This is a genomic window from Actinoallomurus bryophytorum, assembly GCF_006716425.1.
GTDB classification, from domain to species: Bacteria; Actinomycetota; Actinomycetes; order Streptosporangiales; family Streptosporangiaceae; genus Actinoallomurus; species Actinoallomurus bryophytorum.
This window is the reverse complement of the sequence record NZ_VFOZ01000003.1, coordinates 56314-171656: the sequence shown is the minus strand read 5'-3', so window position 1 is coordinate 171656 and position 115343 is coordinate 56314. Positions and strand designations below refer to the sequence as shown.

The 115343-nt window shown below is 71.6% G+C and carries 100 protein-coding genes and 3 riboswitches (2 of these 103 only partly in view); of the genes, 33 read left to right on the top strand and 67 right to left on the bottom strand.

Annotation, left to right across the window (positions count from 1 at the left end):
• The 3 genes from gcvP to FB559_RS42050 all read right to left on the bottom strand — a co-directional run.
• A protein-coding gene (gcvP, locus tag FB559_RS42060) for an aminomethyl-transferring glycine dehydrogenase (RefSeq protein ID WP_141963596.1) crosses the window boundary here: on the bottom strand, positions 1–2527 show its 5' portion. The gene continues 308 nt to the left of window position 1, outside the view; 2527 of the gene's 2835 nt are visible here — the first part of the coding sequence; its start codon is at positions 2525–2527; its stop codon lies beyond the left edge, outside the window.
• 50 nt (positions 2528–2577) lie between these two features.
• Positions 2578–2688: riboswitch (glycine riboswitch) on the bottom strand.
• A riboswitch (glycine riboswitch) is annotated at positions 2689–2786 on the bottom strand.
• 72 nt (positions 2787–2858) lie between these two features.
• Positions 2859–3713, bottom strand: a complete 855-nt coding sequence (locus tag FB559_RS42055; protein WP_246122916.1) for an ABC transporter permease — start codon at positions 3711–3713, stop codon at positions 2859–2861.
• Positions 3713–4666, bottom strand: coding sequence for an ATP-binding cassette domain-containing protein (locus FB559_RS42050; RefSeq protein ID WP_185792775.1), 954 nt, complete (start codon positions 4664–4666; stop codon positions 3713–3715). Before FB559_RS42050 ends, FB559_RS42055 begins: the two co-directional genes overlap by 1 nt.
• 114 nt (positions 4667–4780) lie before the next feature.
• Between FB559_RS42050 and FB559_RS42045 the strand changes: the two genes are divergently transcribed.
• The gene (locus FB559_RS42045; RefSeq protein WP_141963592.1) at positions 4781–5560 is read left to right on the top strand and encodes a TetR/AcrR family transcriptional regulator; all 780 of its coding nucleotides are present in this window, start codon (positions 4781–4783) and stop codon (positions 5558–5560) included.
• Positions 5561–5757: 197 nt separating this feature from the next.
• Positions 5758–8169, top strand: a complete 2412-nt coding sequence (locus tag FB559_RS42040) for a lysylphosphatidylglycerol synthase transmembrane domain-containing protein (protein ID WP_141964142.1) — start codon at positions 5758–5760, stop codon at positions 8167–8169.
• Between the two features lie 40 nt (positions 8170–8209).
• Here FB559_RS42040 and FB559_RS42035 read toward each other — a convergent pair whose 3' ends face one another.
• The 7 genes from FB559_RS42035 to FB559_RS42005 all read right to left on the bottom strand — a co-directional run bounded on the left by FB559_RS42035 (position 8210) and on the right by FB559_RS42005 (position 14672).
• Complete coding sequence (locus FB559_RS42035; protein ID WP_246122915.1) at positions 8210–8803, bottom strand: MerR family transcriptional regulator; 594 nt, start codon at positions 8801–8803, stop codon at positions 8210–8212.
• Positions 8804–9988: 1185 nt separating this feature from the next.
• Positions 9989–10459 carry a bifunctional nuclease family protein gene (locus FB559_RS42030; RefSeq protein WP_141963588.1) on the bottom strand — a complete coding sequence of 157 codons (471 nt, stop codon included), beginning with the start codon at positions 10457–10459 and terminating at the stop codon, positions 9989–9991.
• Positions 10460–11090: 631 nt separating this feature from the next.
• A complete protein-coding gene (gene ftsR, locus FB559_RS42025; RefSeq protein ID WP_141963587.1) occupies positions 11091–11804 on the bottom strand; it encodes a transcriptional regulator FtsR in 714 nt (237 codons plus the stop codon).
• A gap of 94 nt (positions 11805–11898) precedes the next feature.
• A complete protein-coding gene (locus FB559_RS42020; RefSeq protein WP_141963585.1) occupies positions 11899–12477 on the bottom strand; it encodes an FHA domain-containing protein in 579 nt (192 codons plus the stop codon).
• Between the two features lie 328 nt (positions 12478–12805).
• Positions 12806–13492 carry a DUF881 domain-containing protein gene (locus FB559_RS42015; protein WP_141963583.1) on the bottom strand — a complete coding sequence of 229 codons (687 nt, stop codon included), beginning with the start codon at positions 13490–13492 and terminating at the stop codon, positions 12806–12808.
• Complete coding sequence (locus FB559_RS42010; protein ID WP_141963581.1) at positions 13489–13821, bottom strand: small basic family protein; 333 nt, start codon at positions 13819–13821, stop codon at positions 13489–13491. The genes FB559_RS42015 and FB559_RS42010 overlap by 4 nt, the downstream gene beginning before the upstream one ends.
• A complete protein-coding gene (locus FB559_RS42005; RefSeq protein ID WP_185792749.1) occupies positions 13818–14672 on the bottom strand; it encodes a DUF881 domain-containing protein in 855 nt (284 codons plus the stop codon). Before FB559_RS42005 ends, FB559_RS42010 begins: the two co-directional genes overlap by 4 nt.
• A gap of 145 nt (positions 14673–14817) precedes the next feature.
• Between FB559_RS42005 and FB559_RS42000 the strand changes: the two genes are divergently transcribed.
• The gene (locus FB559_RS42000) at positions 14818–15222 is read left to right on the top strand and encodes a hypothetical protein (RefSeq protein ID WP_141963577.1); all 405 of its coding nucleotides are present in this window, start codon (positions 14818–14820) and stop codon (positions 15220–15222) included.
• A 7-nt stretch (positions 15223–15229) separates the two neighbouring features.
• On the opposite strand, the gene FB559_RS41995 is transcribed toward FB559_RS42000, so the two are convergent.
• The 6 genes from FB559_RS41995 to FB559_RS41970 form a co-directional block, all read right to left on the bottom strand.
• The gene (locus FB559_RS41995; protein ID WP_141963575.1) at positions 15230–16246 is read right to left on the bottom strand and encodes an alpha/beta fold hydrolase; all 1017 of its coding nucleotides are present in this window, start codon (positions 16244–16246) and stop codon (positions 15230–15232) included.
• Entirely contained in the window at positions 16243–18741 is a 2499-nt protein-coding gene (locus tag FB559_RS41990) for a mannose-1-phosphate guanyltransferase (RefSeq protein ID WP_141963573.1), read from the bottom strand. The genes FB559_RS41995 and FB559_RS41990 overlap by 4 nt, the downstream gene beginning before the upstream one ends.
• A 31-nt stretch (positions 18742–18772) precedes the next feature.
• Positions 18773–19366, bottom strand: a complete 594-nt coding sequence (gene clsA / locus FB559_RS41985; RefSeq protein WP_246122914.1) for a cardiolipin synthase ClsA — start codon at positions 19364–19366, stop codon at positions 18773–18775.
• A gap of 229 nt (positions 19367–19595) precedes the next feature.
• On the bottom strand, positions 19596–19787 hold the full coding sequence (locus FB559_RS41980) for a DUF397 domain-containing protein (protein ID WP_141963569.1): 192 nt from the start codon (positions 19785–19787) through the stop codon (positions 19596–19598).
• 745 nt (positions 19788–20532) lie between these two features.
• Complete coding sequence (locus FB559_RS41975; RefSeq protein WP_221640729.1) at positions 20533–22164, bottom strand: beta-N-acetylhexosaminidase; 1632 nt, start codon at positions 22162–22164, stop codon at positions 20533–20535.
• A gap of 190 nt (positions 22165–22354) precedes the next feature.
• A complete protein-coding gene (locus FB559_RS41970) occupies positions 22355–23335 on the bottom strand; it encodes an aldo/keto reductase (RefSeq protein ID WP_141964138.1) in 981 nt (326 codons plus the stop codon).
• A gap of 146 nt (positions 23336–23481) precedes the next feature.
• Between FB559_RS41970 and FB559_RS41965 the strand changes: the two genes are divergently transcribed.
• Positions 23482–24405, top strand: coding sequence for an NAD(P)H-binding protein (locus tag FB559_RS41965; protein ID WP_141963567.1), 924 nt, complete (start codon positions 23482–23484; stop codon positions 24403–24405).
• 5 nt (positions 24406–24410) lie between these two features.
• On the opposite strand, the gene FB559_RS44435 is transcribed toward FB559_RS41965, so the two are convergent.
• Entirely contained in the window at positions 24411–24797 is a 387-nt protein-coding gene (locus FB559_RS44435) for a DUF3761 domain-containing protein (protein WP_185792748.1), read from the bottom strand.
• A 244-nt stretch (positions 24798–25041) separates the two neighbouring features.
• Between FB559_RS44435 and FB559_RS41955 the strand changes: the two genes are divergently transcribed.
• Positions 25042–25722, top strand: a complete 681-nt coding sequence (locus FB559_RS41955) for a dienelactone hydrolase family protein (RefSeq protein ID WP_141963566.1) — start codon at positions 25042–25044, stop codon at positions 25720–25722.
• Between the two features lie 9 nt (positions 25723–25731).
• On the opposite strand, the gene FB559_RS41950 is transcribed toward FB559_RS41955, so the two are convergent.
• Entirely contained in the window at positions 25732–26616 is an 885-nt protein-coding gene (locus FB559_RS41950; protein ID WP_141963564.1) for a phosphotransferase family protein, read from the bottom strand.
• A gap of 196 nt (positions 26617–26812) precedes the next feature.
• Between FB559_RS41950 and FB559_RS41945 the strand changes: the two genes are divergently transcribed.
• Together FB559_RS41945 and FB559_RS41940 are read left to right on the top strand one after the other, a co-directional pair.
• The gene (locus FB559_RS41945; RefSeq protein ID WP_141963562.1) at positions 26813–29473 is read left to right on the top strand and encodes a methyltransferase domain-containing protein; all 2661 of its coding nucleotides are present in this window, start codon (positions 26813–26815) and stop codon (positions 29471–29473) included.
• Entirely contained in the window at positions 29473–31038 is a 1566-nt protein-coding gene (locus FB559_RS41940) for an ArnT family glycosyltransferase (RefSeq protein ID WP_141963561.1), read from the top strand. The genes FB559_RS41945 and FB559_RS41940 overlap by 1 nt, the downstream gene beginning before the upstream one ends.
• Positions 31039–31085: 47 nt before the next feature.
• Here the strand turns inward: FB559_RS41940 and FB559_RS41935 are convergent, their stop codons facing one another.
• On the bottom strand, positions 31086–31718 hold the full coding sequence (locus FB559_RS41935) for a TetR/AcrR family transcriptional regulator (protein ID WP_141963559.1): 633 nt from the start codon (positions 31716–31718) through the stop codon (positions 31086–31088).
• A gap of 85 nt (positions 31719–31803) precedes the next feature.
• On the opposite strand from FB559_RS41935, the gene FB559_RS41930 reads away from it, so the two are divergent.
• Complete coding sequence (locus FB559_RS41930) at positions 31804–33312, top strand: FAD-dependent oxidoreductase (protein WP_141963557.1); 1509 nt, start codon at positions 31804–31806, stop codon at positions 33310–33312.
• Here the strand turns inward: FB559_RS41930 and FB559_RS41925 are convergent.
• Positions 33291–34331 carry a class I mannose-6-phosphate isomerase gene (locus FB559_RS41925; RefSeq protein ID WP_221640728.1) on the bottom strand — a complete coding sequence of 347 codons (1041 nt, stop codon included), beginning with the start codon at positions 34329–34331 and terminating at the stop codon, positions 33291–33293. The two genes, FB559_RS41930 and FB559_RS41925, sit on opposite strands and share 22 nt — an antisense overlap.
• A 140-nt stretch (positions 34332–34471) precedes the next feature.
• Here FB559_RS41925 and FB559_RS41920 point away from each other — a divergent pair, with 140 nt between their 5' ends.
• Complete coding sequence (locus FB559_RS41920; protein WP_141963553.1) at positions 34472–36517, top strand: phosphocholine-specific phospholipase C; 2046 nt, start codon at positions 34472–34474, stop codon at positions 36515–36517.
• A gap of 22 nt (positions 36518–36539) precedes the next feature.
• On the opposite strand, the gene FB559_RS41915 is transcribed toward FB559_RS41920, so the two are convergent.
• The 3 genes from FB559_RS41915 to FB559_RS41905 form a co-directional block, all read right to left on the bottom strand.
• Positions 36540–37805, bottom strand: coding sequence for a PP2C family protein-serine/threonine phosphatase (locus FB559_RS41915; protein ID WP_141963551.1), 1266 nt, complete (start codon positions 37803–37805; stop codon positions 36540–36542).
• A 146-nt stretch (positions 37806–37951) separates the two neighbouring features.
• Positions 37952–38794: a hypothetical protein gene (locus FB559_RS41910; RefSeq protein ID WP_141963549.1), complete on the bottom strand. Its 843-nt coding sequence runs from the start codon at positions 38792–38794 to the stop codon at positions 37952–37954.
• 445 nt (positions 38795–39239) lie between these two features.
• Positions 39240–39701 carry a MarR family winged helix-turn-helix transcriptional regulator gene (locus FB559_RS41905; protein WP_141963547.1) on the bottom strand — a complete coding sequence of 154 codons (462 nt, stop codon included), beginning with the start codon at positions 39699–39701 and terminating at the stop codon, positions 39240–39242.
• 54 nt (positions 39702–39755) lie between these two features.
• Between FB559_RS41905 and FB559_RS46985 the strand changes: the two genes are divergently transcribed.
• The gene (locus tag FB559_RS46985; RefSeq protein ID WP_141964134.1) at positions 39756–40034 is read left to right on the top strand and encodes a nuclear transport factor 2 family protein; all 279 of its coding nucleotides are present in this window, start codon (positions 39756–39758) and stop codon (positions 40032–40034) included.
• 10 nt (positions 40035–40044) lie between these two features.
• Positions 40045–40422 carry a VOC family protein gene (locus FB559_RS41895; protein WP_141963545.1) on the top strand — a complete coding sequence of 126 codons (378 nt, stop codon included), beginning with the start codon at positions 40045–40047 and terminating at the stop codon, positions 40420–40422.
• A 6-nt stretch (positions 40423–40428) separates the two neighbouring features.
• Here the strand turns inward: FB559_RS41895 and pdxR (FB559_RS41890) are convergent, their stop codons facing one another.
• Positions 40429–41844, bottom strand: coding sequence for a MocR-like pyridoxine biosynthesis transcription factor PdxR (gene pdxR / locus FB559_RS41890; protein WP_141963543.1), 1416 nt, complete (start codon positions 41842–41844; stop codon positions 40429–40431).
• 47 nt (positions 41845–41891) lie between these two features.
• Between pdxR (FB559_RS41890) and FB559_RS41885 the strand changes: the two genes are divergently transcribed.
• Both FB559_RS41885 and FB559_RS41880 read left to right on the top strand, forming a co-directional pair.
• A complete protein-coding gene (locus FB559_RS41885; RefSeq protein WP_141963541.1) occupies positions 41892–43229 on the top strand; it encodes an FAD-binding oxidoreductase in 1338 nt (445 codons plus the stop codon).
• A 24-nt stretch (positions 43230–43253) separates the two neighbouring features.
• Positions 43254–43805, top strand: a complete 552-nt coding sequence (locus FB559_RS41880; RefSeq protein WP_141963539.1) for a dihydrofolate reductase family protein — start codon at positions 43254–43256, stop codon at positions 43803–43805.
• 42 nt (positions 43806–43847) lie between these two features.
• Here FB559_RS41880 and FB559_RS41875 read toward each other — a convergent pair whose 3' ends face one another.
• The gene (locus tag FB559_RS41875) at positions 43848–44651 is read right to left on the bottom strand and encodes a putative protein N(5)-glutamine methyltransferase (protein ID WP_425455136.1); all 804 of its coding nucleotides are present in this window, start codon (positions 44649–44651) and stop codon (positions 43848–43850) included.
• A 222-nt stretch (positions 44652–44873) separates the two neighbouring features.
• On the opposite strand from FB559_RS41875, the gene FB559_RS41870 reads away from it, so the two are divergent.
• The 4 genes from FB559_RS41870 to FB559_RS41855 all read left to right on the top strand — a co-directional run bounded on the left by FB559_RS41870 (position 44874) and on the right by FB559_RS41855 (position 49214).
• Positions 44874–45467, top strand: coding sequence for a winged helix-turn-helix domain-containing protein (locus FB559_RS41870; RefSeq protein ID WP_141963535.1), 594 nt, complete (start codon positions 44874–44876; stop codon positions 45465–45467).
• Complete coding sequence (locus tag FB559_RS41865) at positions 45467–46681, top strand: MFS transporter (protein ID WP_141963533.1); 1215 nt, start codon at positions 45467–45469, stop codon at positions 46679–46681. Before FB559_RS41870 ends, FB559_RS41865 begins: the two co-directional genes overlap by 1 nt.
• 45 nt (positions 46682–46726) lie before the next feature.
• Complete coding sequence (gene ligD, locus FB559_RS41860) at positions 46727–47683, top strand: non-homologous end-joining DNA ligase (RefSeq protein ID WP_221640727.1); 957 nt, start codon at positions 46727–46729, stop codon at positions 47681–47683.
• A gap of 523 nt (positions 47684–48206) precedes the next feature.
• A complete protein-coding gene (locus tag FB559_RS41855; protein WP_141963531.1) occupies positions 48207–49214 on the top strand; it encodes an aldo/keto reductase in 1008 nt (335 codons plus the stop codon).
• A 20-nt stretch (positions 49215–49234) separates the two neighbouring features.
• Here the strand turns inward: FB559_RS41855 and FB559_RS41850 are convergent, their stop codons facing one another.
• The 25 genes from FB559_RS41850 to FB559_RS41730 all read right to left on the bottom strand — a co-directional run bounded on the left by FB559_RS41850 (position 49235) and on the right by FB559_RS41730 (position 75062).
• Entirely contained in the window at positions 49235–49924 is a 690-nt protein-coding gene (locus FB559_RS41850) for a GntR family transcriptional regulator (RefSeq protein WP_185792747.1), read from the bottom strand.
• Positions 49917–52133: a penicillin acylase family protein gene (locus FB559_RS41845; RefSeq protein WP_185792746.1), complete on the bottom strand. Its 2217-nt coding sequence runs from the start codon at positions 52131–52133 to the stop codon at positions 49917–49919. Before FB559_RS41845 ends, FB559_RS41850 begins: the two co-directional genes overlap by 8 nt.
• Positions 52130–53098, bottom strand: a complete 969-nt coding sequence (locus tag FB559_RS41840; protein WP_141963525.1) for an ABC transporter ATP-binding protein — start codon at positions 53096–53098, stop codon at positions 52130–52132. Before FB559_RS41840 ends, FB559_RS41845 begins: the two co-directional genes overlap by 4 nt.
• A complete protein-coding gene (locus FB559_RS41835; protein ID WP_141963523.1) occupies positions 53095–54057 on the bottom strand; it encodes an ABC transporter ATP-binding protein in 963 nt (320 codons plus the stop codon). Before FB559_RS41835 ends, FB559_RS41840 begins: the two co-directional genes overlap by 4 nt.
• Entirely contained in the window at positions 54050–54895 is an 846-nt protein-coding gene (locus tag FB559_RS41830; RefSeq protein WP_141963521.1) for a polysaccharide deacetylase family protein, read from the bottom strand. Before FB559_RS41830 ends, FB559_RS41835 begins: the two co-directional genes overlap by 8 nt.
• Positions 54892–55671, bottom strand: a complete 780-nt coding sequence (locus FB559_RS41825) for an SDR family NAD(P)-dependent oxidoreductase (RefSeq protein ID WP_221640726.1) — start codon at positions 55669–55671, stop codon at positions 54892–54894. The genes FB559_RS41830 and FB559_RS41825 overlap by 4 nt, the downstream gene beginning before the upstream one ends.
• On the bottom strand, positions 55668–56531 hold the full coding sequence (locus FB559_RS41820; protein ID WP_141963519.1) for an ABC transporter permease: 864 nt from the start codon (positions 56529–56531) through the stop codon (positions 55668–55670). Before FB559_RS41820 ends, FB559_RS41825 begins: the two co-directional genes overlap by 4 nt.
• The gene (locus FB559_RS41815; RefSeq protein WP_141963517.1) at positions 56528–57502 is read right to left on the bottom strand and encodes an ABC transporter permease; all 975 of its coding nucleotides are present in this window, start codon (positions 57500–57502) and stop codon (positions 56528–56530) included. Before FB559_RS41815 ends, FB559_RS41820 begins: the two co-directional genes overlap by 4 nt.
• A complete protein-coding gene (locus tag FB559_RS41810; protein ID WP_141963515.1) occupies positions 57499–59046 on the bottom strand; it encodes an ABC transporter substrate-binding protein in 1548 nt (515 codons plus the stop codon). Before FB559_RS41810 ends, FB559_RS41815 begins: the two co-directional genes overlap by 4 nt.
• Before the next feature lie 4 nt (positions 59047–59050).
• Positions 59051–60283: a threonine synthase gene (locus tag FB559_RS41805; protein ID WP_141963513.1), complete on the bottom strand. Its 1233-nt coding sequence runs from the start codon at positions 60281–60283 to the stop codon at positions 59051–59053.
• 144 nt (positions 60284–60427) lie between these two features.
• Positions 60428–61204: an alpha/beta fold hydrolase gene (locus tag FB559_RS41800; RefSeq protein ID WP_141963511.1), complete on the bottom strand. Its 777-nt coding sequence runs from the start codon at positions 61202–61204 to the stop codon at positions 60428–60430.
• Between the two features lie 51 nt (positions 61205–61255).
• Complete coding sequence (locus FB559_RS41795; protein WP_141963509.1) at positions 61256–61966, bottom strand: DUF998 domain-containing protein; 711 nt, start codon at positions 61964–61966, stop codon at positions 61256–61258.
• A 159-nt stretch (positions 61967–62125) separates the two neighbouring features.
• A complete protein-coding gene (locus FB559_RS41790; RefSeq protein ID WP_141963507.1) occupies positions 62126–62914 on the bottom strand; it encodes an SDR family NAD(P)-dependent oxidoreductase in 789 nt (262 codons plus the stop codon).
• 109 nt (positions 62915–63023) lie between these two features.
• Entirely contained in the window at positions 63024–66158 is a 3135-nt protein-coding gene (locus tag FB559_RS41785) for an AfsR/SARP family transcriptional regulator (protein ID WP_141963505.1), read from the bottom strand.
• Positions 66159–66209: 51 nt separating this feature from the next.
• Positions 66210–66620, bottom strand: coding sequence for a VOC family protein (locus tag FB559_RS41780; RefSeq protein ID WP_141963504.1), 411 nt, complete (start codon positions 66618–66620; stop codon positions 66210–66212).
• Positions 66621–66625: 5 nt separating this feature from the next.
• Positions 66626–67048 (bottom strand): helix-turn-helix transcriptional regulator, encoded by a 423-nt coding sequence (locus tag FB559_RS41775; protein ID WP_141964128.1) that lies wholly within the window; start codon positions 67046–67048, stop codon positions 66626–66628.
• A gap of 33 nt (positions 67049–67081) precedes the next feature.
• The gene (locus tag FB559_RS41770; RefSeq protein ID WP_141963503.1) at positions 67082–68110 is read right to left on the bottom strand and encodes a 1-aminocyclopropane-1-carboxylate deaminase/D-cysteine desulfhydrase; all 1029 of its coding nucleotides are present in this window, start codon (positions 68108–68110) and stop codon (positions 67082–67084) included.
• Positions 68111–68288: 178 nt separating this feature from the next.
• A complete protein-coding gene (locus FB559_RS41765) occupies positions 68289–69137 on the bottom strand; it encodes a hypothetical protein (protein ID WP_141963501.1) in 849 nt (282 codons plus the stop codon).
• An 82-nt stretch (positions 69138–69219) separates the two neighbouring features.
• Positions 69220–69678, bottom strand: coding sequence for a hypothetical protein (locus FB559_RS41760; protein WP_141963499.1), 459 nt, complete (start codon positions 69676–69678; stop codon positions 69220–69222).
• 151 nt (positions 69679–69829) lie between these two features.
• A complete protein-coding gene (locus FB559_RS41755) occupies positions 69830–70672 on the bottom strand; it encodes a hypothetical protein (RefSeq protein ID WP_141963497.1) in 843 nt (280 codons plus the stop codon).
• A gap of 6 nt (positions 70673–70678) precedes the next feature.
• Positions 70679–71776 (bottom strand): glycosyltransferase family 4 protein, encoded by a 1098-nt coding sequence (locus tag FB559_RS41750; protein ID WP_246122912.1) that lies wholly within the window; start codon positions 71774–71776, stop codon positions 70679–70681.
• Entirely contained in the window at positions 71776–72123 is a 348-nt protein-coding gene (locus tag FB559_RS41745) for a hypothetical protein (RefSeq protein ID WP_141963493.1), read from the bottom strand. Before FB559_RS41745 ends, FB559_RS41750 begins: the two co-directional genes overlap by 1 nt.
• Positions 72120–72845 (bottom strand): hypothetical protein, encoded by a 726-nt coding sequence (locus FB559_RS41740; RefSeq protein WP_141963491.1) that lies wholly within the window; start codon positions 72843–72845, stop codon positions 72120–72122. Before FB559_RS41740 ends, FB559_RS41745 begins: the two co-directional genes overlap by 4 nt.
• 13 nt (positions 72846–72858) lie before the next feature.
• Complete coding sequence (locus FB559_RS41735) at positions 72859–74082, bottom strand: glycosyltransferase family 4 protein (RefSeq protein ID WP_141963489.1); 1224 nt, start codon at positions 74080–74082, stop codon at positions 72859–72861.
• A complete protein-coding gene (locus FB559_RS41730; protein ID WP_246122911.1) occupies positions 74079–75062 on the bottom strand; it encodes an NAD-dependent epimerase/dehydratase family protein in 984 nt (327 codons plus the stop codon). Before FB559_RS41730 ends, FB559_RS41735 begins: the two co-directional genes overlap by 4 nt.
• Before the next feature lie 116 nt (positions 75063–75178).
• Between FB559_RS41730 and FB559_RS44430 the strand changes: the two genes are divergently transcribed.
• On the top strand, positions 75179–77338 hold the full coding sequence (locus tag FB559_RS44430) for a carbohydrate ABC transporter permease (protein ID WP_185792745.1): 2160 nt from the start codon (positions 75179–75181) through the stop codon (positions 77336–77338).
• Between the two features lie 75 nt (positions 77339–77413).
• Here FB559_RS44430 and FB559_RS41720 read toward each other — a convergent pair whose 3' ends face one another.
• Both FB559_RS41720 and FB559_RS41715 read right to left on the bottom strand, forming a co-directional pair.
• Entirely contained in the window at positions 77414–77743 is a 330-nt protein-coding gene (locus FB559_RS41720) for a plasmid stabilization protein (RefSeq protein WP_141963487.1), read from the bottom strand.
• Positions 77744–77820: 77 nt separating this feature from the next.
• Positions 77821–78960, bottom strand: a complete 1140-nt coding sequence (locus tag FB559_RS41715) for a hypothetical protein (RefSeq protein ID WP_221640725.1) — start codon at positions 78958–78960, stop codon at positions 77821–77823.
• A gap of 177 nt (positions 78961–79137) precedes the next feature.
• Between FB559_RS41715 and FB559_RS41710 the strand changes: the two genes are divergently transcribed.
• Positions 79138–81138, top strand: a complete 2001-nt coding sequence (locus FB559_RS41710; protein ID WP_246122910.1) for an ABC transporter ATP-binding protein — start codon at positions 79138–79140, stop codon at positions 81136–81138.
• Positions 81116–81757 (top strand): class I SAM-dependent methyltransferase, encoded by a 642-nt coding sequence (locus tag FB559_RS41705; RefSeq protein ID WP_141963484.1) that lies wholly within the window; start codon positions 81116–81118, stop codon positions 81755–81757. Before FB559_RS41710 ends, FB559_RS41705 begins: the two co-directional genes overlap by 23 nt.
• Before the next feature lie 12 nt (positions 81758–81769).
• Here the strand turns inward: FB559_RS41705 and FB559_RS41700 are convergent, their stop codons facing one another.
• Positions 81770–82216 carry a MarR family winged helix-turn-helix transcriptional regulator gene (locus tag FB559_RS41700; protein ID WP_141963482.1) on the bottom strand — a complete coding sequence of 149 codons (447 nt, stop codon included), beginning with the start codon at positions 82214–82216 and terminating at the stop codon, positions 81770–81772.
• 75 nt (positions 82217–82291) lie between these two features.
• Here FB559_RS41700 and FB559_RS41695 point away from each other — a divergent pair, with 75 nt between their 5' ends.
• Positions 82292–82735, top strand: coding sequence for a MarR family winged helix-turn-helix transcriptional regulator (locus FB559_RS41695; protein ID WP_141963480.1), 444 nt, complete (start codon positions 82292–82294; stop codon positions 82733–82735).
• Between the two features lie 73 nt (positions 82736–82808).
• Here FB559_RS41695 and FB559_RS41690 read toward each other — a convergent pair whose 3' ends face one another.
• Positions 82809–83675 carry an LLM class flavin-dependent oxidoreductase gene (locus FB559_RS41690; RefSeq protein ID WP_141963478.1) on the bottom strand — a complete coding sequence of 289 codons (867 nt, stop codon included), beginning with the start codon at positions 83673–83675 and terminating at the stop codon, positions 82809–82811.
• 333 nt (positions 83676–84008) lie between these two features.
• Here FB559_RS41690 and FB559_RS41685 point away from each other — a divergent pair, with 333 nt between their 5' ends.
• Positions 84009–85040, top strand: a complete 1032-nt coding sequence (locus FB559_RS41685) for a nitronate monooxygenase (protein ID WP_141963476.1) — start codon at positions 84009–84011, stop codon at positions 85038–85040.
• Positions 85041–85326: 286 nt separating this feature from the next.
• Here FB559_RS41685 and FB559_RS45145 read toward each other — a convergent pair whose 3' ends face one another.
• Positions 85327–85674: a hypothetical protein gene (locus tag FB559_RS45145; protein ID WP_141963474.1), complete on the bottom strand. Its 348-nt coding sequence runs from the start codon at positions 85672–85674 to the stop codon at positions 85327–85329.
• Positions 85675–85765: 91 nt separating this feature from the next.
• Here FB559_RS45145 and FB559_RS41675 point away from each other — a divergent pair, with 91 nt between their 5' ends.
• From FB559_RS41675 to modA, 3 genes are all read left to right on the top strand, one after another.
• Positions 85766–86500: a hypothetical protein gene (locus FB559_RS41675; protein WP_141963472.1), complete on the top strand. Its 735-nt coding sequence runs from the start codon at positions 85766–85768 to the stop codon at positions 86498–86500.
• 89 nt (positions 86501–86589) lie between these two features.
• Positions 86590–86802, top strand: coding sequence for a TOBE domain-containing protein (locus tag FB559_RS41670; RefSeq protein WP_185792744.1), 213 nt, complete (start codon positions 86590–86592; stop codon positions 86800–86802).
• A 315-nt stretch (positions 86803–87117) separates the two neighbouring features.
• Entirely contained in the window at positions 87118–87915 is a 798-nt protein-coding gene (modA, locus tag FB559_RS41665; RefSeq protein ID WP_342781059.1) for a molybdate ABC transporter substrate-binding protein, read from the top strand.
• Between the two features lie 241 nt (positions 87916–88156).
• Here the strand turns inward: modA and FB559_RS41660 are convergent, their stop codons facing one another.
• The 4 genes from FB559_RS41660 to FB559_RS41645 all read right to left on the bottom strand — a co-directional run bounded on the left by FB559_RS41660 (position 88157) and on the right by FB559_RS41645 (position 92574).
• Positions 88157–88342, bottom strand: a complete 186-nt coding sequence (locus FB559_RS41660) for a YegP family protein (protein WP_141963468.1) — start codon at positions 88340–88342, stop codon at positions 88157–88159.
• Between the two features lie 187 nt (positions 88343–88529).
• The gene (locus tag FB559_RS41655) at positions 88530–89708 is read right to left on the bottom strand and encodes an oxalate decarboxylase family bicupin (RefSeq protein ID WP_141963466.1); all 1179 of its coding nucleotides are present in this window, start codon (positions 89706–89708) and stop codon (positions 88530–88532) included.
• Positions 89709–89732: 24 nt separating this feature from the next.
• Positions 89733–91013 (bottom strand): Nramp family divalent metal transporter, encoded by a 1281-nt coding sequence (locus FB559_RS41650; protein WP_185792743.1) that lies wholly within the window; start codon positions 91011–91013, stop codon positions 89733–89735.
• A 142-nt stretch (positions 91014–91155) separates the two neighbouring features.
• Positions 91156–92574, bottom strand: coding sequence for an amidase (locus tag FB559_RS41645; RefSeq protein WP_141963464.1), 1419 nt, complete (start codon positions 92572–92574; stop codon positions 91156–91158).
• A 193-nt stretch (positions 92575–92767) separates the two neighbouring features.
• On the opposite strand from FB559_RS41645, the gene FB559_RS41640 reads away from it, so the two are divergent.
• From FB559_RS41640 to htpG, 4 genes are all read left to right on the top strand, one after another.
• The gene (locus tag FB559_RS41640) at positions 92768–93259 is read left to right on the top strand and encodes a 2Fe-2S iron-sulfur cluster-binding protein (RefSeq protein ID WP_141963462.1); all 492 of its coding nucleotides are present in this window, start codon (positions 92768–92770) and stop codon (positions 93257–93259) included.
• Complete coding sequence (locus FB559_RS41635; RefSeq protein WP_141963460.1) at positions 93256–94224, top strand: FAD binding domain-containing protein; 969 nt, start codon at positions 93256–93258, stop codon at positions 94222–94224. The genes FB559_RS41640 and FB559_RS41635 overlap by 4 nt, the downstream gene beginning before the upstream one ends.
• On the top strand, positions 94221–96245 hold the full coding sequence (locus tag FB559_RS41630) for a xanthine dehydrogenase family protein molybdopterin-binding subunit (RefSeq protein ID WP_141963458.1): 2025 nt from the start codon (positions 94221–94223) through the stop codon (positions 96243–96245). Before FB559_RS41635 ends, FB559_RS41630 begins: the two co-directional genes overlap by 4 nt.
• 96 nt (positions 96246–96341) lie before the next feature.
• A complete protein-coding gene (gene htpG / locus FB559_RS41625; protein WP_141963456.1) occupies positions 96342–98228 on the top strand; it encodes a molecular chaperone HtpG in 1887 nt (628 codons plus the stop codon).
• A 45-nt stretch (positions 98229–98273) separates the two neighbouring features.
• Here the strand turns inward: htpG and FB559_RS46015 are convergent, their stop codons facing one another.
• The 4 genes from FB559_RS46015 to FB559_RS41610 form a co-directional block, all read right to left on the bottom strand.
• The gene (locus FB559_RS46015; RefSeq protein WP_246122909.1) at positions 98274–99620 is read right to left on the bottom strand and encodes a discoidin domain-containing protein; all 1347 of its coding nucleotides are present in this window, start codon (positions 99618–99620) and stop codon (positions 98274–98276) included.
• Between the two features lie 20 nt (positions 99621–99640).
• Positions 99641–101014, bottom strand: coding sequence for a beta-1,3-glucanase family protein (locus FB559_RS41615; protein WP_221640724.1), 1374 nt, complete (start codon positions 101012–101014; stop codon positions 99641–99643).
• Between the two features lie 287 nt (positions 101015–101301).
• Positions 101302–101472 (bottom strand): hypothetical protein, encoded by a 171-nt coding sequence (locus FB559_RS44420; RefSeq protein ID WP_185792742.1) that lies wholly within the window; start codon positions 101470–101472, stop codon positions 101302–101304.
• A 19-nt stretch (positions 101473–101491) separates the two neighbouring features.
• Complete coding sequence (locus tag FB559_RS41610) at positions 101492–101974, bottom strand: carboxymuconolactone decarboxylase family protein (protein WP_141963454.1); 483 nt, start codon at positions 101972–101974, stop codon at positions 101492–101494.
• A 47-nt stretch (positions 101975–102021) separates the two neighbouring features.
• Here FB559_RS41610 and pdxR (FB559_RS41605) point away from each other — a divergent pair, with 47 nt between their 5' ends.
• From pdxR (FB559_RS41605) to FB559_RS41590, 4 genes are all read left to right on the top strand, one after another.
• Complete coding sequence (gene pdxR, locus FB559_RS41605; protein ID WP_141963452.1) at positions 102022–103407, top strand: MocR-like pyridoxine biosynthesis transcription factor PdxR; 1386 nt, start codon at positions 102022–102024, stop codon at positions 103405–103407.
• A 66-nt stretch (positions 103408–103473) separates the two neighbouring features.
• Positions 103474–105177, top strand: coding sequence for a hypothetical protein (locus tag FB559_RS41600; protein ID WP_141963450.1), 1704 nt, complete (start codon positions 103474–103476; stop codon positions 105175–105177).
• Between the two features lie 150 nt (positions 105178–105327).
• A complete protein-coding gene (locus tag FB559_RS41595) occupies positions 105328–106296 on the top strand; it encodes an endonuclease/exonuclease/phosphatase family protein (protein ID WP_141963448.1) in 969 nt (322 codons plus the stop codon).
• Between the two features lie 24 nt (positions 106297–106320).
• Positions 106321–106409: riboswitch (SAM riboswitch) on the top strand.
• A gap of 6 nt (positions 106410–106415) precedes the next feature.
• Positions 106416–107021 (top strand): GNAT family N-acetyltransferase, encoded by a 606-nt coding sequence (locus tag FB559_RS41590; protein WP_141963446.1) that lies wholly within the window; start codon positions 106416–106418, stop codon positions 107019–107021.
• Here FB559_RS41590 and FB559_RS41585 read toward each other — a convergent pair.
• The 4 genes from FB559_RS41585 to FB559_RS41570 form a co-directional block, all read right to left on the bottom strand.
• Positions 107018–107899: an intradiol ring-cleavage dioxygenase gene (locus FB559_RS41585; protein ID WP_141963444.1), complete on the bottom strand. Its 882-nt coding sequence runs from the start codon at positions 107897–107899 to the stop codon at positions 107018–107020. The two genes, FB559_RS41590 and FB559_RS41585, sit on opposite strands and share 4 nt — an antisense overlap.
• 115 nt (positions 107900–108014) lie before the next feature.
• On the bottom strand, positions 108015–110984 hold the full coding sequence (locus FB559_RS41580) for a family 20 glycosylhydrolase (protein WP_141963442.1): 2970 nt from the start codon (positions 110982–110984) through the stop codon (positions 108015–108017).
• Between the two features lie 156 nt (positions 110985–111140).
• Entirely contained in the window at positions 111141–114695 is a 3555-nt protein-coding gene (locus FB559_RS41575) for a GH92 family glycosyl hydrolase (protein WP_185792741.1), read from the bottom strand.
• A 67-nt stretch (positions 114696–114762) separates the two neighbouring features.
• Positions 114763–115343, bottom strand: partial view of a response regulator gene (locus FB559_RS41570; protein WP_141963438.1) — the 3' portion only. Its footprint extends 97 nt past the window's final position; 581 of the gene's 678 nt are visible here — the last part of the coding sequence; its start codon lies beyond the right edge, outside the window — the gene reads right to left on this strand; it ends in the stop codon at positions 114763–114765.

Below are 115343 nucleotides of genomic sequence, written 5' to 3'. Positions count from 1 at the left end.
TCGGCTCGATCATCAGCGTGCCGGCCACCGGGAACGCGAGCGTCGGGGCGTGCAGGCCGTAGTCGATGAGCCGCTTGGCGACGTCCTCAGCGGTGACCTTCGTGTCCTTGGTGATCTTCCGGATGTCGATGATGCACTCGTGCGCGACGAGGCCGCCGCGGCCGGAGTAGAGCACCGGGTAGTGGTCGGCGAGCCGCTTCGCCACGTAGTTCGCGGCGAGCACGGCCGCCTCGGTCGCTTCGCGCAGGCCGTCGGGGCCCATCATCGCGATGTAGGCCCAGGAGATCGGCAGGATGCCCGCCGACCCCCACGGAGCCGCCGAGATCGGACCGCTGCCCGTCTCCGGTCCGGCCTCGGGCCGCAGCGGATGGTTGGGCAGGAACGGCACCAGGTGCTCGCGTACGCCCACCGGGCCGACGCCCGGGCCACCGCCGCCGTGCGGGATGCAGAAGGTCTTGTGGAGGTTCAGGTGGGAGACGTCGGAGCCGAACTCCCCGAGGCGGGCCAGGCCGACCAGGGCGTTGAGGTTGGCGCCGTCGACGTACACCTGACCGCCGGCGTCGTGCACGCTCTTGCAGACGTCGGCGATCGTCTCCTCGTAGATGCCGTGCGTCGAGGGGTACGTCACCATGATCGCCGCGAGGGCGTCACGGTGCTTGTCGATCTTGGCGTGCAGGTCGTCGAGGTCGATGTCGCCGCTCTCGGTGCTCTTGACGACGACGACCCGCATCCCGGCCATCACGGCGCTGGCGGCGTTGGTGCCGTGCGCCGAGGACGGGATGAGGCAGATGTTCCGGTGGCTCTCGCCGCGTGCCGCGTGGTAGCCGTGCACGGCGAGCAGGCCGGCCAGCTCACCCTGCGAGCCGGCGTTCGGCTGCACCGAGACCTTGGCGTACCCGGTGATCTCGGCCAGCCACGACTCCAGCTCGCCGATCAGCTCGACGTAGCCCTGTGCCTGCTCCAGTGGCGCGAACGGGTGGATCTGGGCGAACTCCGGCCAGGTGATCGGCTCCATCTCGGTCGTGGCGTTCAGCTTCATCGTGCAGGACCCGAGCGGGATCATCGAACGGTCCAGCGCGATGTCCTTGTCCTGGAGCCGGCGCAGGTAGCGCAGCATCGAGGTCTCCGAGCGGTGCGCGTGGAAGACCGGATGGGTCAGGAACTCACTCTCGCGCCGCAGGGCCGCGGGCAGCGCGCTGCCGGCCGCCGGCGGTGCGTCCTCGGCCCCGAACGCCCGCAGAACCCCGGCGACGTGCTCGTCGGTGGTGGTCTCGTCGCAGGAGATCCCCACGTGGTCGGCGTCGACCGGACGCAGGTTGATGCCGCGCTCGCGCGCACCCCGCACGACCTCGTCGACGCGGCCCGGCACTCGGACGAGCACCGTGTCGAAGAACGCCTGGTGCACCACCTCGGCGCCGAGCGCCTCCAGGCCGGCGGCGACCCGCGAGGCCTGTCCGTGCACCCGCTCGGCGATGCCCTTGAGGCCGTCCGGGCCGTGGTAGACGGCGTACATGCTCGCCATCACGGCGAGCAGCACCTGTGCGGTGCAGATGTTGCTGGTGGCCTTCTCCCGGCGGATGTGCTGCTCGCGGGTCTGCAGCGCGAGGCGGTACGCCCGGTCGCCGTCCGCGTCCACGGAGACTCCGACGAGACGGCCGGGCAGTTGCCGCTGGATGCCGTCGCGTACGGACATGTAGCCGGCGTGCGGGCCGCCGAAGCCGTACGGCACGCCGAAGCGCTGCGTGGTGCCGACCGCGATGTCGGCGCCGAACTCCCCCGGAGCCCTGAGCAGCGTCAGCGCGAGCAGGTCGGCGGCGACCACGACCTGGGCGCCGCGCCCGTGCGCCGCCTCGGTGACCTCGGCCAGGTCGCGTACGACGCCGCTCGCGCCCGGGTACTGCAGCAGCACGCCGAAGAAGTCGCCCTCCGGCAGGCCCGCCGACGTGTCGGCGACGACCACCTCGATGCCCAGCGGCAGTGCCCGGGTGCGGATCACCTCGATCGTCTGCGGCAGCACGTCGGCGTCGACCAGGAAGGTGTCGCCGCCCCCCCGCGGCGCCACCCGGTGCGCCAGGGTCATCGCCTCCGCGGCGGCGGTGCCCTCGTCCAGCAGCGAGGCGTTCGCCACCGGGAGCCCGGTCAGGTCGCTCACCATGGTCTGGAAGTTGAGCAGTGCCTCGAGACGTCCCTGGGAGATCTCCGGCTGGTACGGCGTGTACGCGGTGTACCAGCCGGGGTTCTCCAGCACGTTGCGGAGGATCACGCCCGGGGTGATGGTCCCGTAGTAGCCCAGGCCGATCATCGAGGTGAGGACCTGGTTGCCGGCCGCCAGCTCACGCAGCCTGGCCAGCGCACCGACCTCGCTGAGCGCGGGCGGCAGGTCGAGCGGCCGGTCGGTGCGGATCCTGACGGGCACCGCCGCGTCGATGAGCGCGCCGACTCCGTCGTATCCGGCGACTTCGGCCATCTCAGTGCGTTCGGCCGGCGACGGCCCGACATGGCGATCAACGAACGGGACCTCGGTCATGAAGGAGCCTCCAGGCGGCGGGCGGGTACCACCGGGCATACCGGTGGCCGGTCTCCCCCTCTGTCACCTGAACCTGAGAGCTTCGCCGCGAGGTCCGCGGCTTGCACCTTCGGTGAGGACGGGCGGCCGGATGACCACCGCGTCCCGCTTTCCAGAGGTGCCTGGCCCGCGCGGTCCTTTTGCCTGAGAGGTTCCGGGGAGGGTTGCTCCTTCGGCGCTCCGGCGCTGGTTGTGCCGGAGTCTCTCCCGCGCGGGTTCGACGGCGTCTACCACCCTACCGGAGGGTTGTCGCCTGCACGTAAAACGCGTCGCGCACCACCCGTAACCGGGGTCAGCGGTTCGCCGTGCGGTAGCGGCGGATCGCCAGCGGGGCGAAGACCGCGAGCAGCACGGTGGACCAGAGCAGTGTCGCGACGACCGGGTGCTGCAGGGGCAACGCCACGTGCCCGGCCGGGACGCCCGGATTGCCGAACAGACCGCGGCACGCCGCCACGACGGCGCTCACCGGGTTCCAGTCCGAGATCACCCGCAGCCAGGCCGGCATGCCCGCGGTCGGTACGAAGGAGTTGGACAGCATCGAGAGCGGGAAGACCAACGGCAGCATCTGGTCGGCCGTCTCCTCGTTCTTCACGAGCAGCCCGAACAGCACTCCCGCCCACGACAGCGCGTACCGGAGCAGGATCAGCAGGCCGAAGGCGGCGAGCGCGGACAGGATGCCGTGGTGGATGCGCCAGCCGACGGCGTAGCCGCAGCCGACCATGGCGACCAAGCCGACGACACCGATCAGGATGTCGCCGCCCACCTGCCCGAACGGAACGGCGGACCGGGCCATCGGCATCGAGCGGAAGCGGTCCATGACGCCCTTGGAGGCGTCGGTGGCGACCGCCAGCATCGTGGTCATCAGGCTCGTGAGCGCGGTCATCGCGAACAGTCCGGGCATGAGGTACTCCCGGTAGTTGCCGCCGCCGGGAACCTTGATCGCGCTGCCGAACACGTACCCGAACAGGACGACCATGATCGCGGGGAAGATGATGGCGCCGACCAGCTCGCCGGGCTGTGACTTGAGCTGCATGAGGTTGCGCCAGACCACGGTACGGCCGTCGACCAAGGTCCAGCGGATCCGGTCCATGCGGCCGGACGGGCGTGCGGGCGGTGCGATGGCCCGTACGGGCAGTTCGACGGCCATCAGGCACTCACCTTCTCGTCGATCTTTCCGGTCAGACGGAGGAACACCTCGTCGAGCGTGGGGCGGCGCAGCGCCACGTCCTCGACCTCGACGCCGGCCCGGTCCAGCTCGAGCACCACGGACGGCAGGGTCATGGACCCGCCACTGACCGGCACGCTGACCCGGCGGTACTCCGGCTCGGTGTCCGGCGTGCCGATCCGGGCGAGCACGGCGGCCGCGTCGGGCAGCCCGCGCACATCGGGGACGACCACGTCGAGCCGGCTGCCGATCTCGGCCTTCAGCTCGTCCGGGCTGCCCGAGGCGATCACCCGCCCGGCGTCGACGACCGCGATCCGGTCGGCGAGCTGGTCGGCCTCGTCGAGGTACTGCGTGGTGAGCAGCACGGTCGTCCCGTCGGCGACGAGCTCCCTGATGGTGTCCCAGATCTCTCCCCGGCTCCGCGGGTCCAGTCCCGTCGTCGGCTCGTCCAGGAACAGCACCGGCGGCGCCGTGATCAGGCTGGAGATCAGGTCGATCCGGCGGCGCATGCCGCCGGAGTAGGTCTTGACGAACCGGTCACCGGCATCGGCGAGGCCGAACCGGGTGAGGAGCTCGTCCGCTCGCGCGCGGGCGTCCTTCGCCGACAGGTGGTACAGACGCCCGAACAGCCGCAGGTTGTCGCGGCCGCTCAGCTTCTCGTCCATGGAGGCGTGCTGGCCGGCCAGGCCGATCCGGTAGCGCACCTCGTCGGCGTCGCGGACGACGTCGTACCCCGCGACCCGCGCCTGGCCCGCGTCGGGCAGCGTGAGCGTCGACAGGATCCGCACGGCCGTGGTCTTGCCGGCGCCGTTCGGGCCGAGCAGGCCGAAGACGCTCCCCCGTGGCACATTCAGGTCGACCCCTCGTAGCGCTTCGGTTCTGCCGAAGCGCTTGTGCAATCCCTCGGCCCAGACGGCCGACTCCGAACTCGTCATCATGCGATCCCCTCTGACTGCGTACCTCGTACGCGCTGTGGGTACAACGTACGCATAACTGCGTACGTTGTACAAGTGCTGGTACGTTGTACGCGATCGGGATGAGAGGCAGGCATGGCGTCACCTGGGGATGAAGGCCGGAAGAACCCCTTCGGCTCCGCCTACGAGGAGCGGCGAGAGCGGGGCACCCACCAGAAGCCGACCCTCTGGGAGCGGATCGAGGGCTCGAGCCGCGGCCCGCGCCCGGCGCTGACGCACGACCAGATCGCGCGCGCCGCCGTCGAGATCGCCGACGCCGACGGCCTGAGCGCCGTGTCCATGCGGCATCTGGCCGAGCGGCTGGGTGTCGCGACGATGGGCCTGTACCGCTACGTCACCGGCAAGGACGAGATCTATGAGCTGATGCTCGACGTGGTGGCCGCCGACCTCGCCCTGCCGGACGCCGGATGGCGCACCGTCGCCGACTCCTACGCCAGGCAGCTGCGCGCCCTCAGCCTGCGGCATCGCTGGATGTACCAGGCCTTCGCCCGCGTGCCGGCGTCACTGTCCCCGGCCAACGTCGCCGTCATGGAGAAGGCGCTGAGCTCCATCGAGGGCCTGGGCCTCGATGTCGACACGATGATGGCCGTGTTCGGCACGGTCAACTCCTTCGCGCGCGGCGCGGTCTTCGCGGAGGTGACACAGCGGGAGGCTCTCGAGCGGCAAGGCTGGAAGTCCGAGGACGACGCGCGGCTCGCCTACGTGCCGTGGGTCCGGTGGATGCTGAACTCCGGCCGTTACCCGAAGGTGGCCCGCTACGTCATCGAGGGCTCGAACGAGGACGACGCCGAGTGGCAGTTCGAGTTCGGCCTCGGGTGCGTGCTCGACGGCATCGCCGCCCGCCTCGGCATCTGAGCCGTCCGGCCACTTGGGCGGCCTGTGGCAGATCTTTTCCCGGGACGCGAAAGTGCACTGCGGCCCGCACCGTAAGGGCCTACTTAAGTGTCCTTCCATGCCCTCGGCGGGCATCACGCCGATAAGCCGGGCCCGGGCCTGGGAAGATTCATCTCGTGCCCGCTAACGAATCCCCCGATCGGCCTCGCGACGGTTACATGCTGACGCGGACCCGCGACGAGGCCGCGCGTGGCGTCGCGGACGGTCCCGTGGTCGACGAACCCTCGCTGCCGGCGCGCATCCGGCGGCCGGCGGACGCCATCCGGTTCCTGCTGTCCCTCGGTGTGATCGTCGTGATCCTCAGCCTCGCGCACGTGGCGCGGGAGACGACCAGCGGGCTCGCCTCCGACATCACCCACGGGACCGAGCAGGCCCCGCATCTGCTGCTCACGCTCGCGGGGCTCGCCTCGGGCATCGGCGTGCTCGCCGTTCCGGTCGCCTTCGGCGTCGACCGCGTGATCCGCCGCGACGGGCTGCGGGTGGCGATCGGCGTCATCGCGGCGGTCGTGGCGCTCGGCGTGTCACTCACCGTCGACTCCTGGGCGACCGCCGCCGGCATGCGCGACCTCGCGTGGTACCTGACGTGGCGACGGCACGGCGGCTGGTTCCCCGGCCCCGCGCACATCGACATCACCCCGGTCATCGCCTACGTCACCGCGGTGCGGCTCGGGGGACGCGCGCGCTGGCAGATGGTGACCTGGGCGGTCATCGGCCTGGACGCGGTCGCCTCGCTGGCGGCCGGCGCCATCACCCCGCTCGCGGTCGTGACGACGTACGTCATCGGGCGCGCCGTCGGCTACGCCACGCTCTACGCGGTCGGCTCCCCCAACACCCGCCCGGCGGGCCGTGCCGTGATGACCGCCCTGCGGCGGGTCGGACTCGACGCGGTCCGCGCCACCCGTACCTCCGGGGATCCCGACGGCTTCCGCGGCTACGGCGCGATCCTCGCCGACGGCCGCAGCATCGACGTGACCGTGCTCGACCGCGACCAGCAGAGCGCCGGCCTGATCTACCGCCTGTGGCGACGTGTACGCCTCCGGGGCGGGACACCACGGCGTACGATCCGCTCGCTCCGCCGGTCGCTGGAGCAGGAGTCGCTGATGGCGTACGCCACCGCTGCCGCGGACGCCGCGACCCCACGGCTCCTGGCCACCTCCGAGGTCGGCAGCGAGGCGGCGCTGCTGGCCTACGAGCACGTGCCGGGGTGCACGCTGGCGGAGCTGCCCGAAGAGGCGCTGACCGACGAGCTGCTCGTCGCGGTCTGGGGTCTGCTCGGCACGCTCCAGCGACATCGGCTCGCGCATCGGCGGCTCGTCGCCGAAAGCGTCCTGGTCGGCCCCGGCGGCCGGCCCTACCTCATCGACCTGCGCACCGGCGAGACCGCCGCCGGCGACCTCGCCCTGCGCATCGACCTGGCCCAGCTGCTGACCGACGTGGCCCTGCGGGCCGGTCCCGAGCGCGCGGTGCGCACGGCCGCGGAGGTGCTCGGCCCCGAGTCCCTCGCCGGCGCCGTGCCCCTGCTGCAGAAGGTGGTGCTCGCCCGGAGCACGCGCGCCGCCCTGCGCAGGGACAAGGGCCTGCTCAGCGGGGTCCGCGAACAGATCCGGATCCTGCGGCCCGAGATCGCGGCCGAGCCCGCGCAGCTCGACCGGTTCAGCCCGCGGACGCTGGTCAGCGTGATCGCCGGGACCGCCGGGGCGTACCTCCTGCTGTCCCAGCTCGGCAACGTCGACGTCGTCGCGCTGATCTCCCACGCGGACTGGCGGTGGTTCGGCGTCGGCCTGCTGGCCTCGGCGGTCAGCTACCTGGCGGCGGCGTTCATGCTGATCGGCTTCGTACCCGAGCGCCTGCGCCTGTGGCGTACGGTCCTGGTGCAGGTCGCGGCGTCGTTCGTCAAGCTGGTGGCGCCCGCCGCGGTGGGCGGCATCGCGGTGAACACGCGCTATCTGCAGAAGGCCGGGGTGCCGGCCGGGCAGGCGGCCGCGAGCGTCGGCGCCTCACAGCTCACCGGGATGGCGTGCCACGTCCTGCTGATCCTGCTGTTCGGCTACGTGACGGGCAGCACCACCGGCCCGGCCCTGCCACCCTCGCGGATCATCATCATCGCGCTGCTGACCGCGGCCGTGCTCACGATCGCGCTCTTCTCGATCGGGCCGGTGCGCCGCCTCATCACGTCCCGTACGCGGTCGCTGTTCGCCGGGGTCGTCCCCCGGCTCCTGGACGTCCTGCAGTCGCCCAAGAAGATCACGACGGGCCTGGGCGGCACGCTGCTGCTCACGGCGGCGTTCGTGCTCTGCCTGGACGCCTCGATCCGTGCGTTCGGAGGCTCACTGGACCTGACGACGGTCGCCGTCGTCTTCCTCACCGGCAACGCGCTGGGTTCGGCGGTGCCCACGCCGGGCGGGCTGGGCGCGGTCGAGGGTGCGCTCTCCCTGGGCCTGACGCTCGCGGGACTGCCCGCGGGGACGGCGACGTCCGCGGTGCTGATGTTCCGGCTACTGACGTTCTGGCTGCCGGTGCTGCCCGGCTGGGCGGCGTTCACCCATCTCCAGCGCAGCGAGACGATCTGAGCCTGCCGGCGGCGGTCCCCCTCGCCGCCGTCGGTCCGTGTCAGCCGGTACGGCGTGCGCGGCGGCGGTGGGCGAGCTCGTCATTCGGGCCGTCGTGGTCGCTGTGCGCCCGCTCGGCGGGCAGATCCGCCAGGCTGCCCTCGACTTCCTGCCAGACCCGTCCCAGCGCGATGCCGAACACCCCCTGGCCGCCCTGCAACAGGTCGACGACCTCGTCGGCGGACATGCATTCGTAGACGCTCACCCCGTCGCTCATCAAGGTGATCTGCGCCAGGTCGTCGACTCCCCGGTCCCGAAGATGCTCCACGGCCGTGCGTATCTGCTGCAACGACACCCCCGTGTCGAGCAGCCGCTTCACGACCTTCAGCACCAGGATGTCGCGGAAACTGTAGAGACGTTGCGAACCGGAGCCGTGCGCCGAACGCACACTGGGCTGCACCAGCTCCGTACGCGCCCAGTAGTCGAGCTGCCGGTAGGTGATGCCCGCTGCCGCGCATGCCGTGGGGCCGCGGTACCCGACATCGTCGGGAAGAGGTGAGACCACGCCGCCGAACAGGAGACCCTGTTCTCCGGCGCGCTGAGAGGCTTCGCGCCTGTCGCGGGCCGCCTTGCCCTCGCCGCTGCTTGCCGCCACGCGGACCTCCGGCTCTATCATCCCGCAGTGATCCACCAAGGGGGTTTGACGGAATTACACCGCGGGGGTTCAAGCAGCACGGTAGGTCGCGGCCAGACCAGGGTCAACGTCCGCCCTCGGCGCGTCGCACGCGACTGCAAACCGTTACGACGTCTCCAAATCACCACAGTCGCTGACATTGGGGCGTCTGCCCACGTACCACCGGCCCTTGGACACGAGGCTATGCCCAAGACTGCTGAAAAGAAACTTTCCCACTTGATTTCCTGCGGGAAGGACGGTTTCGGGTATATGGGGGTTACGTCGAGATCACACGCGAGCGTCCGATCGTCGCAATCCGCGCCCACGCCCGCCCCCTACCGCGCCGAGCGACGCCACGCCCTCCGGCGCCGGCTCCGCACCGCCGGACACACCGCGCTGAAGGGGCGACCACCCCCGCGCCGCGTCCCGGCCTCAAGGGACAGAAGAGCCAGAGCGCCCGGCGGAGCCGAGCCTTCTCGCGGCGGCTCCGCCACCCTCGCAGTTGCCACCACTCGCGGCCCACCATGGGCATGCGGTCCCGGCCCACCGCCGGAACGCCACCACTCCCGGCCCGCCTTGGGAACGCAACCCCGGCCCCCACCGGATGCCACCTCCCGGCCCGCCAGCGGATCTGCGCGGCCGGAGGCGTCAGGCGTGGGGGCCCGTGGGGCCGCCGACGGGCTCGGTGCCGACCGCGCTCGCTTCCCGGGTCACCACACGGGCGGCGACCGGCCCCTGGGCTCACCCTCCCGGCCCGCCAACGGATCTACGCGGCCCGAAGCCTGAGGCGTGAGGGCCCGTGGGGCCGCCGACGGGCCCGGTGCCGACCAGGCTCGCTTCCCGGGTCACCACACGGGCGGCGACCGGCCCTGGGTCACCACGGGAGGTAGCTATTTGAGCCACAACACCACCACGTCGAGGGTGGGACCTCTTACGCGGGCCAGCGCACCCCCCGGGTGTCCGGTGGGAGCGGGCTTGGGCGGGTCACCCCGGCCCAGGCACCCGGAGGGTGCCCGGTCAGAGTGGGCTCAGGCGGGTCGCGCCAGCCCAGGCACCCGGAGGTGCCCGGTCGGAGCGGGCTTGGGCGGGCGGATCGGGTCCGCCTCGAAGGCGTAGCGCATCAGAAAGAGCGCGCACGGCGGGCTCGGTGCCGGCCGGGCCCGCTCCTCAGGTGGCGCGGCCGAAGTCCTCCGGCGAGATGGTGTCGAGGAACTCCCTGAACTTTTCCACCTCGTCCTCCTGCTCGTCCGGGATCGCCACGCCGGCCTCTTCCAGCACTTCCTCGCTGGCGAAGATCGACGCGCCGGTGCGCAGGGCGAGGGCGATCGAGTCCGAGGGGCGGGCGCTCACCTCGACGCCGTTGGAGAAGACCAGGTCGGCGAAGAAGATGCCCTCGCGCAGGGCGGTGATGTTCACCGTGCGCAACTGGACCTCGAACGCGTCCAGCACGTCACGGAAGAGATCGTGGGTGAGCGGTCTGGCCGGCAGCACACCCTGCTGGGCGAAGGCGATCGCGGTGGCTTCCACCGCTCCGATCCAGATGGGCAGGTAACGGTCCCCATCCGTCTCCTTCAGCAGCACGATGGGCTGGTTGGAGGGCATCTCGACCCGTACGCCGACGACCTCCATCTGCTTCACAGCGGCTCCCTGCTGAGACGGCTTACCTGAAACCCTTTAGCCCAACGTACACCCCGGCCGGGCCGCGCCGGGGTGCCGTGGAAGGCCGGACCTGGATGATCCACAGGATCCGGCGCGCCGACCGGAGCGGCCCTGAGCGGCCGGGCACACAGGCGGTCCGGCCCTGGCAGCATCCATGATCTTTACGGTCCCGGGCGTGCCGCCGCGGCGGACTTGATCACGGCAAGTTTCGAACACCGCACGGGCGGCGAACCCGGCACGCTCGCCGAACAGGGCTCCGAAATCGAACCCGAGTCGCTTCGCGAACGCTCCAGGAAGGCCGGAACCCCGTACGAAGCGATGCGCCGATTTCCGAAGAACTCCGCAGGCCGAGCACCCCGGTCGCGCGAGCCCGCGACCAAGGTCACGAAAAGCGCGATCACGATCGAGCAAGTGCGACCTGAATGTTCGGGCAGGTGGAGAAAACCACTCCCGGAGCGGTCAGGCGTACCACCGCGTGAGGAAGCGAGGGTCGAACGTGTTCTCGCCCAGGCTCCCATCGATCCGCTCGGCGCGAGGCCGCAGCAGGCGCCCGGTGCGAGGACGCGCGGTGCGAGGGCGCGCGGCGGGCACAGGCGTCCGTACGCGCGGGTCAGGGGTCGAGGGCGGCGCGCAGGCCGGTCGAGACCAAGGCCGCGTGCAGCTTCAGCGACAGGGACGCGATCTCGTTCGCGGTCTCCGCGGCGCGTGCGTGGGCGCCGGGGCTTCGCTGGCGCATCGTGGGTGCGACGGCGGCCTCGATCAGTCCGATCTCCCGGTCGGCGGCGGCCTTGACCGCCCGCAGGTGACGGGCCTCGAAGCCGAAGGAGCGCAGCGCCGCCGCCGCGCGTGCGATCGTCAGTGCGTCGCGGTCGTACTGGCCGCCCGTCCGGCTCACTAGCCCGAACTCCTCCAGCTCGGTGAGGACCTCCGGGTCCACCCCGGTGGTGTCGAGAAGCTGGCGCCGGGTCAGGCGTACGTCCCCGGCGTCCTCGAACACGCTGTCCGTGGCGACCAGGCCGCGGGGCGGGCGGCGGTTGCGGCCTGCCAGCGGCGGAGGGTTCTGGCCACGGTCAACGGCGTCGAGGTGTTCTTTGATGACCCGCAGCGGCAGGTAGTGGTCGCGCTGTGCGGCCAGGATGAACCGCAGCCGCTCGGCGTCGGCGGGGGCGAACTTGCGGTAGCCGGACGGGCTGCGCTCGGGTTCGATCAGCCCCTCCGCCTCGAGGAAGCGGATCTTCGAGACGGTGATGTCGGGGAACTCCGCCGACAGGAGCCCCAGCACCTCGCCGATCGTCATGTGGGCGCGGGCGGCCGAAGTGCTCATTCGCGCCCCCGCCGCACGCCGCCCTCCGCGCTCACAGACTCCCCGCGGGCGCGCCCCACGCGCGCCTCACGGACGACGCCGGCGTCCAGCCGCCTCACAGTCCTCCTGGCGGGCGACCGTCGCCCCTTCCGTCGGCGACGTGATGGTGGGGGGTCGCCTGGGGGTTGGTGAGGAACACCAGCCGGAACTTTCCGATCTGGACCTCGTCGCCGCCGGACAGCCCGGCCTCGTCGATCCGCTCGCGGTTGACGTACGTGCCGTTGAGGCTGCCCACGTCGCGTACGGAGAACTGCGGGCCGCGACGGTAGAACTCGGCGTGCCTGCGGGACACGGTCACGTCGTCGAGGAAGATGTCACTCTCCGGGTGGCGGCCCGCCGTGGTGGAGTCCTTGTCCAGGAGGAACCGGCTCCCGGCGTTCGGCCCACGCTTGACGACCAGGAGCGCGGTGTTCGGCGGGAGGGCCTCGACCCCACTCTGGTCCGGTGGCAGCTCATCGCCCGGCTCACCCTCGACGGCATCGACCGCGCCCAGCGAGATCGTCGATGTCGAATCGCCGGGCTCGCCCATGACCGGTGGCGGAACGCTCCGGCTCAGCGGTGTGCCGCAATTCGAGCAGAAGCGGGCATCATCCGGATTGGCGTGACCGCACTGCGTGCAGTAGACGCTCGGCATTTATCGGCTCGGCCTCCTACCTATGGCTCGTGTGTGCCCATGGACCGTACGGCACGGAAGTCGAGCACTTGACTGGCACCGTACATCCGGCCCATCCCCAGCACACGATCCCCCTTCGAGCGCCGTCGGCGATGACGCCCGTTTCGTCCCTCACCCGCCACGACGACGGTTGCCGCAACCTACGCGGCAATGACCGAAGAATCAACCACGACAGGCGTCGTATGCCCCAAGCTACCGTCGGTACTGATCGCCGGTCCACGCCGCCGCGCGGGTGAAGAACCGGATGAAACACGCACCGCCCCAGAAGTAATAAGGACACGACCAATGATCATCTTACCGCCTGAATAGTGATTTTCTGCCGCTGTGTGACCACTCCTTCGGCGCCACTGTTCCGCAGCGAGCGCAGAACACCGCCGGGAATGTTCAGCGCCGTGGCGAGTGTGTGCGGGTCGCCGATGGCCAGGAAGTGGTAGGGCCGCGTCAGCGTGCTGCCGTCGGCGACGACGGCGCCGCCGCTCGCGTCCGTGAAGTACGTGCTCACCCCGACGCGTACGCCGTCGACCTGCACCACCTCGGCTCCCGCGTCCCGCAGCTCCTCCAGGGTGTCGAGAAGGGACGCGGCGCGTACGCGGCTCTGGGGATCGTCCACGGTCAGCTCGATGCCGGGCCCGATCGCCGGCAGTGTGCCGGCCAGGATGCCGTACGTCTGCGCGCGCCTGCGGGCGTCCTGGAGGGCCGCCTGCCCCTGGGTGTCGCGTTCGAGCCCGGCCTTGGTGTCGTCCAGGTCGCGGATGTCGGAACGCAGCCGGTCCGAACGCTGTGAGAGGTCACCGAGAGTGCCGACCAGCTCGTCCTGGCGCGCGTTCGCGAACTTGGTGTCCCTGTCGTTGGAACGCACCTGGGCCGCGACCGCGAACCCCAGCACGGCGCACAGCACGGCCACGATGAGCTGGCCGCGGTTGAGACGCGGCCGCAGCAGCGCGACGGGCCTTCTCCGGGGCTCGGGTTCGCTCATGCCTGGAAGAGCTTCCGCCGGATCGCCGCGACGTTGGAGAAGATGCGGATGCCGAGCACGACCACGACCCCCGTCGACAGCTGCGAGCCGACGCCGAGCTGGTCGCCGAAGAACACGATGAGCGCCGCGATGATCGTGTTGCTGAGGAACGACACGACGAACACCTTGTCGTCGAAGATGCCGTCCAGCCTCGCCCGCAGGCCGCCGAACATGGCGTCGAGCGCGGCGACGATCGCGATCGGCAGGTAGGGCTGTAGCCACAGGGGCACGCCGGGATGGAGCACGAAGCCGAGGGCGACTCCGGCGACGAGGCCGATGAACGCGATCACTTGGGCGTCTCCGTCCGTGCGTAGCGAAGGCTAGGGGCAGGCGCCGCGGGCAGCCGCACGCCGTCCTCCTGACGGATGTCATAGCGGATGCCGAACGTGGCCTCGAGGGTGCGGAAGGCCTTACCGGTCGGGGAAGCGGCGAAGGTCCTGGCCAGGCCCGATCCCCCGAGGGCGGTCACGGCGTACGGGGGTGACAACGGCCGGTAGTCGACGAGGATGGCGTCGCCCGCGGAGCGGATCGCGGTCGTCGCGGTCATGCGCTGCCCGTTGATGGCGACCGCCGTGGCGCCGGCCGCCCACAGGCCGTTGACGAGCCGCTGCAGGTCCTGGTCGAAGATGTGGCCGTCCTGCTGCGCGGTCGCGCCGCGCGCGCTGTGGGAGTCGTCCACCGTGACGACCGTGGCGTCCCCGCTGACCGGCGCGGCGGCCGCCGCGCCCGTCGCGCGGTCGAGGTCCTGACGGGCGGTCTGGCCGGCGTCGCTCTGGGCGAGCGCCGAGCGCCGCAGCACCTCGGTGCGTGCTCGCAACGCGTCGGCCTGGCGCTGCAGCGCGCCGGTCTCCTCGGTGCGCTGGTGGATCTGGGTGATGAGGGCCTCACGCTGCCGCTGCGCGACCGGCGCGCCCCGGCGTACCTGGATGACGGCGACGGCGCCGAGCAGCCCGAGGAGGACCATCGCGGCGAGCAACCGGGACACCCGGCCCGGCCCGCCGCCGCGGTCACCGGAGGCGGCGCGGCGGGCCGCCGCGGCCTCGTAGCCGGGATCGAGGCCGGAGCCGGAGAACAGGTCGGCGAGCAGCGACATGGAGGCGTCCGGCCGGTCCCATCGCCTCTTCGCTCCCTGTTCACTCATCCGCCCCATTGTGGCAAGCCCACGGGACCCGGTGGACCAGGTGGGTCCGGCGAAACTCACAGGGAACTCTGAGCGGACGTGCACCGGCCGCCAAGGCGGGGGCGATGGACTGCGTGCCCGCTCGCTCCGATGATGGGGGTCATCGATGGAACAGACGGGGGAAGTCCCGCTGCTGCGGTTGCCGATCAGCGGCTGGACCGTCCGTGTGGGGCGCGCGGCGGCGGACCGGGCCGCGCTGGAGGTGTACGAGGGCTGCCGCGTCGCGGACGTCTGCGTCGCCACCACGGTCTCGGTGTCGGTGCTGCGCGGCGCCCGCCGGAACGCGCGGGGCGGTGAGCCGTGGGCCCTGGCGTGGGGTCAGCTGCCCGCGGGGGTCTCCGAGGTCACCGCCCAGTTCACCGGGGGCGGCCGTAACCGGGAGGTCCGCCACATTCCGGCGGTCGTCATCGAGGGCAGCTACTGGGTGGCCGAGGCGGCGGGGAACTTCGCCGGCGTGACCGTGCAGGCCGGTCACGTACGCGTCTCCGGGCGGCTGCGCCGAGCGCGCTGAGGTCCGCTCAGCGGCGGCGGGCGGCGAGATCCTCGACGGCGCGCGCGACCTCGGCCGGCGAGGAGATCATCGTGAGATGGCGGGCGCCGGGGATCAGGGTGGGCGTCGGCGCGCCGACGCGCCGTGCCGTGTCGGCCGCCGAGGTCGCGGCGAAGACATGGTCGTCGGCGCCGAACACGACCGCCTTGGGCAGGCCGACGCCGCGCAGCAGGGTCAGCCGCGACTCGCTCAGGCCCGGTACGCCGTACTTGAGCGAGCCCCAGACCCCCTCCTCAGCGCCCGCGACCTCGTACGGCCGGCGCCAGACGTCCACACCGGCCTTGTCCAGGTGCGGGCAGCCGGGCGCGCACTGGGAGGAGTAGATGGTCCGGATCAGCCGGTCGGAGTGCAGGACCAGCCTCAGCAGCGTGGTGCGGTACGGCGGGAGGATCAGGTAGTGCGCCGCCGGGCCGGGACCCGCGCCTCCCTTGAGCGCGTCGCCGTCGAGGAGCATCAGCGCACCGGCCTGGCCGGGTGAGCGCAGCACCGCCTCCGCGGCGGTCGCGGCGCCGGCGGAGTGGGCGACGATCGTCGGCCGTTCGAGCCCCATCGCGCCGATGAACGCCAGCAGCTGGCGTACCTGGTGGTCCAGGTCGTACGGGGCGCGGCGCTCCGTGTAGCCGGCGCCGTTCAGGTCCAGGGCGTAGACCCGGTGGTCACGTGCGAGCACCGTCGCCAGGCGCTCCCACGTGTCGGCGGACTCCGCGGCGCCGTGCACGAGCACGATCGGCGAGCCGCCGCTCCCCCACACGCGGTACCGCGTCATCAGATCGCCGGTGCGTACGTAGGTCAGCCCGGCCGGCGGGCGTGCGCGCCCCGAGGTCGCCGCGTTGTAGACGAGGGAGAAGACCGTGGCCGCGACCACGAACGCGACGACGGCGATGCCGGCGCGGCGCAGCCATCTTCGCGCCCACGAGCGGCGCCGTACGGGAACCGCGTCGTCCCCGGTGGTCAGTGCACCACCGGGCTCGGCGGCATCGATCACGTACCGGCGCTCTCGACGACGCTGGCCCAGTCCTGCAGGAGGTCCTGTGCGGAGTCGCGGTCGACGCCCTCGGCCCACAGGTGGGTGACGGCCTCGGCCGGGTCGGGCAGCACCAGGATCCAGCTCGCGTCGTCCTCGATGACGCGTACGCCGTCGGTCGTGTCGACCTCGCGGTCGCCCGCGGCCTCGACGACGTGGCGCATGACGCTGCCCTTGGCCGCCCACGGCGTGGGGACGGACCGTTTGAGCAGGTGCGCCTCGGGGATCCGGTGGTCGATCTGGGACAGGGTCAGGCGGGTGCGGGCGACCAGCCCGAGCATCCGGATGAAGGCCGCGATGCCGTCCACCGTGGGGCTGAACTCCGGGATGATGAAACCGCCGCGGCCATCGCCCGCGAAGATGCTGCCCTCCGTGGCGGCGGCCTTGGTCAGCACGTCCTGTGAGGTCGAGGTCCATTCGACCTGCACGCCGTGGAAGCGGCAGACCTGTTCGGCCACGCGCGTCGTGGTGACCGGGAGCGCCACGCGCCCGCCCCGGCGCTCGGAGGCGACCAGGTCGAGCACGACGAGCAGGCCGCGGTCGTCGCTGATCAGCTCGCCGTTCTCGTTGACGAGGGTGATGCGCTCGCCGACCGGGTCGAACCGTACGCCGAACGCCGCGCGCGAGGACGACACCAGGTCGCCGAGCCGCTGCAGGTCGCGCATGCGCTCGGCGAGGGTCTCGGTCGGCGACACCTCGTCGAGCCGGTTGTTGACCGTGAGGACCTCGACGCCGAGCCGGCCGAGCAGTTGCGGCAGCACGAGTGACGCGGTGCCGCCGGCGCAGTCGACGACGATCTTGAGGCCGGCCTCGCGGACCCCGCGCATGTTGACGCAGCGCTGGAGGTCGCGGACGTAGGTCTCCAGAACGCGGGACGGATAGGACAGCTCGGCGATCTCTCCGGGGAATGCCCGGCGGTACTCCTGCCGTCCGAACACCCGCTCCAGCTTCCGCTGGGCGCCCTGGGACAGGTCGGCGCCGTCCTCGTCGAGAAAGAGGATGTCGACGCCCTGCGAGTCGCCCGGGGTGGTGCGGATGACGATGCCGCCGGAGGTGTTCTCCCGCGCCGTCGCGTAGCGCGCGATCGGGATCGGGATCGCCTCCAGGTCCCGTACGTTGATGGCGCTCGCGGTCAGCGCGCTCTGCACGGCGCGGTTGAGCGTACGCGCGGCCCGCGAGGCGTCGCGGGAGGCCGTCACGTCGGCGCCCTTCTTGAGCGTGGTCGCGTACGCGCTCGCGAGGCGCACCGCGAGCTCCGGCGTGATCTCCACGTTGATCAGCCCGGAGACGCCGCGCGGCCCGAACAAGGTGCGCTGGCCGCGCGACTCCCAGATCACGCTGGTGTTGACGACCGCGCCGGCCTCGATGGTCTTGAACGGGTAGACCTTGACGTCGCTGGAGACGTACGCCTCGGACTCGATCACGCATTCGTCGCCGATGACCGCGCCCTCCTCGATGCGGGCACCGGCCATCACGTCGGTGTTCTTGCCGACGACGCAGCCGCGGAGGTTCGTGGAGGGCCCGATGAAGACGTTGTCGTGCACGACGGCGCGGTGCAGGAACGCGCCCTCCTTGACCACGACGTTGCTGCCGAGCACGGTGTACTCGCGCAGCTCGGCACCGGCCTCGACCTTGGCGTAGTCGCCGATGTAGAGCGGGCCCTTCAGCACCGCCTCCGAGTCGACCTCGGCGCCTTCGGCCACCCAGACCCCCGGCGAGACCTCGAAGCCGTCCGGCTCGATGTCGATCTTGCCGGACAGCATGTCGGCCTGGGCCTTGAGGTAGCTCTCGTGGGTGCCGACGTCCTCCCAGTAGCCGTCCGCGACGTAGCCGTACAGCGGGGCGCCCTCGGCGAGGAGCTTGGGGAACACGTCGCCGGACCAGTCCACCGACTCTCCCGCCGCGACGTGGTCGAGGACCTCGGGCTCCATGACGTAGATGCCGGTGTTGGCGGTGTCGGAGAAGACCTGCCCCCAGGTCGGCTTCTCCAGGAACCGCTGCACCCGGCCGTCGTCGTCGATGATGATGATGCCGAACTCCAGCGGGTTGGGCACCCGCTTGAGCGCGATGGTGACGAGTGCGCCGTTCTCCTTGTGGAAGCGCACCAGGTCGGTCAGGTCGATGTCGGTGAGGGCGTCGCCGGAGATCACCAGGAAACGCTCGTCGCGGAGCGCGTCCTGGGCGTTCTTGACGCTGCCGGCGGTGCCGAGCGGCATCTCCTCGGTGGCATAGCTCAGCGCCATGCCGATCTCCTCGCCGTCACCGAAGTAGTTGCGCACGAGAGCGGCGAGGAACTGGACCGTGACGACGGTCTCGGTGAAGCCGTGCCGCTTGAGCAGGCGCAGCACGTGTTCCATGATCGGCTTGTTGACCACCGGGAGCAGCGGCTTGGGCTGGTTGGCCGTCATCGGGCGCAGCCGGGTCCCTTCACCACCCGCCATCACAACGGCCTTCACGGGAGCCACTCCTTCGCGATGGGTGCGCCGATCATGGTCGGGGTTCCGCTCCCTTCAGTTCACCGGAGTTGTCGCCGGAACGTACGAGATGCCGGACCTGGGCGGTGTAGAGGACCGCCGCCCACCAGTACAGACCGGTCCCCCACAGGGTGAACGCCCAGCCGATGACCTTCGCGACGGTGGCCCAGGCCCCCTCGTGGGCGCCCAAGAGTAGGAGCGGGAAGGCGTACAGCAGGCAGAGCGTGGCGGCCTTGCCGATGAAGTGCACCGGGGGCGGCCCGTAACCATGCCGGCGCAGGACGTAGAGCGGCAGGCCCATGTACAGCTCACGGGCGACGAGCACGACCGCGAGCCACACCGGGACGATGTCGCGGACGACCAGGCCGATGAGCGTGGCGAAGATGTAGAGGCGGTCGGCCGCCGGGTCGAGGAGCGTGCCGATCCGGCTGGTCTGGTCCAGGATCCGGGCGAGCTTGCCGTCCAGCCAGTCCGACAGGGCGGCGAAGACCAGGATGCCCAGCGCCCACCAGTCCTGCTTGACCAGCACAAGCCATAGGAAGACAGGGGTGCCCAGTAGACGGGCGAAGCTCAGTGCGTTCGGCCACGTCCACAGACGGTCGTTCAACGGCCACCCTCCCCGGTCCCCGGCGCTGGTCATGACCTTACCTGTCGGTACTGGCGCGCCGAATAAGTGGTCCGGAACACAACCGGAATAAGCCATTGACGGCGCACGCTGCCCGTACGCCCCGGCGGCCTCGGCGGTCCCGGCGAGGGTTACCCGGTTTAGGGGCCCTCGCTCCGTCCGGCTTCGGCCAGCGGCCGGGGCGGCACTGGCCCGGACCACGTGCGTCATGCTATCGATCCGGCCGGCGCGCCCGTCTCGCTGTCGCCTCGTCCATGCCCGTCGGCTCCGGTGGCGAGGGGCAGGGTCCGGCGGGTACGAACGCCAGCTCCACGCAGTTGCCACTCGGATTGCTCCAACTACTCCTTCGCCAGCCGGCGACGGCTGGGACGCACGACGGCACGCCAGGTTCGCTCCGACACATCGGGCCCCCTCTGTGCGACGTCCTGTCGGATGGCGGGCGCCACAAGATCGGCGGAAGATGTTGCGGTGAGTAGTCCGGCCGGGGTAGGCCGAGGCCCCCGCGCATCCACCGTGAATGCCGACATCATAGAACCTGCACATGCCATGTGCACATGCATAATGACTGTGCACATTTCCGGGCGCGTTCGGATCCATCGATCCTGTCGGCCGAATCACAAGATAACGTCCCCGGGCCTACGAATCAGCCGATCGCGAGGGTCGGCATCGTTCGGCGCCGGCATGGGAGGGGCGCTGGACGTCGCGGCCGCTCGGTTGGAAGCGGCCTCAGGCGTCCAGCGCCCGTATCACCGGTCCTGGATGCGCGTAGGACCGGCGCAGTGGCAGGGCCTGATCTTCTGGGGCGGATCGGCGGCCCCGCCATCTCTACTCGTCCGCGCGGCCACGCGGGCTGGGCGGTGCGACTCGTTGCGAAATCCACTCAGGGATCGGCACACCCGCTGGTCTCGTGGACACTTCGAACGTAACCCCGCAGGTCAGCACGGTGGAAGGGGTCTCGGGTTCACAGAAAATCACAGCCGGAGTTGCGACCTTCCGTGACTGTCCGTCACGGCGGTCACGCTCGCGGTACGCCGTAGCGCCCGGCCACGACGGCGGGCCGGTCCACCGGGCGGCCGGCGTCAATGGACCGGGCGAGCCGCACGGGCCGTGGCCGGCTCAGGCGAGTCGGCCACGGCCCGGGTGGCGTGTCAGGAGGTGGGCCAGGGCACCTGCGGCGAGCGGTAGAAGTGGACCCCGGCGGCGGTCCACCGCGGTCCCTGCGCGGCGAGACGCAGCCGGAAGTCGCTCCACGCGCGCGCCGCCTGCGGAGACCAGCCGATCTCGGCGATGGCGGGCAGCCGCGGGAACGCCATGTACTCGATGTCGTCGCTGGTCACGAGCGTCTCGGACCACAGCGGCGCCTCGACTCCGAGGACGTTCTTCTCGGTCACGCCGTCGACGAGTGTCGCGGGATCCCAATCGTAGGAGTCCTGGACCTCGACGAGACCGGCCCAGTCCTGGCCGAGCGGGGTGTTCTCGTCGTACTTCATGTCCAGGTAGGCGTGGTTCGCCGGCGACATCACGACCTTGGCCCCCTGGGCCACGGCGTCACGTGCCGTCTGGGTGCCGTCCTCCGAGCCCTTGGCGGTGTTCCAGTACTGGGCGACCGAGCCGGCCGGGATCTTGCCCGCCCCGATCTCGTTCCAGCCGGCCACCTTCTTGCCGTACTTACCCACGATCGGGGCCACCTTCCCGATGAAGGTGGCGTAGTCGGCGGGCGTCGTGCTGTGCGCCTCGTCGCCGCCGATGTGCAGGTACGGGCCGGGGGTCAGCCGCGCGAGCTGGCCGAGCACGTCGTCGAGCAGCTCGTACGTCACGGGCTTGGCGATGCACCACGAGCTGAAGCCGACCTCGGTGCCGGTGTACAGCGGCGGTGCCTTGCCGTCACAGTTCAGCTGCGCGTACGACGCGAGGGCCGCGTTGGTGTGGCCCGGACCGTCGATCTCCGGGACGACCGTCATGTAGCGCTCGGCGGCGTACCGGACGATCCGCGTGTAGTCGGCCTGCGTGTAGTAGCCGCCCTTGCCGCCGCCGACCGCGGTGCTGCCGCCGTACGTCGTCAGCCTCGGCCAGCCGTTGATCGCGATGCGCCAGCCCTGGTCGTCGCTCAGGTGGAGGTGCAGCATGTTGATCTTGTAGGCGGCGGCCTGGTCGATGTAGCGCTCGACCTGCTGGACCGTGAAGAAGTGCCGCGACACGTCCAGCATGATGCCGCGCCAGGCGAAGCGCGGTGAGTCCTCGACCTGGACGCCCGGCATCGTCCACGGGCCGGGTTTCCTGGTCGGCGACTCGACCGACGGCGGGAGGAGCTGGCGCAGCGTCTGGACGCCGCGGAACAGGCCCTCCGCCGTGCCGGCCTCCAGGCGTACCGACGCCTTCGTGACGGCGAGACGGTAGCCCTCCCCCTTCTCGTTGCGGGAAAGGGCGAGGTCGATGACGTCGCGGGAGCCGCCGCTCACGGTGACCGGCAGCGGATAGCCCGTCGAGCGGCGCAGGACGCCGGCGAGGTAGCTGCCGGCCGTGCCCGAGCCGGGCCGGGCGACGATCCGCGTCTTCCTGGTCAGCGTGAAGGACACGCCGGGCACGGTGCGGAGCGACGTGGGAGCGGGTACGACGTGGGGCGTCGCCACGGCGGCCGGAGAGGCCGGGAGCCCCCCGGCGGAGGCGGGTGCGCCGGGTACGGACACGAGGGCCGCCGCCGCCACGGTGGCGGCCAGGACGCGGCGCCCGGAGAACATGCGGCCGATGGTGCCGGACTCGGTCGGTGGTGGGCCTGCCAAGCGAACCTCCGCTGGGGACGGGCGGCCTGCGGGGCCGCACCAGGCCGGAAATGTCCCGTCCGGATGAACGCGGCGGTCTTTCCCCGTGTCCGGCGGTGTCCCGGCCAGCGTTTGTAAGGAAGGTTTCCTTTCGCTCGGGACGATAGGGAAACTCCTTCGTCACGTCAAGGCACCTACCCGCTCGGCGCGGTCACGAATGTCCGCGGACCGGATGAGGCCGGTACGGCGCCTCGAGCCGGACCACCTCATCGTCGGTCAGCGTCAGGTCGAGGGCGGCCAGCGCGTCCTCCAGATGGCCGGGTCTGGTCGCGCCGAACGCCGGCGCGGTCACGGCGGGCTTGCCGAGCAGCCAGGCGAGCGCGACCCGCGCGGGCGGCACGCCACGGGCGGCCGCGACCTCGCGTACGACGTCCACGACGTCGAAGTCGCCCTCGTCGTAGAGCGTCTCGCCGTAGGTGTCCTCGCCGGACCGTACGGTGCGCCGCTCGCCGCCGCGCTCCCAGGTGCCGGCCAGCAGCCCGCGTGCGAGAGGGCTCCAGGGAACGACGCCGACCCCCTGGTCGAGGCAGAGCGGGATCATCTCGCGCTCCTCCTCGCGGTAGACGAGGTTGTAGTGGCTCTGCATCGAGACGAGGGGCGTCCAGCCGGCCGCACGCGCGGTGTACTGCGCCTTCGCGAACTGCCAGGCGTACATGCTGGAGGCGCCGATGTAGCGCGCCTTGCCCGCGCGTACGACGTCGTGCAGGGCGGCCATGGTCTCCTCGATCGGCGTCCCGGCGTCCCAGCGATGGATCTGGTAGAGGTCGACGTGGTCGGTGCCGAGCCGCCGCAGCGAGCCGTCGATGGCCGCCATCACGTGCTTGCGCGACAGCCCGCGGTCGTTCGGCCCGTCGCCGGTCGGGTAGTAGACCTTCGTCGCGAGCACGTAGTCGTCGCGCCGCGCGAAGAGCCGGGACAGCAGCCGCCCGGCGACCTCCTCGCCCGCCCCGCCCGAGTACATGTCGGCGGTGTCGAAGAACGTCACCCCGGCCTCGACCGCCCGGCGGACGATGGGCTCGGCCGCCTCCTCACCGAGCTGCCAGGCCTTGTGCGACGGATCGCCGAAGCCCATCATCCCCAGGCAGAGCCTCGACACCGTCAACCCCGATGCCCCGAGCCGCGCGTACTCCATGACGTCCTCTCCCGGCCCGCACCCGTGCACGGACACCCGGATTCTCCCGCCGTCGCCCTCGGACGGGCAGGGCCGAACCCACGGCCCCGACCACGGAAACCCTTCGGATCGAAGGCGAGCACGGCCGGCTGCGTACGCTGGACCGTATGGAAGGTGGACCGGACGGGCTGTTCCTGGTGACCGGGGCCGGCGGGGGTACCGGATCCGTGAGCCGCACCGTCGTCGGGTCGCTGCTCGGCCACGGCCGGCGCGTACGGGCGATGGTGCACCGTGAGGACGAACGCGCGGATCGTCTGCGGGTCCTCGGTGCGGAGGTCGTCGCCGGTGATCTGACGAACCCCGCCGACGTGGCGCGGGTCCTCGACGGCGCGCGCCGGATGTTCTTCAGCATGAGCGTGGCGCCCTCCTATCTCGAGGCGGCCGCCACGGTCGCGACGGTGGCCCGCGCCGCCGGTGATCTCGACGCGCTGGTCGGCCTCTCGCAGATGACCGTCTCGCAGATGGACGCGACGAGCACTCAGGAGTCGCACCAGCAACGCCTGCACTGGCTGTCCGAGCAGGTGCTGAACTGGTCCGGGCTGCCGGTCGTGCACATACGCCCGACCACCTTCATCGACAACCCCCTGTTCACCACCCTGGCGGCCGTCTCCATCAAGGACAGCGGGACCATCCGGCTCCCGTTCGGTACGGGCCGCACCTCACCGGTCGCGGCCGAGGACGTCGCGCGGGTCGTCACGGCGGTCCTGGAGGATCCGGGCCCGCATCTCGGGCAGGTCCTCGAACTGACCGGGCCCCGGTCCCAGGACCTGGCCGGCATCGCCGAGGAGTACGCACGTGCGCTGGGCCGGCCGATCTCCTACGTGGACGTGCCCCTGGACGAGTGGCTCGCCCAGGTGCTCCCCTCCGCGGGCCTGTCGTCCCACCTCGAGGACCACATCGCGACCATGGCGCGCCTCCACCGCGAGAACCGCTACGACCGCGCCACCCGCACCGTCGAGCAGATCACCGGGCGGCCGGCCCAGACCGTCGAGGAGTTCGTCACCCTGCACTCCGAGCTGTTCACCCGGTAGCGGGGTCAGCGAAAGAACTTCAGCACGCCGCCGTGGTGGGAGCACGCCCCCTGGTGGTGGGCGGCGTAGGAGAAGGTGCCGTCCCGGCACACCGCCGTCGCGCCGGCGGGATGGGCCGGGGCCTTCGGCGCGTGGCGCACGGCCCGGTGCGGCGCCTTCCGCGGCGCAGCCGCCGGCGCCGGACGGCGCGGCGGCGTCCTCTTGTGCGGCGCCGTGTGCCGTGGCGCCGGCGAGGCGGGTTCCTGCTCGCTCGGCGTGTCCGACGGCGTCGCCGGGTCGCTCGCGAGGACGCTCGGCGTCGCCTCGCCGCCGGCGTTCTCGCCGGCGGCCGGCCCGCAGGCGGTCAGAAGGACACACGCGACGAGTGCCGGCGCTAAGTTCCTGGCCCGCATCACTGTCACCCCGTTCGGTCGGCTGCCTAGGTCAGACGTAAGGGGAGCGGCGTCGGTTGGCGGAAATGCCGGACGGTGACCGGTACAGGACAGAAAGGAAACATTCGCCCCTCCAACCACGAAGGACTCGTCCGCGTGAACGCACGGGCACTCTGAGTGCGGCCCGGCGGGTCACGTCACCTCAGGCGGGGCGTAGCGTCGAAGACGGGCCATACCGACGGCACGGCCGGTTCGGAGGTGGGTCATGAACGTCGTAGAGAAGAGCCTGCACATCCCGGTCGCGGGCGTCGTCCTGGAGGCCGACGTGGTCGTGCCGGACCAGGCGCGGGGCGTGGTGCTGTTCGCGCACGGCAGCGGCAGCGGCCGCCACAGCCCGCGCAACCGCCGCGTCGCGAGCGAGCTGCGGGTCGCGGGCCTGGCCACCGTCCTCACGGACCTGCTCACCCCGGCCGAGGAACAGCGCGACGCCTGGACCGCCGAGCTGAGATTCTCGATCGGCCTGCTCGCCGCGCGTGTCGCGGCGCTGACCGACTGGGTGAGGATGTACTCCCACACCGAGGGACTCGGCGTCGGAGTGTTCGGCGCCAGCACCGGCGCCGCGGCGGCGCTCGTGGCCGCCGCCGAACGCCCCGGCACGGTCCAGGCGGTCGTGTCACGAGGCGGCCGGCCGGATCTCGCCGGCGAGCACCTGTCCGACGTCTTCCAGCCCACGCTGCTGCTGGTCGGCGGGGACGACCCCGTGGTCATCGACCTCAACCGCGAGGCGCTGACCCGGCTACCCGGCGAGGCACGCCTGGAGATCGTTCCCGGCGCGTCGCATCTGTTCGAAGAGCCCGGCACGCTGGAGCAGGCGGCCCGGCTGGCCAGGGACTGGTTCCTCCTCCACCTGCGCCCCGTGGCCCACCACGCCGACCTGGGCCACTGAACGGCGAGCTCAGAACTCCGACATGGCGATGGCGATCCAGTGCTCGAAGCGGCCGTACCGGTCGGCCACCGCCTGCGTACTCGGGGCCGGCATGTCCAGTACGGCGTCCGCGGCGTCGGTGAGATCCCAGTACGGGTGCCGCATGTCCCGGCCGACGACCTCCCGGTAGATCGCCTGGAAGCGCGTCGCGACGTCGACGTCGTATTCGAAGGCCAGGTTGATGCGCATCCGGGCCAGGTCGATGCCGTACGGGCCGTGGCTGCCGGTGGTCCAGTCGACGATGCCGGTCAGCCGGTCGCCGGACCACACGGTCTGGCCCGGATGGAAGTCGCGGTGGATGAAGCCCGCCGGAGTCTCCGGCGCGGTCTCCGCCAGCGTCTCGAAGACCCGCTCCCACAGCTCCGGGCTGCCCGACCACTCCGGTGGGCGCCGCTCGCCGTTCACCGACAGGTCGTAGTACGGCGCGTACGGCGGCAGGGCGGTGTCCAGCGGCACCTCGTGGACGCGCGCGAGCGCCTGGGCCATCGTGGTGAGGAAGGCGTCCATGTCCCACGGCCGGGTGGCGGGGCGGCCCGGCACGCGTGTGGTCAGCAGGGCCGGGACGTCGCAGATCCGGGCGTACGGATCGGCGGCGAGCAGGCGCGGGGCGGGCACCTCGGTGTCGTCGAGGAGCTCCAGCACGGCGGCCTCGTTGGCCGGGATGTACCACGGGTCGGTACGCAGCCGGTCGGCGTTGTGGAACCGGCGTACGACCAGGCGCCTCGGCGGGTCGCCCGCGTCGATCGCGTGCAGGGTCGTGGAGCCGCTGCCCATCGACCGGATCGAGGAGATCCGGCCGGCGACCACGTCACGTACCCAGCCGAGCACCGTCTCCGGCGGATGCGGAGATGCCACTACCGGATCTCGGCGGCGAGCGGCTCGGGGGAATCAGGCGCGGCCACCAGAACGAGGACCGTGACCGGCACTCTCTCACTGACGCCCATGTGAACACCTTCTTCTCCGTGGATACTCCGGCGCCTCCTGCTGGACACCATCCGTTCGCCGAACACGGCTAGCGTCTCTGCGCCGCATCCGACGACAAGAGGACCAATTGGCTAATTCCGATCGCATCTCCGAGGTCTACAAGGGCGAGATCTGGGCTGAGAGCACGCAGCAGGTCGCTCGTGATCGTATCCACTGGCTGGTAGGGCAGGCCACCGGAGATGTCCTCGACATCGGTTGCTCGCAGGGAATCGCCTCGATTCTGTGTGCGCGGCGTGGCCTGAACGTCATCGGTGTGGACATTCAGGCGGACCGTGTCGAATACGCGCGCGGCGAGCGGGACAACGAGCCCGAGGACGTTCGGGAACGGCTCGACTTCCGCCTTGCCGACGGAACCGCGCTGGACTTTCCGGACGCCTCATTCGACACCGTTCTCATGGGCGAGATCGTCGAGCATTCGCCGGATTCGTCGCCGCTCCTGGCGGAGGCGGCCAGGGTCCTGCGCCCGTCCGGGCTGCTCGTGCTCACGACCCCGTTCGGCCTCAGCCGCCACCACGACCACTACGCCACCTTCTACGTGGACTCCCTCGTACGGCTGCTCGCGCCCTACTTCACCGTCGAGAGCCTCGACATCGTCGACAAGTACCTGCGGGCGTGCTCGCGGCCGGGGGCGATGGCCGACCCGGACCGGCTGATCATCGAGAAGCAGCCGCTGATGGAGCGAGCGCTGGTCGCGATCCAGAACTCCATGCAGGACGAGAAGGAGAAGATGCGGCGTTACGACGTCGCGATCGCGCGGTATGAGCAGGTCAACGCGCGGATGAAGAACCTCGAGTCCCGCCTCGCGCACCAGTCCTACCGTACCGAGTACGTCACCTGGCAGCTGAAGTCGGCCAAGAGCCGCAAGTGGTGGCGGCTCGGCGAGGCGCTGTGGAGCGCCAAGCACCCGGCGGAGGCGCTGAAGCTGCCGAAGACCGTCGCCACCGCGCTGAAGACCGCGCCGCGCCTGGAGGAGCCGAAGCCCGAGACCACGGCCGGCTCCCCCGACCTGTCCGGCCACTACACCGCGGTGCCGATCCCCGAGGTCGCCGTCCCTGACGGCCCGGTGGCGCGCGACATCAAGGTCGCGGTCATCATGGACGTGTTCTCCACGGACGCCTTCCGCTACGAGTGGCAGCAGATCACCTTCGGCCCGGAGGACTGGCGTGAGGTGCTCGAACGCGAGCGTCCCGCGATGCTGTTCGTCGAGTCGGCCTGGCACGGCAACAAGGGCCGCTGGGCGACCATGATGAGCGCGGCCGGCGCGCCCAAGCAGCCCGTGCGCGACCTGGTCGCCTGGTGCAAGGAGCAGGGCATCCCCACGGTCTTCTGGAACAAGGAGGACCCGCCGAACTTCGACCGCTTCATCGAGACGGCGAAGCTGTTCGACCAGGTGTTCACCGTGGACTCGGACTGCATTCCGCGCTACGTCGAGGCGGTCGGCCACGACCGGGTCGCCCTGCTGCCGTTCGGGGCCCAGCCGCGGATCCACAACCCGGTGGCGGTGCCGGGCGGGCGCAAGCACGAGGTGGCGTTCGCCGGGACCTACCACGCGAAGAAGTACCCCGAGCGCGCCGCGCAGATGCAGACGATCCTCGGCCCGGCACGGGAGTTCGACCTGCACATCTACAGCCGCATCTCCGACGACCCGGATTTCGCGTTCCCGGCGGAGTACACCGACTTCATCGTCGGCTCGCTGCCCTACGAGCGGATGCTCGCGGCGTACAAGGCGTACAAGATCTTCTTGAACGTCAACTCGGTGACCGAGTCCCCGACGATGTGCGCCCGCCGTGTCTTCGAGCTGTCCGCGTGCGGCACCCCGGTCGTCTCCGGGTACTCACGCGCCCTGGACCGGGTCTTCGGCGACCTCGTACGGCTGTCGTCCGCGCCGCAGGAGACCACCGAGGCGCTCGTGGACCTGATGAAGGACGCCGACCTGCGCGACCGTACCGGGCACCTGGCCATGCGTGAGGTGTTCTCCAAGCACCTGTACGGCCACCGGGCCGACTCCGTGCTGGCGGCGGCCGGCCTGTCGGCGCCCCGGCGCGAACGCTCGATCTCGGTGATCCTGCCGACCAACCGGCCCGAGCAGATCGGCCACGCGATCGAGCAGGTGGCGGCGCAGGACCACCGGCCGCTGCAGCTCGTGCTGGTCCTGCACGGCATCCCGGCGGACGGCGTGGAGGCGCAGGCGCGCGCGGCGGGGCTGGACGACGTCGTCGTGCTCACCGCGGACTCCTCGCTCACGCTCGGGGCCATCCTGAACCTCGGCATCGACGCCGCCGACGGCGCGTACCTGGCCAAGATGGACGACGACAATCTCTACGGGGCTCACTACCTGAGCGACCTGGCGTACGCCTTCGACTACACGACCGCGGGCCTGGTCGGGAAGGGCGCGCACTACTGCGAGATGCGCACGCACGGCGTCACGCTGCTGCGCTTCCCGCACCTGGAGCACACCGAGGCCGAGCTGATCCAGGGCGGCACGATCCTGGCCGACGGCGACGTGCTGCGGAAGCTGCGCTTCGCCGACCTGCCGCGGGCGATCGACAGCGACCTGCTGCGGCGTGCGCAGCGCGACGACATCGGGATCTACTCCGGCGACCGGTTCAACTTCGTGTCCGTCCGCGGGGACCGTGAGGCCCACACCTGGAAGGTGAGCGACGCGGAGCTGATGCGGCACGGGCGGGTCGCGTTCCACGGTCCGGCCGGGGAGCACGTGCTGTTCTGATGCTGGACACCGTCTCGGAGAAGGCCACCACGCGGAGCCCGTCTCCCGCCTGGCGGCCCGCGGTCCTGCTCGGGGTCGTGCTGACACTGCTGTACGGCGTGCTGCTGCTGTTCGACCTGTCGGTGCCGCAGCCGGTCGACCACAGCCGCTACATGGACGCCGCGCGGTCCTTCCCGTCGGCGCCGAAGGACCCGATCTTCGACCATCAGTACCTGCGCATCGGCCTGACCGGGCCGACCTCCGCGGCGATGAAGGTCTTCGGGTACTCCGAGGTGACCTACCACGTGTTTCCGGTGGCGGCGGCGCTGCTGCTGTTCGCCTCGGTGTACGCGATCGGGGTGCTGTGGTTCGGCCGCCTCGTCGGCGCGCTGTCGGCGGCCGTGCTCGGCTGCGTCGGGATCATCGTGGTCGGCGGCACCGAACTGCTGCCGGACCTGCCGGCCACCGGGCTGTTCACGGCGGCCGTCGCGCTGACGATCGCGGTACGGGAGGGGCTGCTGCCCTGGCGGCGGCTCTGGCTCGTCGTCGTGGGCGTGCTGATGGGCTGGAGCTACCTCACGCGCGAGTTCATCGTGTTCGTCTGGCCGCTGGTCCCCGTGCTGCTGTGGCGGCGTGTCGGCCGGTGGGAGTGGCTCTGGGGGTTCGTGCCGGTCGCGCTCACCGGGATCGGCGAGACGGCGCTCAACGCCCGTCTGTACGGCGATCCGCTGGCGCGGCTGCACGCCGGGTCCGGGCTCGGCGACCTGCCCTCGCGCCCGGCGGTCGCGGCGACCTTCCACGACCTGCCGCTCTGGGTGTACCTGTGGCGGCTGCCCCAGCAGCTCGCCCGGCTCCCCGAGGGACCGGGCCTGCTCCTGCTGCTCGCGCTGACGCTCGCCGCCGGCGTCTTCGTGGTGGTCCGGCGGGTGCGCGGCACGGCCACTGTCTCCGAACGGCGCGTCGGCGCGTTCGCGCTGTGGGTCATGCTGCTCTGGGTGCCGCTCACGCTGGAGGGCGGCGTGCTCGACCCCGCCCACCCGAAACTGCGGCTGCAGCTGCTGCGCTACTGGTATCCGCTGTTCCCCGCGTTCGTGCTCGGCGGCGTGGCCGCGCTGTGGCCGGCGGCACGCGCGCTGCGGCTGCCGGACCGGCGGCGGGCCGTCGTGGCCTCCGCGGTCGTGTCGTGCGTCGCGGTCGCCACCACCGCGCTCGCCGTCATCGGCCGGCCCGGCATGCCGGGCTGGGCGGGGTCGGACCGGGTCCGGTCGGACGCGCTGCCGGAGTTCCGCTCGTGGCTGTCGCGTTCGGACGCACAGACGGTCTGGGTGGACACGAAGCTGTTCCGCATCCTGCCGATCTACTTCGTCACCCCGACGGGCCACCGGATCTGGCACGGCCACATGCGCCCGATGCGGGGCGCGCGCCAGCCACCGGTCGGCGACTACGTGGTGGCCTACAGCATCGGCAGCAACGCCTGCCCGCGCTGCGGCGACACCGCGCGCGCCGTCCTGCCCACCGTCCCGCCGACGTGGCGCCCGGTCCTGACGAGCCACGACCACCTCCTGCACGTCTGGCAGGTCGCCTGAGGACCGCGGCGTGAGGGCCGCTACATGTTCGCGGTCTCCCCATGGCCTTAGGTCGCGGAGGTGGTGGCCGGGCCCTGATGGTTCCGCACGAGGGGCAGGAAGAGCTCGTCGACGATCGACCGGACGCGTGCGGGCCTCAGTGGCTCGAGGTCCATGAGCAGGTCATGCCGCACCAGGTCGAATGGCATGGCGAGCACGGCTGAGGGGATGCGCTCGAGGTCGATCTCGCCGCGGTCGTGGGCTCGCTGGTAGATGAGCCGGACCCGCGGGAGCCGCTCGGCGTCCATGACCTTGTCGCGGGCCTGGGAGGGGGTGAGGCCGGTGTCGGCCAGCAGCCCCGAGAAGGCGGCGGCCGCGGCGATGGCGAAGAAGCCGGCGAGGGCTTCGCTCAAAGCCGTCAGCTGGGCGATCAGGTCGCCGCGCAGGGCGCCGGTGTCGGGGACCGCGACCGGGTTGGCATTCCGATGGTGCTCGATCGCGGCGAGCACGAGCCGGTCCTTGTTGGCCCAGCGGCGGTAGAGCACCGCCTCGCTGGTGCGAGCGCGTACGGCGACCGACTCCATCGTCAGGTGGGCGTATCCGACCTCGACCAGCTCGTCCCATCCGGCGGCGAGCAGCGCGGCCTTGAGCTCCTCGCCGTGCCGGCGACGGCGGACGGGTTCGGAAGCCTCGGTGACCATCGCTCCACAATAGAAAGGCTTTCCTTTCTTGGCAACCGCTTCTACGCTGCTTAGAAAGTTATTCCTTTCTTAGGCTGGAGATGAGATGACCAAGACGACGAGGACGAGGCCGTCGCCGCAGGTGCTGATCGTCGGCGCCGGCCCGACCGGTCTCATGCTGGCCTGCCAGCTCGCCCGCGGCGGCGTCTCGTTCCGCCTGATCGAGGCCGCTCCCGGCCCGCGGCCCGGCTCCCGCGGCAAGGGTGTCCAGCCGCGCACCCTGGAGGTGTTCGGCGATCTCGGCATCGTCGACCGCGTGATCGCGTGCGGCCGGATGGCGATGCCGATCCGTTCGACCGCTCCCGACGGCCAGGTGACGCTGGGCGGCGCCGAGACGCCGAGGGATCGCCCCGGCATCCCTTATCCGGCGAGCCTGATCACGCCCGAATGGCGGATCGAGGAAGCGCTGAGGCTGCGGCTCGCGGAGCTCGGCGGCGCGGTCGAGTTCGGCACATCACTCGGCGGCTTCGAGCAGTCGGACGAGGGCGTCTCGGCCGTGGTCGTCAAGGGTGGCGAGGCCGAGACGGTCACCGCGCGCTGGCTGGCCGGCTGCGACGGCGGCCACAGCATCGTCCGCAGGCAGGCCGGCATCGTCTTCGAGGGCGAGACCCGCGAGGCGGTACGGATGATCGTCGCCGATGTCGAGGTCGACGGCCTCGATCGCGACGCCTGGCACATGTGGCGGCATGAGGAGGGCCTCGTCGCCCTCTGCCCGCTCCCCTCGACCAGCGCCTTCCAGTACCAGGCCGGCATCGCGCCGGGGCAGGACCCCGAGCTCGGCCTCGCGAACATGCAGGCGATCCTCGATCGGCGCAGCGGCCGCACCGGCATCCGCCTCCACGAGCCGGAGTGGTCCTCGCTGTGGCGCGCCAACATCCGCCTCGCCGACCGCTACCGCGCGGGTCGCGTGTTCCTCGCCGGCGACGCCGCGCACATCCACTCGCCCGCCGGCGGCCAGGGCATGAACACCGGCATCCAGGACGCGCACAACCTCGGCTGGAAGCTCGCGGCGGTCGCGAAGGGCGCCTCGCCGGCGCTGCTCGACAGCTACGAGGCCGAGCGGCGACCGGTCGCGGCCGGCGTGCTGGCGCTCTCGAACGCACGCCTCGAGCAGGCGATCGAGCAGAAGGGCATCCCCACCCGCCGCGACGCGAGCACGACGCAGCTCGGCGTGAGTTACCGCGGCTCTGCCCTGGCGCGCGACGACCGCGACGAGACCGCCCTGCTCCGCGCCGGTGACCGCGCCCCCGACGCGACCGGGCTGACGACGCTGGAAGGCGAACGCCGGCTGTTCGACCTGACGGGCGGCGGGCGCTTCACGTTGGTGAACTTCGGGGCCGCCGCCGAAGCCTCACCGCCCGGCCTCAGGACTCTCCACGTCGTCGGACGACCGGCCCGCCCCGGCGACATCGCCGACACCGAAGGCCATCTCGTCCGCGCCTACGGCGCGGCCGGCCACACCCTCGTGCTGATCCGCCCCGACGGCCATGTCGCGCTGATCTCCGATGCCGGTGACGTCTCGGCGGTAGCGGACTATCTCGCCGCGATCGGCTGAGCCGGCCGGGGCGGGCGGCAGCGGATCGCCGTCGTGCCGCCGCGCAGGGTGCACTCGCCCGAGGCGTACGGGACGAGGAGCGTGTCGCCGGCGCGGACCTCGACCGGGTCGCCGTGCTCGGCCTCCAGTGTTCCGGTCCCGTCGATGACGACGACGACCGAGAACGCCGGGTCCAGCACGCTCACCGGGTCGGGATGGAGGCGTTCGGCGGCGAAGAAGGCGTCCGCGACCTCGGCGAACAGCCGGTCCGCTCCCGGCCGTACGTCACGGCCCGACCGGCGCGCCCGGCGCAGGTCGTCGAGGCGGCCGGAGCTCCAGGACGTACGGTCGACGCACCGCAGTGCCTGGTCGAAGCCGAGGCCGAGATGTCCGGACTCGGCCTCGATGTCGTACCCCTCCCACTCGAGGAGCACCGAGTAGTCGGTCGGTTCCTGGAGCTCGACCAGCAGGATGTCCCGGCCGATCGCGTGCGGGACGCCCGCCGGGCACACGATGGCGTCCCCCGGACGCACCGGGATCCGGTTCGCCGCGGCCAGCATCTCCTCGACCCGCTGGCCGCGGACCCAGCCGGCCAGCTCCTCCGCCTCGACGTCACGGGCGAACCCCAGGTGGATGCCCGCGTCCGGCGCCGCCTCGACGATCACCCACGCCTCGGTCTTGCCGTACGGCGAGGACAGGTGCGTGCGTGCGAAGTCGCGGTTCGGGTGGACGTGGAGGGGCAGCCGCTCGCCGGCGTCGAGGAGCTTGACCAGGATCGCGGGGTCGGCGCCGTACGCGGCGACGTGCTCGGGACCCAGCCAGCGCTCCGGCTCCCCGGCGATGGCCGCGGCGAGCAGCCGCCCGTCGGGAAGCGTGGTCAGGCCGCTGGGCGCCGCACCGCTGCGGGCCGTCACCGATCCGATCCAGTCCTCGGGATGGTACGGGTCGGTGGCCACAGGGGTGCCGCGGAGCCGGTCGATGCGGCCCGCGCCTTGGTAGAACGAACGCGGCATGTTGGCGGAAAGCGCGACAGGTTGCACGCGTCCCATCCTCCTACCGCCTTCGTGATCAAGGTTGGCCGAGGCTTCCCCGCGCGTTTCCTTGCCTGCCCTGAGTCGTTGTGGGTGATCTGAGACCACTGTCGTACCCCCCCGACCGGCCCAACACGAGGCAGGCTGTCATGACCGGCATCAACCGGCGAAGATTCATGCAACTGGCCGGCGGCACCGCCGCCGCCTCGGCGCTGTCCACCAGCATCGCCCGCGCCGCGGAGATCCCCGCGAACCGCCGCAGCGGCACCGTACGTGACGTCGAGCACGTCGTCGTCCTGATGCAGGAGAACCGCTCGTTCGACCACTACTTCGGCACGCTGCGCGGCGTACGCGGCTTCGGCGACCCGCACCCGGTGACCCTGCCCAGCGGCAAGCCGGTCTGGAGCCAGTCCGACGGCACGAAGGACGTCCTGCCGTTCCGGCCCGAGGTCGACGACCTCGGCCTGGCGTTCCTCCAGGACCTCGACCACGCCTGGAACGGCGGCCACCAGGCCTTCGACCAGGGTCGATACGACCAGTGGATCCCGGCCAAGACCGCCACGACGATGGCCTACTTCACGCGCAAGGACATCCCGTTCCACTACGCGCTGGCCGACGCGTTCACGATCTGCGACGCCTACCACTGCTCGCTGCTCAGCTCTACGGACCCGAACCGCTACTACATGTGGACCGGCTACACGGGCAATGACGGCAAGGGCGGCGGCCCGGTCCTGGGCAACGACGAGCTCGGCTACTCCTGGACGACGTACCCCGAGCGCCTGGAGAAGGCCGGGGTCTCGTGGAAGATCTATCAGGACGTGGGCGACGGCCTGGACTCGGCGGGCTCGTGGGGCTGGACCAACGACGCCTACATCGGCAACTACGGGGACAACTCGCTGCTGTACTTCGACCAGTACCGGAACGCCAAGCCCGGCGACCCGCTGTACGACAAGGCGCGTACGGGCACGAACGCCAAGGGCGGGCAGGGGTTCTTCGACATCCTCAAGGCCGACGTGGTCGGCGGGAAGCTCCCCGAGGTCTCCTGGATCGCCGCGCCGGAGGCCTTCACCGAGCACCCGAACTGGCCGGCCAACTACGGCGCCTGGTACGTCTCCCAGATCCTCGACGCGCTGACCGCCGACCCGGACGTGTGGAGCAGGACCGCGCTGTTCATCTGCTACGACGAGAACGACGGCTTCTTCGACCACGTCGTGCCGCCGTACGCGTCCACGCAGAGCCGCTCGACCGTCGACATCACCGGTGAGATCTACACCCCGCCCGCCTCCGGCGGCAACGTCGCCGGGCCGTACGGCCTGGGCCAGCGGGTCCCGATGTTCGTCGTGTCACCGTGGAGCAAGGGCGGCTGGGTCAACTCCCAGGTGTTCGACCACACCTCGATCATCCGGTTCATGGAGCGGCGCTTCGGCGTGCACGAGCCGAACATCTCCCCCTGGCGCAGGGCGGTCTGCGGCGACCTGACCACGGCGTTCGACTTCGGGCGTACCGCCACGCGTATGCCGTCGCTGCCCGACACCAGCGGCTACACCCCGCCGGACCGCGACCGGCACGACGACTACGTGCCCAAGCCCCCCGCCGAGGGCGCGCTGCCCAGGCAGGAGAAGGGCACGCGCCCGGCCCGCCCGCTGCCCTACGACCTGTCCGCGGACGGACGGGTCACCCCCGCCGGGCTGCGGATCGGCTTCGCCAGCCACGGTCAGGCCGGCGCCTCCTTCCACGTGACCTCACGGACGCTCGCGGACGGCCCGTGGAGCTACACCGTCGAGGCGGGGCGTCAGCTGTCCGACACGCTGGCGGCGCCGTCGGGCACGTACGAGTTCACCGTGCACGGCGCGAACGGGTTCCTGCGGCGGTTCGAGGGCAGGGCCGGCAAGGTCGGGCCCGAGGTGACCGCGCGCCATGACGGGAACGCCGAACAGGTCAAGCTCGTCCTCACCAACGGGGGCACCACTGCCGTCCGGCTCACGGTCAAGGACGCCTACGAGGGCGGGCACCCGGCCACGTACCGGCTCCGGCCCGGCGCGAGCGCCACGCACAGCGTGCGCCCGGACGGCAGCCACGGCTGGTACGACCTGTCGGTGACCTCGGACCAGGACGACGCGTTCCTGCGCCGGCTGGCCGGCCACGTCGAGACCGGCCGGCCCAGCACGAGCGACCCCGCGATCGCCGCGCGCTAGGTGGACGCACCCGCCCAGGTCGTCAGAGTCTGATGACGACCAGGGCGGTGTCGTCCGTGGTGCCGCCGGAGACGCCGAGGTCGGACAGCAGCAGGTCGGCGAGCGGCCCGGGATCGAGCGCCCCATGCCGGGCGAGGCTCTCGGTGAGCCGCGCCAGCCCGGCGTCGATGTCCTCGCCGCGGCGTTCGACGAGGCCGTCGGTGTACAGCACGAGGGTGGCCCCGGGGGTGTACGTGACGCGGGCCTGGGGCCGATCCGTGTGGCTCAGGTCGATCCCGAGCGGCGGGTCGGTGGCCTGGTCGAGCATGACGACCAGGTTGCCGGGCTGCAGGAGGACCGGCGGAAGGTGGCCCGCGGAGCTGTAGGTGATGGTCTGCGACCCCTTGTCGATCACGGTCTGGATCGCCGTGGTGGCCAGCGCGCCCTCGATGGAGCACGCGTACACGCCGAGGAGCTCCAGGGCGCGTGCGGGCCCCTCGACGGCCCGGATCGCGGCGCTGAGCGCGCTGCGCAGCTGCCCCATGACGCCGGCGGCGCACAGCCCGTGCCCGACGACGTCGCCGACGGCCACGGCGAGACGGTCATCGGCCAGGTCGACCAGTTCGTACCAGTCGCCGCAGACGTTCAGGGAGCCGGCCGCGGGCAGGTAGCGCACGGCCACCTCTGGGTGCCGCTCTTCGTGGACCGGCGGCAGCATCGACTGCTGGAGGGTGACGGCGACCTCACGCTCGCGTGCGTGTGCCTGTCTCAGCCGTTCGTTGAGGATCTGCAGCTCCTTGGCGCGCGCGTAGAGCTCCGCCTCCATCTCCTGGCGGCGCTCGTACGGGTGGTCGAGCTGCTCCGCGCCCCTCGTCCTGGCCCGCAGTCCCCCGCGGATGATCGCGGTCACGTCCTCGACCCGGTGGATGAGGAGCATCGGCCGGCCGTCCGGGCCGGGAACCGGGGTGTTGATCGGGCTCCAGTAGCGCTCCTCGAACGCGCCCGGCCGGCCCGCCACCGGGATGTCGTACTTCTGCGGAGCCATGACGTCCCGCTCACCGGTCGCGATCGCCCGCTCCACCGACGCCTGCAGGTTGCGCAGCCCGTCGGCCTCGGGATCGGACGGGTTGAGGGGGAACGCCTCGACGACATGCCGGTCGATCAGCTCGTCCCGCTTGCGGCCGGTCACCTCCAGGTACGCCTGGTTGACATCCGTGATGATCATGTCGGGTGTGAGTACCAGGCACGGGCTGGGAGTGGCGGCGAAGAGTGCGGCGTAGTCGATGCTCCGCCCCGATGGGTTGGTCATTTCCAAGCGCCCCCTATGCCGACATTCTAGGACGTGCAGCCGGGGCGACCTGCATGAATGCCGCCCTCGGCCCTGCAGCCGAGGCGCTGTCAGGGCTTCCGGCCGACCGCGGCTCGGTCTGGAGGACCGAGCCGGCGTGCCTCGGCCTAGCCCAGATCGGACCGCAGGCGCTCCATGAGGGCGGACAGGTCCGGATCGTCCGAGAGGTCGAGTGGCATGACCTCCCGGGTCGCCCCCTTGCGGCGCAGCATGGCGTCGGGTGCGGTCAGCAGTGCCTCGACCGGGTCGACCAGTGGCCAGTGCCAGCGCCGGAGCGTCTCGCGCCGGAAACGTGCGGCGTAGATCGCGCTCAGGTAGGTCTCCGGAGTGAGTGCCTGGGGGTTCTTCGAGACCACGAGGACGCGCATCTCCTCGACGCTCGGAGCCACGGCGAGGCCCTCCTTGACCGTCGCGAGGACGGTGGAGCCCAGCGCGGCGATGTACAGGGCATCGCGGTCGGTCCTGCTTCGCCTCCGCAGCGTCGGCAGCCCGCCCGGAGTCACATCCGGCCGCTGGTCCGGGATCATCTGCGGCGGCCCGTACATCACCAGCGCCGTGGCATACCGGACCGGATCCTGGCCCACGTCCATGCACGCGGCCGGTGACCGGTTGTCCTCGAACGCCAGCTCCAGCTGGGCGATCACCGCATTGGGCTCGTGGGCGGTCAGCGCGTTCCAGAAGCCGTCGATCTTCGCCTGCTCCTGGTCGCGCCCGGTGCGGTGTACCTGATCCTGCCGCGCCGCCTCCGATTTCGCGGCCCCGGCCGCCCACTCCTTGATCTCGCGGCGGCGAGCTCGCTGAAGAGGACTCACTCCGGCGAGACGCCGGGCGAGCATCGCCTGCTCGATGAGGCCCGGATCGACCTGCGGCGGCAGTGGCAGCACGAGGTGCCGGGCCGGACGGAACTCCTCATGGTGCAGTGAGACCAGAGCCTGCTCCGTTCGTGCCACAGCGGCGATCTCCGCCTCGCGCCGGGCCTGTCGAGCCTGACGTTCCAGCGCCGCCAGAGAGGTCCGCGGAACGCTCGGCCCTCTTCCGCCCGAGGCGGGCCGTCCGCGTCCGCCCGGCGACGTCGAGGAGGTGAACGGGCCGATACCGCTGGAAAGGGTCGCACGGCCGGCACCTGCGTGTACTCGCGCGATCTTGGGTCCCAGACTCGCCCGGACACCACGCGAGGAGGCACGTACCCGCACCCCCGGTGCCAACTTGATGCTCACGCCGAGACCCACGTCTCATCTCCCTCCCCCGTGGCCGCCCGGCCACCGGCGCGACCGGCCGGATCGGCGAGGTGCACGGACGCCGTAAGGAAGACGTTTCAGAGGCCGTGACGGATACCGGGCCTCGGTCACGGTTACATCTCGGCAGGCCGGGCCACGCAGGTCGCAACGGACAGGCTCAGTGCTCCAGCGGGCCCTCGGGGAGGGTGTCGTCGTCGGCCACGTTGGTGCGCATCCGGCCCAGCAGCCGCTCCAGCGTCGCGAGTTCGTCCTCGCCGAAGCCGGTCCGCAGGCGCTGGTCGTGTGTGCGGGCGGCGGTGGCCAGCCGGTGGAAGAGGGTCTCGCCCTGTTCGGTCAGCCGTACCTGGTGGACGCGGCGGTTGGCGGGATCGCGCCGGCGGGTGATCAGGCCGTCGGCCTCCATCGCGTTGAGGTGGTGGGTCAGCGTCGCGCCCTGGATGCCCACCGCCGCGGCGAGCTCGCGCTGGTTGCTGGTCGGCTGTTTCTTCAGCGAGATCAGGATGAGCCAGATCGGCGTCGAGCCGCCGGCGGCGGCCAGAGTGTCTTCGAAGGCGCGACCGACGACCTTCGCGGTGCGGGCGAGGGTCAGGCCGATCGGCCGACCGGCGGGCTTGGTCACGCCTAGAGACTACAACAAGACTCGACGTCAAATTGTTTGACATCTAATCAATAGATACCTAACGTCGAAGCCGTCGACCGCTACGGCGACGGTGACCTCGTCACCTCGAAGCTGGACTGGAGCGAGATCACCGTCCGCGTCTACGGTGAGACCGCGGTCGCGATCGGCGTCCACGACCAGCGGGCCGCCTACCGCGGCCGGCCGAACGACGGGAAGTTCCGTGCCACCCACATCGCGGTCCGCGACGACGGAGAGTGGAGGCTGGCCGGGATCCACCTGAGCCCCATCGGTGTCCCCGCCGCCCCGCCACAGCGGCCCGCGACCGATCACTGAGGAGAACCCGATGCCCGTTCAGCTCAACCACACGATCGTGCACGCACGCGACAAACGGCGCTCGGCGGAGTTCCTCACGGAGCTGCTGGGCCTGCCGAGCCCGGCGCCGTACGGGCCGTTCCTCGTCGTCGAGACCACCAACGGCGTCTCGCTGGACTTCGCCGACGACGAGGGCCCGATCCACGAGCAGCACTACGCGTTCCTGGTCGCGGAGGAGGAGTTCGACCAGATCTTCGAGCGGATCCGGGCGGCCGGCCTGGAGTACTGGGCCGACCCATACCACCGCCGGCCGGGCCGGATCAACACCAATGACGGCGGCCGCGGACTCTACTGGTCCGATCCCGACGGGCACAGCCTGGAGATCATCACCCGTCCGTACGGCGGGTAGCGATGCTCAGCCCGCGCGCACCTCATCGATCACCTCGGCCAGCATGGCGATCCCGTCGGTGATGGTGCGCTCGCTGAGCGTGGAGTACCCGAAGATCAGCCCGCCGGGACCGCCGCCGGACATGCGGTACGGGCCGACCCCGTAGACGCCCAGCCCGCGGCGCGCCGCCGTCTCGACCACCGCGGTCTCGGAGAGGTCGTCCGGCAGCCAGGCGACGAGGTGCAGGCCGGCGGCGATGCCGGCCGGCTCGAGGCCGGGTGTACGGTCCCGCAGCGCCTCCAGGAGCACGTCGCGGCGCCGCCGGTACACCGGCCGCATCCGGCGCAGGTGCCGGTCGAACTCCCCGCGCGACAGGAAGTCGGCGAACGTGAGCTGGTCGATCACCGGCGAACCGCGGTCCGCGGCGACCTTGGCCTGGACGACGTCGCCGACCAGCCGCCGGGGCACCACGAGCCAGGCCAGCCGCAGGCCGGGCGCGAGCGTCTTGCTGGCCGTGCCCGCGTACACCACCCGGTCCGGCGCCAGTCCCTGCATGGCACCGATCGGCGCCCGGTCATAGCGGTACTCGGCGTCGTAGTCGTCCTCGATGACGAGCGCTCCCCGGTCACCGGCCCACTTGAGCACCGCGGCGCGGGACTCGGCCGACAGCACGCCGCCGGTCGGCCACTGGTGTGAGGGGGTCAGGACCAGGGCGTCCGCGTCCGTACGGTCCAGCGCGTCGACGCGCACGCCGTCACGGTCGACGGGGATGCCCACGACCTCGAGCCCGGCCGCGACGGCGACCGGGCGTACGTCGTCGTCGGCGGAGGGGTCCTCGACCGCCAGCCGCTTCGCGCCCGACCTCACCAGGACCTGGACGAGCAGCGAGACGCCCTGGGCGTATCCGTTGCAGATCACGACGTCGCCGGGGTCGGCCGACGTGCCGCGTACGCGGTTGAGGTAGTCGGCGATCGCGTCGTGCAGCTCCGGCACGCCCCGGCCGTTGAGATAGCCGAACCGGTCGTTCGGGGCCTCGGTGAGCACCCTGCGGATCGAACGCAGCCACGCCGCGCGGGGGAAGCTGGACACGTCCGCCCTGCCGTAGCCGAAGTCGATCCGCGGGACCCGCTTCGGCTCCGTGCGCACGGGCTCCGCGGCCGGCTCCGGGCCGATCGCGACCTGGGTGTAGCCGCCCGGGCGGCTCGTCAGGTAGCCCTCCGCGACGAGCTGCTGGTACGCCTCGACGATGACGCCTCGCGAGACCCCGAGATCGGCGGCGATGGCCCGTGTGGGCGGCAGCGAGCTGCCGAGGGGCAGCCGCCCCGACCGGACGCCGGCCCGGATCGACGCCTCGATCTGACGGTGCAGCGGAACGGCGTCGTCGCGGCGCAGCTCGATGAGCAGCTCACCGGCGAGATTCGAATTGGTCCTTTTCCCGGCCACAAAATCGGATCTTAAGACCAGTACCGATCCCTGTCAGCCTTCTGAACATGACGACAACGGCGATGAATCCCGGCCGGCTCGACGGGCGACTGGTCCTGCCGGGCGAGGCGGGCTACGACGAGGCACGTACCGTCTGGAACGCGATGGTGGACCGGCGGCCCCGTATGGTCGTCCGCTGCGCGAGCGTCGGCGACGTGGTGGCCGCGGTGCGTACGGCGCGTGAGCTGGATCTGGAGCTCGGCGTACGCTGCGGCGGCCACAGCGCGCTCGGGCTGGCCGTCCCGGACGACGGTCTGATGGTCGATCTGAGGCCGATGGGGGGTGTGCGGGTCGATCCGGTGCGGCGCCGGGCGTGGGTTCAGGGCGGTGCGCTGCTGGGCGCGCTGGACCGTGAGGCGCAGCGGTACGGCCTGGCGACGACGGCGGGGAACGTCTCCCACACCGGAGTCGGCGGCCTCACCCTGGGTGGCGGCATGGGCTGGCTCGCCCGGCAGTACGGCTTGGCCTGCGACAACGTCGCCTCGTTCACCATGGTCACCGCAGACGGCGACGTGGTCCACGCCAGCCCTACCGAGAACCCGGACCTTTTCTGGGGGCTGCGCGGCGGAGGCGGCAACTTCGGCATCGTCACCGAGTTCGAGTTCCGGCTGCACCCCGTCGGAACGCGTGCGCTCGTCGCCGAGTACACCTTCCCGCTCGACCGGGCACTGCCGGCGTTCCGTCACTGGCGGGACCTGAACGCCGAGGCGCCGCGGCAGGCGACGTTCACGGCCTCGCTCGGCGGCGACGGCCAGGTCGTCCTCGGGTTCGTGTGGGTCGGCGACCCGGCGGAGGCGCGGAAGCTGCTCCCGGCGATGCGCGGCCTCGGGCGCACGGTGGCGACACGCGTACACGAGCCCTCCTACGTCGAGCTCCAGCGCCAGGACGACACCACCGGCCGGCACGCGCTGCGACGGTACTCCAAGGGCCACTACCTGCGGCGGCTCCCCGACGAGGCGATCGAGGCGTTCCTGCTGCGCGGGAGCACGGGCTCGGGCGAGGGCCTGCCGAACGCCGGGCTGCAGGCGTACGGCGGGGCGATCTCCGACGTGCCCGACGACGAGACGGCGTTCAGCCACCGGGGCACGGTGTTCGAGTTCGGCTGCGGCACCGGCTGGACCGACCCCGCCGAGGACGCGGCGCGGAAGGCCTCCGCCCGGCGCTGCGCGGCGGCGCTCGCCCCCTTCGCCAGCGGCGTGTACGTCAACGCGCTCAGCGACGACGGCGCCGAGGGCGTCCGCCGCGCGTACTCACCGGACAAGCTCGCCCGGCTGACCACCCTCAAGACCGCCTACGACCCGCACAACGTTTTCCACCTGAACCACAACATCCGCCCGGCGCGCTAGCCCCGCCGGCGTCGAGGAGACGACATGCGCAAGATCATCAACTCCACCTACATCTCGCTCGACGGCGTCATCGAGAACCCCCAGGACTGGCCGTCGCTGGGCGTCGAGGACGACGCCGGCACCATCCAGACCGAGCTGCTGCTCTCCTGCGACGCCCTGCTGATGGGGCGGCGCACGTACGACGGCTTCGCCCCCGTGTGGCCGACCCGGTCCGGCGACCCGTACAGCGACCACATCAACGGCATGGCCAAGTACGTCGTCTCGTCCACGCTGGGCGACTCGTCGTGGAACGGCACGACCGTCATCAAGGGGGACCCGGTCGCCGAGATCGCGCGGCTCAAGGAGCAGCCGGGCAAGGACATCGTCCAGTACGGCTTCGGGCGGCTCTCGTACACGATGCTGGAGCACGGTCTGCTGGACGAGCTCCGGCTGTGGGTGCACCCGTTCTTCGTCGGTGGCGGCGGTCCGGAGGACCTGCTGTTCCGCCCGGGCCCGGCGGCGGGGTTCGAGCTGACGGAGACCCGGCCCCTGAAGTCCGGGATCGTCATCCTGTCCTACCGTGCGAACGCCCGTTGAGCCGGACGCGGCCCGTGCCCCGGCAGCACGGGCCGTTCCTCGTCACTCCCCCGGCGGCCGGGTGCCGATGACGACGGTGGCGTACAGCTCCTCCGAGGCGGACAGCCGGGCCGTCAGCCCGCTGCCCGCGAACGCACGTACGGCGTGCGGCGCCTGACGTTCGCTGGTCTCGATCAGCAGGTGCCCTCCGGGCGCCAGCCACCCGGAGGCCCCGGCCGCCACCCGGCGCAGCACGTCGAGCCCGTCGGCGCCGCCGTCGAGCGCCACCCTCGCCTCGTGCACGCGCGCCTCGGCCGGCAGCAGCCCGACCTCCTCGGTCGGCACGTAGGGCACGTTGGCCGCGAGGACGTCGACCCGGCCGCGCAGCGCCGCGGGCAGCGGCTCGTACAGATCGCCCTCGTACACCTGGCCGCCGGCGGCGGAGACGTTGCGGCGGGCACACCGCACCGCGACCGGATCGACGTCGGCGGCGTGCAGCTCGACCGGGTCCAGAGCGGCGGCGAGCGCGACGCCGACCGCGCCGGAGCCGCAGCACAGGTCGACCACGACGGTCCTCCGCTGGGCGGTCCCGGCGAGGGCGGTGGCCTGGTGGACGAGGAACTCGGTACGGCGGCGGGGCACGAAGACCCCGGGGTCCACGGCGACGCGCAGACCACAGAACTCCGCCCAGCCGAGAACGTGCTCGAGCGGCAGCCCGGCGGCCCGGCGCTCCACCATGGCGGCGAGGTCGCCGGTGGTGCGTGCCGCGGAGATGAGCAGCCGCGCCTCGTCCTCGGCGAAGACACAGCCTGCGGCGCGAAGCCGCGTGATGACGGCAGATTCGGGGAGAGCGGGAGAAGACATCAAAGCGCCTTTCGGAAACCGATGGGCGCTCCCAGGTCCCTAGAGGGGACGGACCGCGCGACCGCGAGATGAGAGCACCCAGCCTGATCTGCCGGTAATGGGTCCCACCTCCTCGACGTCGCCGGAGACCGCAACCCTACCCGAGTCACTCCCCCGGCGCGGCCTGTCCTCGTACGGTATCGAAAGGCTCTTTCGAAAGAGCCTTTTCATTGCTACCGTCGCCATATGGACGAACCCGGCAGGAAGCTGAGGGACCCGCAGGAGCTCCGCGTACTCGCGCATCCCCTACGCATGCGGCTCCGGCAGGCGCTGTACGAGCGCGGCACCGCGACCGCGACGGAGCTGGCCGAGATGGTCGGTGAGAGTCCGGCGAACTGCTCCTGGCACCTGCGCCAGCTCGCCAAGTACGGCTTCGTGGAGGAGACCGGCGACGGGACCGGCCGCAACCGCCCGTGGCGGCCCGCGTCGCACGCGCTCTCGTGGGGCGAGGCCGACGAGTCCGGCGAGCTGGCCGCCGCCGGCGACCGGCTCAGCGCGATGATCTACGAACAGGAGTTCGCCGGTCTGCGGGACTGGCAGGCGTGGCGGCGCACCGACCCGCCCGAATGGCAGGACGCGGCGAGCTTCGCGCAGAGCGTCGCCTGGCTCACCGCCGAGGAGCTCGCCGAGCTCAACGCGACGCTCACCGAGCTCGCCCTGCGCGGACGCGAGCGGCTCAGGGACCCCGCCACCCGGCCGCCCGGCTCCCGCCGGATCCGGATCTTCACCTCGGCGGTGCCCGCCGCTCCCCTGCCCGCGGACCCTGACCAGGACTCGTGATGCGCGCCGTGCTGCGGCTGCCGGACTTCCGGCTGCTCTTCGCCGGCCTGGCCGCGAGCATGGCGGGCGACGCGCTGATGGTGCTGGTGTACGCCATCTGGGTCAAGCACCTGACCGGCTCCAGCGGCGCCGCCGGGTTCGTCTCGCTGTTCATCGTGGTGCCGTACGTGGTGTCGCCGCTGGGCGGCCGGCTGGTGGACCGATTCCGGCGCCGCCCGTTCCTCGTGGTCGTCAACCTCTGCTCGGTGCTGATGATGCTTCCGCTGTTCGCGGTCCGTACGGCTGGGGACGTGTGGATCGTCTACGCGGTCGCCACGCTCAACGGGGTGTCGTCGGTGGCCAACGCGGCCGCGCTGAACGGCCTGCTGAAGGAGCTGCTCGCGGACGGGCTGCTGGCCACGGCCAACGGCGCGATCCAGACGGTCAGGGAGGGGCTGCGCCTCGGCGGCCCGCTCGCGGGCGCGGCGCTGTTCGCGGCCGCCGGCGGCGCGGCCGTCGCCCTGGTCGACGCGGTGACGTTCCTCGCCGCGGCCCTGGCCATCGCGCGGATGCGGCTCCGCGAAGAGACGCCGGTGAACGTCCGGCAGCCCTGGCGCCGGCAGCTCACCGCGGGCCTGACCCACATTCGCGGGGACGCGGCCCTGCGCCGCATGATGATCGCGGGCGCCGTCGCGTTCCTCGTCGTGGGGTTCAACGAGTCGGTCTTCTTCTCCGTCCTCGACCACGGCCTGCACCGTCCGCCGGCGTTCCTCGGCGTGCTCGCCTCGGCGCAGGGCGTGGGATGCGTCGCCGGCGGCCTGCTGGCCGCCCGGCTGATCGGTGGCCGGGGTGAGAACGCCGCCACCGCGATCGGGCTGGCGGCGTTCGGGCTGGGCGATGCCCTGTGCGTCCTCCCCCGGCTGGCGGCGGTCCTGGCCGGCAAGGCCGTCGCGGGCGTGGGCCTGGCCGTCATCGTCGTCGGATTCACCACCGCGCTGCAGCGGCGCACGCCTGCCCCGCTGGTCGCCCAGGTCTCGATGACGGCGGAGACGCTCGTCAGCGGGCCGCAGACGGTCTCGATCGCGACCGGCGCCCTGCTGGTCTCGGTGGTGGACTACCGCATCCTGCTCATGGCCGTGGCGGCCGGCATGCTCGGCGGCGCGGCGTACCTGTGGACCGGCCGGCGGCTGAGCGCCCCGTCTCCCGCCGTCCGCCCGGAGGAGGCGCCGGCCTGACCCGTGCCGGCCTCACTGGGTAGGTCACCGTCGGGGGGACTTTCGATGAGTGAGCTACCGCGGCTGGTCAGGCCCATGATGGCCGTGCTGCGCCACGCCCTGCCGGCCGATGACGACGCCTACGGCTGGGAGCTGAAGTGGGACGGCGTGCGCGCCGTCGCGTACGTGGAGGACGGCGGCGTCGCGCTGATTTCGCGCAATGACAAGGACATGGCCGGCTCGTACCCCGAGCTCGCCGCGCTCGGCGGCATGGTGGACGCGCCGGTGATCCTCGACGGCGAGATCGTCGCCCTGCGGGAGGGCCGCCCCGACTTCGGGTTGCTGCAGTCCCGTATGCACGTGCAGCGCCCCTCCGCGCGGCTGATCTCCTCGGTGCCGGTCCGCTACTACGTGTTCGACCTGCTGCACCTGGACGGCCGGTCGTTCCTGCCGGAGCCGTACCCGGCGCGGCGCGAGGCGCTCGCCGGTCTGGGCCTGGACACCGGCCCCGCGTTCACGCCGCCGTGGTGGCGGGGCTGCGGCGAGGCCGTACGGGCCGCCAGCATCGACCAGGGTCTCGAGGGCGTCGTCGGCAAGCCGCTGACCTCCCATTACCTGCCCGGCAGGCGCGGACCGTGGATCAAGGTCAAGAACGTCCGTCACCAGGAGGTCATCGTGGCCGGCTGGACGCCTGGCGAGGGCCGCCGGGCGGACATGATCGGCTCTCTGGTCCTCGGCGTGTACGACGAGCACGGCCTGCGTTACGTCGGCAACGTGGGCACCGGCTTCACCCAGGCGGTCCTGCGCGACCTGGCCGAACGGCTCGCGCCGCTGGAGCGCGACGGCGACCCGTTCGACACGACCGTCCCCACGGTGGTCGCACGCAGCGCGCGCTGGGTCGAACCGGAGACCGTCGGTGAGGTCGCGTTCGCCGAGTGGACCGAGGACGGTCATCTGCGCCACCCGAGCTGGCGCGGCCTTCGCCCCGACAAGCTGCCCGAGCAGGTCGAACGCGAATCATGATCTCCGTTTCTCACCACGGTGGACCGGTCGATGAAGCGGAGCCGAAGCAGGTCTGAAGCCGCCCGTTGCTTACATCGGGTCGACGGGCGAACGCGTCGACCTCGGTTCGCCCCGGGGGCGCCGCTGTCGGCGCCGGAGGGTGGCGCGGGAGGCGCGTCGCCCAGCTCTTCCTCCGGAGCGGCGCCGACACCATCACCGGTCTGCGCACCCTCCCCGCGAGCGGTGACTACAACACCGTCACCGTCGGCGACTTCGGGGGACCGTGGGCAGCGTGTCTGGCGATCCCGAACCAGGGCGAGGTCTGCACCGCTCACGCCTGGTGACACGTCGCGACCGCCAAGAACACCGGGGGCCGATCCTTGCGTCCTGCGCATCGCGCAAAGGATCGGCCTCCGGCCGGCTTACCTGGTGAGTTCGGCCGGTTCGTCCAGCCGCGTCAGTCCGTGGACTCGCCAACTCAGGCGCCCCGCCAGGCGGGGCGCCGGTTTGACTTTGAGCGCACTTCAACTGGTTAGCTCGATCCATGGACTATGTGCAGCTAGGACGTACGGGGCTCAGCGTGAGCCGTCTGGTGCTCGGCACCATGAACTTCGGTCCGCAGACCGACGAACCCGACAGCCACGCGATCATGGACGCCGCGCACGACGTGGGGATCAACTTCTTCGACACCGCCAACGCCTACGGCTTCGGCGCGGAGCACAGTTACAAGGGCCGTACCGAGGAGATCATCGGTACCTGGTTCGCCCAGGGCGGTGGCCGCCGCGACAAGACCGTGCTGGCGACGAAGGTCAACGCCAACATGGCCTCGGGCGACGGCGACGTCTGGCCCAACCACCACAAGCTGTCCGCGGTCAACATCCGCCGGTCCGTCGAGGCCTCGCTGAAGCGGCTCGGCACCGACTACATCGACGTCTACCAGTTCCACCACGTCGACCGGGCGACCCCCTGGGACGAGATCTGGCAGGCGATGGACGTCCTGGTCCAGCAGGGCAAGGTCCTCTACGTCGGCTCCTCCAACTTCGCGGGCTGGCACATCGCCGCGGCCAACGAGGCGGCGGCGCGGCGTTCCTCCCTCGGGCTGGTCAGCGAGCAGTGCCTGTACAACCTGATGGAGCGCCGCGCGGAGATGGAGGTCATCCCGGCGGCGGAGGCGTACGGCCTCGGGGTGATCCCGTGGTCGCCGCTGCACGGCGGGCTGCTCGGCGGGGTGATCCGCAAGGAGCGGGACGGCGACCGCGGGCGTTCGAAGGGTGGACGCGCGGCGGCGGCGCTCGCCGACCCGGAGCAGCGGGCGCGGATCCAGGTGTATGAGGACCTCTGTGAGAAGTACGGCATGGAGGCCGGCGACGTGGGCCTCGCCTGGCTGCTCAGCCGGCCCGGCGTGACCGGTCCGATCGTGGGTCCGCGCACGCGGGCGCAGCTCGACTCGGCGGTACGCGCGCTCGGGCTGGACCTGCCGGAGGAGTTCCTGACCTCCCTGGATGAGATCTTCCCGGGCCCGGGGCCCTCGCCGGAGGCCTTCGCCTGGTAGCAGCGGGGCGGGTGCCGGGATCAGGCACCCGCCTCCTCGTGGGGCAGGGTGCTCCGCCGCGGCAGAACCCTCTCCAGCGCGCGGATGACCTGGGCGACGTGACGGCGGGTCGCCTGCTCGGCCGCCGCGGTGTCACCGGCGAGCAGCGCGTCCATGATCTCGCCGTGCTCCTCCAGGCCCGCCTGCGGGCGCCCCGGCACCGCGATGGTCAGGTTGTGGCCGAGCCGCAGCTGGGCGCCCAGCAGGTCCGCGACGGCCGTCAGCCGCCGGTTGGCCGAGCCCTGCCAGATGAGCCCGTGGAACTCCCGGTCCAGCTCCGCGTAGGCCTCCACGTCCCCGGCCGCGAGCGCGGCGCGCTGACCTTCGACCAGCTCGCCGAGCCGTGCCAGTAGCGCGGCCGGTCTCGTCCGCGCGATGTCGCGGGCGGCGAGGGCGTCGATCGCGGATCGCAGCTCGTAGATGTCGCGCATGTCGCCGGCCGTTAACTCGGCGACGAAGTACCCCGAGTGCTTGCGCGCGACGAGGAACCCCTCGCGTTCGAGGATCGCCAGCGCCGCCTTGACCGGGGTCGGCGAGATGCCGAGGCGTTCGGCGAACGGCCGCACCGTCACCCGCTCGCCGGGCAGCAGCCGCCGCTCCAGTACGGCCTCGCGCACCGCCTCGTACGCGGAGCGGACCAGGCTGCCCAGCTCCGTGGCGGGGTCAGTCACGGCGCGCTCCCCGGCGCATCGGCACCAGGCGGTGCCGGCTCCAGGGTTCGAGCTGGTCCGCGTGGTGCGGGTCGCCGGGACGGCCGGACGCACCGCCCGGGATGACCCAGCCCGACCCGTCCAGGTCGGCGAAGTCCAGCACCTGCCGGTACACCGACAGGTTGGTGATGGCGAACGACGTGCCCTCCGCCCAGCCGTACGCGCCGTTCTGGATCGTCTCGTTGTCCCCGCCGATCCCCGCGTCCGGCGGGTCGAGACGGGCGCCGGCCACCGGGTGCAGCGGATGGCGCGCGGCCGTACGGTGCGCCTGCCCCCAGGGCTGCGGTGCGTCGCCGTCGCCGCACGCCTGGTGCCAGGCCGCCTCGAGCGCGCCGGCCAGCAGGCCGTCACCGAGGGCGGCCGCCGGCCAGGTGCCGTCCTCTCCCGGCCAGGTGAGCGCGGCGAACCAGCGCCGCAGGAGCACCGGTACGCCGGGCAGGCCGGTGTCCATCAGCCAGGATCGCGCGGCGGCGCCGACCTCGGCGTCGAGGACACGCGGCGCCAGGGCCCGGCGGAAGCAGGCATGCACCAGGCCGACGCCGCTCTCGGCGCTCAGGTCGCCGCCACCGGCGGCGATCACCGAACGGGCGCGCTCGGCGGCACCGGTGTACGGGCCGCGGCCCGCGAGCAGCCCGGCCCAGCGGCGGGCCGCCACGGACACCGTGTCGCCCTGCCAGCCGACCATGTCGGCGGCGCCCGCGGCCTCCGCCGACGCGGCCAGCTCGTGGATCCGCTCGACCCGGTAGCAGTCGTTCATCGAGTGGGAGACGAACGGGTACTCGGCCGCCGTCACCGTGTTGTTGGCGGTCACGATGACGCCCTCGGGCGGGTCCTCGAACCTCGGCATCGACGCGAACGGCACCCGTCCGCGCCAGGCGTACCCGCTCTCCCACCCGGGCACCGGGACCTGCGCCGGCGCCAGGCTCGCGCGCGCGGGCAGCTCGCCGCGCAGCAGGTAGCCCAGGTGCCCGTCGACGTCGGCGGCGACCAGGTTGTTCAGCGGGTCGACCCAGCCCTCCTGCCCGTCCAGCAGGGCGCGGACGTCACCGGCCACGAGCATCCGCCGGAGCACGCCGAACTGCTCGCAGGCGCGGTCCGCGGCGGTCCAGCGCAGCGACAGTGCCGCGCCACCGGCCGGGTCGCCGTGCACGACCGGGCCGTTCGGGGTCTGCCAGCAGAGTTCGGTGTGCTCGTCACCGCCCCGTACGGCGATGCGCTCCTCGCGCGGCACCACGGGCTCCCAGCCGGTGGCCGTGCGCACCTCCGTGCCTCCGGCACGGAAGTGCTCGACGTACAGGTCCTGCGCGTCGCCCGCGGCGTTGGTGATCGCCCAGCCGACGCGGCCGTTGTGGCCGAAGTGCGGGAAGCCGGGGAGGCCGGGGAACGTGGCGCCCGACACGGTGAACTCCGGGCAGCTCAGATGGGCCTGCCAGTAGGTGTTCGGGGTGTCGAGGCCGCGGTGGGAGTCGTTGACCAGCAACGGCTTCCCGGAGCTCGTACGGCCGGGTCCGATCGCCCACGCGTTGGATCCGGCCTCCACCTCCGCGAGGAAGCCCAGGTGCCCGGCGGCGTCCTCGACGTCCTCGCGTGCCCGCTCGACCAGCGCGGCACGCGGGTCCTCGCGCGGGATGCGTCCCAGCGGGGGCACGGTCACCCGCATGCCGGGGAGCGGGCGCGGGTCCAGGGCGTCCGCCACGTCCGCGCCGAACCGGGCGCGCAGCACCGCTCGGGCGATCTTGTACTGCCAGGCGCCCATCAGCACATGCCGGATCTTGAACGCCAGCACGGAGTCCCGCGGGCTCCACTCCTCCCAGGCGACTCCGCCGACCTCGTACTCCGGCGGCAGGCCGGACTCCCCCACGAAGGCGTTCACCCCGTCGGCGTAGCTCTGGAAGGCCGCCGCCGTCACCGGATCCATCGCCGCCAGGTCCCGCTCGGCGGCGTCGGCCAGGCGGAGCCGGCGCGCCAGCCGGTCGGACGGGAGCGCGGACGGGCCGACGACCTGCGCCCATCTCCCCCGCGCGCGCCGGCGGTCGTACTCCAGCTGCCACAGGCGGTCCTCGGCGGCCGCCCACCCCAGCCCGAACCAGGCGAGCGTCTCGGTCTCCGCCTCGACGGAGGGAACGCCGTACTCGTCCCGGGTGATCGTCACGCCCTCCGGGAGGCTCATGCGGCACCGGCCTGGGCCGTCTCGGCGTAGTGGCAGGCGGCCTTCCTCCCGGCGCCCGGCAGTGCCCGCAGCGCCGGGTCCTCGGTACGGCATCGGTCGGTCGCGAGCGGGCAGCGCGGGGCGAAGGCGCAGCCCGTGTGCCCGCCGAGGGCACTGGGCGGCTCGCCGAGCGCGGTGACCGCCGCGGGCCGGTCGCGCACGCGCGGGCGCGGGGCGGCGGCCAGCAGGAGCTGGGTGTAGGGGTGGCGCGGGTCGGCGAACAGCTCAGCGGCCGTGCCCTCCTCGACGATCCGGCCGAGGTACATCACCGCGACCCGCTGGGCGAGATGGCGCACCAGGGCCAGGTCGTGGCTGATGAACAGGTAGGTGATGCCGCGCTCGTCCTGGAGCCTCCGCAGCAGGTTGACCACCTGCGCCTGCACGGAGACGTCCAGCGCGGAGACGGGCTCGTCGCAGACGACGAACTCCGGGTCGAGCGCGATCGCGCGGGCGATCGCCACCCGCTGGCGCTGCCCGCCCGACAGCTCGTGCGGGTAGCGGTCCGCGAGGGAGGGGGCGAGCGTCACCGTCTCCAGCAGCTCACGCACCCTGGCGCGCGTGTCCCCGCCGGTGTGGTGCACCCGCAGCGGCTCGGCGACGATCCGCTCGACGGTCATCCGGGCGTTGAGCGAGTCGTACGGGTCCTGGAACACCGGCTGCATCGCGCGGCGCAGCGTCCGCAGCTCACGGCGGCCCAGCTCGTACGCCTGCCGGCCCGCCACGCTGACCCTGCCCTCGTCGGGGCGCTCCAGCGCGAGGAGGAGGCGGCCGGTGGTGGACTTGCCGCAGCCCGACTCTCCGACCAGCGCGAGCGTGGTGCCGCGTTCGATGCGCAGGCCCACGCCGTCCACGGCGGTGAGCACGCCGCGCCCACGGACGGGATAGCGCTTGACCAGCCCCTCGGCCACCACAAGATCATCTGTCATGACGCGGCCTCCGTAATCGGGTGCCAGCAGGCGACGGAGCCGTCACCGGCGGGGGTCAGGTCGGGTCCGGTCAGGCACCGGTCGCTCGCGTGCACGCAGCGCGGCCGGAACGGGCAGCCCTCGACGTACTCGCCGACGGCGGGGACCTGGCCGGGGATGGTCGGCAGCTCGCCGGCGATCGGGCGGTCGGGGTCGGGCACCGACCGCAGCAGCGCGGCCGTGTACGGGTGCCGGGGAGAGTCCAGCAGAGTGCGGACCGGACCGGTCTCGACGACCCGGCCGGCGTACATCACCGCGACCCGGTCGGCGATCTCGGCGACCACGCCCATGTCGTGGGTGATGAACAGCAGGACCGTGTCGCGGGCGCGTTCGCGCAGCAGGGCGAGCACCTGCGCCTGCACGGTCACGTCGAGCGCCGTGGTCGGCTCGTCCGCGATCAGCAGGTCCGGCTCTCCGGCCAGCGCGATCGAGATCATCACGCGCTGGCGCATCCCGCCGGACAGCTGGTGCGGCATCTGCTTCGCGCGCGCCGCGGCATCCGGGATGCCCACCGACTCCATCAGCTCGACCGCACGACGCGTCCGCTCGGAGCGGCCCATGCGCGTGTGGATCGCCAGCACCTCGGCGATCTGCGTGCCCACCTGGGTGGTCGGGTTGAGCGAGCTCATCGGGTCCTGGAACACCATCCCGGCGCGGGCGCCGCGGATCCGGCGCAGGGCGCGTTCGTCCCTGCCGATCAGCTCGGTGCCGTCGAGCACGGCCGACCCGGAGGCGTTCGCGCCCTCGGGCAGCAGGCCCAGGAGCGCGAGCGCGGTGAGGCTCTTTCCGCAGCCGGACTCCCCGACGAGCGCGACCGTCTCGCCGCGGTCCGCCGTCAGGTCGACGCCACGCACCGCCTCGCGGCCGGCGCCGAAGTCGACCCGCACGTCGCTGAGCTTCAGGAACGCCGTCTCAGTCATGGGCGGGCCTGCCCAGCCGCTCGAGCGGGACCGCGCGTCCGCCGGTCGTGGTGCGGTGGTGTTCGGCCAGCTCCCGCACTGTCGGAACGCACACCTCGGGATCGGCGACGACCGGCGCGAGTAGTTCCTCCAGCACCGCGACACGTGCGGGACGGCCGGACAGCCAGGGGTGGACGGTGAGCATGCAGAGCGTGCCGTACCTCTTGGCGGCGGCGATCTCCGCGGCCCAGGCGTCACGGATCGGGCCGGTCGGCGTCGGGGGCCGCGGGTCGCCGCCGACGTAGCGGTAGTACGGGGCGTCGTCGGTCGCCCAGTCGACCGGGACCTCGACGACGCCGTCCACCTCGTACGGCCGGTCGTCGCCCATCAGGGAGCTGTCGTAGCCGATGCCCAGCGAGCGCAGGACGGGGAACACCTCCGCGGTCATGTCCCAGCTCGGGGAGCGGTAGCCGGCGGGGCGTTCGCCGCTGATCCCGGCGAGGGTACGCGCGGCCCGGTCGAGGGTCGCGCGCAGCTCGTCGGCGGTGAGACTCGTGGGCGGCTCGTGGCACCAGCCGTGCAGCGCGAGCTCGTGTCCCCGCCGGTGGACCTCGGCGACCTGTCCGGGGTACTCGGCCGCGATCCAGCCCGGCACGAACACCGTCGCCCGCAGTCCCAGCCCGTCCATCATGGCCAGGAGGTTCTCGATGCCGCGGCGCGGGCCGTAGCGGCGCTGTTCGAGCTCGCCGACGGCCGGGCCGCGGGTCTGCCGGCTGCGCCACAGGTACGGCGACTCGCCGTCGAAGTCCAGCGTGAGGCACACCGCGGCCCGCGTGCCTCCCGGCCATGGATAGGTCATGTCGCGCTCACTCCGGTCGGGGTGAAGTCGCCGGCGGTGCGGCCACCGTCGACGTCGAGCGTGGTGCCGGTGACGAACGAGGCCGCGCCGGAGCACAGCCACAGGATCGCCGCCGGCGCGTCGTGCGGCCCGGACGTACGGCCCAGCGGGATCGCCGCGCGCATCTTGGCGACGTGCTCGCCGGGCAGGGCGCTGACCTCACTGCCGGGCGCGAAGCCGGGGCCGACCGTGTTCACCCGGATCCCCGCCTCGGCCGCCTCCATGGCGAGCCAGCGGGTGAGCATCTCCAGCGCGGCCTTGCTCGCGGCGTAGACGCCACCCGTGCGTGTCGTGCGCCGGGCCGCCCCCGAGCCGATGTTGACCACGCAGCCGCGGACGCCCGTACGGGTCATCGTCGCGATGACGTGCCGCGCGAGCTGGTACGGCGCGACGACGTTGACGTCGAGGATCCGCTCCACGGCGGCCCGCTCGGTCGTCGCCAGTGGCGTGCGCGGGTAGACACCGGCGTTGTTGATGAGGATGTCGGCCGTGGGCCAGCGGCCGTCCACCGCCGCGAGCAGGCGCTCCACCCCGTCGGCGGTGCTCAGGTCGGCGACGGCCGTGTGCGCGCCGAGGGTCTCCCCCAGCTCGGCCAGGGGCTCGGCGCGGGCGTCGGACAGCAGCAGCTCGGCGCCGCACGCGTGGAAGGCCTCGGCGGTCCACCGTCCGATCAGCCCCGCCGCGCCGGTGATGAGCACCCGCCTGCCGGCGAACTCCTCCCCGTAGTCCAAACTCATGCCGTCACCTCCGCGGTCCTGGTTCGCCGTAGCAGCCGGCGGCGTGAGACGGCCGCGCGTTTCTCCGGGTCCAGCCGGTCGCGCGCGGCGTCGCCCAGCAGGTTCACCGCGAGCACGAGGACGAACAGCGCGATGCCGGGGAACGTGGCCAGCCACCAGGCCGTGGCGATGTACTGCTGCCCGTCGGACAGGATCGAGCCCCAGGAGGCGGTCGGCGGCTGCACACCCAGGCCGAGGAAGGACAGTGACGCCTCGTAGACCACCATCAGGCCGAACTCCAGCGTGCCCACCACGATCGCCACGGGCAGCACCTCGGGCAGCACGTGGCGGACCACGATCCACCGGCCCGGCGCCCCGGTCGCGGTGGCGGCGCGGACGAAGCCGCGGCCCCGGGTCTGCAGCGTCGTCGAGTAGGCCACCCGCGCGTACCTCGGCCAGCGCACCATCGCCAGGCAGACCACGACGTTGACCAGGCTGGGCCCCAGCACCGCGACGACGAGGATGGCCAGCAGGAAGAACGGGACGGAAAGCACGATGTCGACGACGCGCATGATCACGGCGCCGAGCCAGCCGCCCCGCCAGCCCGCGACCAGCCCGAGGGCGACGCCCACGACACCCGCGACCACGACCGCCGCGGCGGCGACGAGCAGCGACACGCGTGTGCCGTACATGGTGCGGGACAGCACGTCGCGGCCCAGCGCGTCGGTGCCCATGAGGTGGTGCGCCTGGGGCGGCAGCAGCCGCTGCGCGAGCGTCACGGCGTTCGGATCATGCGGGGCGAGCAGCGGCGCGAAGACCGCCACGACCAGGTAGAGGCCGATCACCACGAGGGGGACGGTGAGGCGTGACCTGGCGTTCATGCGCTATCTCCTCGGGTGGACACGCGCCGGTCGATGACGCCGTACAGCAGGTCGGTGGCCAGGTTCACCACGACGTACACGGCGGAGGCGAGCAGGACGATCGCCTGCACCACCGGGAAGTCGCGCGCGGCCACGGACTGCACGGTGAGCTGGCCGAGTCCCGGCCAGGCGAAGATGACCTCGGTGACGACCGCGCCGCCGAGGAGGTTCGCCAGCTCCAGGGCGGCGACGGTGAGCACCGGGATCGCGGTGTTGCGGGCGAGGTGGCGGGTGACCAGCCGCCAGGTCCCGGCACCCTTCGCACGTGCCGTGCGCACGTAGTCCTGGGCGAGCTGTTCGAGCATCGCCCCGCGGGTCACCCGCGCGATGGCGGCGGCCGAGAGCGAGGCGAGCGTGACGCTGGGCAGGATCAGCGAGAGCGGGCCGTCGTACCCGGTGGAGGGCAGCCACCGCAGGCCGACCGAGAACGCCAGGACGAGCAGCAGGCCGGTCCAGAACGCCGGCATCGCCTGCCCGGCCAGCACGATCGGCATCAGCACGCGCTCCTGCCAGCGGCCGCGTCTCAGCGCGGTGACCGCGCCGACCGTGACGCCGAAGAGCAGCGACAGGACCAGCGCGGCGACCGCCAGGTTCGCGGTGTAGGGGATCCGCTCGGCGAGCAGGGCGGTCGCGGGACGGTTCTGCACGTAGGAGTAGCCCAGGTCGCCGCGTACGGCGTGCCCGAGGAAGGTCGTGTACTGGTGCCAGAGCGAGTCGTTCAGCCCGAGCCGGTCGCGTACCCGCTCGATGTCGGCGGCCGTGGCGCCCTCGGGCACCAGCAGCCGCGCCGGGTCGCCGGACAGCCGCAGCGCGAAGAACACGATCGTGACCACGCCGAACAGGGCGAGCAGCGCCTGCCCGATCCGGCCGGCGAGGTAGCGCGGTGTCGCGGGGAGGGCGGCGAGCCGCCGCCGCGGAAGGACGGCCGTCATCTGCGCACCTTCATCGCGTCGAGGTAGAAGCTCTCCTGAGCGTCCGGGGTCCAGCTGACGCGGGAGTTCGCGCCGTAGATCGCGTAGTCCTGGAACAGGCCCAGGCCGGGCAGGTCGCGGGCCAGGATCCGGAACGCCTCGTCGTAGAGCGCGGTCCGCCGCTTGGGGTCGATCACCGTTCGGGCCTGCTCGACGAGCCTGTCGAAGGCCGGGTTCGTATATGAGCTCCAGATCCCGCCGGTGTGGAACAGCGGGTAGATCACGCCGTCGGCGTCCAGGCAGGCGCACGACCAGCGGCCGAAGCGCAGCGAGCCCCAGTTGTGGCCGGGGTCCTGGACCTTCTTCAGGTACGTCGGCTGGTCGGTGCTGCGGATCTGGACCTTGAGGCCGACGGCGGCCAGGTCGGCCTGGATCGCCTGCACGATCTGCGGGTTGAACGACGGGGAGGTGTCCATCACGACCGTCCTGCCCTTGGCGCCCGCCTGGGCGACCAGTCGCCGTGCGGTGGCCGGGTCGTACCGGTCGTCCGGCAGCGCCTTGTCGTAGCCGAACGCCAGCGGGGTGAGCAGCGAGTTGATCGGCTTGGCGTAGCCGCGCTGCAGGTTCTTGATCAGCGCGTTGTAGTCGATCGCGGCGGCGATGGCCTGCCGCACGCGCGGGTCGTTCGCCGGGCCACCCTTGATCGTGTTGAAGGCCAGGTAGGCGATCCGCTCGGTGGGCGTGGACAGGACGGCGAGCTTGGGGTCGCGCTTGATCTGGTCGGCGGCGTCGGGCGTGAGCGTGGTGGCCAGGTCCGCCTTGCGCGACTGCAGGTCGACGACGCGGCTCGCGACGCTCGGCACCGCGCGGAACACCGCCGCGCGCACGCTCGTACGCGGGCCCCACCAGAGCGGGTTGGCCTTCAGCGCGACCTGGGAGCCCGCGGTGGCCGACTCGAGCATGTACGGGCCGGAGCCGACCGGCTTGGCGGCGAACTTCTGCTCACCGGCCTTCTCCACGTAGTGCTGCGGGACCACCGACAGGGTCGTCAGGTACGTCAGCAGGGTCGGCGCGGGCCGTGCGGTGTGGATGACCAGGTCGGCGCCGTCGGTGGTGGCCTTGCTGATCATCGAGAAGTTCGCGAACTGCTGGCTGGCGAACTTCTTGTCCAGGATCCGGTTGATGCTGAAGGCCGCGTCCACGGCGGTCAGCGGGCTGCCGTCGCTGAACCTCACGTCGCGGCGGATCGCGAACCGCCAGGTCGTCGCGTCGGTCTGCCGCCAGGAGGTGGCGATCCAGGGCACCAGGGCCTGGGTCCTGGGGTTCCGGCGCAGGAGCTGGTCGAAGATGTTGCGGTACACCGCGTAGGTGTCGGCGTCGTACTGCTTGCCGGGGTCCAGGGTGGACGGGTAGTTCGCGGTGTCGATGACGAGGGTGCCGGGGTCCCGCCCCGCGGTGGCCGGGTGGATGCCGCATGCCGCGGTGGCCAGCGTGGCGAGGGCCGCCAGGCAGGCGAGGACGGTGCGGCGGCGCCCGCCCGGATGGTCGCGCTCGACCGGATCCAATTTCTCAGCCCCGGCCCGGGATGCGGCCGTCTTTGGCGAGCAGCGGCACGTCGACCCGTACGGTCTCGGGGTACTTCACGCCCGTGCCGGTGTTGAGGACGACGACCTCCTCGTCCGCGCCGATCCGGCCCGACTCCCGCAGCGGCTCGAGCGCGGCGAAGCAGGCCGCGCCCTCGGGGCAGATGAAGGCGCCCTCCAGCTCGGCGAGCTCGGCCTGCGCGGCCAGGAGCTGCTCGTCGGTGACCGCGATCGCGGTGCCACCGGTCTCATAGACCGCGTCCAGCACGAGGAAGTCGCCCAGCGCCTTGGGCACGGTGATGCCGAAGGCGACGGTACGGGCGTTCGCGAACGGCTCGCTCTCCCTGGCGCCCTTCTCGAACGCCCGGACGATCGGCGCGCAGCCGGTGGCCTGGACGGCGATCAGCCGGGGCAGGTCGCCCTCGACCCAGCCCAGCTCCCGCATCTCGCGCAGCGCCTTGTGGATGCCGATGATGCCGACGCCGCCGCCGGTGGGGTACAGGATGACGTCGGGCATCCGCCAGCCGAGCTGCTCGGCGATCTCGTAGCCCATGGTCTTCTTGCCTTCGAGGCGGTAGGGCTCCTTGAGCGTGGAGACCTCCTGGTAGCCGGCCCGCTCCCCCACGGCGGCGCCGACCAGTTTCCCCGCGTCGCCGATGAGGCCGTCGACCCGGTACAGCTCCGCCCCGGCGATCTGGCACTCGGCCATCGTGATCGGGGGCGCGTCGTCCGGCATGGCGATCAGGCTCCCCATCCCGGCCCGCGCCGCGTACAGCGCCCACGCGGCACCCGCGTTGCCGTTGGTCGGCATGGCCACGCCCTTGACGCCCAGCTCGGCGGCACGCGACACGCCGACCGCGGCGCCGCGGGCCTTGAAGGTGCCCGTGGGCACGAGGCCCTCGTCCTTCATGAGCAGCCGTGTCAGGCCGGCGCGGCGGCCGTACGCGCGCATCGGCAGCAGCGGCGTCATCCCCTCACCGAGGCTGACGACGTGCCGCTCGTCGCGTACCGGGAGCACCTCGTGGTAGCGCCAGAGATCGGGCACACGCCCGGCGATGTCCCGAGGGGTCACCGTGTCACGTACGCGCTCCAGGTCGTACCGGGCCAGCAGCGGCGCACCGGCGGAGGACGTGCCCTGAACGGCGTCGGCGTCGTAGCGCTCGCCGGTCCGGGAACACTCCAGATGGCTGAGGAACGAGTAGGCGGACGAGGGGGTCACGGCGTCTCCTCGCGACGGGTGCTACGCGGAGCCGCAATTTTGGATCCAAAATCGGACAGACGTCAACACTCCGTCCACGATCTGGACATCTCCGGATGACTTGATCACCAGCCGATGGCGCCCCCTCGAGTCCGCGGAAAGATCTCAGCCGGTGAAGAATTCGGTGATGACGGGGACGATGGTCGCCGGGTCGACGTTGTGCGGCTGGCCGGAAAGAGTACGGCGTAGCGGATCGGGCAGCGCGGCGGCGATCGCCTCGGCGGCGGCGCTGATCCACGGGGTCGTGGCGCCGTCGACGACGATCGCGGGCGCGCTGATGGCGGCCAGCCGGGCGTCCGGCACGGAAAAGTCCCCGGCGATGTCGGCGTCGTAGGCCAGGACGGGAGCCATGGGGAACATCGCTTCCCAGAACGGGCCGGCCTTCATGCCCGCGACGAACTCGGCCGGCATGAGTGCCGCGTCGAGGAAGAACCGTTCGAGCATGTCACCGTGGCGGCCCTCCGCGAGCGCGGCGTACTGCTCGTCGCGATAGCCGGCGGGGATGGCCGGCCGGGCGCCGGGCAGGACATAGGGGACCTCCCACAGCGCGAGCCTGGTGATGGGCAGACCACGGGCCGCGGCCTCGATGGCGATCATCCCGCCGCCGGAGGTGCCGTAGGCCATCGCCGAGCCGCCCGCTTCGGTGATCAGGGCTTCGAGGTCCTCGTACTCGCGGTCGGTGGAGTAGGGGGCGGTGTCCCCGCTCTCGCCCCGGCCACGCCGGTCGTAGTTGTAGACGGTGAAGTCTTCTGCCAGCAGTTCGGCCAGCGAGTCGTTGGCCGACCGGTCGACCGGCCCGCCGCCGATCACGATGACCGCCGGGCCCGAGCCCGCGCGGTCGTAGGCGATGGGGGTGCCGTCCTTGGAGATGATCTGGTTCATCGTTGCCTTTCCTGGAGATCGGAGATGGGTGCGCCGCCGTGGTGTCCGCGGTTACAGATCACCTGCGGGGTCGTCGGTGGCGTGGGCTCGCCGGTACAGGTGGAGACTGACGGCGCTCACCCACGCCCAGGCGATGACGATGGCCGCCGTGAATGCCAGCGTCGCCCAGGGCGCGTTCGCCCCCGAGGCGACGCAGACGAACCCGGCCAGGAAGAGCACGCCCGTGGCGCGGGAGTACAGGGCCCAGCGGCGCCGCCCTTCGGTGCCGAACCGGCGCGCGATGACCAGGCAGGCGGTGATGAGGCACAGGAACCCGACTCCGCCGCAGGCCAGGTGCAGCAGGCCGTGCCAGCTGACGGTGTGGGCGTCGGCGGGGGTCCCCGGCGGGAATCCGGAAGCGGGGTCGGCGGTGAAGACACCGCCGCCGACCAGGCCGGCGCCATAGGCACCGATCAGCCTCGGCGCCCATCGCGCGGCCGTCCCGTGCCGCAGGGATCGCCGGACCCCGACGGCACACGCGATCGTCATCAACCCGGTGAGGAGGAAGTCGGTGATGTGAACCCAGCCGTAGGAGCCGTTGCTGAGCAGGCTCCAGTCGTGGCGGGTGAAGTCGAAGCCCGGGCGCAGCAACCCCTCGGTCACCGAGATGACCAGGTAGAACGGGCCCGCGATCATCCCGTAGCCCAGGAGTGACCTGGTGAGGCGGATGGCGGGCGAGCACGCGCCATGGCTGCCGGTCGGTGTGACGGTCGGCTGAGTCATCGTCGGATCCCTGGTTTCAGGTGGCTGAAGATCGCGGTCGGCTTTGCGCGGCCGGCGGGGTTTCCGGCGGCCTGGGCGGTGACGGACTTCTCGGTACGACGCCGGCGGGTGCCCGACGCCGGCCGCCCGCAGCCGGGATCCGCTCCCTGGGCGGGCGGCTCACCCGACCGGCGCGGAGGGAGGGCCGAGGAACATGCCGCCGCTGGCGTCGAGGGTGTTGGCCGTGATCCAGCGGGCGTCCTCCGAGGCAAGGAAAGCGACGGCGTCGGCGATGTCGTCCGGCCGGCCGATCCGGCCGAGGGCGGTGATGGCCGTCATGCCGGCTCTGATCACGGGAGCGTGCAGGAACTCGTTGATGCCGGTGTCGGTCGCGCCCGGCGCCACGGTGTTCACCGTGATGCCTCGCGTGCCGAGTTCCTTCGCCAGCGTCCGGCTCATGGTCTCCACGGCGCCCTTGGTCATCGCGTAGGCGATCTGCTGGGGCACCGCGACCCGGGCGCTGAGGGAGGAGATGTTGATGACGCGCCCGCCGTCGCGCATCAGCGGCAGCAGTGCCTGGATGAGGAAGAACGGAGCCTTCACGTTGACCGCGAAGACCTCGTCGAACTGCCGCGGGGTCACCTGTCCGATCGCGCCGGCGAACAGGGTGTCCAGATTGCCGCACGCGGCGTTGTTGACCAGGATGTCCAGCGGCTGCCCGCGCAGCCCGGCCCTCAGCCCGGTGACCACCGTCTCAACGTCGCCGTCCAGGCCGAGCTCGGCGCGCACCGGGAAGGCCGTCCCGCCGGCCTGCTCGATCGTGGAGACCGTCTCCTCGGCGGCGTCGCTGTCGCCGCGGTAGTGCACGGCCACCAGCGCGCCGTCGGCGGCCAGCCGCTGGGCGATGCCTCGTCCCATTCCGCGCGATGCGCCGGTCACCAGCGCGGTCTTGCCAGTCAGTTCGGCCATAGGGGTTCCTGTCGGTGATCGGGTACGTGACGGCCTCCAGCCTGCAGGGGACCGCTCACCAACCGCTCACCGGCCGCTCACCGGCCCGGGGCGCTCTGACAGTGGCCGGTCACGCGTCCGGCGGCGCCACTCCGAGAAGGGCCAGCGCCTGGTCGCGGGTCATGGTCGTGCCCCGTGCGAAGGCCGACGCGTAGGTCTGCGCACCGACCAGATCTTTCGCCCCGGCGGCCACCCGGGCCACCTCGGGGTCGGCGGGCATCGGTATGCCGCGGACCGCGACGCTCGCGCCGAGCAGCAACGCGGCCCGTTCGCCGGCGTCGTCGAGCAGGGCCACCCCGGCCATGCCCTCGACCGCGACGGCGGCGGCGGGGAAGTTGCGGTGGCCGAGCGCGACGGCGAGGGCCTGCCGGTAGCGGGACCGAGCCAGGTCGGCGTCGTGGCCGTCCTGCGCGATCCGCCCCAGCCCGATGAGGATCCGCCAGCGGGTGAACCCGGCGCTGATCGACTCCCGCTCACACCCCCGCAATGCCAGCTCGTACAGCTCGCGGGCGGCGGTCAGGTCACCGTTCAGGTGCGCGATCTCACCGAGCCCTCGCTGCGCGCCGGCCCGTGTCTCGAGCATGCCGGTCCTGCGGGCGAACTCGGCGACGCGCTCGTGGTCCGCGCGCGCGGCGGCGAGCCGGCCGGCGGTGATCAGCCCGTCCGCGTTCCGTACGAGGAACCTCGTCATGTCCTCCACCGCGCCCAGCCGTCCGGCCAGGTCGATGGCCTCTGCCATCAGCGTCGCGAACCTCGCGACGTCCACCCGCCAGTCCGCGAGCATGGCCAGCTGGTCCAGTGCGGCGGCGGCGCCCCAGCGGTCGCCGACCGCGCGGAACCCGTCGAGCGACGCCTCGAACGCCTGTGCGGCCTCGCCGGGATCCGCGTCGAGCAGCCCCTTGACACCGCGCTCCAAACCGGAGAAGGCCCGCGCCCAGGGATCGGCCGGGGCCGTCTCGGCAAGGCCGGTGCCGCCGGGCCCGATCACCATGAGCCGGAGCACGGATAGGGACGGGTGCCGCAGGCGGCCTCCGGCGACGGACGGCCTGAGGCTCTCCAGCCGGACTCGCAGCCGCCGGTCGAGGCCGTTGTCGGACGACGCGGCGTGCGCGACGCACAACGTGTACTCCTCGTCGAGCCCGGCGGGCGGCTCGGCACCGATCACCTCGAGCAGCTCCGCGGCCAGCGATGCCCGCTCGCCGCTCAGCCCCCGCAGCTGACCGTGCCACGACAGGGCGGCGAGCAGCCTGAGTGCGAGCGCCGGGTCGGCGCGCACGGCCCAGCGCAGTGCGGCATGGAGGTTGCCCCGCTCGGCGTCCAGCACGGCCAGCCACTCCAACTGGTCAGGGCCGCGCAGGTGAGCGTCGGCGGTCTGGGCCAGGCCCAGGAAGTACGCCGCGTGAGCCGCCCTCAGCCGTTTCCCCTCGCCGGTCCCGGCCAGCCGTCCGGCACAGAACTCCCGTACGGTCTCCAGCATGCGGTACCGCCCCCCGTCGATCTCGACCAGGGATTTGTCGATGAGGTCGGCGAGCAGGTCGACGACCTCATCATCAGGCGGCACGCAGATCTCGGCGACGGCCGGAAGGGTGGCGCCGTCGCTGAAGACCGTCAGTCGCGCGGCCAGCGCCTGCTCGGACCTGCTGAGCAGGTCCCAGCTCCAGGCGACGACGGAGTGAAGGGTCTGATGGCGGGGCGCCGCCGACCGGTCGCCGCGAGACAGCAGCCCGAACCGGTCGTCCAACCGAGCCGCGATCTCCTCGATCGTCAGCGATCGCAGCCTCGCGGCCGCGAGCTCGATCGCCAGGGGCAGCCCGTCGAGCGCCCGGCAAATCCGCAGCACCGCGCCCATGGTGGCGCCGTCGACCGTGAACTCCGGCCGTACGGCCGCGGCCCGGTCGGCGAACAGCCGCACCGCCGGGTGACCGGGCATGTCGAGATCGGCCGTTTCCGGCGGGGGAAACGCCAGCGGACGGACCGGGTACAGCGTCTCACCGGTGATGTCCAGCCTCTCGCGGCTGGTGATGAGGATGCGCAGGCCACGGCAGGCCGTCAGCAGCCGACGGGCCAGCCGGGCGACATCGCGCGCGACGTGCTCGCAGTTGTCCAGGATGAGCAGGATCCGCCGGCCGGCCAGCCCCGTGACCAGCCGGTCGGTGGGGTCGAGCGGGCCGGACAGCGCCGGCACCAGCCCTCCCTCACGGAAACCCAGCGCGTTGATCAACGCTTGCGGGGCGGCGGCCCCGTCGGCTATCGGCGCGAGGTCGACGAAGCAGATCTCGTCCGCCTCGCGCCCCGCCACCTCGATCGCGAGCCGGGTCTTTCCGACCCCGCCCGGCCCGGTGAGCGTGATCAGCCGCGCCTCGCGGAGCAGATCACCGACCCGCTTGAGCTCACCCTCGCGCCCGACGAAACTGGTGAACTGAGCGGGAATCCCGGCGCGTGGCACCTCTGCGAGCGAGCGCTCGGCCTGCAGCACCGCCCGGTGCACGCTCCCGAGCTCCGGGGAGGGATCCAGGCCGAGCTCGTCGGCCAGCGTCCGCCGCGCGTCCTCGAACACCTCGATCGCCTCGGCCTGCCGGCCGCTCCCGTACAGGGCCCGCATGAGCTGCCCGCGCAGCCGTTCCCGCAGGGGATGCGCCGCCACGACCTCGCGCAACTCGGCCACCAGGTCGCGGTGGTCGCCCCGCACCAGGCGCACCTCGGCGCGATCCTCGATCGTGGCCAGCCGCAGCTCCTCCAGCCGGGCGGCCTGCGCCTCGGCGAAGGGCGCGTTCGTGACGTCGGCGAGCGCGGGCCCCCGCCACAAGGCGAGCGCCTCGTTCAGCAGGCGGGCGGCGTGGAGGTGGTCTCCGGCGGCGAGCGCACGCCGCCCCTCCCCCGCGAGCCGCTCGAACCGGTGAACGTCGACGTCGTCGGGATCGACCACCAGCCGGTACCCGGAAGGACCGAACCTTACGAGGTCCTCAGCGCCGCCCGCCGCCCGGAGCCCGCGACGCAGCCGGGAGACCTGCGACTGCAGGGCATGCCCGGAATCGCGTGGAGTGTGCCCGCCGTACAGGCCCTCGACGAGCCGCCGTACGCCCACCCCGCGTCCGGCTTCGAGCAGCAGCATCGCCAGCAGTGAGCGCACCTGTGGTCCGCCGACGGAAAGCGGCCCGCCATCGGCGGACCACACCTCTACCGTGCCCAGAACACCGAACCGCACCTCAGCGATTATCACCCATACCCGGCGCCTGCACGGCCTGCGGCGAAAGGCCTACCGGGGCTGGGTGAAGCGCAGCAGGTTTCCGGCCGGGTCGCGGAAGCCACAGTCACGGACGCCGTACGGCTGGTCGATCGGCTCCTGGACCACCTCCGCGCCTGAGGCCTGGATCTTCTCGAAGGTGGCGTCGCAGTCGTCGGTCGCGAAGACGAGGCGGCCCATCAGGCCCTTGGCCATCAGTTCGGTGATCACCTGCCGGTCGGCCGGTGAGGCGTTCGGGTTCGCGCCCGGTGGTTCGAGGACGATCTCCACCTCGGGCTGGGCGGCCGGGCCGACGGTGACCCAACGCATTCCCTCGAAGGAGACGTCGTTGCGTACTTCGAGGCCGAGCACGTCGCGGTAGAAGTGCAGCGCCTTGTCGTGATCGTCGACGGGGACGACGCAGTGTGAGAGTTTGAGGTCCATGCAGGTCAGGCTACGGGGCCGGCGGCGTGTCCGGCTTCTCCGTTTCTGACCGGTCGGGTGAAGATCTTGGCGAAGCACGCCGGGATGGCCGCGCTCTGGTCGTGGCGCCGGGCGCGGTACGCGCTCGGGCTCTCCCCGACCAGTTCGGTGAACCGCGAGCTGAACGACCCCAGCGACGAGCAGCCCACCTCGAAGCAGACCTCCGTCACGGTCAGGTCGCCGCGGCGCAGCAGCGCCTTGGCCCGCTCGATGCGGCGGGTCATCAGGTAGCTGTAGGGCGTCTCGCCGAAGGCGGCGCGGAAGCTGCGGGAGAAGTGGCCCGCCGACATGTGGGCGGCACGCGCCAGCGCGGGCACGTCGAGCGGCCGTGCGTAGTCACGGTCCATCGTGTCGCGCGCCCGGCGCAGCGCGGCGAGATCCGCGGTCATCACCCCGGCAGCATCCCACGCCGCCGCGGCGTTCTACCAGCTGACCAGGGAATGCTCGTCGGAGAAGACGGCCGGGGTGCCGCCGGTGTGCCAGAAGACCAGCGGCCTGCCGCCGGCGAGTTCGGCGCCGCGTTCGACGACCGCGTGCAGCGCCTTCGCCGTGTACACCGGGTCGGTCAGTACGCCCTCGGTGCGCAGCAGCAACCGCAGGGCCGCCTCGCCGCCGGGTGTCGAGACGCCGTAGCCCTCGCCGAGGAAACCGTCGATGCCGTACGGCGAGCCGATGTCGTGCGGGCCGCCGAGCAGGTCCGCGACTCCCCCGGCGAGGGCCGCCACCTCCGGCATCAGCTCGCCGGCCGTGCCGGACGCCACGACGCCGCACACGGCCGGGCCGCCGTCCCCGCCGGGGAACAGCAGCCGGTGTGCCGCGTGCAGTCCGGACTGCGTGCCGCCCGACGCCGTCGCGTGCACGATCACACCGGGCTCGATCCCCTCGGCGGCGGCCTGTTCGAGCAGCTCCAGGTACGCGGCGGCGAAGCCGAGCGCGCCGTACGGCGTCGAACCGCCGACCGGGATGACGTACGGCCGGTGGCCGTCGGCGGCAAGCGTCGCACGCAGATCCTCCGCGACCCGCGCCAGGTCGTCCCAGCCGGTCAGGCCGGTGAAATGCAGCTCGGCGCCCAGCAGCGTGCTCAGCAGGACGTTGCCGGTCGGCCGGTCCGGGCGGTCGCCGCCGAGGACCAGGTGACACGGCAGGCCGCTCATCGCCGCGCCCGCGGCCACCGTACGCGCGTGGTTGGACTGTGCCGCGCCCATCGTGATCAGGCAGTCCGCTCCGGCCTCACGCGCCTCGCCGAGCAGGAACTCCAGCTTCCGGATCTTGTTGCCGCCGAGCGCGACCCCGGTCAGGTCGTCGCGCTTGAGCCAGACCTCGGCGCCGACCTCGGCGGAGAACCGGCGAGCCGGGTGCAACGGCGTCGGCAGCCGCGCGAGGCGTACCCTCGGCCGCGCCGACAGGCGCCGGGCCAGCTCATCCGCGGTCACGCCGTTCGCAGAATCCATACCGGCCAGTCTGCCCCCACATGGTCATCAGTGCCCGGATCGGGAGTGGACGGTGTCACCCTCGAACATGATGTTCACCCCGAGTACGAGCGGTTCGGCGTGCAGCCGCGCGTAGGCCCCCGATTCACGGGGGCCTACGTGTCCTACCAGGCGAAACCCGGGCTCGGCAGGGGGCCGGTCAGGAGCCGCACAGTGCGATGACGTGTAGCTGCGCGTGTTCGCCCGCGTTGTAACCGCCGCTCGCGAACCACCCGATCTGGCCGTTGTCCACCAGCACCGAGGTGGTGAGTTGCGGCTGGGCCGCCGAGGGGGGATTGTCCGTCGTGACCTGTGCTCCCCCGGAGATCGGCAGGAAGCCCGCCGGGCAGTGGGCGTAGCCACTGGTCTTTCCGCCGGTCGCCCCGGCTACCGGGACGATGGGATAGATCTCCTCCACCAGGCGGGTGGAGCTCGACTGGGGTGCGCACCGGGTGGTGACGACCAGTGTGTCGGTGAAAGTCTTGTCCAGCGCGCTGACCAGCCAGCTCCTCCCGTTGGCGGTAAGGGTGTTGGCGCTCATGAAGAACTCGCTCGTACTGATGGTGCCGTTGCCCGCCCTGAAGTACCCGCCTCCTCCGAACGCGCGCATTCCGGCAGGACAGGTCACCGTCGCCGTCCACTCTCCCGTTGTGGAGTGGACGCTCTGCTCATGGGTGAAGGCCGTCGTGCCGGCGAACTGCGCGGTCGGCGCGCAGGTGGCCTGGGCGACTATCGCGGAACCCAGGTTGCCGTTGGAGGCGTGTGAGGTCGCCACGCCACTGTCGTGGCCAGGCCCGGGAGTGATGCTGTCCAGCGTGTCGGCCAGGCCGCCCACGGAGACGGCCTCCGTCCCGGCCGGGCACTGGGCGGTGACGCTCACGGGTCCTGTTGCCGGAATGGTCCTCGGAGGACTGTAGACCTGCGTGAAGGTGCTCGGCACCAGCGCACCGAAGGTGCCGGCCGTGGCGGTCGCGGGGGTCGCGACGGAGAGCACCCCCAATACGGCCACCGCCATCATCATGGCTGGTCGTCGGATGTTCATTTCCCATTCCTCTCCTTGCCCGAAGTCACAGCGTTCGCGAGCGGCATGACTAACACTCACCGGTCCAGGCGACCCGCGTGATGCTGGCCCACTGATGAGGAGTCATCGAGATGCCGGTGTTTATCTCGCCCCAGTAGTTGTGATTGACGATCGGCATTCGCAGGCCGTCGATGGTGTCCAGCGCGCCGACCTGCCCACCGGCGGAGTCGAGGAACCTCCACGAGCTGTGCCACTGGTCGAATTTGCTCGTGCGGCTGGTCGAGGTGGTGAAAACAAACCGGACCTTGGTGAAACCGGTGGGATCGGGCCTGCTGAGATAGAGGTTGCCGAACATGCTGCAGTCACCGACGCGCATCGGGGCCACGACGGACCATTGGGTCTGGGGCGAGTCGAAGTATTGGTCGTCGGCGAAGACCGTCCCCGTGGCGGCGTACGCGCTTGGAATGCCGACCGCAGTGGCCAGGACGGTTGCCAGGGACAATGCCCCGATGGTCTTCCATGTGGTCATGTGACCTCTCTCCCCGAATGGGTGAACCGACCGTGCCGTTCGGCCGCAGCGAACATTTGTCGCTGGAATCACCCTGCGTCAGGCCCGGCCACCGGACATCGGTGCCGACCACGGACCGAGGATTCCGTGGTGGGCACGGATGCCCCGTCCGTCACCCGATCGTTCCCCTATGGACCGTGCCCGCCCGTACACGCGCCGCGCGGGCGAACTGGTCGTCGAAGCGACGTGGGAACGGCATCATCCGATGCCGTTCCCGCAGGGGGGCGAGCTGACGGACGATGTTGCAGCCGGCAGCGGTGATGACACGCCCGGCGTTGGGAAAGAGCGGCCACGCCGGATAGACGTCGAGATGCGCGACGTCGGGCGGCAGCGCGTCCGGGCGGCTCGGCGACACCAGGGTGAGCCGTGGCCGCAGGCCCTCCAGCCCGGCCATCTCCCGCGCGTACTCGACCAGTTCCATGGTCTCCGGGTCCGGCCCCGAGTGCACGATCAGCCAGCCCTCCACGCCCGTCGACGCATCCGGTGGCTCGGTCAGCTCCAGCGCGGTGACCGACGCGGACACCGAGGCGAGGTACGCCTCGTGCCCGGCCGTCACCGGCTCGACCAGGAACGTCTCGGCGAAGCGCGGTGGCACGGAGGGCAGCAGCGGCCGGTAGACGTCCCAGCGGAGCAGCCGGGCCAGGTGCACGACCCGGGTGCCGGCCGGGACGCTCCGCGCGGTCAGCTCGCCGGCCAGGCCGGCCGGGAAGGCGTCCACGACCAGTTCGGCGGGTTCGAGGTCGGCCAGGACCGCGCCGATCCAGCGGCGGAGCCCGTCGTGGTCGAGCCCGGCGGGCGCGGACAGGACCGGGTGTCCGCCGGTCACGCGCGGGTCGGCGGCGAACGGCGAGCCGGTCAGGATGGTGGCCGGCTCATCCCGCCGCCTCGTGTGCAGGTACGCGCGAATGCGGGTGAGATGCCCCAGACCGCCGCCGTTGGCGTAACAGACGATCACCGCGGCTCAGCCGGTCTCCCGCAGGACGGTCAGGTAGCCGGCGGTCTCCGCCTCCGGGGTGAAGTCACGGCGCACCCGCTCGCCCGCGGCGGCGCCCAGCTTCGCCAGCTCCTCGCCGGTCGCCCGTGCCGCGCGGTCGAGCGCCGCGCGGCAGGCGTACGGGTCACCGGCGGGGAAGGTGAACCCGATCTCGTCGTCGGCCAGGTCGGCGAGGCCGCCCGCGTCCGAGGCGAGCAGAGGTACGCCCAGCGCCGCGGCCTCCAGTGCGACGTTGGGCAGGCCGTCGTAGAAGGAGGGGAGCGCGACGAGGTCGCAGGCCGCGTAGACGGCGGGCAGGTCGTAGCGTTCGAGGAACGGCATGCGCGTCCACGCGAGGCGCTCCAGGCGTTCCCCGACGCCGTCCTCCACCTCGCCGACCAGCAGCAGGTGGAACTCCTCCGCGTGGCCGGACGCGAGCAGGGCGTCCAGCAGGAACCCGACGCCCTTCTTGTTCTTGAGCTGGCCGATGAGGCCGAGCACGCGCCGCCCCGGAGAGACGGACGACGCCCGCCACGCGTCCGCGCGGGACCGCTCGGACGGGAGGATCTCCCAGTTCGCCGTGTCGATGCCGTTCGTCACCCAGGTCACCGGCGCCTCCGGGACCAGGGCGGCCACGAGCGGGCCGTGCGACCGGGCCACGACGCACACGCGTGCGGAGGCACGCAGGGCCGCCAGCAGCGCCTCGCGCCGGCGCAGCGAGAACACCCCGGTGTCGAAGTCGTTGCCGCGCAGGCAGGTGACGAGAGGCACGCCGAGCCAGGCGGCCAGTACGGGCGCGCCCAGCATGGCGTAGGTGCCGCCGAACGCGACGACGTGGGTGTAGGTCTCACCGGTGAGCTCGGTCCAGAGGCGGCGCAGCGCGTGCTCGGGATTGTCATCGAGCGGCGCGGTCAGCAGCCGGCCGCCGTACTCCCGTTCGGCCCACCACTGCCGGTCCCGCCGGGTCAGGTGGGCGACGTCGACCTCCACCTCGGCGCCGCGCAGGCCCCGTACGATGCGGTCGCAGGACTCGGCCATGCCGCCACGGCTCGGCGGATAGTGCTCGGTGAGCCACAGGACACGCATCAGCTGTCGGTCCAGCCGCCGTCACCCGAGTCCGGGTCCACATCACCGCCGATGGCGAAGTCGTCGCCCTGGTCGAACCCGCTCCGGTCGTAGATGTCGTAGCCGGTGTACAGGTTCGGGTCCCCGTAGTCATAGGAACTGCGCTGGTAGTAGGAGCGGCGGAACCCGCGCGCCCAGCCGGGCCGGTACGGGTCGGCGTAGCCCTGGGCGCCGGAGCACTCCGGGCACAGACCCTGCTGGTCGGCGTGCTCGGCGCAGATCTGGCGGCCGCATCGGCACACCGTCACCGCCGCCCGGCCGCAGCGGCCGAGGACGAAGAATCCCGTGGTCGCTCCGCAGGGGTTCACGCGCTCCTCCGTGGAGACGCCGGCGCGGTCCAGCGGAAGAGCTCGGTCACCACGGTGAGGATCACCGGGAACTGCTCCTGCTCCCCGGGCACCCGGCCGAGCTTGGCGATGGCACTGAGCACGGTCCGCTTGCCGTCCTTGCGGCGCACCCCGATCCAGCCCGGCGGAGCCGCGTCCGGCCGGCGTACGCCGGCACCACGGGGCAGCGTGCGCTTGACGTCGATGCGCTGCACGGCCTTCTTCTTCGTCTTCCACTTGTGCTTGTTGCGCGCGTTGACCACGTGGAGCTTCCGGTGGCGGATCCGGTCGGTGACCTTGATCTCCAGGACGCTGCCGTCCTTCAGCTCCGCACGTGCCTGAAGCCAGGGATCCAGCACGAACCATTCGGTGATCTTGCGGACGCGGCCTCCGGCGGGGACCTCCCGCCTCGGGCCGGTCTTGCCGGGCGTGTCCGGGCCGCGAAAGTCCGCGGCGATCGCGACCGCGCCTTCGGGGCCGGCGTCTTCGGACAGCACGTGAATGAGCGGCACCATGACGGTGGTCGCCCTCGCGGGGAGCCGCCATTTCCGGCGCTTCACCGTCGCCTCGTGCTGGGAAAGGCTGGCGAGAACACTCGCCCACTCCCCCGCGCGGGACGACAGCGACACCGTGCGCTCGGTGGTCAGCTGCTGGTGTACGGGGTGGAAGCGGCCGATCGCTTCGCGCGTGTTCCGCCAGAACATGGGGCGGACACTATCAACGTGTTATCCCCGAATTGGAGGTGATAGAGCGATAAATTGTGGCCATTCTCGCCCGCGTCGCGGCCCAGGCGAACTCCTCGCGTACGCGCCGCCGCCCGCGCTCCCCCATCGCCCGCGCCGCGTCCGGATACTCCAGGAGTACGCGGATGGCGCGCGCGAGCTCGGCGGGCCGGTCCGGGGCGACGAGCCGGCCGTGCACACCGTCGGCCATCAGCTCGCGTACGGCGGGCAGGCCGGAGGCCACGACCGGCGTGCCGGCGGCCATCGACTCCAGGATCTTCAGCGGCGCGCAGCCCTGGTCGACGTTGCGCGCACAACCCGTCAGCGGCGCCACCGAGACGGCCGCGCCGGCCAGCCAGGCGGCCACCTCGGCGTGCGGCAGCGTGAACCTCCAGACCACGCGGTCCTCGACGCCGAGGCGCTCGGCCAGGCGCCGCAGCGCCCGTGCGCGGCGTTCCGGCACGGAGGAGAGGATGACCAGCCTCAGGCCGGTCAGGTCCGCCAGCCGGGCGAAGGCGCGGAGCAGCACGTCGAGCCCCTGCCACGGCTGCAGCGCCCCGGCGTAGACGAGGTAGGACTCCGGCGCGTCGTCCGGCCGCGGCCGCTCGGGCGGCACGTCGGCGCCGTTCGGCACCAGCTCGATCCGCTCGCCCGGCACGCCACGGCGGCGGAGCGCGGTCCCGATCACACCCGACGGCACCACCACCACGTCCGCCCGCTCCAGGCAGAAGTCCTCCAGCTCGGCGATCCTGGCGAGCGTGGCCGGGGCCGCCAGCGGCCACGTGTGGCCCAGCTCGACCGATGGCAGGCCGTTGACCTCGTACACCACGGGGTAGCGCCGGCCCGGCGCCGTCACGACCGGCAGCGCGCTCCACGGGTCGCGGACGTGACAGACCCGCAGGGTCTCCACGTGCGGGGCGACGTGCGCGGCGACCCACGCGGAGTACGCCTCGGCCCGGTCGATGAGGTTCGGGATCCGCTCGCCGAAGCGCGCGATCCGGATGCCGGAACCCGGCTCCCACTGGTAGCGCGGCAGGTTCCCTCCGCCCAGTACGCCGAGCAGGCCGCCGCCGAAGCGCTCGAAGAGCTCGGCCGCCATCTGGCCGATGTGCACCGCCGAGCCCTTGGTGGAGGGGAAACGGTCGAACGCGAAGTAGGCCGCGCGTACTTCCGGCGGCCCCGCAGGGGACGCCTGGGTCTCGGGGGCTTCTCCGGTCATGCCGGCTGTCCGGCGCGTGCGGGTGCCGGTCGCGTCCGGCCGGCGCGGTGCCAGGCGAGCTGGTCCGCGAGACCGGCGGCCAGGTCCACCCCGGCCGACCAGCCGAGCAGGCGCGCGGCCTCGCCGCTGTCCGCCCAGGTACGTGCCGCGTCCCCGGCCACGGCGGCGTGGTGGCGGACGCGGGGCCGTACGCCGAGCAGCCCGGCCAGCACCGCGATCGCCTCCCGCACCGGCACGTGTTCGGGGTGCCCGATGTTGAGCACGGTGCCGTACGGCAGGTCGGTGGTGGCCGCGGCGAGCGTGGCGGCCACGACGTCGGATACGTGCGTGAAGGCGCGCGACTGCCCGCCGTCCCCGAGGACGGGGAGCGGGCGACCGCGCAGCCCGGCCTCGATGAACCGGTGGAACGCCATGTCGGGCCGCTGCCGGGGGCCGTAGACCGAGAAGAAGCGCAGCACGACGGCGGGCAGCCCGCGCCCCGCGGCCTGTGCGGTGAGGCGTTCGACCTCCGCCTTGCTCGCCGCGTACGGGCTGGCGGGGCGCAGGGGGTCTCGCTCGGTGTGCGGACGTACGCCCGCCGAGCCGTACACCGACGAACTGGACGCGACGACGACGCGCGGGCGCTCCGTGGCGGCCTCGCAGGCCGCGAGCAGCCGCCGGGTGGCGGTCACGTTGTCGCGCTCCGTGTCGGCGCGGCCCGCGCCCCACGAGCTGCGTACGCCGGGCCGCCCGGCCAGGTGCACGACCACGTCCGCCTCGGCGAGCGGTTCGAGGTCACCGGTGGCCAGGTCGCACGCGGTCCGCGTGATCTCACCGCGGCCGGCCAGCGTCGACCAGTTCGCTCGCGCCGCGGCGGGCGAGGCCGAGCGTTCGAGCGCGTCCACGGCGACGACCTCGTGCCCGGCGCGGGCCATCGCCTCCGCCACCTGGCTCCCGACGAACCCGGCCGCCCCCGTCACCACCGCGCGCACGGTGCGCACGATAGCGGATCACCTCATCTCGGACGCTCTCATCGAGCGACAACGGCACCGTGCGGCGCTACCGTCGGCATTGGCTGATCATCGGGTCGGCGGCGAACGGCACTCGCGGAGCGGACATGACCCCTCACCCCCCGGCGTATCCCCCTACGAGGCCGGGCACCGCCGGCCGCGGCACGGGCATGCTCCTCCTGGTTCCGGCGGCGTTGACCGCCCTGGTCACGCTCGTCGTACCGACCGGACAGACGATCGTGCGGAGCCTGCAGAGGGGTGGCGGCATCGGCCTGCCCGCCCGCTCCGCGGGCCTGCGCAACTACACCGAACTGCTCGGCAGCGCGACCTTCTGGAAGGCGCTCTTCTTCTCGGCCTCGTTCGCCATCATCCCGCTGGTCGTGCTGCTGGTCGTCGGGCCGGCGCTCGCCGCCGCGCTCGAACGCGCGGGAACCTGGCCACGCCGCGTGGGCCGGATCCTGCTGTCGCTGCCGCTCGTGGTGTTCTCCCCGGTCGCCATCGCCGCGGGATGGATCGCGGGGCAGCGCGACGGCGGGATCGCGACGGCGTTCGGCCGGCTGGGCCGGGGCGGGGCGGCGTCCCCGACGCTTCCCCTCATCACCGCCGCGGCGACGTTCGGCCTCCTGTGCGGCCTGGCACTGCTGGTCTTCCTGCCGGTCATGCGCGGCCGTTCGGAGGGCCGCCCGCTGACGCCGGTCATGGTCGCGGTCGGATCGATCACCGTGCTGGCGGCGTTCGCGGTCGCGCTCCAGGTGTTCTCCCTCGACGTGATGATGGCGTCCGGCAGGCAGCCCACCCTCGCGATGCTGGAGTACCGGGCCGCCTACTTCTACGCCGACTTCGGCGGCGGCGCCGCCGTCGCGACGGTGACCGGCCTGCTCCTCGGCGTGCTCGGCGTGCTGGCCACGATCGTCGCGGTGCGTACGGGTGTGCGGATCGAGCTCAGGCCGGCGAGCGCGCCGCAGCAGCCGGACGAGCCGTCCCCGTCCCCTGACGGAGGCCGCGTGGCGGTCGGTGTGGTGGTGCTGGCCCTGGTTCTGGCGATCGCCGTGGTGTGCTCGTGGCCGTGGCTCTCGAGCCTGTCCTCAGGCGGGCACGCTCTGCCGGTGGGCCCGCGCACGCCCACCGGGCGCCTCTACACCAACACCTGGATACCGCCGGTACTCAGCGCGATCGTCTCGGTCGGCGCAGCGTACCTGGGCGCGCTCGGGATCGGCGGCCTGCGCCCGCTCGGCCGGCGCAGCGAATGGCTGCTCCTGCCCTTCGCGCCGTGGCTCTTCGTCGGCATCGGCCCCCTGAGCATCGTCGACTACGAGAACGCGCGGCGCCTGGGAGCGATCAACCACTTCGCCGGACTGCTGCCACCGCTCCTGCTCAGCGTGCCGTCGCTCCTCGTGCTCACGATCTTCTGCCGGACCCGCGCGGCACTGTGGCGTGCGGAGCAGGCGCGGGGCGCGCCGGCGTTCGTCCGGCTGGTCGCGCTGCCCGCGCTTCCGCTCGCCGCGTTCATGGGCGGCGTGACCGTGCTGTTCGGCGCGCACGGGCTGCTGTGGCCGACGCTGGTGAGCACCTCGGGGGAGATGCAGACCGCGCCGATGGCGGTGTTCCGGCAGATTGCGCAGTACGGCGCCGGCCTGGGCGGGACGGGGTCCGGCATCGCGACACCGATCATCCTGGTCGTCGTGTTCTTCCTGGCCCTGGGCGCGCTGCAGGTCCTCTACCTCGACCGGCTCGTGATCACGACGGGGCCCGCCGGCGAGGCCGGCGACGACGCGCCGGCCGGGGCGCCCATCTGGGGAGCCGCTTCGGGGCCGCAGCAGTGGGCCGGTCGCGGCTACGGTCCGCCGCCGGGGTATCCCGCCCAGCCGGGTCCCTATGGCCCGCCGCAAGGCCCGTACGGCCCGCCGCCGGGAACTCCGGGCCCGTACGGCCCGCCGCCGTCCGGAGCTCCGGCTCCGTACGGTCCGCCGCCGGGGCCTGTCGGCCTGTATGGTCCTCCACCGCCTGGCTATGGTCCTCCACCGCCCGGCTACGGGCCCCAGGGACAGCCCGCGCCGTACGGCCCGCCACCGCTACCACCCGGCGGCTACGGGCCTCCGTCCGAGCCACCCGCGCTCCCGCACCCCGGGGACGCCCCTGCGGGGCAGACCGCCGCGGACAGGCCACCGCCACCGTCGGAGTCCGCGCCCGAGGACCCGGAGCAGTCCGAGCCGGAGGAGACGGCACCGCCCGAGCCGGAGGAGACGGAGTCGGACCGGCCCGGCTGACCGGACGCCCGGACCGGCCGTTGGAGATCGTCGCTCGCCGGGTCGCCGGGCGCGGGATGGCCGGCCTGTCCGGCGTTACCGGTCGAGGGCGTCGAGCAGTTCTTTCTTGTTCATCTGCGAGCGGCCCTTGATGCCCCGGCGCTGTGCCTCGGCGTACAACTGGTCCTTGGTCCGGCCTCGTGGACCGGGGCGCCCCGACCTCTTGCCGCCACGCTCCTGGGGCGACATGTCGCGGAGCGAACTCTTACTCGCCTGCTTGGACTCCCCGGCCCGCGCGCGGTTCTTGTTGACGGTGCGGGCGGCGATCTCCTCGGCGCGGTCCTCGCTCGTGCCGCGTTCCTTGGCCGAGGCCTTGATGTGCTCGTACTGCCGCTCTCGTTTCCTGCTCCACTGACCCTGCGGCATGACGCCTCCTTCGCCGTCGTGTCCGTTGGCACTACGAAGCGAGCCCTACCCAGCACCGTGCGGTGCATTCCGGTCGTTCAGCCGAGGTGGGAGCCGGTCACGGCAGGGTGGTGCGCGCCGAGGAAGAAGATGCCCGGATAGCCGCGGGTCTCAAAGCCCGCGCTGGGGTTGTGGCGCAGCGACGAGCCCTCGATGCGCATCGTGCCGGTGCGGTCGTTGCTGACGAAGAAGACCGCTCCGCCGCCCTCGCGGGCGTGGTTGTTCGCGATGACCGTGCCGGCGATCCGCAGCGTGAAGCGGTTGCCGTCGTTGTAGACGGCTCCCCCGCTGCCACCGCCGGGCGTGCCGCCGCGTGCGGGGTTGGCGCCGTCGCCGACCGCGGAGTTGTAGGACATGACGCTGTTGAGCACGGTCCACGAGACGCCGATGCTGCTCAGCGCGCCGCCGTTGGAACACGAGCCGCCCTGGCCGGAGGCGCCGCCGAAAGTGCTGCTCACCACGTACACCGGCAGGTTGTGGTACTGGCTCAGTACGCGGATGGCGGCACCGCCGAGGTCGGGCCCCGTACGGTCGCAGCGGTTGCGGACGAAGCGCGAGTTGACCACCTTGAAGCGCCCGCCGCGTACGAAGATGGCGCCGCCGCCTCCGCCCTCGGTCTTGTTCCCGGTCGAGTTGCCGTCGGCGAACGTCAGGTTCTGCACGGTGAGCTCGGGCGTGGCCTGGTCCTGGCAGTGGGAGGTGGTGTAGCCCTGCGCCGGGTCGCAGGTGTTCATGTAGAGGATCCGGCGCCGGCCGCCGCCGCTGAGCGTGACCTTGCCGCCGCCGTCCAGGACGATGCGGGGACCGTGGGCGTTCCTGATCTTCGCGGTCGCCCCCATCGTGATGGTCACCGGCTTGGGACCGCAGGAGAACCGGATGACGCCGCCGGCGGCGACGGCGGACACGACCGCGCTCGACGTACAGCTGCCCGGCGTGCCCTTCCCGATCACTCTGGTCGCGTGCGAGGTGTCGACCGCGCGTGCGGCGGCCGGAACCGCGGCGTGGCCGTCCGGGTTGCCCTGCCGGAACGGCTTGGGCCTGGGCTTCTTCTTCGACGGCGACGGGCTGGGTGTCGGCGAGATCGGCGGGGAGAGGGCGAGCGGGCTCTGCGACGGACCGGCGTCCGCCGAGGGGTGATGGGACGAGCCACATCCGCTCAGCACAGAAGCGAGCAACACTCCCATAAGCACCAAAACACCACGCTTGTCACGCATCCGCCGATACTAGGGCGCAACTCCGCCCCGCGGGCTCATGTCACGCGGACTTCACCCCACAGTCCGGACCGTGTCAGGCGACACAGCGGCCGGACGAACCGGCGCACATCATGAGGTCGGAGACAGGGGTGGGGAGAGCCGATGGACGATACGCCGCCGCCACCGGCCGATCCGGCCGACGCCGATCCGGCCGACGCCGATCCGGCCGACGCCGAGTCGACCGCCGAGTCGGGGGACGACGGGCTCCCGGCGCTGAACATGCGCTGGTACGACTATGCCGAGGCGGCCGCGACGGCGCGTTTCACGGTCGTCGCCCGGCGCCTGCCCGCGCTGATCCACCACGCGCTGCGGCTGGCATGGCGCGCCGGTCCCGCCGACACCGTCACGACCATGGCGCTGAACCTGTTGTCCGGCGTCTTCACGGCCCTGGGCCTGCTCGCCACGACGGGAGTGCTCGAAGCCCTGCTCGCGGCGGGCCCCACCCCGGATCGGGTGCGTGCGGCGCTCCCCTCGCTCCTCCTGGTCGGCGGAGCGGGCGTCGCGCAGTCGCTGCTGTCGGCCGCCGCCGGCTGGGCGCAGGCGAGACTGGAGCCGCGGGTCCAGCAGCAGGTCGAGATGGAGCTGTACGAGGTCACCAGCCGCATCGACCTCTCCAGCTACGACGACTCGGAGTTCTACGAGGCCCTGTCGCGCGCCGAGGGACCCGGCTCCTCGGCCGCGCAGCAGGTGGTCTCCGACACGGTCGACATCGTCACCGGTGCGACGTCCTTCGTCGCCGCCGGGATCGCGATCACGACGCTGCATCCCCTCCTCCTCCCCCTGCTGTTCGTGACGGCTCTGCCGGAGGCCTGGGCGGCGATACGCGTCGCGCGCTCGCGCTACCTGATGATGCTGGCCACCATCGGCCCGAGATACCACTCCTCGATCCTCGGCAACCTGCTCAGCAACCAGTGGTTCGCCGGCGACCTGCGCTCGTACACCATGCAGGACTTCCTGCTTGCGCAGTACCAGCGAGTGGCCGGCATCTACCGGGACGCCCAGCTCGTCCTCGCCCGTAAGAACGTGGTGACACGGCTCGCCGGGGACGCCGGTTCGGGTACGGCCAGCGGGCTCGTCTACCTCGCACTCGGCCTGCTGCTGGCGGCGTCCTGGCTACCGCTCGCCGTGGCCGGGACCGCCGTGCTCGCCATCCGGACCAGCCGGACCGCCCTGTCGAACCTGATCCACGCGGTGAACAGCTGCTACGAGGAGGGGCTGTACCTCACCGACTACCTGACGTTCCTGGAGACCGCCCGTACCCATCTGCCGCCGCCGGCGGAGGCCGAGGTCCCCGGCGTCTTCGCCACGATCGCCGTGGAGAAGGTGTCGTTCACCTATCCGGGCGGCGACCAGCCCGCCCTGCGGGACGTGTCGCTCACCCTGGCGGCCGGTCAGATCGTGGCGCTCGTCGGGGAGAACGGCTCGGGAAAGAGCACGCTGGCCAAGCTGCTCGCCCACCTGTACACCCCCGACTCCGGGTGCATCCGCTGGGACGGCGTCGACCTCGCGACCACCGACGCCCAGGCCGTACGCTCCCAGGTCGCCGTGATCGCCCAGGACCACGCGCACTGGCCGATGACCGCGCGGGTCAACGTCGTGCTGGCCGACGAGGACGACCCCGACCGCCTCCACCGGGCGGCCGGCTCGGCCGGCACCGACGAGGTCGTCGCCGACCTGCCGCGCGGCTGGGACACGATGCTGGACCGCAGGTTCAAGGACTCCCACCAGCTCTCCGGCGGGCAGTGGCAGCGCGTCGCCGTGTCACGCGGCTTCTACCGCGACGCGCCGCTGATCATCTGCGACGAGCCGTCCTCGAACCTGGACGCACGGGCGGAACACACGCTCTTCGAGGCCATCCGCCGGCACATGCGCGACCGTACGGTCGTCCTGATCACCCACCGGCTCGCCAACATCCGCCACGCCGACGTCATCCATGTCCTCGATCACGGCGAGCTCACCGCCAGCGGCACCCACGAGGAGCTCATGGCGCGCGAGGGCACGTACCGCGACCTGTACCTCCTGCAGGCCGCCGCGTACGACACCCCGGTACCGGCCTCCGGCGGCACGGATACCGGGGAACATGTCCGACCGCCGCTGGGATGAACAGGTCGCGTACTACCGCCGCAGGGCAGGCGAGTACGACGCCACCGCGTACGGCGCCCTGCCGGACGCCGGTGACCGGATCGGAGCGTTGGTCGACCGGCTGCGCCCGTCCGGAGACGTGCTGGAGATCGCCTGCGGTACAGGGATGTGGACCCGGCACCTGGCAGTCCACGCCCGTACCCTGACCGTGATCGATTCCGCCCCGGAGATGGTCACCCTGGCACGGCGCCGGGCACCGGGCGCCACCTTCCTGGTCGCGGACGTGCTCGACTGGACGCCGCCGCGGCGCTTCGACACCGTGTTCTTCGCGTTCTGGCTTTCGCATGTGCCGACGTCCGCGTTCGACCGCTTCTGGTCGGTCGTCCGCGCGGCGCTCAGCGAGGACGGACGGGTGATCGTCGTTGACGACCAGCCCACCGCCGCCGACGAGGAGACCTACGTCGCGGGGTCGGCCGAGGTCGTCGAGCGACGTCTGGAGGACGGGAGCCGCCACCGCCTCATCAAGCTTCCCCGCGGTCCCGGCGAGCTCACCGCCCGCCTCGGGGACCTGGGTTGGCAGGTCGGCATCGAGCGGGTGGCCCCGGACTGGCTGATCTGCCAGGCCCGCCCGACCCCCTAGCCTCTTCCGTCGTCAGTTCGCCGGCTGCTCGTCGGCGGCGAGCTCCTCCGTCGCCCGTTCGGTGATCGCCTGCAGCGTGCGGATGGTCGTCTCGATGTCGTCGGCGGGGAACCGGCCCAGCAGCCGGGCCGTCGGGACGGCGATGTGTTCGCGCAGGCCACGGTGCAGGGCCTGCCCCTCGGCGGTCAGGTCGACCTCCGCGTCGCCGCGGATCAGGTCGTCGGCCTCGAGCCGGGCGAGCAGTTCGCGTACCGACTCGGGGTCCAGGGTCCGCGAGCCCTCGAGCCGTTCGCGCAGCTCCTGGCGGGCCAGCCCTGGCCCGTACGTGGCGATCACCTGCAGGGCGTACCAGGTCTCGGGTGTCGTCCCGCGCTCGGCGAGGTGGCGGCTCAGCACGACCGTCAGGATCTGCTCGGCGTTGGCCAGGGTCTGGCCGAAGGAGGCCGGTGGTGTGGGCATGTCAGGCTCCGTTCCCCTAAGATAGACAGGTAACTGACCACTAATGTACGCAAGTAGACAGGCACCTGTCTATCCATGGAAACGAACTTTCCCGACCACCCGCTGATCGGGCTTCTCCTGCGACTCGTCTACCAGCACTATGCCCAGGACATCGACGCCACGTTGAGCGAGGCGGGCTTCGGTGACATCCGCCCCTCGCACGCGAACGTGTTCCCGTTCGTTCCGCCTGAGGGCATCACCGTCTCGGGACTCGCCGAGCTCGCCCGGGTGCGCAAGCAGACGATGGCCCAGGCGGTCGACCAGCTCGAGCGCATGGGCTATGTCGAGCGCCGCCCGGACCCGCACGATCGCCGCTCACGGCTGGTCTTCCTCACCGAGCGTGGCGCGTCCGTCAAGCCGGTCACCCACGCGACCGCGACGCGCGTCGAGGAGCGCTGGGCGGAGCTGACGAGCCCGGAGGAGCTGGAGACCCTGCGCGCCACGCTGCTGCGGCTGCTGACAGAGCTACGGGCCGAGTAGAACCGGACCGCGCCCGGCGTGCGGGACCTCGCTGCGCGGGGGTGCGAGCCGAACCGGGCCGCCCCGGCCCGGCTCACGTCACGAGCGGACGGACCTGCTCGGCCGTGAAGCGTACGAAGCCCTCCGGATCGGGCTCGTCGAGGGTCGGCTGCAGGACCACGGTGTCGGCACCGGCCTCCGCCCACCGCTGGACGGCCTCGGCGACCGTACGCGCGTCGCCGGCGACGCCGAGCTCCGGATCGTCTCCGGTGCGCCGCAGCTCGGCGGCCAGCCGCTCGTCCGCACCCGGCCCGGTCGCGGCGAGAAGGTAGACGGTCACCGAGTGCGGGTCGGTGCGGCCCCCGGCCGTGCGGCCCTCCTCCACGAGCAGACGTGCCTCGCGTACCCCGTCCGGCGTCGTACTGGCGGTGAGGATGGTCCCGTCTGCGGCCTCGCCGCAGAGACGCAGCGACCGCGGCCCGGTCGCCCCGGCGAGCACGGCCGGCGGAGTCGCGGGAGGCCGGTCGAGGGTGACGGCGTCGAGCCGGACATATCGCCCGTCCACACTGACCTGCTCACCGGCGAGCAGGGCGCGCAGCGCGATGAGGTGCTCGCGCAGCAGCGTCACCGGCGAATCGACCCGCGCGCCGACCTGCTCCATCCAGTCCTGCACGCCGTGCCCGACGCCGATGTTCACCCGGCCGGGGAACAGCCGGTGCAGTGTGGCGATCTCCATCGCGGCCAGCGCGACGTTGCGCAGCGGCACCGGCAGCAGGCCGACGCCGACCCGCAGCCGGTCCGTCCAGCCCAGCACGGCGGCAGCGGTCGCGACGCCGCTGCCCCAGAAGCAGTCCTCCCACAGCCACAGCTCGTCCAGGCCCGCGGCGTCCGCCGTACGGGCCAGGTCACGCAGTCGTTCCGGTGGTAGCTGGGGCAGGCACACGGCGCCGAGAACGGTCATACGTCCATCCTCACGCATCCCCCCACCGGCCCGCGAGTACTCGTCCCACCGGCGTGTGAATCGTGTCCCGGCGCCCCCTGGAGCGCCCATGGCACAGTGGCCTGATGTCATCGCGCCGCCGATCGGCGCGGGCCGCGCTCTCCGCGCGCGGTCGCGCGGCTGACCAACGGGTCACAGTGCCGGGCAGCCTCGGCCCGCCGGCGGTCACGTCGCCGCCGGCGCGTGGCCACGATCGAGCGCTGCTGGTCGGAGCGGGTATCGTGCTGGCCGCCGTGGTGGTGGCCGGCGCGTTGCGCGTCCGGTCTCCCATCGACCCACCATCATGAGGAGACCATGAGTTCCCCGTTGTCCGGCCTCGGACTCACCATCCCGCTGATCGCCGCCCCGATGGCAGGCGGACCGACCACACCCGCGCTGGTGACCGCCGCCGCGCGCGCGGGCGGTCTGGGCCTTCTCGCCGGCGGATACAGGACTCCGCAGGAACTGGCCGGGCACATCACCGCCGTACGCGCGCAGGCCGTGCCGTTCGGCGTCAACCTGTTCGCGCCCAACCCGGTACCCGTCGACGCCGAGGCCTACCGCCGCTACGCACGGTCCATCCAGGCCGAGGGCGACCGTTACGACCTCGACCTGACCGGTGGCGACCCGGTCGAGGACGACGACCACTGGCACGACAAGATCGACCTCCTGCTCGCCGATCCGGTGGCGCTCGTCGGCTTCACCTTCGGCGTACCGGACCCGGCCGTGGTCGCCGCCCTGCGCAGCGCGGGCACCGTGGTCGTCCAGACGGTCACCTCCGCCGAGGAGGCCCGCATCGCGGCGGACGCGGGTGCCGACCTGCTCGCCGTGCAGGCGTCGGCCGCGGGTGGCCATTCGGGCACCCTGACACCGGAGCGCGTACCGCCGCCGACGCCCGTCGCCGACCTGGTCACCGAGGTGCGCTCGGCGGTCTCCCTGCCGCTCATCGCGGCCGGCGGAATCGCCACGCCCGCCGACGTCGCGGCGGTGATCCGCGCCGGAGCGATGGCCGCCATGGTGGGCACGGTCCTGCTGCGCGCCGACGAGAGCGGTACCTCGGCGGTGCACCAGGCCGCTCTCGCCGACCCGGACCGTGACCGCACCGTCGTGACCCGGGCGTTCACCGGCCGCCCCGCGCGCGCCCTGCGCAACGACTTCACCGACCGGTACACCGGCGAGGCGCCGGCCGGATATCCGGCCCTGCACCACCTGACCAGCCCCATGCGTAAGGCCGCGGCCGCCGCGGGCGACCCCGAACGGGTCAACCTGTGGGCCGGGACCGGCCACCGCCACGCGACCGCCGAGCCGGCGGATCGCATCCTGACCCGGCTCGCCGAAGCCCTCTGACCGTCTCCGGCGCCGTCGCCGCCGGTCAGACGCCCGTACGACCGCCGTCGGCGGCGTCCGTGACCTTGCCGCCTTGCGGGAGGCGGGGAACGCCGTGCCCGGCCACCTCCGCGTCGGACACAGGCGCCCGCCTTTACGTTGTAAATCAATTCCTTGGCGACGTGGACGATGCGGCTCCGCGCGCCGAGGGAGCAGACGGCGACCGCGCCGGGCTCGTACGCCGCCCCGGTGGCTGTCAGCAGGCCGCGCCCTTCCGGGCGGGAACCCCGGGCCTGCGGCCCCTGCCTCAGCGGCTCGAGCGCGCGAAGGTCAGGGCCTCCTGGGCGAGTGGCAGCCAGTCGCGCCGCGACCGCGGGTCGAGGCTGAGCCACTCCTTCATCGGAGTGCCCTTGTTCGCGTCGAAGTGCACGCCGTCACCGCCGGTGACCAGCTCGTCGACGCGATCGGCCGGAAGCTTCAGCACCAGCCGCCCGCGGACGAGCATCGCGAAGATCTTGGTCTCGTAGCGCAGGGCGGTGCGGCCGAACCCCCGGCCGCCCTGCGGCGGATCGACCCCGGGAACCCCGGTCAGCTCGTCGACCAGATCGGCGTGACGCTCCTGCGGCCCGAGCTCCTCGACACTCTCCTCACGCACGGCGCTCAGCGTAAACCCCACCCCCGACACTCCGGCCCCGCGCCGCGAGTGGGCCCGCGGCGGATGATCACTGGCGTCTACTGTGGCGACCATGGCGGAATGGGAGATCCGGAAGGACGGCACCGGCGACCTGGTGAGCGTCCACGACGACCGCGTCGGCGCCCTGGCGCGGGCGCTCGTGTTGCGGGCCACGACGGCTCACGCGTACCGGGTGACCGGCCCGCCCGGTCCGGTCTGTGCGACCGGGCGCGACCTCTACCTCCGGCTCGTGGACAGCGGCCGGGAGATGCAGGCGACGGATCGCACCCTCGGCGAGTTCCTGCGCGCCTGGTGGTCGGTGGGCCGCCTCCTCGCCGACCGGGAACGGCTGGAACCCGACACGGTCGCCGCGATGATCGCCGCGTCCGCCACGGTCGAACCGCCGCCGATGCGCGCGGCGTGGCGCGAGACACCGCATGAGTACGCGCCCGAGCCGTCGTCGTACTCGGACTGGGAGCGGATCGTGCTCTCCCAGATCACCGACCTCGCGGACCTCGCCGACGCCGGTCCGCTCCCCCCGGACGCGTCCTTCGGCCTCGACGTCCCCCGCCCGGCCGGCAGCGTACGGGCGACCGGCGAGCGCTGGTACAACTTCGACCCGGCGGGGTACCTGGAGTGCGGCGCGGCGGGAGCCTTCGGCGGCTGGGACGAGGCCGGCGGGACCCGCGTCGCCGTACCCGGTCCGGCCACCCTCCCGACGGCCGAAGCCGACGGCGTACGGGCCCTGGGCGCTCTTCACTGGGGCGATCTCGCCCGGCTGGCCGTCTGCGGGCAGGTGTACGAGTAGGGGCCGGGAGCCGGCCGCGGCGGGAATGAGACCGCCGCATCCTGGGCAGGTCCGCAGATGAGCGAACCATCGGTCACCAGGGGGCAGAGATGATGCGTTTGAGCGCACGGAACCAGCTTCGGGCCAGGATCACCGCCATCACCGAGGGTGAGGCCACCGCGAACGTCGAGATGGACGCCGGTGGCGTGCGGATGGTCGCCGCGATCACGGTCGAGGCGGCTCGCGAGCTGGGTCTCACCGAGGGCAGCGAGGTCGTCGCGATGATCAAAGCCTCGGATGTGATGCTGGCGGTCGCCGACTGAGGAGGCCACGGGCAGATACAGGTGTAAGAACCTCTTAGGGCTGGCGTGTGCTCCGGCTACGTAACTTCCAGCATGGAATATGCGATAGTACGGTGGCCGACATGGCGATTGTCCGGCCCGGCGAGGTCAGGGGGGTCGTCGCCGTACCAGGGGTCGGTACGGACGCGGCACTCGGCGCTGTGACGGCACCGAACGGGACCTGTGTCGTCCCGCCCGCGAGTCGGGATCGCGGGCCGCGACACGGTGACCAGGGCCGTCATGGAGGGACCCCACCCCCCGCCCCTTCCCCGGGGCACCTGCAAGAGGAGAACCAAGGTGATCGAACGTCTGCCCCGGCCCTTCCGGGTACTGCTCGCCGCCACACTCGGAGCGAGCCTCACGCTGGCGGCCGGGTGCGGCAGCACCGACAAGGACTCGTCCGGATCGTCCGGGAAGAGCGGCAAGACGGTCTTCGTGTTCGCCGCGGCTTCGCTGACCGAGACGTTCACCTCCTTGGGCAAGACCTTCGAGAGCGCTCATCCCGGTGTGAAGGTGAAGTTCAACTTCGGCGGTAGCTCGGCGCTGGCCCAGCAGATCACCCAGGGCGCTCCGGCGGACGTGTTCGCCGCCGCCAGCCCCGCCACGATGAAGACGGTGACCGACGCCAAGGACGCCTCGGGCGAGCCGAAGGTGTTCGTCCGCAACCGGCTCGAGATCGCCGTGCCGCCCAGCAACCCCGGCAAGGTCAAGGCGTTCAAGGACCTGGCCAACCCCAAGCTGAAGGTCGTCGAGTGCGCGCCCGAGGTGCCGTGCGGCGCCGCCGCCATCAAGGCCCTCGCGGCGGCCAAGCTCAAGGTCAAGCCGGTCTCGCAGGAGCAGGACGTCAAGGCGGCGCTCACCAAGGTGCAGCTCAACGAGGCCGACGCCGCTCTCGTCTACCGCACCGACGTCAAGTCCGCCGCCGGGAAGGTGAAGGGCATCGACTTCCCCGAGGCCGCCCAGGCGATCAACGACTACCCCATCGCCACCCTGGCCAAGGCCCCGCAGCCCGACCTGGCCGGCCAGTTCGTCCAGCTCGTCCTCTCCGACCAGGGAAAGTCCGTCCTCACCCAGGCGGGATTCGAGTCCCCCTGACCGGAGCGGGGGCGAGGATCCACCGGAGCGGGTCCTCGCCCCACGCCGGCACCGGGGCCCAGAGCACGGGTGCACGGGCGAACGCGTGCGGTATGACTCTCTCTACCGATTATTCAATAGATCGAAATAAGCCCATAAAGACTGTCGGCTCGGCCGGGACCTGGCGCCGCAGTCGACAGATCACCCGACGCGAAGGCGCCAGGACACTGCGATGAGCGTCCCGGCGCCGATCCCTTGATGCCTAGGAAGCCGTCTGGTCGTCGATCTCGGCGTCCGCGGCGTGCCGCTTCACGGATTCGATGCCGTTCATGGCCGAGGACTTGGTCTCGTAGTTCTCGCTGCTCGCGATCACCTGGCCGTTCGACGCGACCAGGTTGAAGTGGAACTTGCCGCTGTTGCCTTTCTTCATGACGAACTTGCCGGCCATTCGTCTCACCTCTCTACGGTTGCTTCATCGCGGCCCTACCCGCGCATTAGAGGCAAAACCCGCCATATCCCGCTGTTCCGGATATGTAGCGTCTGCGCATAGCCGGCGCTTACCGTGGCGGCGCCGTACGGATCTTTCTGACCGCCGAGCGCGGGCGGGGACCCCGTGACGATCCCCGCCTCTCGCCCTAACGAGTCGCCGGCAGGACGCTGCGCTTCTCCTTCGGCAGGTCCTCGATCATCCGGCGCGGCATGTTGAGCGTGTCGGCGCTGACCTGCGCCGGGGTGTTGGCCATCCACTGCGTCGCCGAGATGTCCTCGTAGCGCGGGTTGCGGAACATCTCCAGGAACACCAGCGGCTCCGTGCCGAGGTTCTCGACGTAGTGCCCGTACGCGAAGGGTACGTAGCCGACGTCCCCGGCATGGAAGTCGAACGTCCGGTTCAACCCCGAACCGGCGAACACTCCCATCCGGCCGAACCCGGAGATGTAGTACTGCCACTCGTCGTCGGTCGGATGCCAGTGCAGCTCACGCAGCGCGCCCGGTTCGAGTTCCACCAGGGCCGCCGAGATCGTGTTCGCCGCCGCGAAGTTCGTGGAGTCGGTGATCCGGACCGTACCCCCGTCGAACCGCAGCGGGGTCTGGGCGAGCATCCGGTGCTTGAACGTCCGGGGCACGTCGCCGGTGGGGCTGACGACGCGCTCTCTGTCGTCCAGCGGCGGGGGAACCTCGCCCTGGAAGATGTACTTCTCCTTCTCCGGCATGGCGGCCATCTGCTCGGGCGTCCAGCCGAAGTTCTTCGCGAGCACGTTCTTCGGCGTGTGGGCGAAGAAGTCGCTGATCATGAATGTGGAGTTCTCCGAGAAGGCGCCGTCGTCGAAGACGAGCAGGAACTCCACGCCCTCATCGAGCGCCTGGATGTAGTGCGGCACACCCTTGGGAAAGAACCAGAGGTCACCCTCCTCGACGTCGTCGAGGAAGTTGCGGCCGTCCTGGTCCACCACGCCGATCCGGCAGCTCCCCTCCAGCACGTAGGCCCACTCGGACTCCTTGTGCCAGTGCAGCTCGCGATAGGCGCCGGGGTTGAGCTTCATGTCGACGCCGGCCAGCGTCGTGGCTACGGGCAGCTCGCGCTGGGTGACCTCCCGCGTCCAGCCGCCCTCCTCGATCCGCGTATGGGCCGTGGAGAAGGAGAACTTCAGGTTCGGCAGCGTTCCGTGGTCCGTGGGTGGCGGCGTGAGCATGTCGGGATTCTGCCGGTCCAGCTCGATGTTGCGCGGGCCGGTGTCGATGCCGCCCTGGCCGTTCCGCTGCGGTTGAGGAACGTCCTTCGATCCGGACCGTTTCATCGGGTTGAAATGTCTCATCGGCGACACCTTTCGTGAGGCGGGTCAGAGGGTGAACGGCAGGCAGCAGCCCAGGACGGCGACCACGGCGGCCGAGACGCCGGCGACTCGCGTGGTGAGCGGGGCGTTGACGAGCGGCCCCATCAGCGAGCGGTCCCGGCAAAAGTGGACGAGCAGGAACAGCGCGACCGGTACGCCCAGCGAGATGACCACCTGGCTGACGATCAGCAGGCCGGTCAGCGACACTCCGGAGAGCAGGGCGAGCACGGCCGGCGCCATCGTCACGATCCGGCGCACGTGCACGGGCACCCGCCGGGCGAGGAAGCCGCGCATCACGACGTCGCCGGCGAGCGTTCCGATCCCGGTCGAGGACACCCCGGACGACAGCAGCGCGATCGCGAACGCCAGCGCGGCACCCCCGCCGATCCGGCTCGCCAGCTCGCCGTGCGCCGCGACCAGGTCGCCGGTCCAGGCGCCGCCCGTCGCACGGCCGAGCCCGGCCCCGAGCGCGATCATCGAGACGTTGACGAACGTGGCCGCGCCGAGCGCGAGCACGCAGTCCAGCGCCAGCGCGCGACGGACCAGGCGGGGCCGCCGCCAGGCCGAGTCCACCGGCATACCGCCGCTCTGCACGAGGGCCGAATGCAGGTAGATCGCATGCGGCATGACCGTGGCGCCGACGATTCCCATCGCGAGCACCAGCGCCCCCTGCCCCGCCAGGCCGGGCAGCAGGCCCGACGCGAGGCCGGCGGCGGACTGGTGCCCGACGAACAGGATGTCGTAGCCGATCCCGCCGCCCACGAGAACCAGCGCCGCCGCGCTCATCAGCTCGAACCCGCGCCGGCGTCCGCGGCGCCGCAGCTCCAGCAGGAGCAGCGACACGACCGCGGTCAGCACCGCGGAGGCCAGCACGGGCATCCCGAACAGCAACCGCATCCCTATCGCCGCGCCGACGAACTCGGCCAGGTCGGTGGCGAGCACCACCACCTCGGCCTGGAACCACACCAGCCGGGTCCCCCAGCGCGGGAACCGGTCCCGGCACAGCCGGGGCAGGCTCTTCCCGGTGGCCATGCCGAGTTTCGCCGCCTGGAACTGGACCAGCATCGCGACGAGGCTCGCGGCCACGACCACCCAGACGAGCAGATAGCCGGTCGTCGCCCCCGCCGTGAGGTTGGTGGCGACGTTCCCGGGGTCCACATAGGCGATGGCGGCCACGAACGCGGGCCCGAGTATCCGGGCGGCGTGGGACGCCGGAACGGGACGGCGTTCCTGGGCGGCGAGCTCACGGTCGGGCGGCGGTGGTGTACGGGTGAGGCGCCCGCTCACTCTGACGCTCCATCTCGCGCGAATAGCAACATAAAGGCGGAATACCCTTAATGCCGAAAAGCAGATCAAAGGAAGCCGCCATCGGTGGGTAAAGGTAAAGTGGCGCCTTATCCGTCTATTCCGGATATATAGCTGCGATGGGTCAAAGGCTTGGACGCAGGTCACGTACGGGGCTCATGGCCTCCAGTTGCGCGGCCAGGTACAGCACTGTGGATTCGGCCAGCCTTCCGGACACGAGCTGCACCCCGATGGGCAGCCCGTCACCGCTCGTGCCGAACCTGATCGACAGGCCGGGGAGCCCGGTCACGTTGAATGGCACGGTGGCGCCCTGGATGAACCTGGCCGGCACGGGCCGGCCGTCGACGACGAACTCCCTCGCACGGTGTTCGTGCGCCGGAACGGGCACCACGGGCGTGAGGAGCGCATCGTGGTTCCGGAAGTATTCGGCGAAGCCGTCCTTGAGCCGCTCGCGCGCCTGTTCGGCGAGGACGTAGTCCCGGTACGGCGTGTCCGGCGTCTTGAGCATCGCCTTGACGATCTTGAAGATCTCGTCCTCGTGGCCGGCGGCCGCCTCGGCGAAGGCGGGCTTCATCTCCATCACGTGCAGTGCGTAGAAGACGTCGAGCGCGAAGTCGCGTTCGAGTGCCGGGATGCGGACGGGTTCCACGACCGCGCCGGTGAGCGTCAGCGCGTCGGCGGCCGCCCGCACGGTCGCGGCGACTTCCGGGTCGACCGGGCCGAAGCCGGGCTCGACCAGCCACCCCACCCGAAGCCGGCGGCCCGGCGCGGAACCGACGCCGGTGTCGAGGTTCGGCGGGCTGGTGGCGTAGCCGTCGGCCCCGTCCGGCCCGGCAAGGACCGAGTAGGCGAGCGCGATGTCGCGGACGCTGCGCGCCATCGGGCCCATGTGCCAGAACCGGCGCGGCACCCGTGGCCAGACTCCGGTCATCGGGATGCGCCCGTGCGTGGGCTTGAGGGCGACGATGCCGGTGTGCGCTGCAGGGCCGCGTACCGAGATCGCGAGGTCGGTGCCGAGGCCGAGCGGTGACATTCCCGCCGCGATCGCCGCCGACTCGCCGCCGCTCGACCCGCCGGGCGTGCGGTCGAGGTCCCACGGGTTGTTCGCCCGCCCCGTGAGCAGGTTGTCCGTCTCGGTCGAGTAGGAGAACTCGGGGAGATTCGTCTTCGCGAGCAGGATCGCGCCGGCGCGCCTCATCCGCGCGACCCCGGCCGCGTCGACGGCGGGAACGCGGCCCCGGAAGATCGGCGAACCGCGCTGGGTGGGCACCCCGGCGGTATCGATGGAGTCCTTCACCGTGAACGGCACTCCGTGCAACGGCCCGAGCTCCTCGCCCGACGACAGAGCCTTCTCGGCCGCCTGTGCGGCTTCCAGCGGGCCCGCGACCGTGACGATCGCGTTGATCCGCGGGTTGACCGCCTCGATGCGGTCGAGGTGTGCCCGCACCACTTCGACCGGCGACACCTCCCGTTCGCGGATCAGCTCGGCCAGCCTGGTCGCGTCGGAGTAGACGAGGGCCTCGGCCGTGTGCTTGCCGGTCATGGGCGATCGTCGCCGGTGTGGGCGAGTCTGCGGGCTTGCATGCTCGGATGACGTACCCACAGGAGGAGCCGTGAACGTCCGTGCGGTCGAATATCCGTTTTATGCCGCATGGGCGCACGGCGGGGTGCATGCCGGTACGAGCCTTGGACCTGGCGAGCGAGTTAACGGACCGGAGCCCGGGTAGGCGCCTCGCATGGCGGAGATATCACTGCGGGTCAACGGCGCGGAATACGCACTGAGCATCGACACGCGCACATCGCTGCTCGATCTGCTCCGCGAGCACCTCGGCCTGACCGGGACCAAGAAAGGGTGCGACCACGGTCAGTGCGGCGCGTGCACCGTCCTGATCGACGGCCGGCGGTCCAACGCCTGTCTCGCGCTCGCCGTCGCCCACGACGGCGCGGAGGTCACCACGGTCGAGGGACTGGCCGACGACGGCCGGCCCCATCCCCTGCAGGCCGCGTTCATGGAGCTCGACGCCTTCCAGTGCGGGTACTGCACCCCGGGCCAGCTCTGCTCGGCGGCCGGGATGCTCGGCGAACGCGGGCCGAGCGCCGTCACCGACGATCTCACCGCGGATCCACCGCTGACGCGGGAGGAGATCCGCGAACGCATGAGCGGAAACCTGTGCCGTTGCGGTGCGTACGTCAACATCGTCGCCGCGATCGAAGAGGTCGGCCGATGAGACCTTTCGCGTACGCCCGCGCCAGTGACGCGCGGGACGCCGTCGAGCGGTTCGGGCCCGGCGCGATGTACCTCGGCGGCGGCACCAACCTCGTGGACCTGATGCGCCTCGGCGTGGCCGAGCCCGAATCCCTCGTGGACGTGGCGCGCCTCCCGTACGACGCGATCGACGGCGACGGCGACGGCCTGCGGATCGGCTCGGCGGTGCGCAACAGCGACCTGGCCGCGCACCCGGTGGTACGTGAGCGGTACCCGATGCTGGCCCGCGCCGTGCTCAGCGGCGCGTCCGGGCAGGTCCGCAACATGGCCACGGTCGGCGGCAACCTGCTGCAGCGCACCCGCTGCCCCTACTTCCAGGACGTCTCCAAGCCGTGCAACAAGCGCCGTCCCGCCTCGGGCTGCCCGGCGATCGAGGGCGACCACAGCAACCTGGCGGTGCTCGGCCACTCCGGGCAGTGCGTGGCGACGCACCCGTCCGACATGGCGGTGGCGCTCGCCGCCCTCGACGCGCGGGTCCGGGTCACCGGACCGGACGGCGACCGTACGGTGCCGATCCCCGGCCTGCACCGGCTGCCCGGCGACGACCCGTCCCGCGACACCGTGCTGCGGCCGGGTGAGCTGATCACCGGCGTGGACCTGCCTCCCCCGCCCGCCGGCGCCTCGAAGTACCGCAAGGTACGAGAACGCGCGTCGTTCGCGTTCGCCCTCGTCTCCATCGCCGCCGTGCTCGAGGTCGCCGACGGCGTCGTCCGCGACTGCCGCCTGGCGCTCGGCGGCGTCGCGCACGCGCCGTGGCGGGCCGAGATCGCCGAGGCGGAGCTCCGCGGCGTACGTGCCGGTGAGGAGGAGTTCGCCCGTGCCGCCGAGGCCGAGCTGAGCCGGGCGCGGCCGCTGCCGCGCAACGCGTACAAGGTCCCGCTGGCCCGCAATCTGATCGTCCGCACCCTGCAGGAGCTGGTCACGTGAACCGCGTCGAAGGAGGCGACAAGGTCACCGGGCGCGCGAGGTACGCCTATGAGTACCCGGCCGCCGACGTCGCGTACGTCCATCCCATCCAGTCGGCGATCGCCCGCGGGCGGATCCGGTCGGTCGACGCGAGCGAGGCGCTCGTCATGCCGGGCGTGCTCGCGGTGCTGTCCAGTGCCGAACCGCCTCCGCTGGGCTCGCGCGAGGACCCGGAGCTGGCGCTCTTCCAGACCGACCAGGTCGCCTACCACGGCCAGCTCGTGGCCGCGGTGGTCGCCACCACGCTGGAGACGGCGCGTGACGCGGCCGAACGCGCGGTGCGCATCACCTACGACGCCGAGCCGCACGACGTACTGCTGAGGGCGGACCATCCCGGCCTCTACACGCCAAAGACGGTCCTTCCGGACTTTCCCGCCGTCTCCGAGCTGGGCGACGTCGAGGCCGCGCTGGCCGACGCGGCCGTGGTCGTGGACGCCACGTACACGACGCCCACGATGCACAACAACCCGATGGAGCCGCACGCGACGATGGCGGTCTGGGAGGAGGACGGCGGCCTGACGCTCTACGACGCGACGCAGGGCGCGACCGCCGACCGCGACAGCATCGCGAAGGTGCTGGGCCTGCCTCCGGACCAGGTCCGCGTCGTCGCCCCGCACGTCGGCGGGGGTTTCGGGTGCAAGGGCACCACCCGCCCGAACGCCATCCTCGCGGCGCTCGCCGCGCGGGCCGCCGGCCGCCCGGTGAAGGTGGCGCTGACCCGGCAGCAGATGTTCGACGTCACCGGCTATCGCACCCCCACGATCCAGCGGGTCCGGCTCGGCGCCGACGCGCAGAACCGGCTGACCGCGATCAGCCACGAGGTGGTCGAGCAGTCCTCGACTCTGGTCGAGTTCGGCGAGCCGACCGCCCTGCCCACACGTGTCATGTACGCGGCGGCCGCTCGCCGTACGGCGCACCGGCTCGCCCGGCTCGACGTGCCCACGCCCTCGTGGATGCGCGCGCCCGGCGAGTGCCCGGGGATGTTCGCCCTCGAGTCGGCCATGGACGAGCTCGCGATCGCCGGTGGAATCGATCCGATCATGCTGCGGGTGCTGAACGAACCCGCGACCGATCCCGAGTCCGGTCTGCCGTTCAGCTCGCGCCACCTCATCACCTGCCTGCGTGAGGGCGCCCGGCGCTTCGGCTGGGAGCGGCGTGACCCCGAGCCCGGGATCCGGCTCGACGGGCGGTGGCTGACCGGCACCGGCGTGGCCTCGTCCACGTACCCGGCCAACCGGCAGCCGTCCAGCGCCAGCGCCACGGTCGAGGACGACCAGTTCCTCGTACGGATCGCCGCCGCCGACATCGGCACCGGGGCACGTACGGTGCTCACCCGCATCGCGGCGGAGGCCCTGGGCGCCCCGGCCGAACGCGTCAGGGTCGAGGTCGGCGACAGCGCACTGCCGAAGGCGTCTCTCGCGGGCGGCTCCATGGGGACCGCGTCGTGGGGATCGGCGGTCGTACGTGCGTGCGAGGCGTTGCTGAAGAACGGTGACCGGGGTACCGCCGACACCACGGCGGACGTGGAGGCCGACTCCGGCTTCTCCCGTCACGCGTTCGGCGCCCAGTTCGCGGAGGTACACGTGGACATCGACACCGGTGAGATACGCGTCCCGCGGCTGCTGGGCGTGTTCGCCGCCGGCCGGATCCTGGACGAGACGCTGGCGCGGTCGCAGTTCATCGGCGCCATGACGATGGGCCTGGGAATGGCGCTCATGGAGGAGACGGTGGTCGATGAGGAGTCCGGCGGCTTCTTGAACCACGACCTCGCGCAGTACCACGTCGCGGCGTGCGCCGACGTACGGGACATCGAGGCGGTGTGGATCGAGGAGGAGGATCCCTACCTCAACCCGATGGGCTCCAAGGGGATCGGCGAGATCGGCATCGTGGGCACCGCCGCGGCCGTCGCCAACGCCGTCCACCACGCGACCGGGCGGCGCATACGCGACCTGCCCGTCACCCCCGCGAAACTGCTCGGCTGACGCGGGGATCGGGCCCGTCTCGATACGCTGAGAACCTGCCTAGACCGGTCTCCACGGACACCGAGAACGAACGTACGCAGGGAGCAGAGTTATCCGATGAACCCGCCGACGCAACAGGAGCGATTCGGTTTTCAGGCCGAGGTCGTCCAGCTTCTCGACCTGATGATCCATTCGCTCTACAGCAACAAGGAGATCTTCCTGCGGGAGGTGATCTCCAATGCCTCGGATGCCATCGACCGGCTGCGGTTCGCGATTCTCACCGATCCCGAACTCCACGAGGACGACGAGGCGCTGGAGATACACGTCGCGTACGACAAGGAAGCGCGCACGATCACCATCTCCGACAACGGCATCGGCATGAGCCGCCAGGAGGTGATGGACAACATCGGCACCATCGCCAAGTCCGGCACGCGCGAGTTCTTCCAGGCACTGACCGGCGACCAGCGCAAGGACGCGACGCTCATCGGCCAGTTCGGCGTCGGCTTCTACTCCTCGTTCATCGTCGCCGACCAGGTGATCCTGACGACCCGCAGGGCGGGCCTGCCCGCCGGCGAGGCGGTCCGCTGGGAGTCCGACGGCAGGGGCGACTACACGCTGGAGACGGTGGAACGCGAGGCACGGGGTACCGAGATCGTCCTGCATCTGCGGGAGGGCGAGGACGACCTGCTGAACGACCACCGGCTGCGCACGATCATCCAGAAGTACTCCGACCACATCAGCCTGCCGATCCTGATGCCGGAGACGACGGAGGACGGGTCCGGCGAGGACGCCGTCGTCAACCGCGCCTCCGCTCTGTGGGCCCGCGCGAAGAGTGAGATCGGCGAGGCCGACTACAACGAGTTCTACAAACACGTCGCGCATGACTTCGCCGATCCGCTCGCGCATCTGCACGCCAAGATGGAGGGCACCTACGAGTACACGCTGCTGCTGTTCATCCCGGCGACCGCGCCGTTCGACCTGTGGATGCCCGAGGCGCGCCACGGCGTGAAGCTGCACGTCCAGCGGGTCTTCATCATGGACGACACCGGTCAGCTGATGCCGAACTACCTGCGGTTCGTCCGCGGCGTGATCGACTCGGCCGACCTGCCGCTCAACGTCTCGCGCGAGATCCTGCAGAGCAGCAGGGTGGTCGACTCCATCCGCTCCAGCGCGGTCAAGAAGGTGCTCAAGCTCCTGAAGGACCTCGCCGAGAAGGAGCCGGACAAGTACGCCACCTTCTGGAAGGAGTTCGGCGACGTTCTCAAGGAGGGCGTCGCCGAGGACTACTCCAACCGTGACGACATCGCCAAGCTGCTGCGGTTCACCACGACGAAGTCGGCGACCGACGAGCCGGACACCTCGTTCGGCGACTACGTCTCCCGCATGAAGGAGGGCCAGGAGAAGATCTACTACCTGCTGGCCCCCTCCCCCGCCGCCGCCAAGCACAGCCCGCACCTGGAGATCTTCCGCAAGAAGGGCATCGAGGTGCTGCTGCTGGGCGAGGCCATCGACAACTGGCTGGTGACGAGCCTGCCCGACTTCGAGGGCAAGCGGCTGCAGTCGGTCGCCCAGGGCGTCTCCGACCTCGGTTCGATGGAGGACGAGGCCGAGAAGGAGGCGAACGAGAAGGCGGTCACCGAGCTGGGCGGCCTGGTCGAGCGGCTGAAGAAGGCGCTCGGTGACAAGGTCTCCGACGTACGGACCACCAACCGCCTGACCACGTCACCGGCGTGCATCGTGGCCGACGAGCCGGACATCGAGATGAACCTCGCGCGCCGCATGCGGGGCTCCGGGCTGCCGAGCCGGCCGGTGCTGGAGATCAACCCCGAGCACGCCCTCGTCCAGCGGCTCGACCGCGAGACGGACGAGGAGCGGCTTTCGGACTGGGCGCAGATCCTCTACAGCCAGTCCGTTCTCACGCTCGGCGCCCGCATCGAGGATCCGGCCGACTTCGTCGAACGGCTCAACGGCCTGCTGATGACGCTCGCGGAGGAGACGGACTGAAAACGCACGTGGGCCGGGACGCGTCGCGTCCCGGCCCACGTTCGCTCAGGATCCGAAGACCTGGAACTCATACAGCGAATAGCCGTACGGGGTGGATCGCTGGGTCCCGTACACGCGCACGTACCGGCCGGACCCGGAGACGTTCAGGTCCTGCACTCCCCCGGTGCCGGTGGTCGTCGAGTACACGTTCGTCCAGCTCGTGCCGTTGGTGGACGTCTGGATCTGGAACGCCTTGCCGTACGCCGCCTCCCAGTTGAGCAGCACGTGGGACAGGTTGTGCACCGCGCCCAGGTCGACCTGGAGCCACTGCGGGTCGCTGAACGCACTCGACCAGCGTGACCCGGTGTCGCCGTCCGTGGCGTTGGCCGCGGCGGTGCCGGGCTGCTCGGTCGAGGACGCGGTGGTCGGGTGGCCCTGGGACAGGTTCGTCCCGCTGCCGCCACCGCCTCCGCCGCCCGGTGCCTTGTTGTAGACGGCGACGTAGTCGACGTTGAGCGACGCGCCGGAGACGGTCGAGGAGTTGGGACCGCCGCCGAACGCGTCGGGGAACCCTCCGCCCATCGCCAGGTCGAAGATGATGAAGAAGGGATGGTCGACGGCGTTCGCCCAGGTGGTGGCGTCCACCCGGTTCGCGGCGAGCGTGAAGTAGTTGTTGCCGTCGAGGTACCAGCGGATCTGCTCGGGCGAGACCGACCGGTCGATCTGCACCGCGTAGGTGTGATAGCCGGTCTGGCAGCCGCCGCACGCGCGTTCACCGCTGCCGATTCCGGTGGACTCGTTACAGGGCCCGCCGGGGTTGGTGCCGCAGTGCAGGGTGCCGAACACCGAGCTGCGGCCGTTGATGTCCTCGAGGATGTCGACCTCACCGGAGGTCGGCCACGTCGTCCCGCTGCGCAGCGTCGAGCCGAGCATCCAGAACGCCGGCCAGTAGCCCGCTCCGTTGGCGGTGGAGACGTTGGGCTGCTGGATCGACGCCTGCATCATCACGACGCCGCCCGCGGGGGCGCCGAACGTGGCGGCCTGCGTCTCGACCCGGCCGGAGGTCCAGCCCCCGCGCGGGTCCGAACCCGAGTGGAGGGCCTTGAGAACGAGATGCCCGGCGCCGTCCTGGTAGACGTTCGACGTGCTGTTGGTCATCGTCTCGATCTCACCGGTGCCGAAGCTGCTGCCGGGCCCGGTGTCGTACTTCCAGGTCCCGGTGTTCAGCCCGGTGCCGCTCCCACCGGTGAAGTCGTCGCTCCAGGTCGTGGTGAAGCCCGAGGGCGGCGGCGGTACGGTGGCGGGCCTGGCCGAGGCCGTCTGGGTGGCGGTCGTCGCCGGGGCGATCATGCCGACGGCGAGGACGAGGGCGCCGGTGGCCACCCGGAGCCGGTGTGTGCGTGTCGCGAACATGTGCTGCTCCTTTCGGGGGGTCACCAGCCGACGGCGACGAGCAGGTACTGCGGGTCGCCGTGGGAGATGAACGAGGACTGGCCGGCGACGTCGTCGTAGGGGAAGCCGTAGGCCAGGTGGTTGATCGCGTGGTCGTGCCAGAACTTGGCGTAGTAGTTGGCGGGCGCGGCCTTGTAGTACTGGCTCGGGTCGGACTGCTGCGGCTGGCCCGCGACGTGCCGGTTCAGGGCGGCGCACATGTTCGGGTTGCCCGCCAGCGAGCCCGCGCATCCGAAGATGTTGGAGGTGGGCTCGTTCACGCCGTTCGCCTGCGCGTAGCTGGTGAAGTAGTTCGCGTACTGGCCGCCGGTACGGAAGGCGCTGTCACTGCCCGGCGCGGGGATGTAGTAGGGCGCCTGGACGGTGGCGAGGTGCTTGAACTCGGTCGGCACCTCGTCCTGGAACCGCTGGAACGTCGCCGAGCGGTCCTCGGCGAACGTGGCCTGGTCCTCGCCGACCTGCGTGTCGTACCCGTCGTGGGCGTGCAGCCGCAGGGCCAGCTTGAGGCCGAAGCCGTCGACGCGTGTCGTGTTGCCGTTGAACACGTCCGGCCCGACCGTGAACTCGATGAAGTCCTTGTACTGGCCGGTCGGCGAGCCCAGGTAGAAGTACATCCGGCCGGCGGAGTTGGCGGGCATGTCGAAGTAGGGCTGTTCGGCGATCGAGTGCGTCTGGCCGTTGAAGCTCCAGTAGACCTGGCTGTCCGGGTAGTGCCCGTTGGTCCGGTTGAGGATCTTCAGCTCGAGGACGTTGTTCGCGGCGGGGATGGTGCTGGTGTCGCCCCAGAACGAGTCGGTCGGCGGGGGCGTCGTGGTGGTCCCGGAGTACACCGCGAACTCCCACAGCGAGTAGCCGTACGGGGTGCTGCGGGCGGTGCCGTTCATCCGGACGTAGCGGCCGGTGCCGGTGACGCTGAGCGTCTGGGCGCCGCCGGTGCCGGTCGTGGTGCTGTAGACGGTCGTCCAGCTGCTGCCGTTGGCCGAGACCTGGATCTGGAAGGCCGTCGCGTACGCCGCCTCCCAGGTGAGGGACACCTGGCAGATCTGCTGTGACGAGCCCAGGTCGACCTGCAGCCACTGCGGGTCGCTGAAGGCGCTGGACCAGCGGGTTCCGGTGTTGCCGTCCACGGCGGCCGAGGCGGGGGTGCCGGCGTTCTCGGTGGAGGAGGCCGTCACCGTGTGGTTCAGCGCGAGGTTGCTCCCGCCGCAGGCGGCGGCCTTCGGCGCGGCGGCTCCGGCGTTGAGCGGGGTGCCGGCCACGAGGTAGCCGACGAGAAGCATGATCGCGGCGGACGCGATCACGATGAGATGAGCGGGCGCACGGCGGCGCGCCACGTGGCGGAGGGTGGACTGCATTGACGGCTCCCTTTCTGGGGGTAGGGAGATGAGGCACGCGACTCCGGCGGCCGCGGAACCGCCGGAGCCTCGCTGGCGGGCGGGGCGTGCGGGTGATCGTCGGGCGGGTTGTTCTGAGAGCGCTCTCACGAAGAAGGTGGCGGTCATTCTGACTTCAGTCAAGGGAGTCAAGGCGTAACGTTTTGATAACGGCGACCGCGCCGAACCGCCCGCTGTCCCCGACATATGCCCTGGCCAGGGTATTTGTTGTCCGGCACACCATTAATCCGGGGCAACGCAGCCGAAATCTATGCGCCCTTCGGTGCGTCCTCCGCCCGGTGCCTCAGCGGTAGAGATCGGTACGCCGATCGGCGTGGATGTCGTTGCGCGGCCCGCACGATCGCGGCGCGGGCGGCGGCACGGTTGGCGTCCACCTCGCCGACGGCGAGGGCGAGCCGGCAGACGGCCGTACGTGTCATCGAGGCCACCCTAGGGCGATCAGGGCTGGTACGTCCCCGGCTCCCAGGTGCGGGTGGCGACGCCGATGGTGTTCCAGGCGTTGATCGCGACGATCAGGCCGACCAGCGCCGCGATCTCGTCCGGCTTGAACTGCCCGGCCACCGCGTCGTAGTCGGCCTGGGGGACGTGGCCGCCGGCGAGCAGCGTCACCGACTCGGCGAACGCCAGCGCCGCGCGCTCGCGGTCGGTGAAGTACGGCGTCTCGCGCCACGCCGGAAGCGCGTAGAGCCGCTGTTCGGTCTCGCCGATGGCCCGTGCGTCCTTGGTGTGCATGTCGATGCAGTAGGCGCAGCCGTTGATCTGGGAGGCCCTGATCCGTACCAGCTCGCGCAGCCGGGGGTCGAAGTCCACGCGGTCGAGTTCGGAGGTGGCGGCCTGGTCGAGCCCGCCCATGGCACGGGAGAACCGGGCGGCGTGGGCGTCGAAGTCCAGCCGGACGGGAATCGGTGTCGTCGTTGTCATGTGATCGAACCTAGGCCCGGATCAGCCCAAGAGTATGGTCCATTTCCATGGCGAGAACATGGGCCGTTTCCGGCGTGGACCTTCACCTGGACCTGACGGGCACGCGGGTGCGCGCCGCGCTGGAGTCCGCGTTGCGGCAGGCCGTTCGCACCGGACGGCTCGCCGAGGGGGTGCGCCTGCCCTCCTCGCGGGCGCTGGCCGCCGACCTGGGAGTCGCGCGCAACACCGTCGCGGACGCCTACGGCCAGCTCGTCGCCGAGGGCTGGCTGACGGCCCGTTCCGGTTCGGGCACCCAGGTCGCGGCACGGCCCGCCGACGAGGAGGCCGCGCCGCCACCGGCCCGGCCCGGAAGGACCCCGGTCCGGTACGACCTGCGGCCGGGGTCACCCGCCTTGTCGCTGTTCCCCCGCACCGCGTGGCTGGCCGCGGCACGACGGGCGCTGAACGCCGCACCCGCCGAGACCCTGGGCTACGGCCATGCGCGCGGGCTGCCCGAGTTGCGGACGGCCCTGGCCGGCTACCTCGCCCGTGCCCGTGGCGTGCGCGCCGCCCCCGAACGCGTCGTGGTGTGCGCGGGCTTCACGCAGGCCCTGACCCTGCTGGTTCAGGTGCTGCGCGCCCGCGGTGCCACCACCCTCGGGATCGAGGCGCTCGGCCACCGGCAGCACCACGACGTGATCGCCGCGGGCGGGCTGCGGCCCCGGCGGATGCCGGTCGACGATCACGGCGCGGTCGTCGATGCCCCCGCGGCCGACGCCATGCTGCTGACCCCGGCCCATCAGTTCCCCCTCGGCATGCCGCTGGCGGCGCACCGCCGTACCCGCGCCGTCCAGTGGGCCCACGACACCGGCGGCCTGATCATCGAGGACGACTACGACGGGGAGTTCCGCTACGACCGCCAGCCCGTCGGCGCGCTGCAGGCCCTGGCCCCCGAGCACGTCGTGTACGCGGGCACCGCGAGCAAGACCCTCGCGCCCGGCCTGCGGCTCGCCTGGCTCGTACTGCCCGCCGCCCTCGTCGACGAGGTCGCCGAGGCCAAACGGATCGCCGACGGGCACACGAGCACGTTCGAGCAGCTCACGCTGGCCGAGTTCGTCACCTGCGGCGACTACGACCGGCACGTGCGGCGCTGCCGCCTCGCGTACCGGCGCCGACGGGACCGGCTGGTCACCGCGCTGCGCCGCGAGGCGCCACGCGTACGGGTCACCGGCGTGGCCGCCGGGATGCACGCCCTGCTCGAACTCCCGCCCGGTACGGACGAGGACGAGGTCGTTGCCCGTGCCGGCCGGCACGGTCTCGCCCTGGAGGGGCTACGGACGTACCGCGCCGCGGAGGAGGGACACCGGCCCGCGCTCGTCGTCGGCTACGCGACTCCTCCGGATCACTCCTACACCGGCGCCCTCGCCCGCCTCTGCGCCGTTCTCGCCGGCTGACCACGCCTGCCGCCGACCGGACGCGGCACGACCCCCTGTCGAGTCGCGTTGTGCCAGTGTGTGCCCATGGTGGCGAGATCTGAGCTTTCGGCGGCGGAACTCCAGGTATGGCGGGCATTTCCGCGCGGTGAGCCGGTGCGACTCGGCGGCGAGGACTCCGACCCCGACGAGGTGTCCGCGGGTGACGACTGGGGTCCGTCACGGCAGGTTCGCGCCGAGGTGATCACCGAGCTGCTCAGCGGCGCGTTCTCGCCCGTGGCCGGCCGGGTCGCGGCGCTTCGGCTGTCCGGCGCGCAGATCGTCGGGAGGCTCGCCCTGCGGGACGCGGAGATCAGGCAGTCCGTACGGCTACGAGGGTGCCGGCTCGACGACGGGCTCGACCTGTCCGAGGCGAGGACCCGCAGTCTGGACCTGACCCGCTCCCACGTACGCGGTCTCAGCTTGAACGGCGCGCACATCGAGGGAAGCGTCGGACTGGTCGGCGCGCACCTGGCCGACAGATCCGGCTACGCCCTGGACGCGGACGGGCTGACCCTCAGCCGCAACCTGTTCTGCCGCGACGGGTTCCGTGGCCAGGGCGAGATCCGTCTCGTGGGCGCGAGCATCGGCGGCCAGTTCGAGCTGGGCGGCGCCCATCTGGCCAACCCCGGTGGCAAGGCGCTGAGCGCCGAGGGCATGACCCTCGCCGGGCACATGATCTGCCGCGACGGATTCGAGGCGCAGGGCGAGGTCTGCCTGGTGGGAGCGAGCATCGGCGGCGTACTCGACCTGAACGGCGCGCACCTGAGCGATCCCGGCGGCTCCCCGCTGAACGCCGACGGGCTGAAGCTCGCCGGGAGCCTGTTCTGCCGTGACGGCTTCCAGGCCCGGGGTGAGGTCCGCCTGCTGGGGGCTCACGTCGGCGGCCAGGTCAACCTGGACGGCGCGGACCTGGCCAACCCCGGCGGCTACGCCTTCAACGCCGACCGGATGACCGTCGCCGGGACCATGTTCTGCTCTGGCGGCTTCCGGGCCGAGGGCGAGATACGCCTGCTGGGGGTGCGCATCGGCGGCCGGCTCAGATTCGACGGCGCGGACCTGGCGAACCCCGGCGGCAACGCCCTGACCGCCGACCAGATGGCCGTGACGGAGGGGATGTACTGCCAGGACGGCTTCCAGGCCGAGGGCGGCATCAGCATGTACCGGGCGAACATCGGGGTCCTGTGCGACGACCCCGGCTCGTGGCCGCGGCGGCTGGTGCTGGACGGTTTCACCTACGAGGGCCTTGACCCGTACCTTCCGGCCGGCCGGCGGCTGGAATGGCTGCGCCGGATGGACGCCTACCGCGCGCAGCCGTACGAGCAGCTCGCGGCCTACTACCGGCGGCTCGGCCACGACGAGCAGGCGCGGCGTGTCCTGCTGGCCCGGATGAGATCCCGGACGAACGAACGGCCGTGGTGGGCACGGTCCTGGGGCTGGTTCCAGGACGTACTGGCGGGCTACGGCTACGCACCCGGCCGCGCGGTCGGATGGCTGGTGGGCGTGCTGATCGTGGGCTGGGCGTTCTTCCATCTCCACCAGCCCGCCCCCGCGAGACCGCAGGATCATCCGGTGTTCCACGCGGGCCTGTACGCGCTGGACCTGATGCTGCCGGCCCCTGGCCTCGGCCAGGAACAGGCGTGGGATCCGCAGGGCGGCATACTGGCGATCGCGACGACCCTGCGAATCTTCGGCTGGCTGCTGGCCATCGCGGTGGTGGCGAGCATCACCCGCGGCCTCAGCCGCAACTGACCGCGAGGTCGGCCGGCCCGGCCGAAGGCCTGACCCGGCCATATCCGCCTATAACCCCATTTGATCTGCGACCGTGAAGCGCAGGGGTACGGCCTGGGCCGACCCTGCGCGCCGGCGGGGGGCGGCGCCCGGCCGGCAAGGGGGCGGGACATGACCGTCGTGGGGACCTGGAACCTGGAGAACCTGTTCAAGCCCGGTGCCGACTTCGGTCCCGGCAGCGAGGCCGTGTACCGCAAGAAGCTGCACGGGCTCGCCACCACCATCGACGAGGCAGGCCTGGACGTCCTCGCCGTGCAGGAGGTGGGCGACCCGGACGCCCTCGGTGACCTGGCCGCGCTGCTGGGCGGCGAGTGGCGGCACGTCACCTCCGAACACTTCGAGGCGGCGCATCCCATCCGCGTCGGCTTCCTCAGCCGGCTGCCCATAGAGGTGCTCGCCGACGCGGCCGACTTCCCCGGGCAACTGGGGGCGACGCAGACCGACGACTCGGGGACCCACATCTCCCGCATGGGCCGGGGTGCCCTGGCCGTACGCGTCGAGGCGCCCGGGCAAGAGCTGATCCTCATCGCCTGCCATCTCAAGTCGAAGCTGCTGAGCTTCCCCTCCGATGGGAAGAGCAGCCGCTTCGCGCCCAGGGACGAAGGCGAACGCGCCCGGTACGCCGCTTACGCGCTCAACCGCCGGACCGCCGAGGCCGTAACCGTACGCGCGCTCGCGGACCGGCTCCTCGACGCGCAGGGGCGTACCCGGCCGGTGATGGTGCTCGGCGACCTCAACGACGAGCCCCAGGCCGCCACGACCCAGATCCTGCTCGGCCCGCCCGGTAGCGAGCTCGGCACCCTCGGCGCCGACCGGCCCGACGGCGGAGACGCGTCGCGGCTGTGGAACCTGGCCCCGCGGATCCCGGAGGACGAGCGGTACTCCCGGATCTACCGCGGCCGTGGCGAGCTGATCGACCACATCCTGGCCAGCCAGACGCTCCTGGCCCAGACCCAGGAGGTGCACATGGTGCACACCCGGCCGCTTCCGTCGGTCACCGACGACGCACCGGCACGTCGCGACGCTCCCGCCTCCGACCACGCGTTGCTGCTGACGCGCCTGACCTCCGGGCAGGCCTGACCGGCATGCGATAAAGTCCACGGCGAATCATCCAGAGGATCCGAGGGACCTGGCCCGATGACGGTCCGGCAACCTGCCCCGCGGCAAGGTGCCAACGCCAGGAACGATGAGGAGTACCCATGGGCACGCGCCTCGATGTTCCCGTCCTGCACGGATCGCTCGTACGGCTGGAGCCGCTCTCGATGAGCCACGTGCCGGACCTGGCGCTGGCCACGGAGGAGGACCGTTCCTCCTACGGCTTCACCCTGGTCCCCCGGGCCGCCGACGTGAAGGCGTACGTGTCGGCGCAGCTCGCTCGCGACGGGCTGACCCCGTTCGCGCAGGTCCGGGTGCGAGACGGGAGGGCCGTGGGGTGCACGGCGTTGTGGGACCCGCGGACCTGGCCCGGCAGTGACGATCTGCGCGCCATCGAGGTGGGCTGGACCTGGCTCGCCGCGTCGGCGCAGGGCCGCGGGATCAACGCCGAGGCGAAGTTCCTGCTGTTCACGTACGCGTTCGAGACGCTGGGCGTGGTCCGCGTCGACCTCAAGACCGACGCGCGTAACGGGCGGTCGTGTCGGGCGATCGAGCGGCTCGGCGCGCGCTTCGAGGGCGTGCTGCGCAGCTGGTCGCCGTCATGGGCGCCCGGCGAGGAGGGTCTGTTGCGGGACTCGGCCATGTTCTCCGTGATCGCCGGCGAGTGGCCGGCCGTCAAGGCCGCGCTGGCCGCGCGCCTCGCCGCCTAGGCCGAGAGGAGCACGATCTCGAAGTCGACGGTACGGAACCGGTCCGGCAGGCCCAGCTCGGCGGCGCGTGCCGGATCCTCGACCACGGCGAACTCCCGTACGAGGCTCGGCTTCACCCCGAAGACCGCGTCGGAGTCGAGGTACGCGCTGTCGGCCGCGAACACGTGGGTGGTCACCGGCGCGTATCCGGGGGCCCGCACGATGAAGTGGATGTGCGCGGGCCGGTACGGATGACGGCCGGTGGCCTCGAGCAGGGCACCGACCGGGCCGTCGTCGGGGATCGGGTAGTGGCGCGGCACGATGGTGCGGAACCAGAAGGTCCCCTCGGTGTCCGTGGTGAACAGGCCGCGGAGGTTCGCCCGCGGCACCTCGCCCGGCTTCTGCACGTCGTAGAAGCCGTCCGCGTCCGCCTGCCACACGTCGACGGTCGCGCCGGCGACCGGCTCGCCGCCGGGGCCGGTGACACGCCCGGTGACCAGGCACGCCTCTCCCCTGCCGTCGAGTGAGATGTCGGCGCCGAGCGGCCGCGGCGGCGACTCGACGACGTGGAACGGCCCGAGCACCGTCGACTCGGTGCCGACGCCTTTCGCCCGGTGGTTGATCGTCTCTACCAGCATGGACACGCCGAGCACGTCGGAGAGCAGGACGAACTCCTGGCGCACGTCGTCGCACTTGTGCCCGGTCGCGGTGAGGAACCCGATCGCGGCGTTCCATTCGTCCTCGGTCAGCTCGACGTCCTTCACGAACGCGTGCAGGTGGCGTACGAGCGACCCCATCACCTCCCGCAGCCGGGGATCGGGCGTGCCGTCGAAGCTGGCGCTCACGACGTCGGCCGAGCGCTCCTCGCTGAACAACTCCCCGCGCGTGCCATCGGTCATGTCGGCCTCCCTGGTGCGGTGACACCTCCGATCCTGACACGGCCGGGCCGTGCGCCGGCCTGCGGCCACCCCGTACCCGAACGGCTGTGCCCGGCCGGTCGGGCATTCCGTCCGTCTACAGTCCGGCGCACTGTCCCGACTTCGGGCCTGACGCGGTATTGGGCCGGCCCGCGTCGCCCGGCGCCGGGGAGTTCCCGGCGCACGACAGCGGTCCGCCGATGTGGTTGCCGGCGACGATCGTCGTCGCCGTGTTGTCCCGCACGGCGAGCGGGCCGCCCACGGTCGTGCCGTCGATCGTGACCTGACCCGTCACGCCGGTGACGTTCACCGGGCCTTTGATCGTCGCCGCCGCGCAGTCACCGTCGCGGTTGCCGAGCCAGACCCGCGTCCCGCCGGTCACGGTGGCCGGCCCGGACACCGTGGTGCCGCACAGCAGCACGTCGGTGGCCCCGGACGCCGTCAGCGGGCCACGCACTTCGGACCCCGACGCGTAAAGCCCGGCACCTGTGCGTACGGTCACCGGCCCGGTGATCGTCGCGTCATCGAGACACGTGACACCCGAGGAGACGGTCAATGGGCCGTTGTGCGTGCCGGTGATCGTCTTCGTGCAGGACGGGACGCCGGTCGCGAGGAAAGGCACGGCCCAGGTCTGGTCCTGATGCCGGTAGGTGACGGTGCCGTGGTAGACCCCGTCCGCCGGATAGGAATGGCTCCCGCTGACCGACATCAGGCCTCTCCCCTGCCGCTGGCTCGCCACGTAGTCGCGTCCCGCGATGACGGCCGGCTCCGTCGGAGATCCATCGCCCCAATCGATCACGGCCGCGAACTCACCGGGCGGAATCGAGCCGGCGCTCAGACGCGCCAGGAGCGCGTCGCCCAGGGTCTTGTCCACGCCGAAACGGGAGATCGTCCCCATCGCCGCCGGGCTCCAGTCGACCTGGGATATGGAGCCGAAGTTCACGTTCGCGAACGCCCACCGCGGTCCGGCCACGCTGAGCCGCTGCCGATACGCGTCGTAGTCCTGGGTGAGCGTTTTGGGAGACCAGGCCTTTTCCAGGATTCCGGCCATCCTCGGGAAGACCATGAACTCGTTCGTGGCCAGCCCGCGCATCTGCTCACCCCAGATGGGCGCCTCGATACCGAGGATGTCTTCCGCCTTCGGCCCGCCGTACGCGGGTTGAGCCCAGACCGACCGGTACTTCTCGTAGACCCATTCCGGGTCCCACGTGTAGGCCTTCTGGAGTTCCGTCGCCGGCGTTCTGCCGGGAGATCCGTCATAGGCGAAGTCGAGATAGGCGTTCCATTCCGGGGTCTCGATGACGCTCCGGCCCTGGTTGAACCATTCGGGCTTGATGAGAGGGGGTCCACCGCCGGTGTAGTCGGACCAGTACTGGTTGATGGAGGTGGAGTTCGGCGCGTACCCCTCCAGCGCCGGGTTCCAGCCCATCACCCGCTTGCCGTTGTCGTCGACGATCTTCTCCATCTGGCCGATCCACCACTTGTAGTCCTCGTGGGGCATCCCGATGGCCTCGTCCCCGCCGATGTGGATGATGGGTCCGGGAGAGATCGCGGCAAGCTGCGCGATCGCGTCCTTCCAGAACGCGAGGGCCCGCGCGCTGGCCGGGTCATCCGGATCGGTGCAGAACCGGTCGGTCTGGGTCTGGCCCTGGCACCCCATGACCGCGACGCCGCCCAGGGCTTTGACCGCCGCCGTGGCATGGGCCGGGGCCTCCAGCTCGGGGACGATCTCGATGAACCGGTCGGCCGCGTACTTGACCAGGCCCTTGAAGTCCTCCTGCGTGTAGAAACCCGCGAGGCAGTTCGCTCCGTTGCACCCGGTGCCGTCCAGCGCCGGGTAGCCCTTGATCTCAAGGCGCCAGGACTGGGTGTCGCTCAGGTGCAGGTGCAGCCGGTCGCCCTTCAACGCCGCCAGCTGGTCGATCATGGACCTGATTTCGGCCACCGTCAGGAAGTTACGGGCGGGGTCGAGCTGGAGACCCCGGTGTGCGTATCGCGGGTAGTCCACGACCGTGATGGGCCGCACCGTCCACGGCCCCGTGCCGATGGCGGGCGAGTAGCTCGCCGCCGGCAACAGCTGCCGGAGGGTCTCAAAGCCGTTGAACAGGCCGTGGGCTTTCGGGGCCACGACCTTCGCGCCCGCGCGCGACACCGTGAGGGAATAGCCCTCGGCCGCGGCGACGTCGTTGCCCGGTGGAAGTCCGGGAACCGGCGCGAGGGTGAGGGCGATATCGGCGGCGGTGGCGGAGCCTGTCACCACGGGGAGTTCGTACCCGGTGGCCGGCCGCAGGTAGCCCGCGAGAACATCTCCCGTGGCGGCGAGGCCGCCGTCGGAGATCACGATCCGGGATCTGGCCGTGAGCTCCCACGGCTGACCGGTGCCGGGCGTCTGCCGCACCGGTACGGGAATGATCTGCCCCACGACCGGCGCCGGCTTGGGGCCGGACCACACCTCGAACTCATTCAGCGTGTATCCGCTGGTGGAATTCGTGGCCAGGGCCTGCATACGGACACACGAGATCGGATCCTTGCGATCGATCACGTGGGAATCCTTGTCGCCCGGATTCACCACGTGGGCGACCGTCGACCACGTCTGACAGCCGGCGTCCGTCGCGACCTGGATGTCGTACTCCGTCGGCTTGGCCGGCGACGTCCAGAGGCTGGACACCTCGTACACGGGGGCGGGTTTGGCCAGCTTGACCTGGAACCAGTCCTGGGTCGGGTCATAGCCGTCCCCGACCGACGCGTAGTTCGAGGTCCAGCCGTTGTGGACGAAGACGTCGATCGCGTTGGCCGGCGCGTACGTCGCCGCGGGCGAGGTCATACGCTGCGACTTGGCCGAGGCGACCGCACCCGGCAGCAGGGCGAGATTGACGCTGTCGGAGGCCGAGGGATCGGCGGACGTCGTGGACGGCCGCGCCGTGTCGGCATATCCGGCGCCGCTCGCAAGGACACCGGTGACAGACGTGGCCAGAAGCGCACCGATCGTCAGAACGGAGACGGTACGGGACCGATGGCCTCCGCTGTACCTCCGCTCGCGTTTCGGCGAGAAGAACGAGATCCTCACGTCACTCCTTGCATCGGTGCGCCGGATACGTCCACAATTTCTGATGACTGGCCTGTACTGGTTAATGTCAGAACTGCCGATATATCCCTTATGTGGGGAACTTGGGTCAGCTTAAACAGGCGGCACGGTTTGGTCCATACCGCGAGAGGGAGCCGATCAGCCCGCGACCGCGAAGATCCGCTGGCCTGTCCCGTCGGCCGGGAACGTGATCGAGGTGACCTTCCAGCCCTTCGGGGCCACGTACGGCTTCGTCGCGAACACGGACGCACCCGCGTCGCCGGCCGTCTCGGGCGCGAGGCGGTGCGGCATCCGCGCCACGACGGAGTTGCCGTACTGCGGCTGGAGCGTCCCGTCGCCGGCGTCCGGCGGCTGCGTCCAGTTGGAGAACGCGACCGGGTAGGTGACCGTGTCCGTGTGCGTGCCGTTCGTGATCCGCAGTGACGCCTGGACGGTCGTGGCACCGGTGTACGACGCGCCCACGAGCGAGAAGCGCGCGGCCGGGCGGTCGAGCGTGATCGTCTGGCCCGCCGCAGGCTGGGTGGCCTCCGGGAACCCGGCGGGTGCCGTCGGCCAGATCACCGTCAGCGGCACGCCGTCGGCGGTGAAGTGCTTGACCGCCCCGGGCGCGAGGCCCACGGAGGCCAGTCGCCTCCGGTCGTAGGTGTCGGTCGTCGTGTTGTCGCCCATGTTCGTGCCGTTGCCACCGGACCACGTCACGCCGCTGCCGCCGTCGAAGGATCCCTTCAGGGCGTCGTACAGGGCGGTGCCCGTGACGGTGCGGCCGGCCTCGATCGAACCCGGCCGTACCACCCGCAGGACGGCCTTGTCCGACGTGGACACCCCGCCTGAGGTGACCTTCACGGTCGCGTCGTAGTACCCGGAGGTCAGGTGCGCGTCGACGGTGAAGGACAGTCGGACATGGGCCCGTCCGTTCGCGTCGAACGACTGCGCGGGGACATGGGCGGCGGCGATGCCCCGGTTCGAGGTCGTCACCGAGACGTCGAAGCCGCGAGCGGCCGAGCCGATCCGCTGCACGTCGAGCTGCGCGGTGCCGGCGCTGCCCGGCCGCAGGACGACCGCCCCGGGCGTCGGCGACCCGACAGTGCTGACGTTGAGCGCGACCGGCTTCGAACCCGACTGCCACGACGGCGGCAGGTCGGTATCGGACCTGCCCCAGGCGTTCGGCGTGGAGCCGAGTGACACGTCGATCGTGGTGTTGCGGGACAGCCTCCCCCAGTCGAGCCACGACTTCGACGTCGAGGTGCCGTTGACCGAGACCGCGTTGATGTACTTGTGGCCGTCGGGCGCCTGGTGGTCGCGGTCGGTCTGCGCCCCGTCGGCGTTGATCGTCAGCGTGTGGCCGTTGCCGAGGTGGACGACGGACCTGTCGAACATCGGGGCGTTGAAGGTCACGACCGAGGAACCGGAGCTCTCCGGGTACATCCCGAGCGCGGCCCAGACGTAGTAGTTCGCCAGCGCGCCGAGATCGTCGTTGCCCGGCTCTGAGCCGGACGGCTGGTAGCCGAAAAGGCTCTGGGTGATCTCGTCGACCACCTCGGACGTACGGTCGGGCCGGCCGAGGTAGTTGTAGATCCACGGCACGCCGAAGTCCGGCTCGTTGTCGAGGTTCATGTACGGGACGCCCACGTCGGCACCGCGCGTCAGCCCCGTCGACAGGAACGTGTCGAGGCGCTGGACGGCCGCGCTCTTGCCGCCCATGGCCTTGGTCAGGCCGGCGAGGTTGTCCGGGACCATCCAGACGTACTGCTCGGCGTTGCCCTCCTCGAAGCCCTGCTGGCCGAGGTCGTAGACGTTGCCGCGGTAGCCGAACGAGGCCGGGTACTGCTGGTTCGGGTCGGCGTTGTCCGGGAACCGTCCGCCCAGGTCGCGCGGCTGGATGCCGTTCGCCGTCGGGTTCCACAGGTTCTGCCAGTACTGCGCGCGGTCGTAGAACTTCTTCGCGGTCTTCGCCCGGCCCCGCTCGGCCGCGAGCGTGGCGACGGAGAAGTCGTCGACCGAGTACTCCAGCGTGTACGACGCGCCGGTGACCATGTGGTCTTCCTGGAAGGGGCGCACCTGCGGCGCGTAGTGGTAGCGGTTGTAGTAGTCCGCGCCGGGCCGCTCCATGATGGGCAGCCGGACGTTGGTCATTCCGCCGGCGCCGCCGGCACCCGTGTTGGTGCCACCGGTGGGCTTGCCGGCCTTGTCGCCGACGATGTTGTCGATCATGATGTCGAGCGCCTCGTCGACGTCCCAGTCACGGGCGCCGAACTCCCAGGTGAAGGCCAGCAGCGGGCCGACGCTGTCGCCGTTCATCTGGTCGGTCGAGCCGTTGGCGACGGTCCATCTCGGGAAGGAGCCCATCTGCCGGGCCGCGTTGACGAGGGACTGGGCGATGTCGGAGGCCTGGTCCGGGAACACCGCGGCCTGGAAGGACACCAGGTTCCGGTAGGTGTCCCAGTCGGAGAACATCGAGTACTGGACTCTCCTCCGGTGGCCCGCGCCCGGATGCTCCGAGACGTTGTGCACCTTGGGCTTGGTCTCAAAACCGATGTAGTCACCGTTGACGTCGCTGAACGTGGCCGGGTGCGTGAGCGAGTGGTAGAGCGACGTGTAGAAGGTCTTCAGGTAGTCCTCCGACTGGCCCTGGACCGGCGCGGAGACCTGGACCTTGCCCAGGTCGGCGTTCCACGCGGCGGCGTTGGCCCGTCGCACGTCGTCGAAGCCACGGCCGTTCGGCATCTCGGTGCCCAGGTTGAGCACCGCGTTGGCCGCCGAGGTGTAGGAGACCGCCGTACGCGCGGTGATCGTCTGGGTGCCGTCGGGGAACGTGAAGTAGCCGCCGGTCTGCGAGTTGGAGGCGGTCGACACGTGGGTGCGACCGGCCTCCGCCGCCTGCCCGTCGGCCCAGGTGCCGAAGACCTTCCACGGCTGGTCGAAGCGCAGCGCGTAGTAGATGTCGTGCTGCTCCCCCTTGCGGCAGAAGTTGCCGACCAGGGCGCGCGCGGTGACCAGGCCGGTCGCGGGGTCGATCGTCATCTCGGAGTCATAGGAGGACGTCGACCACGCGGTCTGGTTGGTGCGCAGGAAGACCTTGGGCCGCGGGGTGTCCGCGGGGAAGGTGAATCTCGCGATGCCGGCGCGCGTCGAGGCGCTGAGCTCGGTGGTGATGAGCCGCCCGGCCGCCGTCGTGCCGTTCATCGTCGAGGTGTCACGGGCGGTGGCCTTGTAGTAGCCCGCCTCGCCGGTCTCCGGGTGGCTCGTGCGGTCCAGTGCGAGCTTCTGAGCCCACGGGGCCTGGGTGTTGCCGGTCGCCGTGAGGTCGTCGTAGCTGGTCGGGAGGATCGGGAAGTCGCCGCCCATGCCGCAGCCCTGGGAGGCGTGGGTCATGCCGTAGCCGATGACGTACTTCTGGTCGTACTTGTAGCCGGCACCGGTCGGGCCATTGGTGCTCTGGACATTGCCGCCGCCGGCCGTGTCCGGGGAGAACTGCACCATGCCGAAGGGCATGGCCGGGCCGGGGAACGAGTTGGTCGAGCCCTGCGTACCCGCCAGTGTGTGCACGTACTGGACCGGGTCCGTGACCAGGGCGCCGGCCGCCTCCGCCGAAGGCGCCGAGACGAGGGGCGCGGCGACCAGCATGAGGGCCGCGATGCCGGACAGGAGAAGGCGCCGTACGCGCCTGCCTCGCCCGGGACTGAGGGACGTCATCGCCCGATCTCCTTCGGTCGCGACACACAATTCCTGAGGCTCCTGGCGCACCATAAGCCGGCTTGGCCTAAGACGAAAGGCGGCCGGGGTCGCGGGCGCTGACGAGCCCGGACTGATAGGCGAAGACCACCAGCTGGGCGCGGTCGCGGGCGCCGAGCTTGGTCATCGCCCGGCTGACGTGGGTCTTGGCGGTGGTGGGGCTGAGCACCATCGACGCGGCGATCTCGGCGTTGCTCAGGCCGTGCGCGGCCAGGGCCACCACCTCGCGTTCCCGGTTGGTGAGGGCTTCCAGGCCCGCCGCGCCGAGGGCGTCGGGCGGCCGGGCGACGAACTCGGTGATCAGCTGCCGGGTGACCGCGGGGGACAGCAGCGCGTCGCCGCGCATCACGACCCCGAGCCCCTGCAGCAGGTCGGCCGGCTCGGTGTCCTTCAGCAGGAAGCCGCTGGCCCCGGCCCGCAGGGCGCGGAAGACGTACTCGTCCAGCCCGTGGTTGGTGAGGATGACGACGCGTACGGCGGCCAGTTGCTCGTCGCCCGCGATCTGCCGGGTCGCCTCGATCCCGTCCAGCAACGGCATCTGGATGTCCACCAGGGCGATGTCCGGCCGGTGCTCCCTCGCCAGCGCGACCGCCTGCCGGCCGTCGGTGG

What these genes read in the sequence shown, in the direction of transcription:
- FB559_RS42055 (WP_246122916.1), bottom strand. Translation starts at nt 3,713, where the DNA reads ATGGCCGTCGAACTGCCCGTACGGGCCATCGCACCGCCCGCACGCCCG.
- FB559_RS42050 (WP_185792775.1), bottom strand. Translation starts at nt 4,666, where the DNA reads ATGACGAGTTCGGAGTCGGCCGTCTGGGCCGAGGGATTGCACAAGCGC.
- FB559_RS42045 (WP_141963592.1), top strand. Translation starts at nt 4,781, where the DNA reads ATGGCGTCACCTGGGGATGAAGGCCGGAAGAACCCCTTCGGCTCCGCC.
- FB559_RS42040 (WP_141964142.1), top strand. Translation starts at nt 5,758, where the DNA reads ATGCTGACGCGGACCCGCGACGAGGCCGCGCGTGGCGTCGCGGACGGT.
- ftsR (WP_141963587.1), bottom strand. Translation starts at nt 11,804, where the DNA reads ATGAGCACTTCGGCCGCCCGCGCCCACATGACGATCGGCGAGGTGCTG.
- FB559_RS42020 (WP_141963585.1), bottom strand. Translation starts at nt 12,477, where the DNA reads ATGCCGAGCGTCTACTGCACGCAGTGCGGTCACGCCAATCCGGATGAT.
- FB559_RS42015 (WP_141963583.1), bottom strand. Translation starts at nt 13,492, where the DNA reads ATGAGCGAACCCGAGCCCCGGAGAAGGCCCGTCGCGCTGCTGCGGCCG.
- FB559_RS42005 (WP_185792749.1), bottom strand. Translation starts at nt 14,672, where the DNA reads ATGAGTGAACAGGGAGCGAAGAGGCGATGGGACCGGCCGGACGCCTCC.
- FB559_RS42000 (WP_141963577.1), top strand. Translation starts at nt 14,818, where the DNA reads ATGGAACAGACGGGGGAAGTCCCGCTGCTGCGGTTGCCGATCAGCGGC.
- FB559_RS41980 (WP_141963569.1), bottom strand. Translation starts at nt 19,787, where the DNA reads ATGTGTCGGAGCGAACCTGGCGTGCCGTCGTGCGTCCCAGCCGTCGCC.
- FB559_RS41970 (WP_141964138.1), bottom strand. Translation starts at nt 23,335, where the DNA reads ATGGAGTACGCGCGGCTCGGGGCATCGGGGTTGACGGTGTCGAGGCTC.
- FB559_RS41965 (WP_141963567.1), top strand. Translation starts at nt 23,482, where the DNA reads ATGGAAGGTGGACCGGACGGGCTGTTCCTGGTGACCGGGGCCGGCGGG.
- FB559_RS44435 (WP_185792748.1), bottom strand. Translation starts at nt 24,797, where the DNA reads ATGCGGGCCAGGAACTTAGCGCCGGCACTCGTCGCGTGTGTCCTTCTG.
- FB559_RS41955 (WP_141963566.1), top strand. Translation starts at nt 25,042, where the DNA reads ATGAACGTCGTAGAGAAGAGCCTGCACATCCCGGTCGCGGGCGTCGTC.
- FB559_RS41940 (WP_141963561.1), top strand. Translation starts at nt 29,473, where the DNA reads ATGCTGGACACCGTCTCGGAGAAGGCCACCACGCGGAGCCCGTCTCCC.
- FB559_RS41935 (WP_141963559.1), bottom strand. Translation starts at nt 31,718, where the DNA reads ATGGTCACCGAGGCTTCCGAACCCGTCCGCCGTCGCCGGCACGGCGAG.
- FB559_RS41930 (WP_141963557.1), top strand. Translation starts at nt 31,804, where the DNA reads ATGACCAAGACGACGAGGACGAGGCCGTCGCCGCAGGTGCTGATCGTC.
- FB559_RS41920 (WP_141963553.1), top strand. Translation starts at nt 34,472, where the DNA reads ATGACCGGCATCAACCGGCGAAGATTCATGCAACTGGCCGGCGGCACC.
- FB559_RS41915 (WP_141963551.1), bottom strand. Translation starts at nt 37,805, where the DNA reads ATGACCAACCCATCGGGGCGGAGCATCGACTACGCCGCACTCTTCGCC.
- FB559_RS41895 (WP_141963545.1), top strand. Translation starts at nt 40,045, where the DNA reads ATGCCCGTTCAGCTCAACCACACGATCGTGCACGCACGCGACAAACGG.
- FB559_RS41885 (WP_141963541.1), top strand. Translation starts at nt 41,892, where the DNA reads ATGACGACAACGGCGATGAATCCCGGCCGGCTCGACGGGCGACTGGTC.
- FB559_RS41880 (WP_141963539.1), top strand. Translation starts at nt 43,254, where the DNA reads ATGCGCAAGATCATCAACTCCACCTACATCTCGCTCGACGGCGTCATC.
- FB559_RS41870 (WP_141963535.1), top strand. Translation starts at nt 44,874, where the DNA reads ATGGACGAACCCGGCAGGAAGCTGAGGGACCCGCAGGAGCTCCGCGTA.
- FB559_RS41865 (WP_141963533.1), top strand. Translation starts at nt 45,467, where the DNA reads ATGCGCGCCGTGCTGCGGCTGCCGGACTTCCGGCTGCTCTTCGCCGGC.
- ligD (WP_221640727.1), top strand. Translation starts at nt 46,727, where the DNA reads ATGAGTGAGCTACCGCGGCTGGTCAGGCCCATGATGGCCGTGCTGCGC.
- FB559_RS41855 (WP_141963531.1), top strand. Translation starts at nt 48,207, where the DNA reads ATGGACTATGTGCAGCTAGGACGTACGGGGCTCAGCGTGAGCCGTCTG.
- FB559_RS41845 (WP_185792746.1), bottom strand. Translation starts at nt 52,133, where the DNA reads ATGAGCCTCCCGGAGGGCGTGACGATCACCCGGGACGAGTACGGCGTT.
- FB559_RS41840 (WP_141963525.1), bottom strand. Translation starts at nt 53,098, where the DNA reads ATGACAGATGATCTTGTGGTGGCCGAGGGGCTGGTCAAGCGCTATCCC.
- FB559_RS41835 (WP_141963523.1), bottom strand. Translation starts at nt 54,057, where the DNA reads ATGACTGAGACGGCGTTCCTGAAGCTCAGCGACGTGCGGGTCGACTTC.
- FB559_RS41830 (WP_141963521.1), bottom strand. Translation starts at nt 54,895, where the DNA reads ATGACCTATCCATGGCCGGGAGGCACGCGGGCCGCGGTGTGCCTCACG.
- FB559_RS41825 (WP_221640726.1), bottom strand. Translation starts at nt 55,671, where the DNA reads ATGAGTTTGGACTACGGGGAGGAGTTCGCCGGCAGGCGGGTGCTCATC.
- FB559_RS41820 (WP_141963519.1), bottom strand. Translation starts at nt 56,531, where the DNA reads ATGAACGCCAGGTCACGCCTCACCGTCCCCCTCGTGGTGATCGGCCTC.
- FB559_RS41815 (WP_141963517.1), bottom strand. Translation starts at nt 57,502, where the DNA reads ATGACGGCCGTCCTTCCGCGGCGGCGGCTCGCCGCCCTCCCCGCGACA.
- FB559_RS41800 (WP_141963511.1), bottom strand. Translation starts at nt 61,204, where the DNA reads ATGAACCAGATCATCTCCAAGGACGGCACCCCCATCGCCTACGACCGC.
- FB559_RS41795 (WP_141963509.1), bottom strand. Translation starts at nt 61,966, where the DNA reads ATGACTCAGCCGACCGTCACACCGACCGGCAGCCATGGCGCGTGCTCG.
- FB559_RS41790 (WP_141963507.1), bottom strand. Translation starts at nt 62,914, where the DNA reads ATGGCCGAACTGACTGGCAAGACCGCGCTGGTGACCGGCGCATCGCGC.
- FB559_RS41780 (WP_141963504.1), bottom strand. Translation starts at nt 66,620, where the DNA reads ATGGACCTCAAACTCTCACACTGCGTCGTCCCCGTCGACGATCACGAC.
- FB559_RS41775 (WP_141964128.1), bottom strand. Translation starts at nt 67,048, where the DNA reads ATGACCGCGGATCTCGCCGCGCTGCGCCGGGCGCGCGACACGATGGAC.
- FB559_RS41770 (WP_141963503.1), bottom strand. Translation starts at nt 68,110, where the DNA reads ATGGATTCTGCGAACGGCGTGACCGCGGATGAGCTGGCCCGGCGCCTG.
- FB559_RS41760 (WP_141963499.1), bottom strand. Translation starts at nt 69,678, where the DNA reads ATGACCACATGGAAGACCATCGGGGCATTGTCCCTGGCAACCGTCCTG.
- FB559_RS41750 (WP_246122912.1), bottom strand. Translation starts at nt 71,776, where the DNA reads ATGCGTGTCCTGTGGCTCACCGAGCACTATCCGCCGAGCCGTGGCGGC.
- FB559_RS41740 (WP_141963491.1), bottom strand. Translation starts at nt 72,845, where the DNA reads ATGTTCTGGCGGAACACGCGCGAAGCGATCGGCCGCTTCCACCCCGTA.
- FB559_RS41735 (WP_141963489.1), bottom strand. Translation starts at nt 74,082, where the DNA reads ATGACCGGAGAAGCCCCCGAGACCCAGGCGTCCCCTGCGGGGCCGCCG.
- FB559_RS44430 (WP_185792745.1), top strand. Translation starts at nt 75,179, where the DNA reads ATGACCCCTCACCCCCCGGCGTATCCCCCTACGAGGCCGGGCACCGCC.
- FB559_RS41720 (WP_141963487.1), bottom strand. Translation starts at nt 77,743, where the DNA reads ATGCCGCAGGGTCAGTGGAGCAGGAAACGAGAGCGGCAGTACGAGCAC.
- FB559_RS41710 (WP_246122910.1), top strand. Translation starts at nt 79,138, where the DNA reads ATGGACGATACGCCGCCGCCACCGGCCGATCCGGCCGACGCCGATCCG.
- FB559_RS41705 (WP_141963484.1), top strand. Translation starts at nt 81,116, where the DNA reads ATGTCCGACCGCCGCTGGGATGAACAGGTCGCGTACTACCGCCGCAGG.
- FB559_RS41700 (WP_141963482.1), bottom strand. Translation starts at nt 82,216, where the DNA reads ATGCCCACACCACCGGCCTCCTTCGGCCAGACCCTGGCCAACGCCGAG.
- FB559_RS41695 (WP_141963480.1), top strand. Translation starts at nt 82,292, where the DNA reads ATGGAAACGAACTTTCCCGACCACCCGCTGATCGGGCTTCTCCTGCGA.
- FB559_RS41690 (WP_141963478.1), bottom strand. Translation starts at nt 83,675, where the DNA reads ATGACCGTTCTCGGCGCCGTGTGCCTGCCCCAGCTACCACCGGAACGA.
- FB559_RS41685 (WP_141963476.1), top strand. Translation starts at nt 84,009, where the DNA reads ATGAGTTCCCCGTTGTCCGGCCTCGGACTCACCATCCCGCTGATCGCC.
- FB559_RS41675 (WP_141963472.1), top strand. Translation starts at nt 85,766, where the DNA reads ATGGCGGAATGGGAGATCCGGAAGGACGGCACCGGCGACCTGGTGAGC.
- FB559_RS41670 (WP_185792744.1), top strand. Translation starts at nt 86,590, where the DNA reads ATGATGCGTTTGAGCGCACGGAACCAGCTTCGGGCCAGGATCACCGCC.
- FB559_RS41660 (WP_141963468.1), bottom strand. Translation starts at nt 88,342, where the DNA reads ATGGCCGGCAAGTTCGTCATGAAGAAAGGCAACAGCGGCAAGTTCCAC.
- FB559_RS41655 (WP_141963466.1), bottom strand. Translation starts at nt 89,708, where the DNA reads ATGAGACATTTCAACCCGATGAAACGGTCCGGATCGAAGGACGTTCCT.
- FB559_RS41645 (WP_141963464.1), bottom strand. Translation starts at nt 92,574, where the DNA reads ATGACCGGCAAGCACACGGCCGAGGCCCTCGTCTACTCCGACGCGACC.
- FB559_RS41640 (WP_141963462.1), top strand. Translation starts at nt 92,768, where the DNA reads ATGGCGGAGATATCACTGCGGGTCAACGGCGCGGAATACGCACTGAGC.
- FB559_RS41635 (WP_141963460.1), top strand. Translation starts at nt 93,256, where the DNA reads ATGAGACCTTTCGCGTACGCCCGCGCCAGTGACGCGCGGGACGCCGTC.
- htpG (WP_141963456.1), top strand. Translation starts at nt 96,342, where the DNA reads ATGAACCCGCCGACGCAACAGGAGCGATTCGGTTTTCAGGCCGAGGTC.
- FB559_RS46015 (WP_246122909.1), bottom strand. Translation starts at nt 99,620, where the DNA reads ATGTTCGCGACACGCACACACCGGCTCCGGGTGGCCACCGGCGCCCTC.
- FB559_RS41615 (WP_221640724.1), bottom strand. Translation starts at nt 101,014, where the DNA reads ATGCAGTCCACCCTCCGCCACGTGGCGCGCCGCCGTGCGCCCGCTCAT.
- FB559_RS44420 (WP_185792742.1), bottom strand. Translation starts at nt 101,472, where the DNA reads ATGACACGTACGGCCGTCTGCCGGCTCGCCCTCGCCGTCGGCGAGGTG.
- FB559_RS41610 (WP_141963454.1), bottom strand. Translation starts at nt 101,974, where the DNA reads ATGACAACGACGACACCGATTCCCGTCCGGCTGGACTTCGACGCCCAC.
- pdxR (WP_141963452.1), top strand. Translation starts at nt 102,022, where the DNA reads ATGGCGAGAACATGGGCCGTTTCCGGCGTGGACCTTCACCTGGACCTG.
- FB559_RS41600 (WP_141963450.1), top strand. Translation starts at nt 103,474, where the DNA reads ATGGTGGCGAGATCTGAGCTTTCGGCGGCGGAACTCCAGGTATGGCGG.
- FB559_RS41595 (WP_141963448.1), top strand. Translation starts at nt 105,328, where the DNA reads ATGACCGTCGTGGGGACCTGGAACCTGGAGAACCTGTTCAAGCCCGGT.
- FB559_RS41590 (WP_141963446.1), top strand. Translation starts at nt 106,416, where the DNA reads ATGGGCACGCGCCTCGATGTTCCCGTCCTGCACGGATCGCTCGTACGG.
- FB559_RS41585 (WP_141963444.1), bottom strand. Translation starts at nt 107,899, where the DNA reads ATGACCGATGGCACGCGCGGGGAGTTGTTCAGCGAGGAGCGCTCGGCC.
- FB559_RS41575 (WP_185792741.1), bottom strand. Translation starts at nt 114,695, where the DNA reads ATGACGTCCCTCAGTCCCGGGCGAGGCAGGCGCGTACGGCGCCTTCTC.